This window comes from Pseudomonas jessenii, from assembly GCF_002236115.1.
GTDB lineage: Bacteria > Pseudomonadota > Gammaproteobacteria > Pseudomonadales > Pseudomonadaceae > Aquipseudomonas > Aquipseudomonas jessenii.
Genome location: NZ_NIWT01000009.1, coordinates 171,985 through 284,934 on the forward strand (window position 1 = coordinate 171,985; position 112,950 = coordinate 284,934).

A 112,950-nucleotide genomic window follows, 5' to 3' on the forward strand; every position below is an offset into this window, starting at 1 on the left:
CAGCCAACGAAGATGTTGGATCTGACGGCCTCATCGCGAGCAAGCTCGCTCCCACAGGGTCCTTCGTCCGAATTGACTACCATCGTCATTCCGTGAAGACGGCAAAGCATGAACCCGAGGTATTGCACTGCGCTTTTTGTGGGAGCGAGCTTGCTCGCGATGGCGGCGGCACATCCAACATCGATGTGACTGAAGTACCGCTTTCGCGAGCAAGCCCGCTCCCACAGGGGTTATGCGGTGCCTGTATCAGCGCGCAGCCCAGGCATTGAAGCGCTGCTCAAGTTCCTCGCCATGGTCAACCCAGAACTCTGCGTCCACGGCCCGCGCGCCGGCCAGGTTGGCCTCGGCGGTCGGCAGTTGATCCTGCACATCCTTGGGCAGCAATGGCAGGGTCTGGCGATGGACCGGCCCGTAGGGGATGGTTTCCGAGAAGACTTTTTGCGTCTGCGGCTGGCTGGCAAAGGCGATGAAGTTTTCCGCCAGCGCCTTGTTCGGCGTGCCTTTGACCACCGCCCAGTATTCCGGGTCGTACAGGCTCTGCGGCCAGACGATGCTCAGTTTCATGCCTTCCTTCTGCGCCGAAGCGATCCGGCCGTTGTAGGCCGCGCTCATCACCACGTCACCGGCCACCAGCCATTGCGCCGGCTGCGCGCCCGCCTCCCACCACTGGATGTTCGGCTTGATCTGGTCGAGCTTGGCAAAAGCCCGCGTCACGCCTTGCGGGGTTTTCAAGACCTTGTACACGTCGTCCGCCTTGACGCCGTCGGCGAGCAACGCGATTTCCAGGGTGTACTTGGCGCTCTTGCGCAGGCCGCGCTTGCCCGGGAAGTCGGCGACGTTCCAGAAGTCGGCCCAGGACTGCGGCGCCTTGGCCTGCTTGCTCTGGTCGTAGGCCATGACCATCGACCAGACATAGGTTGCGACACCGCACTCGGTCAGCGCACCCGGCACGAAGTTCGCCGAATCACCAAAGCGTCCCGCATCGAGCTTCTCGAACAGGCCCTCTTCGCAGCCACGCAACAACTCGGGGCTTTCGACTTCCACCACGTCCCAGCTGGTGTGACCGGCGGAAACCATGGCCTTGATCTTCGACAGCTCGCCGTTGTACTCCCCGGCGATGATGTTGCCCGCGCCGCTGGCGTTGAAGGGCTGGAAGTAGGCCTTATCCTGGGCCTGTTTGGTAGCACCACCGAAGGAAATCACGGTGAGGTCCTGAGGGGCCGCCCACACACTGGCACTCAACAACGCCAGGGCAAACGGAACACTGCAACGCAAGGATCTGGACATGGATCGCTTCCTCGGGGCTTATCGGCCCGTTGTTGTTATGGGTGTTCGGATTCACTCAAGTAAGCCGCCAGGCGATCCATCAAGCGGTCACAGGCCACCATCTGATCAACGCTGACAAATTCATCGGGCTTGTGCCCCTGGTCCATGCTGCCGGGACCGCAGACCACCGATGGAATCCCGGCCTGATCGAACAGCCCGCCTTCGGTGCCAAAGGCCACGGTGCTGAACTCGTCACTGCCGCACAGCTGGGCAATCAGCCGGGCCGCTGCACTGTCGGCGGGTGTCGCCAGGCCGGGATAGGCCGAGATTTTTTCAAAGCGGATACCGGTATCGGTGTCCACGGCCTGCATGGCCGGCAGCAACGTCTGCTCGGCGTAGTCCTGCAACTCATCGACGACCACTTGCGGGGCGAAGTCCGGCAAGGCGCGGATCTCGAAATCGAAACGGCAGTCCGCTGGAACGATGTTCAGCGCCGTACCGCCCTGGATCACTCCGACCTGCACGGTCGAGAACGCAGGGTCGAAGCGCTTGTCGTGCAATTGCGGGCGAGCCAGTGTGGCGCCGATGTCACCCAGCCGACCGATCAGGCGTGAGGCCTGCTCGATGGCATTGACCCCATATGGCGCGTAAGCCGAATGACAGGCGGCGCCGCGCACGTGACACCGCATCGCCAGTTTGCCCTTGTGGCCGAGCACCGGCTTGAGCTCGGTCGGCTCGCCGATCAAACACAGCGCCGGTGCCGGGATGCGTTGGGGCAGCACCTCCAGCAAGCCGCGCACGCCGAGGCAACCGACCTCTTCGTCATAGGAAAACGCCAAATGCACCGGGCGCTTTAAAGGGCTGGAGAGAAACATCGGCACAGCGGCCAGCACAGAAGCCAGATAGCCTTTCATGTCCGCGCTGCCGCGACCGTAAAGCTTGCCGTCCGCCTCGCTCAGGCAGAACGGTTCGACCGTCCAGGCCTGGCCGTCCACCGGCACCACGTCGGTGTGCCCGGACAACACGATGCCGCCGGCCACACGCGGGCCGACCGTGGCCAACAGATTGGCCTTGGTCCGCTCGGCGTTGTAGATCAGTTCGCAATCCACGCCCAGTTCGTGCAGGTAGTCGCGCACGAACTCGATCAGCTCCAGGTTCGAATCACGGCTGACCGTGGCGAACCCGATCAATCGCGCGAGCATGGCGCGGCTGCGCAACTCACTCATCGCCGGGCACTCCATACGCGGGGGCCAGGGTCGGATTGAGGGCGCGGGTCAGATAGTCCTGCAATTGCGGCTCGTAGGCCGTCCACAGTTTGCCCAGCTCGCCAATCGGGTTTTCCTCGGCCCAGTCCACCCGCAGGTCGACAATCGGCCAGGTCAGGTCACCCACCACCGACAACGCCGCCGAGTGCACCGCGCCGGCTTCGCCGCCAGCGTCCTGCCCGGCCTGCAAGGCGCTCATCAGCCGGGTGGCGAGGCAGCCTTCGCTGTTTTCGAACGCCGCGACCATCGCCTCGATCACCCCACTGTTGGCCAGCAGGTTGCCGGCCGCCACGCATTGGTCACCGGCCACAGCGTTATTGATGCCCAAGGCATGATTGCCACTGAACACCGCCGTGCGCCCGTGGGCATCCACCACCGCCACCTGGCGATACTGGCTGTAGCCGTTGCGGGTCAATGAGTGGTCCAGCGCCTGGGGCGGCGCCGAGCCATTGGCCAGTTCATCGAGGATCTGCGGGCCGAGGGCCGGCAGCGTGATGTTCTGGCTCGACACCGCGCCGACACCGGCCCGCAGCCACGGGCAGCGCGCGCCGACGGCAATGCTCGAAGAGCTGATGGCAATGCCCAGCTGGCCGGTCTCGGCGCAGCGACCCACGATGGAAAAAGTCATGGCGAATTCCTTATTCAGGGATGACGGCGATCACATCAATTTCCATCAGCCACTGCGGCTGGCCGAGGGCGCTGACCACAAGGCCGGTGGAAATCGGGAACACGCCCTTGAGCCACTTGCCGACCTCCTGGTACACCGGCTCGCGATAGCGCGGGTCGATCAGGTAGGTGGTGGTCTTGACGATGTGGCTCAGGTCGCTGCCCGCCTCTTCCAGCAGTTGCTTGACGTTGCGCATGGCCTGCTCGGCCTGGGCGCGCGGATCACCGAGGCCCACCAGTTGGCCGTTGAAATCGGTGCCGACCTGACCACGCACATACACGGTGTTGCCGGCGCGCACGGCCTGGCACAAATCGTTGTCCAGCGTCTGGTTCGGGTAGGTGTCTTTGGTGTTGAACATGCGGATGCGGGTATGAGTAGGCATTAACGAACTCCCATGAGGCTGGCTTTGTGAATAGGTGCACGGGCGGCTTCGGCTTGACGCTGGGTCGCATCCCGGTAGTTGAGATAGGTGTGCTGTTTAACGATGTGGTCGGCGATGTGCTTGGCGTCGTGCCAAACGCCCCAGATAAACGCGGAGCCACGACGGGACTGCCAAGGCAACCCCACGAAATACACCCCCGGCTCGGCCGACACACCGCGCTGGTGCTGCGGCTTGCCGTTTTCCTTGAAGGCATCGACCTTCAGCCAGCTGTAATCGGTGGAGTAACCAGTGGCCCAGATAATCGTGGTGACGCCGGCCTTGAGCAGATCCAGCTCCAGGATTGGATTGGTCACGCAATCCGGGTCCGCCAGCATGGCCCGGGCTTCGGGTTCCAACGGCAGGTCCAGGCCATTGCGTTCGATGTAGGCGTCGGCCTTGTCGAGCAACGCCAAGTAGTTTTCATCGCCGCGCTGGATGTTGTCAGCGAGGTTGTTTTCGAAACTCACCATGGCGCCGTTAAACGCTTGGGTCAGGCCAACCAGGGTCATGCCTTGGTGAGCCAGCCGGCGGAAGTCCACGGTATGGCCGCCACGGGCACCGCTCACGGCGATGGTCACGTGTTCCTTGCCCGGTTGCATGGCTTCGGCATCCCACTCGCCAAGCACCCCCAGCCACCAGCAGAAATCACGGTTGCGATAGGCACGCGGCGGACGATCGTGGGCGCCCACCGACAGGTAGACCTGCTTGCCGGAACGTTGCAGTTCATCGGCGATCTGCACGCCCGAAGAACCTGCGCCCACCACCAGCACCGCGCCTTCGGCCAGTTGCTGCGGGTTGTAGTATTGGGCGGAATGAATCTGAGTGATGCCAGCGATTTGTGGGGCAATCGGCGGAATGGCCGGACGCTGGAACGGACCGGTGGCGACCACCACATGCCGGGCCTCGATCACGCCATCAGAGGTTTCAACGGTGAAACCGGGACGGTCGATGTTACGTTCGACTTTCTTCACGTCCACGCCGGTACGGATCGGCGCGTTGAACTTGCGGGCATAGGCTTCGAAGTACTGAGCCACCTGCTCTTTCCCGGCGAAGGCATCCGGGTCCAGACCGTCGAATTCCAGCCCCGGGAAGCGGTCGTGCCAGGCCGGGCCGTTGGCTACCAGCGAATCCCAGCGACCGGTGCGCCAGGCTTCGGCGATACGATTGCGCTCCACAACGAGGTGAGGCACACCGAGCTTGCTCAGGTGTTCACTCATGGCCACGCCGGCCTGGCCGGCGCCAACAACAAGCGTATCAATTTCGGTTTTATCAACTGTCATGGCTGTGCACTTCTGAAAGGTGGTTTGATTCAGGTCGGTCATGGCTGCCGCCTCGATTCTGATCACTGTTGTTCTTCTGCTGCGGCTATCGGTGTCAGGGTGTTGGCCGCATTCTGTTCGGAGCCGGGAAATAGCGAAATTATGTTTTTTGTGGTTGCTGGCGAGGAAAAAGCGTCGAGCCGACCGGTCGGCTGTGCAAGGTTGCGGGAGGCCTGATCCCGGCCTATGGTCCTAGCGATGCAATGCCGGCGATTGACGCCTGATGGCACAGCGCCGGTCGATGTCCACCCAGTGCGAATAGCGCAAGGAAGTGACGACATGACTGACAACTCCCGCCCTGCCGTGCTCGAACTGATCGGCAATACACCTCTGGTACGCGTCAGCCGATTCGATACCGGCCCGTGTACGCTGTTTCTCAAACTCGAATCCCAGAATCCCGGCGGCTCGATCAAGGACCGCATCGGTCTGGCGATGATCGACACCGCCGAACGCGATGGCCGCCTGCGCCCCGGCGGCACCATCGTCGAAGCCACCGCCGGCAACACCGGCCTCGGCCTGGCCCTGGTCGGCCGCGCCAAGGGTTACCGGGTGGTGCTGGTGGTGCCGGACAAGATGTCCACCGAGAAGGTCTTGCACCTCAAGGCCATGGGCGCCGAGGTGCACATCACCCGCTCCGACGTCGGCAAGGGCCATCCCGAGTATTACCAGGACGTCGCCGCACGGCTGGCAGCGGAAATTCCCGATGCGTTCTTCGCCGACCAGTTCAACAACCCGGCCAACCCACTGGCCCACGAATGCAGCACCGCGCCGGAGATCTGGGCGCAAACCCAGCATGATGTGGACGCCATCGTCGTCGGTGTCGGTTCGGCCGGCACCCTCACCGGGCTGACCCGTTTCTTCAAACGGGTACAGCCGGACCTGGAAATGGTCCTGGCCGACCCGGTCGGTTCGGTGATGGCCGAATACAGCCGCGGTGGCACCCTCCCCACCCCCGGTTCCTGGGCGGTGGAAGGCATTGGCGAAGACTTCATCCCGTCGATTGCCGACCTGTCCAGCGTGCGCCACGCCTATTCGATCAGCGACGAAGAAAGCTTTGATCACGCCCGCCAACTGCTGCGCGCCGAAGGGATTCTCGGCGGTTCGTCGACCGGCACCTTGCTGGCGGCGGCGTTGCGTTACTGCCGCGAACAGACCCAGCCGAAACGGGTCGTCAGCTTCGTCTGCGACACCGGTACGCGTTACCTGTCGAAGGTCTACAACGACCAGTGGATGAACGATCAGGGCCTGCTGCAACGCAAGCACTACGGCGACCTGCGCGACCTGATCGCGCGGCGCTTCGAGGATGGCCGAGTGATCAGCGTCGGCCCGGATGACACGCTACTGACGGCTTTCCAGCGCATGCGCCTGGCGGATGTCTCGCAGCTGCCGGTGCTGGTGAAGGGGCAGCAACTGGTCGGCGTGATCGACGAGTCCGACATCCTGCTGGGCGTGCATGAAGACGTTGCGCATTTTCGCAGGGCCGTCTCCAGCGCCATGACCGACAAACTGCAAACCCTGTCCCCCGATGCCACGCTGGCTGAACTGGAAGCCGAGCTGGGCCGTGGACTGGTGGCGATCATCCAGGATGCCTCGGGCTTTCACGGCCTGATTACCCGAACCGACATGCTCAACCATTTGCGGAGATCCCTGCCATGAGTCAACAGGATAAAAACGCCCCGCCACAGGGCTTCGCCACCCGGGTGATCCACGCCGGGCAAGCGCCGGACCCTTCGACCGGGGCGTTGATGCCGCCGATCTATGCCAACTCCACCTACCTGCAGCAAAGCCCCGGGGTGCACAAAGGCCTGGACTACGGGCGTTCGCACAACCCGACGCGATGGGCGCTGGAACGCTGCGTGGCCGACCTCGAAGGCGGCACCCGGGGCTTTGCCTTCGCCTCGGGGCTGGCGACCATTTCCACGGTGCTCGAACTGCTCGACGCCGGCTCGCACATCGTTTCGGGCAACGACCTGTACGGCGGCACCTTCCGCCTGTTCGACAAGGTGCGCCAGCGCAGCGCCGGGCACCGCTTCAGCTTCGTCGACCTTACCGACCTGGCGGCGTTCGAAGCGTCCCTGCAAGACGACACACGCATGGTCATGGTCGAGACCCCGAGCAATCCGCTGCTGCGCCTCACCGACCTCTCCGCCATCGCCCGCACCTGCCGCGCCCGCGGCATCATCTGCGTGGCCGACAACACCTTCGCCAGCCCGTGGATCCAGCGCCCGCTGGAACTGGGCTTCGACATCGTGCTGCACTCGACCACCAAATACCTCAACGGTCACTCCGACGTGATCGGCGGCATCGCCGTGGTCGGGCAGAACGCCGAACTGGCCGAGCGCCTGGGTTTCCTGCAAAACGCCGTCGGCGCCATCGCCGGCCCGTTCGATGCGTTCCTCACCCTGCGCGGCGTGAAGACCCTGGCGCTGCGCATGGAGCGACATTGCAGCAACGCACTGGAGTTGGCGCAGTGGCTGGAGCGCCAGCCACAAGTCTCACGGGTCTACTACCCTGGCCTGCCGTCGCACCCGCAACACGAACTGGCCCAACGGCAAATGCGCGGTTTCGGCGGGATGATCTCCCTCGACCTCAACAGTGACCTGGCCGGTACCAAACGCTTCCTTGAAAGCGTGCAGATCTTCGCCCTGGCCGAAAGCCTGGGTGGCGTGGAAAGCCTGATAGAACACCCGGCAATCATGACCCACGCCACCATCCCGCCCGATACCCGCGCGGAACTGGGGATTGGCGATGGGTTAGTGCGGTTGTCGGTGGGCGTCGAGGATGTCGAGGACTTGCGGGCCGATCTGGCGCAGGCGTTGGCAAGGATGTAAATCACCTGAATGTTGGAACACTGCAAAACCTGTGGGAGCGAGCTCGCTCGCGATGGACTCAAGAGCGCCGCGTTCAGTCAGTAAACACGCGGCATCGTTAACGACCATCGCGAGCGAGCTCGCTCCTACAGGTTTTTTTTAGGCCATCACTCCTGTTGCAACGCTGGTCAAGCACGCAAGAGCCCCTATAATCGCGCCATTTTCGTCTACCCTCACGAAGCGTCGTGCAGCAATCAGCTTGTGCGGGGCGCATCGACATTTTTCCGCTATTGAACCGGAGAACTTCCATGCTCAAACGTACCCTGGCATTGGCCGTCGGCCTGACCCTATCCTTTTCCACCCTGCTGGCACAGGCCGCCGATACCCTCAAGGTCAGCGCCATTCCTGATGAAGCCCCCACCGAATTGCTGCGCAAGTTCAAGCCCCTGGGCGAGTATCTGGAGAAGCAACTGGGCATGAAGGTCGAGTTCGTGCCGGTGTCCGACTACCCGGCGGTGGTCGAGGCGCTGGCCACCGACCGTATCGACATGGCCTGGCTGGGCGGCTTCACCTTCGTGCAGGCGCGACTGAAAACCGGCAATGCCATTCCATTGGTACAGCGTGAGCAGGACGCCCAGTTCACCAGCAAATTCATCACCGCCGACCCGGCCGTCAAGTCGCTGGCCGACCTCAAGGGCAAGTCGTTCGCCTTCGGCTCGGTCTCGTCGACGTCGGGCAGTTTGATGCCGCGCTACTTCATGCTGCAGGACGGCATCAAGCCGGAAACCTACTTCAGTCGCGTCGGTTACTCGGGCGCCCACGACGCCACGGTCGCCTGGGTTCAGGCTGGCAAAGTGGACGCCGGCGTACTCAATGCCAGCGTCTGGGAAAAACTGGTCAAGGCCGGCAAGGTCGACACCGACAAGGTCAAGGTCTTCGCCACCACGCCGGCCTACTTCGACTACAACTGGACCGTGCGCGGCACCCTCGACCCGGCCCTGGCTGGCAAAATCAAGGCGGCCTTCCTCGCGCTCGACCCGGCCAACCCGGAGCAAAAAGCGATTCTGGACCTGCAAGCCGCCAGCCGCTTCATCGAGACCAAGCCTGAGAACTACAAGGGCATCGAGGAAGCCGCGCGCGCTGCCGACCTGCTGAAATGACCTTGCACCTGAACCGGGTCAGCCTCACCCACGGCAACGGCGTGCGTGCGCTGCATGAGGTCGACCTGCACATCGGCGCCGGTGAGCAAGTCGCAATCATCGGCCCGTCCGGTGCCGGCAAGTCGAGCCTGCTCAACGTGCTGGCCACCGCCCTGCGCCCGGACAACGGCGCGGTCGAGGTGCTCGGCGAACACGCCTGGCAGCTTGGCGCGCGTCGGCGTCAGCAGTTGCGGGCGCGCATCGGCCTGGTGCATCAGGCACCACCTCTGCCCCCCCGGCAACGGGTGGTCACGGCGGTGCTGGCCGGAAAGCTGGGGCAATGGGGTTTTGCCAAAAGCCTGTTGAGCCTGTTGCATCCGGTGGATGTTCCAGGCGCGCGGGCGGCACTGCTCAAGCTGGACCTGGGTGACAAGCTGTTCGCCCAGTGCCAGCAATTGTCCGGCGGCCAACTGCAGCGCGTGGGCATTGCCCGGGTGCTGTACCAGGCGCCCGAAGTGCTGCTGGCCGATGAGCCGGTGTCGGCGATGGACCCTGTGCTGGCCGGGCACACCCTGTCAGTTCTCTGCCGCCACGCCCGGGAACACCAGGTGACGCTGGTCGCCAGCCTGCATGCGGTGGAACTGGCCCTGGCGCACTTCTCGCGCATCATCGGATTGCGTGAAGGGCAGATCCTGTTCGATCTTCCCGCCAGCGACGTCGACCACGATTTGCTCGACAAGCTCTACGCCAACGAGCAACTGCTGTCGCCGCCCGCGCCGGTGGCGTCCTTGAGCCTGCAGATTCCACGATGCTGACCCGCGATACACGAGACCCGGCCACCCTGCCCCGCCTGTTGCTCAGTTTGTTGGCGCTTGCCCTGTTGTGGCCCGGTATTCATTTCAGCGAACTGGACCTGGGTGTGCTGCTCCAGGCTGACAGCCAAAGTGAAATGGGCCGGTTTGTCTCGGCCTTCTGGCCACCGGCCCATGGCGAAGAGTTCCTCCAGTTGCTGTGGCAAGCCACGTTGCAAACCCTGGCCATCGCCACCGCCGGCATGGCCCTGGCCTTGCTATTGGCCATCCCCGCCAGCCTGCTGGCCAGCCGGGCGCTCTCGTTGTCGGCGGCTTCGCGCAGCGGTCGCCCGAGCGCCTTGGGCCGGTTGTTGCGCTGGCCGGTGCGCGGGTTGCTGATCTTCCTTCGCAGCGTGCCGGAAATCGTCTGGGCCTTGCTGTTCGTGCGCGCCGTCGGCCTTGGCCCGACGGCCGGGGTGCTGGCCATTGCCATCACCTACAGCGGCATGCTGGGCAAGGTCTACGCGGAAATTTTCGAGTCGGTCGACCAGCGCCCAGCCCACTCACTGATGCAAGCCGGCAGCAGCCGGTTGGCGGCGTTCTGCTACGGCATCCTGCCCAATGTCGCGGCGGAGCTGCTGTCGTACACGGTATATCGCTGGGAATGTGCGATCCGCGCGTCGGTGGTGATGGGCTTCGTCGGCGCCGGCGGGCTGGGCCAGCAGATCGACTTGTCGTTGCGCATGTTCGCCGGCGGTGAAGTGGCGAGCATGTTGCTGACCTTTTTCGTCCTGGTGCTGTTCGCCGATCAGATCAGCCGCCTGTTGCGCTGGAGGTTCGCATGAATCGCCTTTTCAACCTGCTGCTGATCCTCTGTATCTGCGCGGCGGTCGTGGCCTCGTTCAGCTACCTGGGCATCGACCTCGGCGAACTGACGGGCAGCGGTAACCTGAAGCAGATGGGCGCCTACGTGCTGCGTTTTCTCAGCCCGGACCTGAGCGCCGGCCATCTGCAAGCCATCGGCCGCGGCGCCGTGGAAACCATGGCCATGTCGGCCCTCGGCACCCTGCTCGCGGCGGTATTCGGCCTGGTGCTGGCGTTGCCGGCGGCCGGTCGTTTCGGTTGGCCGCTGCAGAGTGCGTCGCGCCTCGTGCTTAACGCCCTGCGCGCCATTCCCGAACTGGTGTGGGCCGCGCTGATGGTGCTGGCAGCCGGACTCGGCCCCAACGCCGGGACCCTGGCATTGGCGATGCACACCACCGGGGTGCTGGGCCGATTGTTCGCCGAAGCACTAGAGAACACCCCGCCGCAACCCGCCGAAGCCATCCGTCTGCAGGGCGGCAACGTCGTCTGGGCCTTCTGTTACGGCACCCTGCCCAACCTGTTTCCGCAGCTGTTGGCGTACATCCTGTATCGCTGGGAAAACAACATCCGCATGGCCAGCGTGCTCGGCTTTGTCGGTGCCGGTGGTTTGGGGCAGATGCTTTATGTCAGCCTCAGCCTGTTCCAGGAGGCCCAGGCCAGCACGGTGATCCTGGCCATGTTGCTGCTGGTGTTTGCCGTCGACGGGCTGAGCAGCTGGAGTCGCCAGCGCTGGGTCAAGGCGTGATGGGGAACTGCATGGATTTGCTCACCTGATTGCATTCGATTTGAGCAACCAGTTGTATGGATTTGACTACCGCGTTTTATGGCTATGACCGACAGAAAACGACCCAAAGCTGACGGTGGCGACAGGCAGAAATCGGTTGATTCTGTTAAAAAAGTCGACCATGGTTTTCGCAGCAAAAAACAACCCGACCTATTCGCCGCGATGGCTTTCCATGTCGGCAATGACCTGTGCAGATACGTCGAACACGAGGCGGTGGTTGTCGAACAGATCGTCCTGATCCGATACGAGATCGACGGCGACATGCCCGCAGTTGAACATCAGCAATAGTTGACCGCCGTCCGGCAGCGGGACGATACGAATAGCTTCGGCTTCACCTGTGGTCGAGATGATGGCTTTGGCGATAAGCAGACGGGTGTGTGAATCAATCGAAAGAGTAGGCATGGTAGCTACTCCGCTTTAGCGAGTATTTCTCAAGCGCCCCCGCAAGTAGGATTAAATCGGTGCACCTTTGAGTGTAGCCCACGCGCACAGACTGCATAGAGGGATCAGGATCGGCGACCGGCAGAGAACGACCCATAGCTGTCGGTCTTTACATTCGTAAAAACAGAGGAGAATCATCAGTGTTTTCCGGGCACTGTCTAGGGTGCTAGTGTTGGACTCCAATGAAGTAGGGGCAGGTGATTTTCATGAGTGATTTTGGATGGGCACTCGTTCTAAGTTTCGTATTGGTCGTTGGCGCGGCAAGGATGTTCACTCGGCGAACGGGTAGGCGTTTGAATGCGGTACAGGCGATATTGCTTGTGCCGGTTTCGTTCTTGTTAGCAGCAGTTTTCGTATTAATAGGGCGGATTTTTGATTAGAGCTGAACAAACAGTGATTTTGGCCTGTTCCTGCCTGTCGCTAGGGGCTGCAACCGACCCATTGCGGACGCTCAAGCAATAGGGCACGGACTTACTTTTTTCACTTTCCCTCCATGTCTGGCTAGTTGTCGCTCCCCCGGCCAGCCACGCGAACCATCTGTTGCCCCATCGGAATCAGCAGAATCAATCCCGGCCCCTTGACCTGCCAGAAGCACCCGAATTGGCGAGTTGGTACACACTACCTCGCGCTCGTAGTCGCGCAGAATCCGGAAGGCCGAGACCACCAACACGTGGAACAGCGCTATCAGCGCGCCAAAACCCAATTCGCCAAACATGATTAATCTTCTAGCGGTGGAGTTTCATCCTGCACAGTGACGTCCAGCAGCACGCCCTTGCGCGCCACCACCCGGACCTGTTGGCCCAGGCGCAGGGGCGAGTTACTCCGCACTTGCCATTTTTCGCCCTGCAGTTGCACCCAGCCACTCATCGGCAGGCCCGGCAGCAGCCCCGTCACCGTGGCCAGGCTGCCGACCAGACCCGCATCGCCGCTGACCAGGGCGCGGCGTCGGGCCTTAAGCGCCATGCCGACCAGCGTCATCAGCAACAGGGCACTAGTCAGTGCCATGCCGATGATCAGCGTCAACGGAATGCCGAAGCCCGGCACATCGGTGTCCATCAAAATCACTGCGCCGACTACAAAGGCAACCACCCCACCGAAGCCGATTACACCGAAACTCGGTAGAAACGCCTCGGCGATCATAAAGGCCAGCCCCAGCAGAATGAGCCCGACCCCGGCGTAATTCACCGGCAACAGTTGCAGGGCATACAGCCCCAGCAACAGACAGATGCCACCGAGTACCCCACCGACGCCCGACCCCGGGTTCATGAATTCGAACATCAGGCCATAGACCCCGATCATGATCAGCAGCAAGGCCACACTGGGGTTGGTGATCACCGCCAGCAGTTGCGTGCGCCAATCAGGCGCATGGTCGATGAGAGTAGCCCCGGCGGTGCTCAGTTTCAGCGTTTGACCGGCGACATTCAGGCTCTTGCCGTCCAGTTGCTTGAGCAGCTCCGCCACGTCATTGGCCACATAATCGACCACCTTGAGTCTGAGTGCTTCGTCGGCAGACAGGCTGGCCGATTCGCGTACCGCTTGTTCGGCCCAGTCGGCATTGCGTCCGCGCAATTGCGCAAGGCCACGGATGTAAGCCGCCGCATCGTTGATCTGTTTGCGAGTCAGGGTGTCCAGCGGCTCGGGCGGGGAGTTCTTGTCGGTGGTAGGTGGGCGCGGCGGTTCGGGCGCGGTTCCGGGCAGGCCGCCGATCTGCACCGGCGAAGCGGCGCCCAGGTTGGTGCCCGGGGTCATGGCGGCAATGTGGCTGGCATACAGGATATAGGTGCCGGCGCTGGCCGCGCGTGCGCCACTGGGGGCGACGAAACTGGCCACTGGCAGGGGGCTGGCCAGAATCGCCTTGATGATCAAGCGCATCGAAGTGTCCAGCCCACCGGGAGTGTCGAGGTTGATGACCACCAACTGTGCGCCCTCGGTCACCGCACGCGTCAGGCCGCGCACCACGTAGTCGGCATTGGCTGGACCAATGGCATCGTTGACGGTCAGGACCACGACACTGCCCGCAGCCTTCGCCGAACCCGTCGGTAATCCGACCAGTATCATCAGCAAGAGCAGGCGGCACCACCAGTGACTGTTCACGGCCCCTCCCAGTTGCCGGTTCGGCAGCCTGCAACTTTCACTTAAAGCGTAGTTGAGTCAGCCAGGGTTTCACCGGGATGAGTGGAGACGGAGGCATCAGTCGCCTTTGTAGAGGAGATTGCGAGGCAGAACGGCACCGATTATGAGGGTGGCCGCCAAATCGTAATGGGCTCACTGGGATGCATCCCGATCGGACGACCCGCTAAACCAAGGGAAGTAGCCGATCTCATCACATTCCTCGTCTCGCCGCTTGCAAGCTCCATTACTGGTACTGAATACGTCATCGATGGCGGATACTCCGTCTGGTGCAAGGATAGCAATACGGGGTCAGGTCTTGCCTTTTGCATAATAGCGATGGCAAAAGACAAGACTGACCCTGAGGTTTCACAGACTTTCTGCACTGATCCGCCGTGCCTAGGAATGCGGCGACCCCGGCCACTCTACTCGGCCTGGCCCGCTTGCAACTTGCGACCCCGCAGCGGCATCGCCCGTCATTCTGCGGCAAAGCAGTACAGCAGCCCCGCCCCGCCCGAGCCGGCCAGGGCTTCGCTGCTGCAGCCACGCGAGGGGTGCGAGGAGTTCCACGAGCGTGCCGCCGCATCGTCACGCAGTCCTATTCGGTCATGATGACCGACCTGGGCCGTCCCTTCGCCGCTGCTGGTCCAGTTGCTGCAGGTATGGTCATCGCTACCGGCGAACGCAGTTCCGTCCGCCTGCGAGCCGGTGAGGATGTCGTGCATGTTCGGCGTGTCGCCGCGCCCCTTAACCAGCGCCCCGTGTTCGTCCAGGGCCATTTCCTTGGTCAGTTGGTTGTCGCCGTGCAGTTGCGCGACGTCGCGGGCGATGACGACCCCCTTGGCGTTTTGCCAAGGGCCCTGGCCGATGCGATCACGGGCATTGACCGCCCCCGCACTGCCGACGGCACTGGTGCTGAGGTAAGCACGCCAGGTGTGCTGGCCCGCCCCGACGGCGGAGGCCAGCGTCTGGCAGTGCCTATCGGCGCCGCTCAGACCACCTAGATCGGCGCCCTTGCCCATGCCGAGGCTAGTGACAAAGAAGGTCATGTCCGTTTGCTGGGCCTGACTGGCGAAACTGCAGGCTATTGCCAACAGGGCAGTCGGTAAGGTGAGAGTGAAAGTCGTGATGTGCATGTGCAGTCCTCCTGCGGGAACACGGCCTCCAAGATGGAATATGACCGAGAAATTGAGCCTAGACGACGCCGGTTACCGACACACAGCCGCGGTTCAACCTTCCGTCCTCATGTATTGCTTGAGTGCGCGGCTCGCAGTTTGGCGAGCCGGCGTTGGATGCAGGATGCGGTAAGGCTCAATCCACTTGGGGCGCTCTAGGGGCTTCGACACTTTTTCGACACGGCCCCGGGGAGCCAGAAAGCAAAAACCCCCGATCTCTTTCGAAATCAGGGGTTTTCGTATTTCTCAAAGCAATGCGGGGTCAGGTCTTGCCTTTTGCATAATAGCGATCGCAAAAGACAAGACCTGACCCTGAGGTTTCAAGGTAGCTGTACGGCTTGGAGTAGAGGGTGTGGTCGAGGTCGCGGCACCACTCGGCCTAGACGATCTCTTTAACCTTGTCGTCCGACCTACGGTGAAGTTCCGAGCAGATAAACGGCAGGTCTATCTGAACCGCCTGCGCTCAAAAAACTGGCTCGCAACCTGGCCGGATCTGAAGGTTCTCCCGATAGGCCGAAACGTTTCAGCTTCGAAGTTTCATGCCCGTTTCGGATCGTTAGCCGCCATTCCCGAACGTCCGCTTCTGGCCGACTTCTGCCTTCCTCGACCGGCTGAAATCGACCCGACATTCGGAGTAAAAAATAAAGTCAGTCCCCTTTCCCCTTCTGGTTTCGCGACTCCGCATGCTCACGCCATCCCCCGGCGTGAGCATGCGCCGATCACTCAGGTAAAGGCGAAGTCCGCCTCGGTGATCGCGGTCTGTGGGACGCCGGTCAAGGTGATGCTTCCCACATCCGGCTGGCCAGCGACGGTAATGAATGCCTCACCGAACTGTTCTCCAATATCGAGACTCGCGAAGGTGAAACCGCTATTGCTCAGGTCGATCAGGTCAGTGCCGTCCTCGAAGTCGAAGATGGTGTCCGTTCCCCACACCGCACCGAACTGGAACTTGTCCGCACCGAGGCTCGGCTCGAAGAAGACGTCACCGACCATGAAGTCGTCGACACTGCTGCCCACCAATACGTCGGCGCCTACGCCGCCTTCCATGACGGCGCCGCTGGCGCCCGCGGTCAGGGTGTCGTTGCCGGCGTCACCGTCGAGGTTGGACTGGAAGCCGAAGGGGTCGTCGCCCCCGAACAGCTGGTCGTCGCCATCGCCGCCACTGGCATTGGCGAATTCCTGGACGATCAGGGTGTCGTTGCCGGAACCGCCGAGCAGCTCGTCGAAGCCCAGGCCGCTATCGATGACGTCGTCACCGCTGCCGCCGTCGAGGAAGTCGGCTCCTTCCAGACCGAAGATCTGGTCATTACCGCCCAGGCCGAAGATGCGATCGTCGCCATCGGTGCCGGTGAGCACGTCATTCCCCTCGGTGCCGGCGGTGATGAGGATCGTGTTACGACCGAAGTCGCCCGCCGTCAGGTTGTGCGTGCCCTGCAGACGCAGGGTGAAGTCGAGGCTGTCGAGCACACCGTCGTCGTTTTCGTCGGCGATCAGCCAGGTGTTGCCAGGGCGCAGGCTGTAGAACAGGTCGGTCACGCCGTTGCCACCGCCCACCAGTACGGCGCCCAGTTGTGGATTGACATTGACCTGGCCGCGGAAGAAGAACTCATTGTTGAGTTCCAGGGTGTCGCCGCCCACTACGCCTGCGCCCTGGAAGTCGACCAGGGTGTCGAAGGTGGCGAAGGGCGAGCTGGGGTTGAAGCCGGTGAAGAACTCGAATTCGTCGTCGCCGGCGCCACCGGTGAGACTGTCCTGGCCACCTTCACCCATGATCAGATCGTTGCCGGCGCCGCCATTGAGCATGTCGTTGCCGGGGCCGGCGAACAGTTCGTCGTTGCCGTCTTCGCCGAAGATCTGGTCATTGCCGTCGCCGCCGAAGAAGTCGTCGTTGCCCACGCCGCCATTGAGGACGTCGTTGCCGTCGTCGCCGTCGAGGGTGTCGTTGCCTTCGCCGCCATTGACGACGTCGTTGCCTGCGCCGCCGGACAGAGTGGTGTCGTTGCCGGCGCCACCGTTGATGATGTCGTTGCCCTCATTGCCGGTCAGAAGGTCGCGGTCGGCGCCACCATTGATAATGTCATTGCCGGTGCCGCCGGAGATCCGGTCGATGCCCGCGTCACCGTTCAGGGTGTCGTTGCCGTCGCCGCCATTGATGATGTCGTTGCCGCCATTGCCGTTGATCACATCGCCGCCGCCCAGGCCGAAGATGGTGTCGGGATCGTTGGTGCCATTGATCACGTCGCCGCCTTCAGTACCGCGCAGGACGAAGGCGGTGGTGCCGAAGTCGCTCCTGTCCAGGTTGTGGATGCCGTCCAGCTGAACAGCGAAGTCAGTGGCGTCGAAGATGCCGTTGTCGTTGGAGTCGGCGAACAGCAGGGTGCTGGCGGCGCCAAGGGCGAAGAAGACTTCGGTGAAGCCGTTATTGCCGAAACCGAGGCTGGTTCCCACCGTGGGTACGTCGTTGCGAGCGCCCTGGAAGACCAGGCGGTTGGGGAAGCTGGAGAGCCGCAGGATGTCGCCGCCGACCTGACCTGCACCTTCGAAGTCGGTGACGCGGTCCTGGCTCAGGGAGCTGGACTCGTTACCGGTTTCCACGGTCCAGAAGTAGCTGTCGATGCCGGCACCGCCGGTGAGGATATCGGCGCCTGATCCGCCGTCGAGAGTATCGTTGTCGTTGCCTCCGAGAAGTGTGTCGTTGCCGAGGTCGCCGAAGAGGTCATCGTTGCCGTCACCGCCGTCGACAATGTCGTTGCCGCCAAGGGCAAACACGCTGTCGTTGCCGGCCAGGCCGGTTATTTGGTCGTCTTCCTCGGTGCCGAGCAGAAAGTCATCACCCAGGGTGCCAGGGATAATAGCCATGGTTCTACCCTCCGTTGATGGAGATGGTAAGCGTGAACTGCGTTACAGCGGGTTGAGGCTAATTAGACAACTCCAAGGGATCGCAAGTGCGCCACTTTGACCTGACCGTTTATCGCGAATGCAGCCGCGTGTTGATGAGCCCTGTAGCATTCGCCAACCCTCCACCGCTGCAACACGGCTAGCTCCAGAGTTCCAGGGCAGGAGGGGTTGAAAAGCGGTTATTGCCCGGTGAAGTAATGAAATATTGAGAAACACATAAGTCTTCCTTGAGTGAACTTTCACAACGTTCTCCCATACAGTACTGCCCACGCAAAAAACCCTTCCTGCGTTTCAACACAGGAAGGGTTTTTTGTTTGCGACCGATCAGTCTTTAGCCTGGCTCAACTTGGTGAACAGTTCCGTCGGTACTTTCTTGCCGTTGGAAGTGAACTGGTTAGTGCGGAACTTGTACACCTCACCTTCGGACAGGAAACCATCACCGTTGGTGTCCATCGCCTTGAATTCCTCAGTGCCCTTGGGCGCCACCGCCAGCAGTTCCTTGAGCGACACGCGGCCGTCATCATCGGTATCGGTGCGCGCGAAAGAAGCATCACCGCACTTGCCTTCACCGCACTTGCCCTCGGCCTGGGTCTTTTGCGCGCCGGCTTCGCTGGCACCGCACTTGCCTTCGCCACACTTGCCTTCGCTGGTCTTTTCCGCAGAGGCCAGTTGATAGCCCTGAGGCAAGGCTTCAGCGGAAAACGCAGTGGAAGCGAAGTTGATACCGCCGACCAGTGCAACAGCGAGCAGGCCAATACGGGTTTTGTTCGACTGGATACGAGACATGTTGATACTCCGGATCATTTGCGCGGCTGGACCACTATTGGTCGTGCCACAAGGGTTGATAAACCTGGTTGCGAGCTGCGTTGTGCCTCTCGCTTTGGCAGGTCCATTTGGCCCCAGTGGTGTATCCGGGCTGTATCCGTGGGGAGCTGGTTTTGTATGGCCGTACGAAGATGTGGCGCCCTGATACACGGCGATACAACAAAAGCCTCAAGCTTCTAGAGTTCATTGACGACCTAGACCTTACAACTCAAGGAGCGTTAAGCATGAACGGCAAACGTATAGCAGCGGGATTGAGTCTTTTGTTCGCGCTCAGTGGTGCGTGCCTGGCGGCGCCGGGCACCATCAGGTTTCAAGGCAGCATTGTGGAGCCGGGCTGTCAGTCACGCGTGGGTACGCACGGCACATTCGAACTTTACCAATGCCCGGCCCAGAGTCGCAGGATGGGGATTGAGGCAGACGCCATCGCGCCAACCGCCAGTGTGAGCGCCGTTGGTCAATCCAGCGTCAACGTCAAACTGCTCGCTGACAGTAGTCGGGAAGGTCGCTATTTCGATCAGCAGTATGTGTTGGTGGATGATGCAGGCTCCCCTGTTCGCTCGGGGAGCTACCTGATCACCCTCAGCATTCCCTGACAACTGAGCCGGGCTGATGTTGGCTGAGGCTTACACCGAACCTGTGGCGAGGGGGCTTGCCCCCGTTGGGCTGCGAAGCGCCCCCCGCTTTTCTTCAGTCAGATAGTGCAGGCAGGTTTTGCGACGGCTTCGCCGCCGAGCGGGGGCAAGCCCCCTCGCCACAAATGTCATGACACTACTATTGCGAAGGTGAGGCTTAGTTCGGGTCCAGCAACCCGCCGCTCCAGTTACGCGACACCCGGCTGCCGGTAAATTTCGCCACACCCATGCCCTGGGATATCAGGCGGTCGCGATAGCGCGTCACCAGGCGCCCCGCTTGCTCGGCGTGCAGTACCACTTCGGAAGATGGGTCGCCCGGGGTCCTGAGGATCCGTGCAAAGCGCTGCCCTTCTTCGACGAAATCCCCCAGCTCTTTTTCGAAGATCAGCACCCCGGGTTGCGGGGCGAGGATGGTTTCCATGTGGCCCATTTCCACGGCTTCGACGGGCCATTCTGCAGGCGCCACTGACTCATCGATGACACCGCAACCGCACAGCCAGTTGTACAGCCCTGCGGCATCCTGTTCGGCAAAACGGTCGCTGACATCGCCCTGCCCGCGCAGCTCCAGGGTCGCAGCCATGCGCCCCGCTGTGACTCCGTCGCGTATCCATGGGGCAATAATGGTTTCCTCGAAGGAGCCATCGCCGCCGTCATCCCAGATGATCGCCACGTCCATCTTCATCGCCGCCGCCAGTTCGCGGCCACGGGGCCAGAAACTGCGGTGCACGTACAGGTACGGTAGCGCCTCGTCGTCGGTGTGCAGGTCAAGCATCACATCGGCCGGGGCGGCCAGTTGCACCAGTTTCTTTTGCCATTGCTGAACGCAGGTCGAAGGTCGCGCCATGGCCGCCGACTGGTCGAACGAGCGATTGAAGTTATGCCCGGTCGCGTCGTGATAACGACCAAGGATCCGCCCCTGGCGAAACTGCCCGATGCCCAGCGGATTGGCCTGCGGCACCACGGTGATGTTGCCTTTGAGCCGGCCCTGGGTTTCGGCGGTGTGCAGTCGTTGCATCAGCAAGTGCAGGACCAGCATCCCGGCGATTTCATCGGCGTGTACGCCGGCTTGCAGATGCACGTTTGGCCCGCTGCCGTCGCCTGCATAACGCCAGGCACCGACCCGCACGGCATCGCCATTGTTGTTGCGAACACTGAACGAAATATCCTGCGGCATTGGCTTCCCTCCCGTCATGAATGCTGAAAAACGTGGTATCGCTGCTGTAGCTGGTGATTGAACAGACGTTCAACTAAGCTCGGAATCGTGGAACCTCACCCAAGGACAACCTGTGACAACCGATGCCCCGAAAAACCGCCGCGCCGAACCCGATGACCGTCGCGAAATGCTGGTGGCCGCCACTCTGCGTTGCCTGGGCCGCGACGGTCACGCCGGGATTTCCGTACGGCGCATTGCCACCGAAGCCGGCGTGTCCGTGGGGTTGCTCAACCACCATTTCGGCAGCATCGAGGCACTGATCGCCGACACCTATCAGCGGCTCGCGAGCGAACTGACCACCGCCCTGCTCCAGGAAATCGAGCAGGCCCATACACCCGCGCAAAAGATCGATGCCTTCCTGGAGGGCTCGTTCTCGCCCAGGGTCATGGACCCGCAATTGCTCGGCGTGTGGGTGGTGTTCTGGAGCCTGATCCGTCACTCCGAACACGTCAGCCAGTCCCACGAAAAAAGTTACCGCGCCTACCTCGACCTGATCCGCCAGTTGCTCGACGGGCTGGCCGCCAGCGAAGGCTTCGTGATTCACGACACGCGCCTGGCCGCCATCGGCTTATCGGCGATGCTCGACGGGCTCTGGCTCGAGTGGTGCCTGAACCCCGAGACCTTCAGCGCCGCCAACGGACTCCACATCTGCCGTTGCTGGATAAAGGGGCTGCGTCACGGAGCATTCAGCACCGACGACATCCTGTGAAGAATGCCGGCCGAAGATCATCGCCAGGGTGCCACTGACGGCGATCAGCCCGGCGCCGATCATCAGCGACATGTCCATCAGCGTGCCCCAGACCAGGCTCGACAGCGCAAACGCCCAGATCAGCCCGGTGTATTCAAATGGCGCGAGCAGGGTCGCGGTGGCGCGGCGGAAACTGGCGAACAACAGGAACTGGCCGATGCCGCCCACCAGGCCGGCGCCGAGCATGCCCAGCCAGGCGGGCGTCGGTGATGGCGTGTGGGTCCACGGCAGGGCAACCGCCATGCAAATCACGAACACCACGTTGGTGATCAGCATCTGCTCCAGCACTGAGGTCTGCTCATCCACCTGACGCAACTGGATGTAGGTGAACGCCCAGCACATCGCCGCCAGCAGGGTCAGGACGATCGGCAACGGATCGGTCATGTTGTCGGGGCGACAGGCAATGACCACCCCGACAAAACCGATGATCAGGCTGAACCACTGCCAACCGCTGGCGCGCTCCTTGAGGATCACCGCCGCCAGCACCGTGACCATGATCGGCGCGGAAAAATACAGGGTGGTCATCTCGGCCAGGGTCAGGTCCCTGGCCGCCGTGTAGTACAGCACCCAGGCGACGATCGACAGCAAACCGCGCACCACCAGCAAGCGCCGGCTCGGTGAACGCCACGCCCGCTGGATCAGGCGCAGGCGCCCCACCAGCAACATTGCGGCGACCACCACCAGGCTGCGCCAGAACAGGATGGTCACCACCGAATAATCGGCCACCAGCCATTTGATGACCGCGTCCTGCAGGGCCAGGAACGCGTAGCCCAGGGTGCACAGGCCAATGCCCTGCAGCGAGCGGTCAACCGTTGGCGAACTCATCAGGCTGACCTGCGCACGGGCGTCCCGCGCCGTTCGGCAAAGGCAAACAGCGCTTCGATCAGGAACGTCAGGCAGACGTAGACGGCGGCCACCAGCAACAAGGGTTCGTACACCTGCAGGGTCTGCGCGCGGACCACGTTGGCGGCGCCGAGCAGGTCGATCACGGCGATAGTCGAGGCCAGTGCCGTGGACTTGAGCAGCATCACGGTTTCCCCGGCCAGGGTCGGCAACAGCAGGCGCAGGGCTCTGGGCAAGCGCACTCGCAACAACGACTGGCGCGCCGTCATGCCAAAGGCCGACGCGGCTTCCATCTCACCCTTGGGCACCGCCAGCAGGCCACAGCGAATCACTTCGCCGACATAGGCCCCCATCGACACCACCAGGGCGAACACGATGTACCAGTAGCCATCACGCAGGTACGGCCAGAGAAAGCTGCCACGAATCAGCGGGAACTGGGCAAACAGGCTGCCCAGCCCGTAGTAGTAGATGTAGATCTGGATCAGCAACGGCGTGCCGCGCGTCACGCTGGTGTAGAACAGGCTGACCTTGGCGATCACCTTGTTTTTCGAAATCCGTGCCAGCGCCACCAGCACCGCCAGCAGGTAACCGAACACACTCGATACCAACAGAATGACGAGGGTGGTTTGCAGCCCCCGGCCCAACAGTGCCGCGTATTCAACTATCCACGCTGGAATCATTTCATTCACTCAGCCAAAGGCATCCAGCGACGAATACGTCGCTCAAGCCGACCCGACAGATAGTTCGACGCCAGCGTCACCGCGTAATACAACGCGGCAGCCGTGAGGTAGAACAACAGATAGTGGCGCGTCGACCCCGCGCCTTGCTTGGCGGTGTACAGCAGCTCGTTGGTGCCGACCACGCTGATCAGCGCACTGTCCTTGATCAGGTTGATCCACAGGTTGGCCATCCCGGCCATCGCATACGGCGCCATGATCGGCAGTGTGACTCGACGGAACAGCCCAAAACCGTTGAGGCCGAACGCCTTGGCCGCTTCGATCTGGCCGAAGGGAATCGCCTGGATCGCCGCGCGGAAAATCTCCGAGGCATAGGCGCCCTGCACCAGCCCCAGCACCACGATGGCCGCCAGCGGGCCACTGACATTGACCACGCCGTAGCCGAGTCGGGTCATCAGAGAATTGAGGAGCATGGAGCCGACGTAGTACAGCAGCAGAATCAGCAGCAATTCCGGAACCGCCCGGAACAACGTGGTGTAGCCGCGCATCAGCGCTGCAATCGGCTTTGGCGCGCCGAGCTTGAGACACGCCACCACCAGTCCGATAGCCAGCCCGAGGACAAAGGCCCCGGCGGAAATCTGCAGGGTCATCCAGAGCCCCTTCAACAGCGCACTGCCCCATCCCTGCTCAGTGAAATTGATCAGATCGAACATTGCCGGCATTTCAGTCTCCAGTTGGCGGTTAGAAAGCACCGCCAGACCCTGTGGGAGCGAGCTTGCTCGCGATAGCGGTGGTTCAGTCAACTTGGATGTTGACTGTCATGCCCTCATCGCGAGCAAGCTCGCTCCCACAAGGATTTGCGTTTTCCAAGGGTTCGCGTTCGACCTGGCTGTCAGAACGCAGGCTTCACGCTGGTGCCGAAGTAGCTTTGGGAGAGGTCGTCGTAGTCCTTGCTCGCCAGCAGCTCCTGGATGGCCTTGTCCAGTTTGGCCTTGAGTTCGGTGTCGTCCTTGCGCAGGCCGGCACCCACGCCTTTGCCGAAGATCGGGTCATACGGCACGGTGCCGAGGTAGGCCAGGTCCTTGGCATCCGGGGTCTTGATGAATGCGGCCATGGCGGTGCCGTCGGCCATCATCAGGTCGATGCGCCCGGCAATCAGGTCGGCGTTGGCCGAGTCCTGGGTGTCGTAGTACTTAACGTCGGCGATTTTTTCGTAGTAGGTCTTCAGATAACTGGCGCTCACGGTCGAGTTCTGCACGCCGATGATCTTGCCCTTGAGGTCATCCGGGTACTTCTTCACCGACGCCTCTTTCGGGCCGACGACGGCAATCGCCGAATCGTAGTAGGCCTTGCTGAAGGCGATCTGTTTCTCGCGTTCTTCGGTCACCGACATCGAGGAAAAGATCACGTCGATCTTCTTCGCCAGCAGCGACGGAATGATGCCGTCCCACGCCACTTCCTTGATTTCGCAATCGGCTTTCATTTCGCTGCACAGCTTGTGGATCAGGTCGACTTCAAAGCCCTTCCACTCACCATTGGCCTGTTTTTCGGTATATGGCGGATAGGGTTCGGCTGCCACCGCGAACCTGATCGGTTGCGCTTGGGCCGCGCTCATGCCGGCCAGCAATACGCAGGCCGCACCGGTCAACCAGTTTGCAAAACGTCGATTTCCCATGTTGTTTTCCCGTCTTTTTATGATGAGTTAGCGAGTCTGATGAGCGTTGACGAATTGTCGGCAACGCTCGCTGCGTGGGTGTACGAACACTTCGTCCGGCGAACCGGTTTCCTCGATCAGCCCTTTGTGCAAAAAGGCGACTTTGGAAGAGACATCGCGTGCGAAAGCCATTTCATGAGTCACCAGGATCATGGTCCGGCCTTCTTCGGCGAGGGAGCGGATCACCCGCAGCACTTCCCCGACCAGTTCCGGGTCGAGTGCCGAGGTGGGTTCATCGAACAGCATGACCTTGGGCCGCATGGCCAGGGCCCGGGCGATGGCCACCCGTTGTTGCTGTCCCCCGGAGAGAAACGCCGGGTACTCGTTGCGCTTGGCCGCCAGCCCGACGCGTTCGAGCAGGGCTTCGGCCCGTTCAGTGGCCTCCGCACGGCTTTCACGCAGGACCTGGGTCGGCGCTTCGATGAGGTTTTCCAGCACCGTGCGATGGGGCCAGAGGTTGAAGTTCTGGAACACCATGCCCAGGCTGGAACGGATGCGCACAAGCTGTTTGGCATCCGACACCAGCGGTGCGCCGGGGCGATTCTGGTTAAGGTGAATGCTTTCGCCATCGACCAGGATGCGTCCCTGGTCCGGCACTTCGAGCATGTTGATGCAGCGCAGCAAGGTACTTTTGCCCGAGCCGCTGGCACCGATCAGGGAGATCACTTCGCCCTCGCGGGCGGTCAGGGAAACACCCTTGAGCACTTCGATATTGCCGAAGCGTTTGTGCAGGCCATCGACTTCGATCATGGTCCTGGCGGCGGCCGGTTCGACGGTCGCGGTGCTGGTCACCGTGCCGATCACCGGCCTGGGCGCTTCGCCATTGAGTACCTGGACAAAGCCGCGAATGCGCTGGCAGGCCTGGGCCAGTCGCTCGTCACTCAGGGTGAACGACAGCCGTACAAACCCTTGGGCCGGCTCACCGAATGCCGCGGCATCCAGCACCGAGACACCGGCTTCGCGCAGCAGGCGCCAGGCGAACTCCAGCGAGGTCAGGCCGGTGCCGCGCACATCCACCAGCACGAACATGCCGGCATCGGGGTTGAGCACGCTGATGCCCGGGCAATCCGCCAGGCCGGACACCACCAGATCGCGGCGCCGACGATAGATCTCGCGCATGCCGTGGGTGACTTCGTCATGGGACTGCACGGCCTTGAGCGCCGCTTCCATGACAAACCCGGGCAGGCCGTACAGCATGCTCAACACCAGGGTTTCGACATGGTTGACCAGGGCTTGATTGGCCACGACCCAGCCGATGCGCCAACCGGTCATGGCATGGGATTTGGACAGGCTGCCGATCACCACGCAGCGCTCGGCCATGCCCGGCAACGTTGCCAGGCTTTGGTGTTCACGCTCATAGGCGAGGCTCTCGTAGACCTCGTCCACCACCACCCACAGGTCATGGGCAATGGCGAGGTCGGCGATGGCTTGCAGTTCTTCACGACCCAGCACCACGCCGGTGGGGTTGTTCGGGTTGGAGAAGAAAATCGCCCGGGTGCGCGGGGTAATGGCCTTGGCCAACACGGCGGCATCGAGGCGGAAACCCGAGTCCGCCGCACAAGGCACCCGCACCAGCGTGGCGCCGGACGCCTTGAGGGTCGCTTCGTAGGTGACGTACATCGGATCGAAGGCAATCACTTCGTCGCCGGCACCGAGCAGGCACATCGAGGTGGCGAACAAGGCGTTCTGCGCACCTGCCGTGAGAATGACGTTGGTCGCCTGCAGTTCGCGGTCGATCAATTGGCTGTAGCGGCCGGCAATGGCCTCGCGCAGGGCCTGGCGACCGGCGATTTCGGTGTAGTGGGTATCCCCTTCGCGCAGGGCGTGGATGGCGGCATCGGTAATGAAATCGGGAGTGGGGAAATCCGGGTCGCCGACGCTGAGGATGATCACGTCCTCGCCGTTGCGCTGCGCAGCGCTGGCCGCGTAGTGGATATCCCAGGCGGCAACGCCTTGGCCACTGATCCGTTCAACAAAGGGTGAAAACCGCATGCCAGTGCCTCGTTCGAATTGAAGAAACGCAAGCCCGCAACCAGCCGGGGGAAGGTGGCCCTCAACATAGTCCAGACTGAACACTCGTTCAACAGAAAACTCGCGAGGCTTCGCGTTCAGCGCAAACAGGTCGTTTTCACGACAGTCGCGCCGTTTTTCAGCACGGTGCGATCAGGCGACGTGAAACGATTTTGCTGACTGCGCCAATCGCCAGGGCGACGAGGATCAGACCGGCGGCGACCAAGAACGTCAGCCGCATTCCCTGTGCGATTGCTTCGGGTTGCGCTTGCAAAACATCGTTACTGACCGAACCGAAGGCGAACACTGCGCCCATCAGGCTAGCGCCGGTGATCAAGCCAAGATTGCGCGACAACCCGAGCAAACCGGACACCACGCCACGCTGCGGCGTCGCAATATTCGACATGACGGCGGTATTGTTGGCCGCCTGGAACAGCGCGTAACCGGCGGTAATGACCACCAATGGCACGATGTAGCCGAACGCACCGAAGCCCGTTGGCACGGCGGGCAGGATGCAAGCGCCGGTCAACATGGCAATCAATCCGAGTGTGGTGGATCGATGTGCGCCCAATCCGTCGACCCATCGACCCGCCGGAACCCCGGCCAATGCGGCGACCAGCGGCCCCGCCGACATCACCAGGCCAACGCTCGTAGCATTCAACGCCAGTGCGCCGGTGAGATAAAACGGCCCCACCACCAGGGTGGCCATGACCACGGTCGTCACCAGCATGCTCATGGCGAAACCTGCGCTCAGCTGCGGATTGCGGAACATCGTCAGTCGAACCAGCGGTGACTCGGCTGTGCGCTCGACGAACACAAACACGCCCGCTCCAACCATCGCCACCAGCAACAGTGCCGTGTTCAGCGGACCAAAACTGCCACGCCCGAGGGTCATCGCCAGCGCATAGGCCAGCAGTGTCAAGACCAGTACCAGGGTGCCGAGGACATCGAAACCCGCTCGATCCGCCCTTTTCTCACGGCAATCTTTCGGTAAAAAACGATGCGCGAGCCCAATCGCCAAAACACCCAACGGCACATTGACCAGAAAAATCGCCTGCCACCCCAGATTGGCAATCAAAAAACCACCGAGGGTCGGGCCGAGCGATGTGCCAATCGCCGACATGGTGCCGAGCAGGCCCATCGCGCTGCCCATTTTTGCCTTGGGCACTGCCTCGCTCACCAGCGCCATGGTCAACGCCATCATGATGGCCGCGCCGATGCCCTGTAAGGCCCTTGCGGCTATCAGCAACCACAGACTGGCCGCCAGGGCGCACAGGAACGAGGCGACGGCGAACACCGCAATGCCGATCAGCAGCAATCGCCGACGGCCAATGATGTCGCCGAGCCGCCCGACACTGACGATCAACGCCGTGATCGCCAGCAGGTAAGCGAGCACCACCCATTGCACTTGCTGGAAGGAGGCCGAGAACGCTGCGGCCAGTGTCGGTAAACCAACGTTGGCAATGCTGGTGCCCAGGGACGACAGCAACATGGATAACGACAGGCTGGCCAAGGCGCCCCGAATCGATATGGACTTCATTTTCTCGCGACTCCGCAAATAGGTTGTCTCGAGCCTAAGCCCGCACCTAACATGGCGGAAGACGCAGCATTTGCACTTTATACGTGCATACAACGCCACACTCAAAAATGTGGGAGCGAGCCCTGTGGCGAGGGAGCTTGCCCCAGTTGGGTTGCGAAGCAGCCCCAAAATCTCTGATGCACCAAAGATCTTGTGAGTGCTACGCACTCAAACGGGGGCAAGCCCCCTCGCCACAGGGCTCGCTCCCACAGGAATTGATTCGATGCCAGACCTGAATCTGTTGATCACCCTGAACGTGTTGCTCGAAGAAGGCAGCGTGGCCCGCGCCGCGCAGCGTTTGCGCCTGAGCCCCTCAGCCATGAGCCGGGCGCTGGCGCGGTTGCGCGAAACCACGGGTGATCCGCTGCTGGTGCGGGCCGGTCGCGGACTGGTTCCCACGCCCCGGGCGCTGGAGCTGCGTGAACGCGTCGGCGCGCTCGTGCAGGACGCCGAAGCCGTCCTGCGCCCCGCCGAGGCACTGGATCTCAATCAACTGGCGCGCACCTTCACCCTGCGCACCAGCGATGGCTTCGTGGAAAATTTCGGACCACCACTGATCGCCCGCCTCCATCAGGAAGCACACGGTGTCCGCCTGAATTTCGTGCAGAAGCTGAACAAGGACAGCACCCTGCTGCGCGACGGCTCGGTGGACCTGGAAACCGGTGTGATCGGCGAATCGACCAGCCCGGAAGTGCGGACCCGGATGCTGTTTCGCGACCGGTTCATTGGCGTGGTGCACAAGGGTCATCCACTGGCTCGAGGCGAGATGACAGCGGTTCGTTATGCCGCCGCCCGGCACATCCTGGTCTCGCGTCGGGGCCACGAAAAAGGCGTCATGGACGATGCCTTGAATGAGCTGGGACTGACGCGCGACATCGCCACCATTGTCGCTGGTTTCTCTTCGGCGATTGCTTTGGCGCGGGCTTCGGACCTGGTCGCCAGCGTACCGCAGCGGCACGTCGGCAACCTGTGCCAGGGAATGCATTGCTTTGCCCTGCCGTTCCCCACGCCGGCGATCACGGTTTCGATGCTGTGGCACCCGCGCATGGACGCCGACCCGGCCCATCGCTGGCTACGCGGGTGCGTGTGGGAGGTTTGCAGTCAATAACACCACCGGGAAACTGAGTGTGGAACGCCAAGCTTGACCGCCACACCCTCCCCAGTCGGAGGCATTCAAGTGGTTTGTATCGAACTGTACTTCCCCCCGGCCACCTTACACAGCGATACAAATCCGCCAGGTTCAGGACATATGTGCAGTACATGGAAATGAAAAAGTGTGGCGCATCGGAAAGCGCAGGTTTTCCGAGCATTCCAGCGACCCACTGACAGGAAAAACCACCATGATCAATGCAATCGATACCGTGCTGTACACCGGCAAGACCCACACCACCGGCGGCCGCGACGGTCAGGCGCGCAGCACCGACGGACGTCTGGACATCAAGCTTTCGCCTCCCGGCTCTTCAGGTGCCGGCACCAATCCTGAGCAACTGCTGGCGGCGGGTTGGTCGGCTTGTTTCATCGGGGCGATGGGCAAGGCATCGGTCGCGCTGAAAGTGGCCTTGCCGAACGACGTTGCGGTGGATGCCGAAATCGATCTGGGCAAGTCCGAAAACGCCTTCTTCCTTCAAGCCCGTCTGAATGTCAGCCTGCCGGGCCTGGACCCGACCATCGCACGCAAGGTGGTGGAAATGGCGCATCAGACTTGCCCGTACTCCAAAGCGACCCGCGGCAACATCGACGTCGAAATCAATCTGGTTTGACCGATGCGGACAAGCCTGGCCTGACGTCTTGATACCGGTCAGGCCAGGCTTTTTGAACACCGCAATTGCTGTAGGTGTAGGAGCGAGCTCGCTCGCGATGGTCTCAAGAGCGCCGCGCATAGCCAGCAAGCGCGCGTTTTCGTTAACGACCATCGCGAGCAAGCTCGCTCCTACTACTCCTTCAGGATCAGCAGCGGTTCGCCTTTCTTCACGATGTAGGTCGCCAGTTCCGAGGCCTTGCCTCCACCCACGTTCTTCGCCACATGGGCGACGCCGTCAGGGATGTACAACGAATCACCGGCCTTGAGCGTCACCGGTGCCCGACCTTCCAGTTGATACTCAAAAGTACCGCTGATCACGTGCGCCACCTCTACGCCCGGGTGAGCATGTTTGGGCGAAGTCACGCCCGGATCGAAGTCCACGAGCACCTGAAGGACTTCGCGATCGGCGGCGCCCAGGTCTTCGCGTACCAGGTCGGTGCGATGCAGGCCCTGCTGCCAGCTTTTCATCGCCGGGGCCGGCTGTGTTTCCTGGGCTTGAGAGAGACTCGCTACAGTAGCGAGCCCTGCGGCGGCCAGAGCCAGACCAAGCTTGCCGAGGGTGTGACGGGTGTGGATACGCAACATTGTCTTTCCTCCAGTTGAACCACGCCAGGCCGCGCCGAAAGTGGCGCGGTGCCGGTGGTTCCATTTGAAGGCCGCCGTGTATCGCCCAGGTGTCGGGAAACGGCGGTTTTGTATGCCCCGGTAACGGCGGGCGTTGCGGATACCTGCGGATACAAACCCGCAACTGCGGGCACGTCGTTGGTCTTATTCCCCCGCCGCCCCGCGACTGCCCTTGAAAGCGTCGCGCCGGGCGCTGCGTTCGGCGACATAGGCGGCACTCGGCTCGCTGACCAGGTCTGCGCGGCGCAAGGGCTGCCCGCAATGGGCGCACATCGGTCCGAGCCCGGCCGGCTCGCCGCAACTGCGGTGGGTATAGACCACCGCCAGGCCTTCCTCGGGCGACTTGCACCAGGTTTCACCCCAGGCCCGCAACGCCAGGACCACCGAGTAGAACGCGTCGCCTTTTTCCGTGAGGTGATATTCGTAGCGTTTTGGCCGCTCACTGTAAGCGCGGCGCTCTACGAGCCCGTCGGCCTCCATGCTCTTCAAGCGCGCCGCGACCATTTGCGGCGTAGCGCCGGTCTGCGCCTGGATGTCATCAAAGCGATGGCTACCCATGAACAACTCCCGCAACACCAGCACCGTCCAGCGGTCGCCAACGATGGCTTCGGCCCGGGAAATCGGACACAGGGTTTCAGAAACGGTTGTTTTCACCGACATGCGGCATTGCCTCTTTCCTAGTTGCTATGATTATCATATCAACGTAAATCCTGAGCAACTACACTTCACCATCCACGGATTGTTTTGCGGAGAACCGTCATGCCCAACGCCACCTACCCTCTTGACCGGACTGCCTATCTGCTGGTCGACCCCTACAACGACTTTCTGTCGGAGGGCGGAAAGATCTACCCCTTGATCGAGCCAATGGCCAAGCAAGTCGGCCTGCTCGACAACCTGCGCACGCTTGATCGCACCATTCGCGCGCTCAACATCCCGGTGGTCATCGTACCGCACCGCCGCTGGGAAAAAGGCGACTATGAAAACTGGGATCACCCAAGCCCCACCCAGTGCAAGGTCATGCATATGCATCACTTCGCACGGGGTGAATGGGGCGGCGAATGGCACCCCGACTTCGCGCCGAAGGACGGTGACATCGTCGTGCAGGAACATTGGGGCTCCAGCGGTTTTGCCAATACAGACCTCGATTTTCGCCTCAAGCAAAAGGGCATTACCCACGTGATCATCGTCGGCCTGCTGGCCAATACCTGCATCGAGGCAACCGCCCGTTACGCTCAGGAACTCGGCTATCACGTCACCCTGGTGCGGGATGCGACCGCGGCCTTCATGCCGGAGATGATGCATTCGGCCCATGAGCTGAACGGTCCGACCTTCGCTCACGCCATCCTGACCACCGATGAACTGGTTGCCGCGCTGGCACAGGCAGGTGAGTGATGCAGTTGACCGGCACCTTGAGGTCTCGCTCCCACCCATCACGCTTGGCGCGCTTATTGATTGCACCGTGGGTGATGCCCTGGGCAGATGCGATCTCACGGGTGGAAAGCAATCCGGCCCGGGAGGCACGTTCAATTGCCTCCCAGTCGGGTTGCTTGGTTGTCATGGGAATCCTTCAGAGTCCTACCAGAAGAGAGTGCGTTGTCGTGCCCAGGCGAACTTCCAGGCGGCAGCTAATATAAAACTGCCCATCACAAAAGGAAGGTAGTCATGAGATACAACCTGTTCGAGAATCAGAGAAACGAGATCATCCTGCTCGCGCGCATCCTTCTGATGATCCTTTTCATCATTTCCGGCTGGAGCAAACTGACCAACTTTGACGGTACCGCTACTTACATGAGCTCTCTCGGCGTGCCCATGCCCATGGTCGCTGCGGGGATTGCGGTCGTCATGGAGTTCTTTGTCGCTATAGCGATAGTCGTGGGTTTTTACACCCGCCCACTCGCATTTCTCTTCGTCTTGTTCGTACTCGGTACTGCTCTAATCGGACATCACTTTTGGACTATGGTTGACCCAGAGCGCGCAGCCAACATGACCCAATATTTCAAGAACCTCAGTATCATGGGCGGCATGCTGCTGCTGGGCATTACTGGTCCTGGCAAGTATTCGATTGATGGCAGATAGCTTCGCGAACATCACTCGAGCCTTCCCGGTATCCGCGACACAATTTGCTAATTCGCGAAACGTGTCGCGAATTAGCTCTCGTCTGCCTTTCGCTCAGCCCAGCACTTGCCAAGCTGACGAGCCTGCTCTACGCCGAGCACGCCGATGAAACCAGCCGTTGCGAATGACCAGGCAATGCTGAAGCCGAACTCTTTCACCGTCAGGCATGAGAGGCCGACCCTCTTAGCTTTCACCATCATGCACAGTGACCCTAACTCCCGTAGCGACAATCTCGTACTCAGTTTCGGAAATTTTATTCACGGCACCACCAAATTGCATTTCGAAATGCTTCAGACCTTCATGTCGAACCATGCCGTTTGGCGAGCGCTCAATGGTCTCGTCCTGATAGATGTTAATCACGTATTCCAGGTTATCTGTGCCAACCCCAACTATTTTTCCAACATATTTATCTGCCATGTCCGAACTCCTTGCGTTAAATCTCAAAGTAGCTGGTGCAGGCAGATGAATCCACAGCATTGAACAGTTCACTTCACCATGATGTTGGTCTGCACCTGAGCGTGCAGGCGAGTGACGTTGGTCATGCCCTCTCCAATGTCGCGACATGAATTTCTGTTGTGCGGTAACCGTTCCGGCAACAAACCTTCCTGATGCCATCGCTTGGGGTCAAGCTGAGCGCGAACAAATTCCTTACATGTTTTTACATCTTCGAACCCGGCGTACAACGGCAACTTACATCGCCTTCCAATAATCGGCACCGGAATAATAAAAAGACCGATTACATGGAGAGTTTCAGATGCCCTTTACCCGTACTGTTCTAGCGTTGTCCCTCGGCCTGGTTTTTTTACAGAGCAATGCCCAGGCGGCGGCGCCGCTGTCGCTCGCTAACGGCAACTCCGAGCTGACTGCGCAAATCAGTAATGCCTGGATAGAAATCAATAAGACCGCGTTAGAGCACAATATCCGTACCCTGCAAGCCGAGCTCGCCGGCAAGTCGAAACTCTGTGCGGTACTGAAAGCCGACGCTTATGGTCATGGTATCGGGTTGGTGATGCCTTCAGTGATCGCGCTGGGTGTACCGTGTGTGGCGGTCGCCAGTAACGAAGAGGCGCGAGTGGTTCGCGAGAGCGGCTTTAAAGGCCAGTTAATCCGTGTTCGCACCGCCTCCCTGGGGGAGCTGGAAAATGCTCTGCAGTACAACATCGAGGAACTGGTTGGCAACCTCGATTTCGCCCGCCAAGCGGCCGATCTTGCACATAAACACGGTCGCAAACTGCAGGTGCACATCGGTCTCAACTCAAGCGGCATGAGCCGTAACGGCGTGGAAATGGCTACCGAGCAGGGTAAACAAGACGCGCTGGCGATCACCAAACTGCCAAATGTCGAAGTGGTTGCGATCATGACCCACTTCGCCGTGGAGGATAAGGACGACGTACGCAAGGGCCTGGCAACCTTCAACGAACAAGCGGCCTGGCTGATGGACGTGGCCCAGCTCGATCGCAAGAAAATCACCCTGCACGCGGCCAACTCCTTCGCCACCCTGGAAGTACCCGAATCGCGCCTGGACATGGTGCGCACGGGCGGCGCGTTGTTTGGCGATACCGTCATCTCGCGCACTGAGTATCGGCGCGTGATGCAGTTCAAGTCGCATGTGGCCTCGGTCAATAGCTATCCCGCTGGAAACACCGTGGGTTACGACCGTACATTCACCCTGTCACGTGATTCGAAACTGGCCAACATCACGGTCGGTTACTCCGATGGTTATCGCCGCGTGTTCACCAATAAAGGCGTGGTGTTGATCAATGGTCATCGCGTGCCGGTGGTGGGCAAGGTTTCGATGAACACCGTGATGGTCGATGTCACGGATGCACCCGACGTCAAGGCGGGTGATGAAGTAGTGCTGTTTGGCAAACAAGGCGCAAGCGAAGTCAGCCAGGCTGAAGTCGAAGAGATCAACGGTGCGCTACTGGCCGACCTCTATACCGTCTGGGGCAGCGCCAACCCGAAAATACTGGTCGAGAAGTAATCCCGCCATTATCGTAAATCACAGGGCGCGATCATTCGGGCACAGCTTTGCCGAGCGCTGACAAGCTCCAATGTAGGAAAGGGACTGACAGGAGAGAGCTCGCTTTCTCTTGTCGGAAGGTGACCATCATGCCTTGGCCAGACACTTGCGATTCGCGAAACGTGTCGCGACTTACTTGGCTCGCCGATCGATCCCACCGGGCGTCTTGTCACAGCGCAAGTCGTATTGGTTTGAAGCTGTGTGGATTGCAGGGTGCATTCGAGCAGATGAATGGGCAACAAAAAACCCGGCACGGTGGCCGGGTTTTTGTGTTGAGTGTGTGTATCGATCATAGCTTGCAGGAACCACATTAAAACTACCCATGCCAGCCCACCAAACATCAACAACCAGCGTTATGACAACATCCCCTCTAGACAGTGCGGTTTAAGTCGAATCGGTCCAGGTTCATCACTTTGGTCCACGCAGCGACGAAGTCCTTGACGAACTTCTGCTGCGCATCGGCGCAGGCATAGACTTCAGCCAACGCACGCAACTGCGCATTGGAACCAAAGACCAGGTCAACCCGCGTCCCCGTCCACTTCACTGCACCGGTTTTGCGATCACGCCCTTCATACTCTTGCTGGGCATCCGACACGGGCTTCCACTCCACGCCCATATCCAACAGGTTGGTGAAGAAGTCGTTGGTCAAGGCTTCCGGACGCGTGGTGAACACACCGTGTTTGCTCTGGCCGACATTGATGTCCAACCCGCGCAAGCCACCCAGCAATACCGTCATTTCCGGCGCACTGAGCGTCAGCAGTTGTGCCTTGTCGATCAGCAATTTTTCGGCCGGTACACGGTACTGTTGCTTCAGGTAATTACGGAAGCCGTCGGCAATCGGTTCAAGGAAACCGAAGGACTCGACATCGGTCTGTTCCTGGCTGGCGTCCATGCGTCCCGGGCTGAACGGCACCGTCACACTGTGGCCGGCGTTTTTCGCAGCCTGTTCGACACCCGCGCCACCGGCGAGCACGATCAGATCGGCCAGGGAGATTTTCTTGCCATCGGTTTGCGCGCTATTGAACTCGTTCTGGATACCTTCGAGTTTGGCCAGCACATTGGCCAGTTGCTCTGGCTGGTTGGCCTCCCAGGACTTTTGCGGTGCCAGGCGCAGACGCCCGCCGTTGGCACCGCCGCGCTTGTCGGAGCCACGGAAGCTGGAAGCCGCCGCCCAAGCTGTAGATACAAGCTGCGAGACCGACAGGCCGGACGCCAGCACCTTGCTTTTCAGGCCCGCCACGTCACTGTCATTGACCAGCGGATGATCGACGGCAGGGATCGGGTCTTGCCACAGCAGTTCTTCGTTCGGCATTTCCGGGCCGAAGTAGCGTGAGAGCGGACCCATGTCACGGTGAATCAGCTTGTACCAGGCACGGGCGAAGGCGTCGGCCAACTGGTCTGGATTGGCCAGGAAGCGCCGCGAAATCGGTTCATAGATCGGGTCGAAGCGTAGCGACAGGTCCGTGGTCAGCATGGTCGGATCGCGCCGTTTGGACGGATCGTGTGCATCCGGAATGGTGCCGGCACCCGCGCCGTTTTTCGGCTTCCACTGGTTTGCCCCCGCCGGGCTCTTGGTCAGTTCCCATTCGTAACCGAACAGGTTCTCCAGGTAGTTGTTGCTCCACTGGGTTGGCGTGGTGGTCCAGGTGACTTCCAGGCCGCTGGAGATGGTGTCGCCACCTTTACCGGTACCGAACGTGCTCTTCCAGCCCAGGCCCTGCAGCTCGAGGCCGGCGGCTTCGGGCTCAGGTCCGACATGATCGACGGGACCTGCACCGTGGGTTTTGCCGAAGGCGTGACCGCCCGCGATCAGCGCGACGGTTTCCTCATCGTTCATTGCCATGCGCGCAAAGGTTTCACGGATATCTATCCCGGCGGAAACCGGATCGGAGTTGCCTTCAGGGCCCTCCGGGTTTACGTAGATCAGGCCCATCTGCACGGCTGCGAGGGGGGTTTCCAGAGTGCGCTCTACGGGATTTTGCCCGGCATCCTTGCCATAACGCACGTCGCCACCCAACCACTTGCCTTCAGCCCCCCAGTAGACGTCTTCGTCCGGTTCCCAGACATCGGGGCGGCCAGCGGAAAAACCAAAGGTCTTGAAGCCCATGGATTCCAGTGCGACGTTGCCGGCGAGGACGATCAGGTCGGCCCAGGAGATTTTGTTGCCATACTTTTGCTTGATCGGCCAGAGCAGCCGACGGGCCTTGTCGAGGCTGACGTTGTCCGGCCAGCTGTTGAGGGGTGCAAAACGTTGCTGGCCGGAGCCGGCGCCACCCCGGCCGTCACCGGTGCGATAGGTGCCTGCGGCGTGCCAGGACATGCGGATAAAGAAAGGCCCATAGTGACCGAAGTCCGCCGGCCACCAATCCTGGGAATCGGTCATCAGCGCAGTCAGGTCGTTTTTCAGCGCCTGGAAGTCCAGGCTCTTGAAGGCTTCGGCGTAGTTGAAGTCGCCTCCCAGCGGGTCAGACTTGGGCGAGTGTTGACTCAAGATCTTCAGGTTCAGTTGGTTCGGCCACCAATCGCGGTTCGTCGTGCCACCGCCAGCGGCGTGATTGAACGGGCATTTCGATTCAGTTGACATGGCATCTCCTCTTGATTTTGTTTTCAGCTAACCACCTTTGAGCGTGGCTCCGGATCACCGATTGATGAAATAGCTTTTCGGTATGGGATCCATAGCCTTGAGGCTATGACAGCCCCGCGATCAGTCGCTCCAGACCCTCCATTAAAGTCCCGGTCGGGGAAACTGTCGCTTCATCTTTGGAGATAGCTGATAAACAGTTCAAATCAGTAACGAGTTGCACAGTGGATGAGCAGCATTGGCTGCAAGGACGTTGTCATCAGGGCATTCCTGTATTCAATAAAAAACCGGCCTTTCAGCCGGTTTTTATGTCACTCAACAGCACTTCGGTCCGGCTTTACTCCCGTAACGGGCCTCCTGGCGCTCGCGGAAGAACGCCTCGTAGTCCATCACCGGTTTGTCCGGGTGCTTGGTCTGCATATGCTCGACGTAGTTGTCGTAGTCGGGCATGCCGACCATCAGGCGCGCGGCCTGACCGAGGTATTTACCGAGGCGACTCAGGTCATTGAACATGATCAGGCATCCGGCAGCGCTTGATATGGCGCTTCTTTATCCGTGCGTTCCTTGGTGCCCCAGGCAGCGATGCCGACCTTGAGCGCAAAGAACAGGATGCTGAACACCACGAACAGGAACAGCGCAGTCAGGGTCGCGTTGGTGTAGGCGTTGAAGATCACATGCTGCATCTGGTCGATGCTCTTGGCCGGGGCCAGCACCTGACCATTGGCCAGCGCATCGCTGTATTTCTTGGCCAGGGCCAGGAAGCCGATCGCCGGGTTTGCATCGAACAGCTTGATGAAGCCGGCGGTGGTGGTGCAGATCAGCAGCCATACGGCCGGCAGCAAGGTCACCCACACATAACGCTGGCGCTTCATCTTGATCAGCACCACGGTGCCGAGCATCAGCGCGATACCGGCCAGCATCTGGTTGGAGATGCCGAACAGCGGCCACAAGGTGTTGATGCCACCCAGTGGATCGATCACGCCCTGGTACAGCAGATAACCCCACATGGCCACGCAGCCTGCGGTGGCCACCAGGTTGGCGGTCCAGGATTCGGTGCGTTTGAGCGCCGGGACGAAAGAGCCGAGCAAGTCCTGGAGCATGAAGCGACCGGCACGGGTACCGGCATCCACTGCGGTGAGGATGAACAGCGCTTCGAACAGGATCGCGAAGTGGTACCAGAACGCCATGGTGTTCTCGCCCGGCAGAACACTGTGCAGGATCTGCGCGATCCCGACCGCCAGGGTCGGCGCACCACCGGCACGGGCCAGGATGGTGGTTTCACCGATGTCATGTGCCACCGCTTGCAGGGCTTCCGGGGTAATGGCGAAGCCCCAGCTGCTGACGGTTTGCGCAACGGTCACCGCATCGGCACCGACTACAGCGGCCGGGCTGTTCATGGCGAAGTACACACCCGGATCGATCACCGACGCGGCAACCATGGCCATGATGGCGACGAACGACTCCATCAGCATGCCGCCGTAACCGATGTAACGGGCATGCCCCTCACTGGCAAGCAGCTTGGGCGTGGTGCCGGAAGCAATCAGCGAGTGGAAACCGGAGACCGCGCCACAGGCGATGGTGATGAACAGGAACGGGAACAGACCGCCCTTCCAAACCGGACCGGTGCCGTCGACGAACTGGGTCAGGGCCGGCATTCTCAGCTCGGGCATGGTCACCAGGATGCCAATCGCCAGGGCGACGATGGTGCCGATTTTCAGGAACGTCGAGAGGTAGTCACGGGGTGCCAGGATCAGCCACACCGGCAGTACCGCCGCGACAAAACCGTAACCGATCAGCATCCAGGTGATCTGGATACCGGTAAAGGTAAAGGCTTTGGCCCACACCGGATCCGCGGCAATCTGCCCGCCGAGCCAGATCGAGCCCAGCAGCAACAGCACGCCGATCACCGAGATTTCACCAATGCGACCCGGGCGGATGTAGCGCATGTAGATGCCCATGAACATCGCGATCGGGATGGTCGCCATTACCGTGAAAATGCCCCAAGGGCTTTCGGCCAGGGCCTTCACCACGATCAGCGCCAGCACCGCGAGGATGATGACCATGATCAGGAAGCAGCCGAACAGCGCGATGGTGCCGGGGATGCGGCCCATTTCCTCACGGACCATGTCGCCCAGGGAACGACCGTTGCGGCGGGTGGACATGAACAGGACCATGAAGTCCTGCACCGCACCGGCCAGTACCACGCCGGCGATCAGCCACAGCGTGCCGGGCAGGTAGCCCATCTGCGCCGCCAATACCGGGCCGACCAGCGGACCTGCACCGGCAATGGCCGCGAAGTGGTGACCGAACAGGACATGTTTGTTGGTCGGCACGTAGTCCAGACCATCGTTATTGAGCACAGCCGGAGTGGCTCGATTGGGGTCGAGTTGCATCACTTTGTTGGCGATGAACAGGCTGTAGTAGCGGTAGGCAACGAGGTAGATGGCGACGGCTGCGACTACGATCCACAGGGCGTTGATCGCTTCGCCGCGGCGCAGGGCCACGACACTCAGCGCAATCGCTCCCAGGACAGCCACGGCAAACCAGGCGAGGTGTTTAGCCAGACGGGGCATAGCGTGTCTCCTGCCGACAGCCAGTGACTGCGGCGGTAATTTTTATAATTGTGTCCGCAGTGCGGAGCTGGCCCAATATCTGCGCATGTCGTCCACAAATAAATCCGCGTTACTACGTACGCGGCGTCTACGTAGTTCTACGTAGATGACGCCGATCTCATGTGGGTTCACCACCGGACCCGGGGGCCATCCCCGATCAAATGTGGGAGCGAGCTTGCTCGCGATAGCGGGCTGTCAGACACATCAATGTTGAATGTGCCGCCCTCATCGCGCGCAAGCTCGCTTACACAGGTTCTGTATTTCAACTGAATGGCATCCCGGCCGCCGGTCATTCCGTCCAGCAACGCTACTGGCCGAACACCTCTTTGGCATATGATCCCGAGCCTTCGCGCGGGCAGGAGTCAACATGCAGCTCAAACACAAGATCGTCGCCCTCGGGATTCTGCCGCTGGTGCTGGCCATTGCCGTCATCTGCGCGCTGGTGATTTCCCTCAATCGCCAATTGGGCGATCAACAGGCGCAACTGATCGAAGACAGCATTCTGGCGAGCAAGCGCGCGGAGCTGAAAAACTACGTGGAAATGGCCCAGAGCCTGATCGCGCCCCTGTACGACGACGGCCACGGCGATGCCCGTGCCCAACAACAAGTGCTGGAAGAACTGCGCAAGCTCAGCTTTGGCATCAACGGCTACTTCTTCGTCTACGACCACGAAGGCCGCAGCCTGATGCATGCGCGCCAGTCGGAACTGGTGGGCCAATACCTGTGGGACATGAAAGATCCCCACGGCCTGCCGGTGATCCAGGCGCTGCTCAAAAGCGCGCAATCGGGCGAAGGTTTTCAACGCTATGCCTGGAACAAACCCTCCTCCGGTCAGGTGACCGACAAGCTCGCCTACGTGGTGATGCTCGATCGCTGGGGCTGGATGCTCGGTACCGGCATCTACCTCGAAGACATCGAACGCGCCACCCAGCAGGCCCGTGCCGAAGTGGCCATGGGAATTCGCAAGACCATGATGGCGATTGCCGTGGTTGCCCTCGTCGCGGTGCTGTTCGTCTTCGCCACGGGCATGACCCTCAACGTCAGCGAACATCGGCTGGCGGACAAGAAACTGCAGCGCCTGACCCAGCGCATCGTCAGCCTGCAGGAAGAGGAACGATCACGGGTGTCCCGCGAGTTGCACGACGGCATCAGCCAGGTGCTGGTCTCGATCAAGTTTCAATTCGAACTGGCCAGCCATCTGCTGGAACGCGGACAGGCCCACGACAAGGGCTTGAGCACGCTGAAAGACGCCACCGAGCGCCTGGGCGATGCCATCGGCGAAGTCCGCAGCCTCTCCCACGACCTGCGCTCATCCCTGCTCGACACCCTCGGCCTGCCGGCGGCCATCGGCCAATTGGCTGCCGAATTCGAGCAGCGCAGCGGGCTGACCGTGACCTATGACGAAAATGAATTCGACTGTCAATTGGTCGACGGCGCGGCTGTTTCGCTGTTCCGAATCGTCCAGGAAGGCCTGACCAATATTGAACGCCACGCCCAGGCGAAGAACGTGTCCATTACACTGCGCGGCTGCGAACAGTCGGTGCGGCTGACGGTGGTCGATGACGGCATTGGTTTCAACGTCGCCCAGGTCGAACGTCGTCAGGCCGGCATTGGCCTGCGTAATATCCGCGAACGCGTCGAACATTTTGGCGGGCGCTTCGATTTGATTTCGATGCCGGGCAGAAGTGAGCTGGACGTGCGGCTGCCAATGAAACCAGACGCATAACGCTGACCCGGCCCAAAACTACAAGAGTGAATAGCTGCGATGAACCTGCCCTCCCCGATCCGCGTCGCCCTGGTCGACGATCACTCCCTGGTCCGCGACGGCATCAAGGCGCTGCTGGCCGTGATGTCGCCCCTGGAAATGGTCGGCGAAGCGGAAAACGGCGCCGCGGCCATCGAGATGGTCGGACGTTGCCAGCCGGACCTGCTGCTGGTCGACATCAGCCTGCCGGACATGAACGGCCTGGAACTGACCCGCGTGCTGCGCAGCCAGTACCCGTCGCTCAAGGTGCTGGTGCTGAGCATGTACGACAATTACGAATACGTCAGTGAATCGGTGCGCTCCGGTGCCAGCGGCTACGTGCTGAAGAACGCCCCGTCACGGGAAATCATCGCCGCCATCGAGGCCATCACCAGCGGGGGAACCTTCTACAGCGCGGAAATCGCCCAGCGGCTGATCGCCGACAGGAACACCGACAACGAACTGACCCCTAGGGAAAGCCAGGTGCTGTCGAAGATGGCGCAGGGGTTGAACAACAAGGAAATGGCCCGGGAACTGGACATCAGCGTGCGCACGGTGGAAACCCATCGCCTGAGCATCCGACGCAAACTCAACATCGACAAGCCGGCGGCGCTGGTCAAATACGCGATCGATCATGGGCTTATTTCCCGCTAGTACCGCTCCCACAAGGGGCATCGAATCCACCATTGACTGCGTCGATAGTCACCATTGATTCAATGAAGTTCTCTTAAAAAATCCACGGCGTAACATCTGCTCCATACCAACCCATAAGCACCCCGGAGCACACCATCATGAAACGCCAGACCCTCCTCAGCATCGCTTTCTCGGTTTTCGCAGTTAACGCTTTCGCCGCAAACTCTGCTCAACCTGTGGTCGCTGAAGGCGGCTCCGATCGTCTGATTGAAAGCCGTGTGGCCGAGGGTGGTTCCGATCGCCTGATCGAGAATCGTGTCGCCGAAGGTGGTTCGGATCGCCTGCTGGAAAAACGTGTTGCCGAAGGCGGCTCCGACAAGCTCCTGCAAAACCGCGTCGCTGAAGGCGGCTCCGACAAACTCCTGCAGAACCGCGTCGCTGAAGGCGGTTCCGACAAACTGCTGCAAAACCGCGTAGCCGAAGGCGGTTCCGACAAACTGCTGCAAAACCGCGTAGCCGAAGGCGGTTCCGACAAACTGCTGCAAAACCGCGTAGCCGAAGGCGGTTCGGATCGTCTGATCGAAAGCCGCGCTGTCTGAATGCAGTGCTTTACCGCAGGACTCGACGAAAAACCCGGCCTCATCAGCCGGGTTTTTTTACGTCTTTTATAAGTCCTTCCCGCCACGCATAGCGCCTCGCCCGCCCCCCTTTTATCGCCATCCAGCCAGAAACTCCGTTCGGGGACTTGTGCTTCCGGTATTATGGTATACCATCAGACGCACAGACACCCAAACCTCTACGGAGCAGCTCATGAGTTTCGAAATCCGCAAGATCGTCAGCTATGTCGAAGAAACCTTTATTGAAGGCGGCAAAGCCACCGATAAGCCTGTGACCATGGTCGGTCTGGCCGTGGTGATGAAGAACCCCTGGCTGGGCAACGGTTTCGTCGAAGACCTGAAACCACAGATCCGCGCCAACTGCTCCGACCTCGGCGCACTGATGGTCGAGCGTCTGGTGGGCATCATTGGCGGCGCCGAGAAAATCGAGGCGTACGGCAAGGCTGCGGTGGTCGGCGCCGATGGCGAAATCGAACACGCTTCGGCGGTGATCCACACCCTGCGCTTCGGCAACCATTACCGCGAGGCGGTCAAGGCCAAGAGCTACCTGAGCTTCACCAACAAGCGCGGCGGCCCGGGCACCTCGATCCAGATCCCGATGATGCACAAGGACGACGAAGGCCTGCGCTCGCACTACATCACCCTGGAAATGCAGATCGAAGACGCGCCGCGTGCCGACGAAATCGTCGTGGTCCTGGGTTGCGCCGACGGCGGCCGCCTGCACCCGCGCATCGGCAACCGCTACATCGACCTGGAAGAACTGGCTGCCGAAAAAGCCCAGTAACCGGCCAGCAGAACGACAACAAGAAGGCATTGCAGGAGCGCTCCATGATTCGGCTCACCGCTGAACTCACCCCGGCTGGCACCAGTTACCTGGCGACCGGCCAAGGCCAGCCCGTGGTCTTGATCCACGGCGTGGGCCTGAACAAAGAAATGTGGGGCGGCCAGATCGTTGGCCTGGCCACGAAGTACCGCGTCATCGCCTACGACATGCTCGGCCATGGCGCCAGCCCGCGACCGGAGAACGGTACGCAACTGCTCGGCTATGCCGACCAGTTGCTGGAGCTGCTCGACCACCTGCAATTGCCCAAGGCAACGGTGATCGGTTTTTCCATGGGCGGGCTGGTGGCGCGGGCCTTTGCCCTGCACTACCCGCAACGCCTGGAAGGCCTGGTGGTGCTCAACAGCGTGTTCAACCGCAGTGCCGAACAGCGTGCCGGGGTCATCGCCCGCACCAGCCAGGCTGCCGAACACGGGCCGGACGCCAATGCCGAAGCCGCACTGTCGCGCTGGTTCAGCCGTGAATACCAGGCCGCGAACCCGGCGCAGATCGCCGCGATTCGCCAGACCCTGGCCGGCAATGACCCTCAGGGCTACCTGACCACTTATGAACTGTTCGCCACCCAGGATATGTACCGCGCCGACGACCTGGCCAGCATCCAGGTGCCGACGCTGATCGCCACCGGCGAACTGGACCCCGGCTCAACCCCGGAAATGGCCCGGCAACTGGCCGAACGGATTCCCGGCGCGACCGTTGCCGTACTCGCCGAGCAACGGCATATGATGCCGGTAGAGTCGCCGCGCCTGGTCAACCAGCTGTTGCTGGAGTTTCTGCAGACCGCGCACTCCAAACAAAACCAGATCAAGGGGATCGTTGCATGACACTCGCACGCTTCCAGATGTGCATCGGCGGTGAATGGGTCGATGCCCTGTCCGGCAAGACCTTCGAAAGCCTCAACCCGGCTTTGGCCGAACCCTGGGCTGAACTGCCCGATGCCGACGAAGCCGATGTCGAGCGTGCCGTGCAGGCTGCGCAGACGGCTTTCGACAGCCCGGCATGGCGCGGTTTGACGGCTACCGCTCGCGGCAAATTGCTGCGACGCCTGGGCGACCTGATCGCCGAGAACAAAGAACAACTGGCGCAGCTCGAAAGCCGTGACAACGGCAAGCTGATCCGCGAAACCCGTGGCCAGGTCGGCTATTTGCCGGAGTTCTTCCACTACACCGCAGGCCTGGCGGACAAGCTCGAAGGCGGCACCCTGCCGCTGGACAAGCCGGATCTGTTTGCCTACACCGTGCACGAAGCCATGGGTGTGGTTGCCGCGATCATTCCGTGGAACAGCCCGCTGTACCTGACCGCGATTAAACTCGCCCCAGCCCTCGCCGCAGGCAATACCATCGTGATCAAGCCGTCGGAACACGCCTCGGCAACGATTCTTGAACTGGCGCGCCTGGCACTGGAAGCCGGGATTCCGCCGGGGGTGGTCAACGTCGTCACCGGTTACGGTCCGAGCACCGGCGCCGCCCTCACCCGCCATCCGCTGATCCGCAAGATCGCCTTCACCGGCGGCGCGGCGACGGCTCGGCATGTGGTGCGCAGCAGTGCCGAGAACTTCGCCAAGCTGTCGCTGGAACTGGGGGGCAAATCGCCGAACATCATCTTCGCCGATGCCGACCTCGACAGCGCGATCAACGGCGCCATCGCCGGGATCTATGCCGCCTCCGGGCAAAGCTGCGTCTCCGGTTCGCGCTTGCTGGTGCAGGACGAAATCTACGATGAGTTCGTCGGTCGTCTGGTGGAACGCGCCAAGCGCATCCGCATTGGCAACCCGCAGGACGACAGCAGCGAAATGGGCCCGATGGCCACCGCACAGCAACTGGCCGTGGTCGAAGGCCTGGTGGCCGATGCCATCGCCGAAGGCGCGCGCCTGCGCCTGGGCGGCAAGCGTCCAGAGAATCTGGGTGACGGCTGGTTCTACGAACCGACGCTGTTCGAGTGCGACCGCAATTCGATGAAGATCATGCAGGAAGAAGTCTTTGGTCCGGTGGCTTCGGTCATCCGTTTCAAGGACGAAGCCCAAGCGCTGGCGATTGCCAACGACTCGCAGTTCGGCCTCGCCGCCGGCATCTGGACCCGCGACCTGGGCCGCGCCCATCGCCTGGCCCGGGACGTGCGTTCGGGGATCATCTGGGTCAACACCTACCGTGCAGTCTCGGCCATGGCGCCGATCGGCGGCTTCAAGAACAGCGGCTATGGACGCGAAAGCGGCATCGATTCGGTGCTGGCCTACACCGAGCTGAAAACGGTGTGGATCAACCTGTCCCAGGCACCGATGCCTGATCCCTTCGTGATGCGCTAGGAGTCCTGGAAAATGATCGAACCCGGCATTTACAAAGACGTGATGAGCTCGTTCCCCTCCGGGGTCACGGTGGTCACCACCCTGGACCCGGACGGCGGCATCGTCGGCATCACCGCCAGCGCCTTCAGTGCGCTGTCGATCGACCCGGCACTGGTGCTGTTCTGCCCCAACTACGGCTCCGACACCTACCCGGTGCTGCGCGACAGCAAGCAGTTCGCAATTCACCTGCTGTCCGCCGACCAGACCGCCGAGGCCTATGCCTTCGCCGGTAAAGGCAAGGACAAGGCCAAAGGGATCGAGTGGCACTTGAGCGAATTGGGTAACCCGATCCTCGCCAAGGCCACGGCGATCATCGAGTGCGAACTGTGGCGCGAATACGACGGCGGCGATCACGCGATCATCGTCGGCGCGGTGAAGAACCTGATCCTGCCCGCGCAACCGGTCACGCCGATGATCTACCACAAAGGCAAACTGGGCCCCCTGCCCACCCTGGCCTGACACTGCTTTTCTGTAGGAGCGAGCTTGCTCGCGATGACGGTGTATCAGTCGACATCGATGTTGAATGTCAGTCCGCTATCGCGAGCAAGCTCGCTCCCACAGGTACTGCACCAGACAGTTAAGTCTTCATTCTTTCCAGGAGCCGGCATGAGCCCAGCAGCCTCGCAATTGTTCCGTCAGCAGGCCTACATCGATGGCCAGTGGCTGGACGCGCCGGATGGCGCCTGTCAGGACATCTTCAACCCGGCCACCGGTGAACTGATCGGCCAGGTGCCGAACCTCGGTGCCGAGCATGCGCGCCTGGCTATCGAGGCCGCCAACAAGGCCTGGCCGGCCTGGCGCGCGCTGACCGCCAAGGAGCGCAGCAATACGCTCAAGCGCTGGCATGCCTTGATGCTGGAAAACGCCGACGCCCTGGCACACATCCTCACCCTCGAACAAGGCAAGCCACTGGCCGAAGCCAAAGGCGAAATCCTCTACGCCGCGAGCTTCATCGAGTGGTTCGCCGAAGAGGCCAAGCGCATCTACGGCGACACCATTCCCAGCCACAAGGGCGATGCGCGCATCGTGGTCAGCAAGGAGCCGATTGGCGTCGTCGCGGCCATCACGCCGTGGAACTTCCCGGCGGCGATGATCACCCGCAAGGCCGGCCCGGCACTGGCGGCCGGTTGCCCGTGCATCGTCAAGCCGGCTCCGGAAACTCCGTTCTCGGCACTGGCCATGGCTGCGCTGGCGGAACAGGCCGGGATTCCAGCGGGCATTTTCAACGTGATCACCGGCGATGCCATCGCCATCGGTGGCGAGCTGACCGGCAGCAGCCTTGTGCGCAAACTGTCGTTCACCGGCTCCACCGCCATCGGCAAGCTGCTGATGGCCCAGTGCGCGCCGACCCTGAAAAAAGTCTCGTTGGAACTGGGCGGCAACGCGCCATTCATTGTCTTCGACGATGCCGATCTGGAACGCGCCGTCGACGGCGCGCTGATCGCCAAATTCCGCAACGCCGGGCAAACCTGCGTCTGCGTCAATCGCTTCCTGGTGCAGGCCGGCATCCACGACGCCTTTGTCGCACGCCTGGCCGAGCGGGTTTCGCAACTCAAGGTCGGCAGCGGTTTCGATGATGGCGTCACCCAAGGGCCACTGATCAACGAGCGCGCCGTGGCCAAGGTCGAAGAACACGTGCAAGACGCTCTGGCCCACGGAGCACAACTGCTCTGCGGCGGCGAACGCCATGCGCTGGGCAATGGATTCTTCCAGCCGACCGTTCTCATCGGCGTCACCACCCGGATGAAAGTCGCCCGGGATGAAACCTTTGGCCCGTTGGCCGCCGTGTTCCGTTTCGACACCGAGGCCCAGGCCGTCGAGATGGCCAACGACACCGAGTTCGGCCTGGCTGCCTACTGCTACACCCGCGACCTGGGCCGCGCCTGGCGCATGAGCGAGGCGCTGGAGTACGGCATGGTCGGGATCAACGAAGGGCTGATTTCCACTGAGGTCGCGCCATTCGGCGGGATCAAGTCCTCGGGGCTGGGCCGTGAAGGGTCGAAGTACGGCATCGAGGATTACCTGGAACTCAAATACACCTTGATGGGCGGCCTTTGAGCCCGCGGGAGCTACGCAAATGAACAACGAAAAGTATGAAAAAGGCCTGAAGATCCGTACCCAGGTGCTGGGTGAGGCCTACGTCAATCGTTCCATCGAGAACGCCGACGACTTCACCCGACCGTTGCAGGAAATGGTCACCGAGTATTGTTGGGGGCATGTCTGGGGTCGTGAGGGTTTGTCGCTCAAGGAGCGCAGCATGATCAACCTGGCGATGATCTCGGCCCTCAACCGGCCCCATGAACTCAAACTGCATGTGCGCGGCGCCTTGCGTAACGGCCTGAGTCGTGAGCAAATACGCGAAATATTGCTTCAGGTCGGCATTTATTGCGGTGTCCCCGCTGCCGTAGACAGTTTCCGGCTCGCCCGTGAAGCCTTCGCCGAAGCCGATGCCGAGGCCTCCAGTTAACCCTTGGCTGTTTGATCTGACCGGGCACCCAGATTCCCGTAATCGAAGTGCTCTTTTTTGCATGGACAGCCACAATCAGAGCGGACCCCATGAAACGCCTGCCACTCGACGACAGCTTCAAGGTCAATCGCAACCCCGTTACCCTGCGCGAAATCGTGCTGGATAAACTGCGAAGCGCCATCATGAACTTCCAGCTCCTGCCGGGAGACCGTCTGGTCGAACGCGATCTGTGCGATCGCCTGGGCGTCAGCCGTACCTCCGTGCGCGAAGCCTTGCGTCACCTGGAATCCGAAGGCCTGGTGGAATTCGCCGACGCCAAGGGCCCGCGTGTCGCGATCATCACCCTGGCCGATGCCGTGGACATCTACGAGTTACGCTGCGTACTCGAAGGGCTGATCGTGCAACTGTTCACCCTGCGCGCCAAGGCCAAGGACATCAAGGCCCTGGAAAAAGCCCTCGAAGAAAATCGCAAGGCGCTCAAGGACGGTGAGCTGCAACAGGTCATCGACTCGGTGCAAGGTTTCTACGATGTGCTGCTCGAAGGCTCGGGCAACCATGTCGCAGCCACTCAATTGCGCCAGTTGCAGGCACGCATCAGCTACCTGCGCGCGACCTCGGTGTCCCAGGAAAACCGTCGCGGCGCCAGTAACCAGGAAATGGAACGCATGGTCGAGGCGATCAAGGGCGGTGATCCGCTGGCCGCTCACCAGGCTTGCGTCGACCACGTGCGTGCGGCCGCTGCCGTGGCCCTGGACTACCTCAAGCGCAAGCAGGAAGAAACCGGCGATATCCCGGCGATTACCTTGCCCATCGCGCTGAAAGAACCGCGCATAGGTCGCTGAAATGTTCAGCCCGAGCTTTTGCCCCAAGTGCGGCAGCGCAGACCTCAGGTCACAGTTGCCGCCGGGCGATACGCACGAGCGCCTGATGTGCCGCGGTTGCGGCTACATCCATTACATCAATCCGAAAATCATTGCCGGCTGCATCATCGAGCAGGACGGCAAATATTTGCTGTGCCAACGCGCGATTCCGCCGCGTCCGGGCACCTGGACGCTGCCGGCAGGCTTCATGGAAAGTGGCGAGACCACCGAACAGGCGGCCTTGCGCGAAGTCTGGGAAGAAAGCGGCGTGCGTGCCGAAATCGTCTCGCCCTATTCGATCTTCAGCGTGCCGAAGATCAGCGAGGTGTACATCATCTTCCGAGCCATCGCGCTGGAGATTACCGGGCAGTACGGCCCGGAAACCCTCGACTACAAGTTCTTCGCGCCCGAGGACATTCCCTGGAACAGCATCTACTATCCGGCGATCCGGCAGATCCTTGAGCGCTATATCGAGGAGCGTCAGGCCGGGGTTTATGGCATCTACATGGGCAATGACGACAGCGGGAAGATTCACTTCATTCGCTGAAAAAACCCATTCCCCCCTGTAGGAGCGAGCCTGCTCGCGATGGTCGTCAACGATGACGCGTGCTGACTGACCGAACGCGTTGCTCTAACGTTTTTCGCGAGCAGGCTCGCTCCTACAGGGTCAAGCGGTGTTGATCAGAGCGGCGCCATGCCCTCGACGATAATGACCTCTGCCTTCGCCACGCCTTCGCGATGCCCCCTGGCCTCCTGATACAACGCCGAGTGATAGCAAGCCACCGCCTGCTCATAGGAATCAAACTCGATCACCACACTGCGTTGCGGCGTAGGCCGGCCTTCCATCGCCTCGCTGCGCCCGCCCCGCGCCAGAATCCGACCGCCATACTGAGCAAACGCCTTCGGCGCCCGCTGGGTGTATTGGCTGTATTGATCGGGGTCGGTGATGTCCACGTGAGCAATCCAGTACGCCTTCATAGTGACCTCTCGGTTTGTTTTGTATTATGGTATACCACAATACCCATCCAACAAACACTGAGACTCCAGCATGGCCTTCAACAGCATCGAAGAAATCATCGAAGATTACCGCCTCGGCAAAATGGTCCTGCTGGTCGACGACGAAGACCGGGAAAACGAAGGCGACCTGTTGCTGGCCGCCGACTGCTGCACACCCGAGGCGATCAGTTTCATGGCCCGCGAAGCCCGTGGCCTGATCTGCCTGACCTTGACCGACGAACACTGCAAACGCCTGGGCCTGGAGCAGATGGTGCCGAGCAACGGCAGCGTGTTCAGCACCGCCTTCACCGTGTCCATCGAGGCCGCCGTCGGGGTGACCACCGGTATCTCCGCCGCCGATCGTGCCTGCACCGTGGCCGCCGCCGTCGCTGCCAGCGCCGGCCCTGCCGACATCGTGCAACCCGGCCATATCTTCCCGTTGCGTGCCCGGGAAGGCGGCGTGCTGACCCGCGCCGGTCATACCGAGGCCGGTTGCGACCTGGCCCGCCTGGCCGGCCATACCCCGGCCTCGGTGATCGTCGAAGTGATGAACGACGACGGCACCATGGCCCGGCGCCCTGACCTAGAAGTGTTTGCGCGCAAGCACGGGATCAAGATCGGCACCATCGCCGACCTGATCCACTACCGCCTTAGCACCGAACACACCATCGTGCGCATCGGTGAACGTGATCTGCCCACCGTACACGGCACCTTTCGTCTGATCACCTTTGAGGATCGCATCGAAGGCGGTGTCCACATGGCCATGGTCATGGGCGATCTGCGCCGTGGTGAGCCGACGCTGGTGCGCGTGCATGTGATTGACCCGTTGCGCGATCTGGTCGGTGCCGAGTACAGCGGGCCGACCAACTGGACCTTGTGGGCCGCCTTGCAGCGTGTCGCCGCCGAAGGCCACGGCGTGGTGGTGGTGCTGGCCAATCACGAGTCCTCCCAGGCGTTACTCGAACGCGTACCGCAATTGACCCAGACGCCCCGGCAGTTCAGCCGTTCGCAGTCGCGGATTTATTCGGAGGTGGGCACCGGTGCGCAGATCCTGCAGAACCTGGGTGTCGGCAAGCTGCGCCATCTCGGGCCGCCGCTGAAATATGCCGGTTTGACCGGGTATGACCTGGAAGTGGTGGAGAGTATTCCTTTCACGGGTTGACGCATCCCCTGTGGGAGCGAGCTTGCTCGCGATAGCGGTATATCAGTCAACATTGATATCGACTGACACGCCCTCATCGCGAACAGGCTCGCTCCCACAAGGGATTGCGTCGCCGGGCAATCTTCGGAGCCACTGAAAAACCACGTTTGGCTGATAGCCGGTACGGCAAAATGCTTGCACAAAGTTTGGAATACCATAATATGATATTCCATAGACCGGACAGTCAGCACTGACTCGACGGACCTACTGCTCCCGATAGGCGGGCACTCCAAGGCCCCGCTCATAAACACAACAATGAGGGCGTGAAAATGGTGTTGAACAAACGTGCGACCGCAGTTCTTTTTGCGGGACTGCTGAGCGTGACCAGCCAGGCATTGCTGGCGGCTGAAAGCGTCAACTTCGTGAGTTGGGGCGGCAGCACCCAGGATGCGCAGAAGCAGGCCTGGGCCGACCCGTTCAGCAAGGCCAGCGGCATTACCGTCGTGCAGGATGGCCCGACCGACTACGGCAAACTCAAGGCCATGGTCGAGAGCGGCAACGTGCAGTGGGACGTGGTCGACGTCGAAGCCGACTTCGCCTTGCGCGCCGCCGCCGAAGGCTTACTCGAACCCCTCGATTTCAATGTCATTGAACGCGACAAGATCGACCCGCGCTTCGTCAGCGATCACGGCGTCGGCTCGTTCTTCTTCTCCTTCGTCCTCGGCTACAACGAAGGCAAGCTCGGCGCCAACAAGCCTCAGGACTGGTCCGCACTGTTCGACACCAAGACCTACCCCGGCAAACGCGCCCTCTACAAATGGCCAAGCCCAGGCGTGCTTGAACTGGCGTTGCTGGCCGACGGTGTAGCGGCGGACAAGCTCTATCCGCTGGACCTGGATCGCGCCTTCAAGAAACTCGACACCATCAAGAAAGACATCGTCTGGTGGGGCGGCGGCGCGCAGTCGCAGCAACTGCTGGCCTCCGGTGAGGCGAGCATGGGCCAGTTCTGGAACGGCCGGATCCATGCCCTGCAGGAAGACGGCGCGCCGGTCGGCGTAAGCTGGAAGCAGAACCTGGTCATGGCCGACATCCTGGTCATCCCCAAGGGTTCGAAAAACAAGGACGCGGCGATGAAGTTCCTGGCCAACGCCAGCAGTGCCAAGGGCCAGGCGGACTTCTCCAACCTGACCGCCTACGCTCCGGTCAACGTCGACAGTGTGGCGCGCCTGGATTCGGCGCTGGCCCCGAACCTGCCGACCGCCTACGCAAAGGATCAGATCACTCTTGATTTCGCGTACTGGGCCAAGAACGGTCCGGCCATCGCGACACGGTGGAACGAATGGCTGGTCAAATGAAAATGGCGGTAACCGCCTCCCGTCCATCCACGCCAGTCGGGAGCGCCTCCGGCGCTGTCGGCAAGGCGGCTGCGATGACTCAATCCCCTACCCTGGCGCAACGCTGGCGCGGATCGAGCAACCTGATCCCCGCCCTGCTGTTCCTCGGCCTGTTCTTTCTCGCGCCGCTGATTGGCCTGCTGTTGCGCGGCGTGCTGGAACCGGTGCCGGGCCTGGGCAACTATGAGCAATTGTTCGCCAACTCGGCCTATGCGCGGGTGTTGCTCAACACCTTCTCGGTGGCCGGCCTGGTGACGCTGTTCAGCCTGTTGCTGGGCTTCCCGCTGGCTTGGGCGATCACCCTGGTGCCGCGCGGCTGGGGGCGCTGGATCCTGAATATCGTGCTGCTGTCGATGTGGACCAGCCTGCTCGCCCGCACCTACTCCTGGCTGGTGTTGCTGCAAGCCTCCGGGGTGATCAACAAGGCGTTGATGGCCATGGGCATCATCGATCAACCGCTGGAGATGGTGCACAACCTCACCGGCGTGGTGATCGGCATGAGCTACATCATGATCCCGTTCATCGTGCTGCCGTTGCAGGCGACCATGCAGGCCATCGACCCGATGATCCTGCAGGCCGGCTCGATCTGCGGCGCCAGCCCGTGGACCAACTTCTTCCGGGTGTTCCTGCCGCTGTGCCGGCCGGGGTTGTTCTCCGGCGGCCTGATGGTGTTCGTGATGTCCCTCGGTTACTACGTGACCCCGGCGCTGCTGGGCGGTGCGCAGAACATGATGCTGCCCGAGTTCATCATTCAGCAGGTGCAGTCGTTCCTCAACTGGGGCCTGGCCAGCGCCGGCGCCGCGTTGCTGATCGTGATCACGCTGGTGTTGTTCTACTTCTACCTGAAGCTCCAGCCGGAATCCCCGGTTGGCGCCAGCAACGCGAGGTAAGCCGTCATGCTCCTGACCCCCAATGCCATGAGCCGGCGCATGCGCTTCGGCCTGTATGCCACCACCGGGCTGATCGGTCTGTTCCTGCTGCTGCCGATTGTGTTCATCGTGCTGCTGTCGTTCGGCTCGTCGCAATGGCTGGTGTTCCCGCCACCGGGCTGGACGCTGAAATGGTACGGCCAGTTCTTCTCCAACGCCGACTGGATGAGCGCGGCCATGGCCAGCCTCAAGGTCGCGGTGCTAACCACGTTCTTCGCCGTGGCCCTGGGCCTGCCCACGGCTTTCGCCCTGGTGCGTGGCCGCTTCCCCGGCCGGGAAATGCTCTACGGTCTGTTCACTCTGCCAATGATCGTGCCGCTGGTGATCATCGCCGTGGCGGTGTACGCGCTGTTCCTGAAACTGGGCTACACCGGGACCATGTTCGCGTTCGTGGTCAGCCACGTCATCGTCGCGCTGCCGTTCACCATCATCTCGATCATCAATTCGCTGAAGCTGTTCGATCAGTCGATCGAGGATGCAGCGGTAATCTGCGGCGCCTCGCGTCTGCAAGCGGTGTTCAAGGTGACCTTCCCGGCGATTCGTCCGGGCATGGTGGCCGGCGCCCTCTTCGCCTTCCTCGTCTCCTGGGATGAAGTGGTGCTGAGCGTGATGATGGCCAGCCCGACCCTGCAAACCCTTCCCGTGAAAATGTGGACCACCCTGCGCCAGGACCTGACGCCCGTGATCGCCGTCGCCTCGACGCTGCTGATCGGCCTCTCGGTATTGGTCATGGTGATCGCCGCCGCACTGCGCCGGCGCAATGAAATCAGCGCCTGAGCGCGCAGGAGTACGACATGAGTGCAGTGATCAAAGATTCCGCGCAGCAAAATGACAAGCCCCTGGTGAGCCTGCGCAACCTGAACAAATACTACGGCGACTTTGCCGCCGTGGACGACATCTCGCTGGACATCAAGGACGGTGAATTCCTCACCTTCCTCGGTTCCAGCGGCTCGGGCAAAAGCACCACGCTGTCGATGCTCGCCGGTTTCGAAACCCCGAGCAGCGGCGAGATCCTGGTCAACGGCCAGTCGCTGGTGAATGTGCCGCCGCACAAACGCGATATCGGCATGGTGTTCCAGCGCTATTCGCTGTTCCCGCACCTGTCGGTACGCGACAACATCGCCTTCCCGTTGGCCATCCGCAAACTGGCCGCCGCCGAACGCGAACGCCGGGTCGATGCGATGCTCAAGCTGGTGCAGCTTGAGCAATTTGCCCATCGCCGTCCTTCGCAATTGTCCGGTGGCCAGCAGCAACGAGTCGCCATTGCACGGGCGCTGGTTTATGAGCCACGCATCCTGCTGATGGACGAACCCCTCGGTGCGCTGGACAAGAAACTGCGCGAAGACTTGCAGGACGAACTGCGTCAGCTGCATCGGCGCCTGGGCATCACCATCGTCTACGTGACCCACGATCAGGAAGAAGCCATGCGCCTGTCCCAGCGCATCGCGATTTTCAGCCACGGCAAGATCGTCGGCCTGGGCAGCGGCTATGACCTGTACCAGAATCCACCGAATGCTTTTGTCGCCTCGTTCCTTGGCAACTCCAACTTCCTCAAACTCAAGGCCCAGGGTAATGCGGTGGCGACCTTCGAGGGGCAACCGCTGTCGATCCGACTCACGGCCGGCCTGCAAACCGATCAGAACGTGCTGCTGATGGTGCGTCCGGAAAAAGCCCTGGCCCTGAGCAATGAACAGGCCGTTGCCGAACCCTTGGCTGCCGGCTGGAACGAAGTCTCGGCCAAGGTCGTGGAAGTGCTGTTTCTGGGTGAAAGCCAGACGTGCAGCGTGGTCACCGCTGGCGGCACCTCGATGACGGTCAAGGCGCTGTCCGCCGCCGGCATGCCGCTCAAGTCCGGTGACCCGGTGCGGGTGCGCTGGGCTACCGCGGATGCCTGCGTCTACACCGAATGGGCCGAAAGCGACCTGAACAAGGCCGCCGGCGCTCACTGATCCATTGGCCTGCGCGCGCGGGCCACTATAATGAGTCACCCTCGGGCCACCACAACGTCGGGTTGTGGTGGCCTTTTTTCTGTCGCCTGTAAGATAAATTGGACAACGGATTCCTAAAATCCCGGTTTAATGCTAAATAGTGCTCAGTATTTTTAACACCCGACCCTGTCGTGCCACACAGTGCAACGAGAATAACGATATGAAAGTCCATTTCGAGAAAAGTGAAGTGTTTGGGACCCTCCACCTGCAAGCGGCGGTGGCAGCATGATCGAAGTTACCGAAGTTTCAATTGCCGAGCTGCGCGCCGCGCTCGAATCCGGCCAGACCACCTCGGTTGAACTGGTCCAGGCTTATCTTGCGCGGATCGACGCCTTTGACGGCCCCGAAACGCCTACCGCGCTGAACGCGGTCGTGGTTCGCAACCCCGAGGCGCTCGCCGAAGCCCAGGCGTCCGACGCCCGTCGCGCCAAGGGCCAGACGCTGGGAGCACTGGACGGGATCCCCTACACCGCCAAGGACAGCTATCTGGTCAAGGGCCTCACCGCCGCTTCCGGCAGCCCGGCCTTCAAGGACCTGGTCGCCTATCGCGATGCGTTCACCATCGAACGCCTGCGCGCCGCCGGGGCCATCTGCCTGGGCAAGACCAACATGCCGCCAATGGCCAACGGCGGGATGCAGCGTGGTGTCTACGGCCGCGCCGAGAGCCCGTACAACGCTGACTACCTCACCGCCCCTTTCGCCTCCGGCTCGTCGAACGGTGCCGGCACGGCGACCGCGGCCAGTTTCTCGGCCTTCGGCCTGGCGGAAGAAACCTGGTCGAGCGGCCGTGGACCGGCCTCGAACAATGGCTTGTGTGCCTACACCCCTTCGCGCGGCGTGATCTCGGTGCGCGGCAACTGGCCGTTGACCCCGACCATGGACGTGGTCGTGCCGTTTGCCCGGACCATGGCCGACCTGCTCGAAGTGCTCGACGTGGTGGTGGCCGATGACCCGGACACCCGTGGCGACCTGTGGCGCCTGCAGCCCTGGGTACCGATCCCGAAATCGTCTGAGGTACGCCCTGAGTCCTATGCCGCGCTGGCCGCGAATAGCGATGCGCTCAAAGGCAAGAAATTCGGCATCCCGCGCATGTACATCAACGCCGACCCTGAAGCCGGCACCTCCGAAGCACCGGGCATCGGTGGCCCGACTGGCCAACGCATCAACACCCGTCCTTCGGTGATCGGGCTCTGGGAACAGGCGCGCAAGGCCCTCGAAGCCGCGGGCGCCGAAGTGCTCGAAGTCGACTTCCCGCTGGTCTCCAATTGCGAGGGCGATCGTCCTGGTGCGCCGACCGTGTTCAATCGCGGCATCGTCTCCAAGGAATTTTTACACCATGAACTGTGGGACCTGTCCGCCTGGGCCTTCGATGATTTCCTGCAAGCGAACGGCGATCCCAAACTGAATCGCCTCGTCGATGTCGACGGCCCGCAGATCTTCCCTCATGACCCGGGCACCCTGCCCAATCGCGAGGGTGACCTGGCCGCCGGCATGGACGAATACGTGCGCATGGCCGAACGCGGCATCACGCCGTGGGATCAGATCAGCACGGTGCCGGACGGCCTGCGCGGCCTGGAAAAGACCCGCAAGATCGATCTGGAAGACTGGATGGATCGCCTGGGCCTCGACGCGGTGCTGTTCCCGACGGTGGCCGATGTGGGTCCGGCGAATGCCGATGTCGATCCGCAATCGGCGGATATCGCCTGGAGCAACGGCGTATGGGTCGCCAATGGCAACCTCGCCATCCGTCATCTCGGTGTGCCGACGGTCACCGTACCGATGGGCGTGATGCCGGACATCGGCATGCCGGTCGGCCTGACGTTTGCCGGGCGGGCCTATGACGACTCGTCGCTGCTGCACCTGGCGTCGGCGTTCGAATCGACCGGCAGCAAACGCATGATCCCGCCGCGTACCCCGCCATTGGTCGCTGACAAGCGGTAATGTGGGAGCTGGCTTGCCAGCGATGGTCGTTAACGATGACGCGTTTGAGCTGGATGAACGCGGCGCACTTGAGTCCATCGCCGGCAAGCCGGCCCCTACAGTTTCCCGGGATCATCAGGGATCAACCTGGGCCATCAGCTCGGGAATCGATTCCGGCCGCTTGGCATAACGCTGTGCCAGCACCGCACAGACCATCAGTTGAATCTGGTGGAACAACATCAGCGGCAAGATCAGCAAGCCAATGGTGCTACCGGCAAACAGCACCTGCGCCATCGGCACGCCGGTCGCCAGGCTTTTCTTCGAGCCGCAAAAGAGAATGGTGATGCGGTCTTCCTGGTTGAAGCCGAATGCCTTGCCCAGTACGGTCGAAGCCACCAACACCAGCGCCAGAACGATGCAGCAGACCAGCACCAGCCCAAGCAGATCCAACAACGGAATCTGCTGCCAGATGCCTTCGATCACCGCTTCGCTGAACGCGCCGTAGACCACCAGCAGAATCGAACCCTGGTCGACGAACTTCAACCAGCTCTTGTTGCGCGCCACCCAGTTGCCGATCCAGCGCCGCGCGATCTGCCCGGCAATGAACGGCAGCAGCAACTGCACGCTGATCTTGAGGATGGCGTCGAGGGTCGAGGCGCCTTCGCCGTGGACATTCAGCAGCAGGGTCACCAGCAACGGCGTGAGGAAAATCCCGAACAGGCTGGACGCCGCCGCGCTGCAAATCGCCGCCGGGATGTTACCCCGCGCCAGGGAAGTAAAGGCAATCGCCGACTGCACCGTGGCGGGCAACGCGCACAGGTAGAGCATGCCCATGTACAGGTCATTGCCGATCAGCGGCGACAGCAGCGGCTTGAGCGCCAGACCGAGCAACGGAAACAGTACGAAGGTCAGGCTGAACACCAGCAAATGCAGGCGCCAGTGCCCGGCACCGGCAATGATCGACTCGCGGGACAGCTTGGCGCCATGCAGGAAAAACAGCAGCGCAATGGCGATGTTGGTCAGCCAGCCAAAACCGAGCGCGACCTGGCCGCTGGCGGGCAGCAGGCTGGCGAGCGTCACTACGCCGATCAGGGTCAGGGTGAAGTTGTCGGGTAACAAACGGGGGCGAGTCATGGGGTTGATCATCCGGGGGTTGCCAGTACATGAAAGTGACTCTAACGTGCCTGATAATTACCGACTAACGCCGATGAGCCAGCTGATGCCGCCTAAAGGACATGACAAGAGTGTTCGACGCAGTATTCCCGGGCTGTCCAGCCTGCCACGACCGCTCTACGGCCGTACCGAATCGCTGCCCAATCGCGCACTGACCCGGCGCCACAGCCACCCGTGGGTGCAGCTTTCCTATGCGATTGCGGGCGTGCTCGAAATACAGACCGGCGTCGGGCGTTTCGTGGCCCCGCCAGAGCGTGCCGTGTGGATTCCGGCGGGCATGCCGCACCGGGTGTTCAGTTCGCCGCGCACGGAAATGCGCAGCCTGTACATCGATTGCAGCGTCTCGACGTGGGCACCGCCGGGCTGTCATGTACTGGGGGTCAGCGATTTGTTGCGCGAGTTGATCCGCGCCTTCAGTCAGGTTCCGGTGGAATACGATCAGGACGGGCCGCACGGTCGGTTGGCCCAGGTGATTCTGGATCAGTTGGCCGAGGCGCCACAGATCGACTTGATGCTGCCGCTGCCCCAGGACAGCCGATTGCGGCAAATCGCGCAAAGCCTGGAGTCACACCCGGAGCAACAGACCACGCTCAGCCACTGGAGCGACCAATTCAGCGTCACCGAGAAAACCCTCAGTCGCCTGTTCCTGCGCGACACCGGCCTGACTTTTCGCGCCTGGCGCCAGCGCTTGCGCCTGCTCGGCGCCCTGACGCCGCTGGAGCAGGGCGAGCGAGTGACCGACGTCGCGTTGGCCTGTGGCTACGATTCGACGTCAGCGTTTATCGCTGCCTTCCGCCAGCAATTCGGCGAGACACCGGGGGAGTTTTTTCGCTGAGTCCAGCACCGTACACCTCTGTTGCCTGTCAGTCCGCCATCGCGAGCAAGCTCGCTCCCACAGGGGCCATGGGTATACACAAAACCTGTGCTCGACATAAAAACCTGTGGGAGCGAGCTTGCTCGCGATGGCGCCGGGTCAGTCGACACCTGCATTGACTGTCAGGTCGCTATCGCGAGCAGGCTCGCTCCTACAGGGATTTCACATAAATATCCCGGTGTTACTGATCGGACTTGATACTGGTCCAGACCCGGGTACGGACCCGCTCAAGCTTTTGCGGCAATGGCTGCACGACGTACAGCGTCTTCAATGCCTCGCTGGTCGGTGTCAGGTTCGGGTTGCCGGTGATGTCCTTGTTGATCAGCGCCAGCGAGTCCTTGTTGGCATTCGGGTAACCGAGGAAGTCGCTGATCGGCGCGATGACTTTCGGGTCCAGCAGGTGGTTGAGGAATTCGTGGGCCTCGGCGACGTTCTTCGCGCTTTTCGGAATGGCGAAGGTGTCGAACCAGATCGGCGCGCCTTCTTTCGGCAGGCGCCAGTCGACGACCACGCCGTTGCCCGCCTCTTTGGCGCGATTGCCGAATTGATAGAAGCTGCCGGAGTAACCGATGGCCACGCAGATATCGCCGTTGGCGATGTCGGTCATGTACTTGGCGGAGTTGAAATAGGTGACGTAGGGGCGAACCTTGAGCATCAATGCCTTGGCTTTTTCGTAGTCATCGGGGTTCTGGCTGTTCGGATCCAGCCCCAGGTAATGCAGGGCCAGCGGCAGGATCTCCGACGGTGAGTCGAGCATCGCTACGCCACAGGCCTTGAGCTTCTCCATGTTCTCGGGCTTGAACACCAGGTCCCAGCTGTCCACCGGCGCATTCTCGCCCAGCGCCGCCTTGACCTTGGCCGGGTTGAAACCGATCAACACGGTGCCGTACATGTAGGGCACGCCGTACAGGTTGCCCGGGTCGTTCTTGTCCAGCAGCTTGAGCAATGCAGGGTCCTGGTGCGACCAGTTCGGCAACCTGGACTTGTCGAGTTTCTGGAACACGCCCGCCTTGATCTGGGTTTCGATGAACTGGTTCGACGGCACCACCAGGTCGTAGCCCGAGTTGCCGGTCAGCAGCTTGGCTTCCAGGGACTCGTTGGTGTCGAAGGTGTCCCAGGTCACCTTGATCCCGGTGTCCTTGGCGAAATCCTTGGGCACGGACGGCAGGATGTAGTCCGCCCAGTTGTACACCCGCAATTCGCGCTGTTCGGCATGCACCGCGCTGGCCAGCAGCGACAGTCCGCAAACGGTGGCGCCCAGTATGCGTTTCATTGAGTCCATGGATCATTTCCCCAAGTGTGGCGTGAGTTCGATGGTTTTTATGTTCTGTACACGGCAGCAGCCTTGAAAACAGCCAAGGGCAAGGAAGTGAAGCGTCTGGTTGTGGTTTTCACCTTGGGTTGCCGACTCAGCCACCCGCGTCTGATTCTTGCTGACGGCGTCGCCGGTTCACAGCGTGAGGCAGGCCAAAAGGAGATCGAAATGGCCAAAATACATGTCCGCTTTGATCAGCGGTGCGAGGCCTTTCACCGAGGTTAGTCCAATCAGCCGATGCCCGGGCAGCCTCGTTGCTGCTTATTGCGCGTCACACCAATAACAAGATCGCGAGGCTTCGATGCGTGCTCCACTCCTGCTTGCCCTGCCCCTGCTCGGCCTGCTCAGTGCCTGTTCCGAACCCTATGAACCGCAACCGCTGGCCAGCAACGGCAGCAGCTACATGCATTCCGATGGCTACAGCTCCGACACGCACCCGGGGCCAGGTCCGTTGGGCCGGGATGTTCAGGTGAACAGTCGCGATGGCAGCCGCAAGCCCGGCGGCATGTGCCCGATTCATACCTTCGATCAGCAGGGTCGCCTGGTGGTGTTGTGCGCCAACCTGATGCAGTTCGAACTGCAATTGCTCGAACCACGCACCCTCAAGCTGCTGGCCCGCTATCCGCTGCCGCCGCGTCCGTCGACTTTCCACGCGCTGATTACCCTGGACCCGGACAAGATCATGGCCGACACCTCTGGCGCCTATTTCTATGTCGACGAACAGAATCGCGTGGTCATCGCCGATGCCGAGCAGCACATCCAGCGCGTCGTGCATCGTCAGGATGAGTCCGGTGCGTGGTCGTTCGAAGCGGTCGACAACTGGGACCTGAGCGACAAGGTCCCCCACGATTGTGTTAAGCCTGCCAACTGGTTCCCCAAAGGCGAATGCGACCCCGTCACCGGGGTCATGCCCGATCACCGGGGCTTGATCTGGTGGATCACCCGGCGCGGCCGCATCGGCACCCTGAACCCCGACACCGGCAAGGTCCAGGGCATTCAACTGGCCAACGAAGAAATCCAGAACGGCATGTCGGTGGCGGCCGATGGTGTCTATCTGGTGTCCGACCACGCCATGTACCGCTTCGTCGCCGATGCCGAGGGCAAGCCCGTGCAAGGCTGGCGCGAAGTCTATGACCGCGGCACCGGGCGCAAGGTCGGCGCGATCAATCAGGGCAGCGGTACCACCCCGACCCTGCTCGGCGAGCGCTACGTCACCATCACCGACAACAGCGACGGACGCATCAACCTGCTGGTCTACCGTCGCGAGCAGGACTACGCCGGCAATCGCCTGATCTGCAAGCTGCCGGTGTTCGACAACAACGCCTCGGCCACCGACAACTCGGCCATCGGCTGGGGTCGCTCGATCATCCTCGAGAACAACGCCGGCTACACCAGCGCCTTCGCGCAGAAGGACTGGCAGGCCGTGCACGGCGGCATCAGCCGCATCGACATCCGCAACGATGAATCGGGCTGCGACCGGATCTGGGAATCGAAGGAACGTTCGCCTTCGGTGGTCCCCAAACTCTCGGTGAGCAACGGTCTGCTGTACTTCTACACCTTCGAGCCGCAGCCCGACGGCGAGAACGCCTGGTACCTGATGGCGCTGGATTTCGACAGCGGCCAGACCCGATTCAAGGCGCTGAGCGGGGTCGGTCAGGCCTTCGACAACAACTGGTCGCCGATCACACTGGCGCCGGACGGCACGGCCTATGTCGGGACTTTCGGTGGGTTGGTTGCTCTTTGGGACAAGGGTGTGAATGCAACAAACGAGCAACCACGCGTGAGTGCCAGTGGCGGCCAACCCTGAAAAGCGATTCATTGTGGGAGCGAGCCTCCCACAGGGGATCGGGTGCACCTTTGAGACATTGGTCAGCTGTCAGGCCGTCATCGCGAGCAAGCTCGCTCCCACAGAAGAGCAAAAACAGATCGGCGTACACAGACGCTTCTCACCACTCATCAGGCCGAGCGTTAGCTCGCCTGCAGCTTTTGATCTTGATCCACCCGCCCCCTCGGCAGGCTGAGTGGAGGCGTTTATCCGGGGATTGGCGCGCAGCGCCGTTCGACGCAGTCGAACACATCGCATGTAGGTGCCAGCGAAGCCAACCGGAGGGCGATGCCCCCGGATGAATGCCGGAGCGAAGGAACCCCGAGCCTTGGCGAGGGGCCGTACGTAAGGGCGAAACCGCCAGCCGCCGTTACCGCAGCAACGGATATGTACTCAATCAACCAAGAACCTGGTCGGCCCAAAGGCCGCCAAGGTCAAAGAATATCAACCAACACCAACAACCCCCTCCCCATGCATCTGCCGCAACAACACCAACCCACCCTCCAGAAACTCCGAAGCCCCCACCGCCCCCGCCTCGATCGCCAATCCTTGCAACTGCTCACGCCCGGTCAACTCGGGAAACTCGCCAATTCGCAGCAACAACCGCCACGCCAACGGACTCAATTCAGAAAACCTCACACTCCAGTCCTCGGCGCGACGCACCAGCAACAAGGTCGGCTGAGCAGGCGCCACATCAGGCTGGTAATCCGGCCCCACCCTTTGCACCGGCCAGGCATACGCCAACGGCCAGGCCAGCGGCGACACCCGCAAGGGCCGATCCAGCAGCAACGCGGCATCACCACCCACCAGAAGCTCGGCGTCAGACTGTTGCAGCGCCATTTCCACCCACTCGTAATGCGCCAGCTCCACCATGAACGGCGGCCACGGCCCATCACTCAACGCCAGAGGCCCGGCCGCGAGAAACTCGACAAACTCCTGGGCGATCTCACCGAATTTCGGCGTGCGGGCGCGGTAGTCCCGCAGAAAGATCCGCACCAGCGAACGCCAGTGCTCGTCACCCAGAATCTTCACCAACACCGGAAAGGTGCCACTGAGCAGCGAAGACAGGTTGGCGAACACCAGATCGCGATAAACCAGGGCCCGCGCCGGGTCCATTTCGGTGGGGGGGCCGTTGCGTTCAGGGTCGCGCAGGTACAGGCCCATGGTGGTTTGTTGATGCAAAAGGCTCGACTTACCCACGGTTCACGCCCTCCTGTTGCAGGCGGCGAATGGTCTGCAATTCCGCCACCAGTTCAGCGAAGACGGGAAAGTTGAAATCCCGCTCCAGCAAGGTCGGTTGCGCACCGAACCGGGCATAAGCCTGGGCCAGCAACGACCACACCGCCGGTTTGACCGAAGCGCCATGGGTGTCGATCTTCAAGGTGTCAGACTCATCGAAATGCCCGGCAATGTGCATCGCCACCACCCGCCCCGAATCGATGCCAGCCAGGAACACCTGCGGATCGAAGCCGTGGTTGATCGAATTGACGTACACGTTGTTGACGTCCAGCAACAGGTCGCAATCGGCCTCGCGCAGCACGGCATTGGTGAAGGTCACCTCGTCCATGTCCTGTTGAGGCGCGGCATAGTAAGAGACGTTTTCCACCGCCAGGCGTCGCCCGAGAATGTCCTGGGCCTGACGGATACGCGCGGCGACGTGGTGCACCGCCTCTTCGGTAAAAGGCAACGGCAACAGGTCGTACAGGTGACCGTCATCGCTGCAATAGCTCAAATGCTCGCTGTAGAGCGGCACGTTGTAGTGATCGAGAAAACCCCGGACTTCCTGCAAAAAACCGACGTCCAGCGCCGACGGCCCACCGAGGGACAGGGACAAACCGTGACAGGACAATGGATAGCGTTCCGCCAGGGCCCGCAATGCCGCGCCGTGGGCACCGCCGATGCCGATCCAGTTTTCCGGTGCGATTTCCAGAAAGTCGAAATCGCCTGCTGGTGCGACCTGGAGGTCTTTGAGTAAACCGCGACGCAGGCCAAGCCCTGCGCTGGCCTTGGCTACGGGGGGAATGGAGGTCTGCATGGTGTCGATCTCACAAGCTGTTCAAGGACGCGAGCCGGTGCCCGCCATGAGACAGAGTTAATCGAAGGTGTGTATCAGGACTGTGTTCGGCTGGGGCCGGAATTAGAGGTCACTGTGTCGAAAAGGGGTCTGGATACAGTGGGATACACGCCCGCTCCCACAGGGTCGTGTACCGGCAGAAAAAACGTTGCTTTCGTCGCGCCAGACCGCGCGGTACAAGGCCCGAACTAAACTTACTGCACACAGGGCCCGCTTGGTGCCCTGTACATTCCCACGACCACCGCCCAGTGGCGATCCCCTCGCCAGACAACGCCTCTGGACCGTGATCCTGCTGAAGGAGCACACATGATGGACGAGGCCAGACTCAACGATTTCATGGGCAAACTGGTTAATGACATGGGCGGCGCGGCGATGCTCGCCAACGTCATCCTCGGCGAAGAACTCGGCCTGTACCGGGCGATGGCCGACAGTCAACCCATCACCCCTGAAACCCTTGCCGAGAAAACCGGCTGCAACACCCGCCTGCTGCGCGAATGGCTCAGTGCCCACGCCGCCTCAGGCTACATGGAACACCAGGACGGCCAGTTCCGCCTGCCCGAAGAGCAGGCCATGGCTTTGGCAAAAGAAGACTCACCGGTTTATGTGGCGGGCGGGATCGGAGTGGTCGCGTCGTTTTTCCATGACAAGGACAAACTGGTCAACGCCATGCGCGGCAACGGCGCCCTGCCCTGGGGCGATCACCATCCGTGCATGTTCAGCGGGACCGAACGCTTCTTCCGCCCCGGCTACAAAGCCCATCTGGTCGCCGAATGGTTGCCGGCCCTCGACGGCGTAGTGGCCAAACTGGAAGCCGGGGCCAAAGTGGCGGACATCGGCTGCGGCCATGGCGCCTCGACGGTGATCATGGCCCAAGCGTTTCCGGATTCGCGCTTCGTCGGTTTCGACTACCACGCGCCGTCCGTTACCGTTGCCACCCAACGGGCCGAAGAAGGGGGTGTATCCAGTCGGGCCAGGTTCTTCCAGGGCACGGCGAAAAGCTACCCCGGCAGCGACTACGACCTGATCTGCTACTTCGATTGCCTGCATGACATGGGCGACCCGGTGGGCGCGGCCAGGCATGCCTATGAGTCGTTGAAGGACGACGGCACGGTGCTGCTGGTCGAGCCCTACGCCAACGACTTGCTCGACGACAACGTCAACCCGATCGGTCGCCTGTTCTACGCGGCGTCGACCTTCATCTGCACGCCCAATTCGCTGTCCCAGGAAGTCGGCCTCGGCCTCGGTGCCCAGGCCGGTGAAGCGCGTTTGCGCAAGGTGTTCAGCGAGGCCGGTTTCACCCGTTTCCGCCGGGCCACGGAAACACCGTTCAACCTGATCCTGGAGGCGCGTAAATAAATACTGTCTGCTTTTTGTAGGAGCGAGCTTGCTCGCGATAAACGCGATCACGCCGCGGGGTGTCAGGCTTACAGTGTTATCGTTGACGACCATCGCGAGCGAGCTCGCTCCTACAGGCCTGCACAACATGTTCGACAAGCTGATCCACGAACAACTCGATCGCCTCCATCAGCTCATGGCGGATCAGCCGTTTGCCGTGCTGACCGGGGCCGGTATCAGCACGCCTTCGGGCATCCCGGATTATCGCGACAGCCAGGGCGTGCGACGGGGCCGGCAGCCGATGATGTACCAGGAGTTTCTCTCGGCCCCGGAGTCCCGGCGACGCTACTGGGCGCGGGCGATGCTCGGCTGGCCGAGGGTGCGTCTGGCGCAGCCGAACGAAGCCCACGACACCCTGGCTCGCTTGCAAGGCACGCGGCAGATCAGAGGGTTGATCACCCAGAACGTCGACACTCTGCACGACCAGGCCGGCAGCCGTGACGTGATCGAACTCCACGGCAGTCTGCACCGGGTGTTGTGCCTGGATTGCGGCCGGCACAGCGAGCGCGATTCGATCCAGCACTTGATGGAAACACAGAACCCCTACCTGGCCGGCGTCGACGCGGTGCAAGCGCCGGACGGCGACACCTTGCTCGACCCGGCCTTTGAGGCACGCTTCCAGGTCCCGCACTGCCCGCATTGCGCCGGGGAACGTATGAAGCCGGATGTGGTGTTTTTTGGCGAGAACGTCGCACAGGCCACGGCGGCGAAAGCGATGGCCGCCGTCGAACAGGCTGCCGGGCTGTTGGTGGTCGGCTCGTCGCTGATGGCTTACTCGGCGTTTCGCTTGTGCCGGGCGGTGGTGGATCAGGGCAAGCCGTTGATTGCGATCAACCTGGGCAAGACCCGGGCGGACGAGATTCTGGATTTGAAGATCGAAGGGTCGTGCGAGCAGCTGTTACCAACATTGGCGAAGCTACTTGGCAACTGACGAAACCCTATCCCTGTGGGAGCGAGCTTGCTCGCGATGAGGCCAGCACATTCAGAAAATTCATTGGCTGATCCACCGCCATCGCGAGCAAGCTCGCTCCCACAAGGTCCCCCATACAACTCACGAAAATCGCTGCCCAAGGTTTTCCGCTTTCAGCACATCAAACATCGCCTGCGCCGCCGCCGACAGCTCGCCCCCCGGCAACGTCAACACCCCCAGCGCCCGCTCCACCACCGGGTCGCGCAAGGTGATGCAACGCGCCCCCAGTTCACGCATCTGCCCCGCGCACAAGGCCGGCACCGCGCTCACGCCCAGGCCACTGGCGACCATGCGCCCGACCGTCGCCAGTTGATGGCTTTCAAATTCCACCGGTAGCTTCATGCCGCGGGCCTGCAGATGCTCTTCAAGCATTACTCGCACAGTGGACGGACGCTGCAAGGTAATGAACGGCTCCTTGAGCAGGGTCTGCCAGTCGATGTCATCGAGTTCGGCCAGTGCCGAATCCAGAGGCACCACCGCGACGAAACGGTCGATGTACAACGGCGTGAATTGCAGCGACGAACTCTGGGTCGGTTCAAAGGCCACTCCCAGCTCCACCTGGCGGTCACGGACCATTTCCAGCACCTGCTCGTTGATCACGTCATTGACCGTCACGTTGACATTCGGATAACGGGCGCGGAAGGTCTTGAGGATCGGCGGCAGCAGGTTGCCGGCGAACGACGGCATCGCCGCCAGGGTCACGCGACCGCGCTGCAGGGTGAAGCGTTGACGCAGTTCATCCTCGGCATTGTCCCAGTCAGCGATCAACCGGCGCGCCAGCGGCACCAGGGATTCGCCTTCGGCGGTGAGCGCCACGTTGCGCGTGTTGCGGGTGAACAAGCGCCCGCCCAGGCCCTCCTCCAGCGCCTTGATGGTCAGGCTCAGGGCCGATTGCGACAGGTGCAGGCGCTCGCAGGCCACGGCAAAGCTCAGGCTCTGGGCCACGGCCAGAAAGGCGCGGATCTGCTTGACGGTCATGGGGCAACGCTCCGGTTGTAAGCTACAGGTTCTAAGCTGCAAGAGACTGGGCAGCACATTATTGAGCTTTATCAATCAATCCGCTCTAAAAAACAACTTAACAAATGAATCTGGCAGCGAGACACTCCATTCCATTCGGCTAGCCAGCCGCCCACAAAGAATAAAAGAGGTGCATATGGCAGGTTTCGACAAGCGCGTGAGTTCCTACGAGGAAGCTCTGGCAGGTCTTGAAGACGGCATGACCGTGATCGCCGGCGGCTTCGGCCTGTGCGGGATCCCGGAAAACCTGATCAACGAGATCAAGCGCAAGGGCACCCGCGATCTCACCGTGGTTTCCAACAACTGCGGCGTCGACGGTTTCGGCCTTGGCGTACTGCTGACCGACCGCCAGATCAGCAAAGTGGTCGCGTCCTACGTCGGCGAAAACAAGCTGTTCGAAGAGCAACTGCTCAAGGGCGAAATCGAAGTCACCCTGACCCCCCAAGGCACCCTCGCTGAAAAAATGCGCGCAGGCGGTGCCGGCATCCCGGCGTTCTTCACCGCCACCGGCGTTGGCACGCCTGTCGCCGACGGCAAGGAAGTCCGCGAATTCCATGGTCGCAAGTACCTGATGGAAGAATCCATCACCGGCGACTTCGCCATCGTCAAAGGCTGGAAAGCCGACCATTTCGGTAACGTGATCTATCGCCACACCGCCCAGAACTTCAACCCGCTGGCGGCCACCGCCGGCAAGATCACCGTGGTCGAAGTCGAAGAAATCGTCGAACCCGGCGAGCTGGACCCGGCGCAGATCCACACCCCTGGCATCTACGTCGACCGGATCATCTGCGGCACGTTCGAGAAGCGCATCGAACAGCGCACCGTGCGTAAGTGATCCCCTGCCCCCGGACCGAATGAAGGAATAAAAACAATGGCACTTTCCCGCGAACAAATGGCTCAACGCGTCGCCCGCGAAATGCAGGACGGCTTCTACGTGAACCTGGGCATCGGCATTCCGACCCTGGTCGCCAACTACATCCCCGAAGGCATGGAAGTCATGCTGCAGTCGGAAAACGGCTTGCTGGGCATGGGTCCTTTTCCTACTGAAGACACCATCGATGCCGACATGATCAACGCCGGCAAGCAAACCGTGACCGCACGTATCGGTGCTTCGATCTTTTCCTCGGCCGAGTCCTTCGCGATGATCCGCGGTGGTCATGTCGACCTGACCGTGCTGGGCGCCTTTGAAGTGGACGTGCAAGGCAACATCGCCTCGTGGATGATCCCCGGCAAACTGGTCAAGGGCATGGGCGGCGCGATGGACCTGGTCGCCGGCGCAGACAACATCATCGTCATCATGACCCACGCATCCAAGGACGGTGAGTCCAAGCTGCTGTCCCAATGCAGCCTGCCGCTGACCGGCGCCGGGTGCATCAAGCGTGTACTGACCGACCTGGCCTACCTGGAAATCGAAAACGGCGCGTTCATCCTGAAAGAACGTGCGCCGGGCGTCAGCGTCGAAGAGATCGTCGCCAAGACCGCAGGTAAACTGATCGTGCCGGACCACGTACCGGAAATGCAGTTCGCTGCCCAGTGAGGAATCATTCCATGCAAGAAGTCGTCATTGTTGCCGCCACGCGCACCGCGATCGGCAGTTTCCAGGGTTCGCTGGCCAATGTGTCCGCCGTCGACCTGGGCGCTGCGGTGATCCGCCAGCTGCTGGCACAAACCGGCCTGGATCCTGCGCAAGTCGATGAAGTGATCATGGGCCAGGTGCTGACCGCCGGCGCCGGGCAAAACCCTGCGCGCCAGGCCGCCATCAAGGCCGGCCTGCCCTTCGCCGTGCCGGCCTTGACCCTGAACAAGGTCTGCGGCTCCGGTCTCAAGGCCCTGCACCTGGGTGCCCAGGCGATTCGCTGCGGCGATGCCGAGGTGATCATCGCCGGTGGCCAGGAAAACATGAGCCTGGCCAACTACGTCATGCCCGGTGCCCGCACCGGCCTGCGCATGGGTCACGCGCAAATCGTCGACACCATGATCAGCGATGGCCTGTGGGATGCGTTCAACGATTACCACATGGGTATCACCGCCGAGAATCTGGCCGAGAAATACAGCCTGAGCCGCGAGCAACAGGACGCGTTCGCCGCCGCCTCGCAGCAGAAAGCCGTGGCCGCCATCGAAGCCGGGCGATTCGTCGATGAAATCACGCCGATCCTGATCCCGCAGCGCAAGGGCGATCCGCTGTCCTTCGCCACCGACGAGCAGCCACGGGCCGGCACCACCGCCGAATCCCTGGGCAAACTCAAAGCCGCCTTCAAGAAGGACGGTTCGGTGACCGCCGGTAACGCTTCGTCGCTGAACGACGGTGCCGCGGCCGTGATCCTGATGAGCGCCGAAAAGGCCAAGGCCCTGGGTCTGCCAGTCCTTGCAAAAATCGCCGCCTACGCCAACGCAGGCGTCGACCCGGCGATCATGGGCATCGGCCCGGTGTCGGCCACCCGCCGCTGCCTGGACAAGGCCGGCTGGTCCATCGACCAGCTGGACCTGATCGAAGCCAACGAAGCCTTCGCCGCGCAATCGCTGGCCGTGGCCAAGGACCTGGAATGGGACTTGAACAAGGTCAACGTCAACGGCGGCGCCATCGCCCTGGGTCACCCGATCGGTGCCTCGGGTTGCCGCGTGCTGGTGACCCTGCTGCATGAAATGCTCAAGCGTGACGCCAGGAAAGGCCTCGCCACCCTGTGTATCGGTGGTGGTCAGGGCGTGGCACTGGCGCTCGAACGGGCTTAAGCCAACAGCGTTCAACAGACGGCGCGGGGACCCACGAAGATCCGTGACCGCCTGGAAAAACACCCGGTGCGATGCAAGTCGCACCGGGTTCTTTTTTGCCTGCGTTTTATTCAGATGGACCGCGTTATCGTTCATCGCGAGCAAGCTCGCTCCCACAGGTTTTTGTACTGTTCACAAAATGGAGCCACACCGCCAAACACTGTGGGAGCGAGCTTGCTCGCGATGAGGCCCGGATCATCGCAAAGTTTACGGCGCCACGCCCAACAACTGCTGACGCAACTCGGGGTTGCCGGTACGCGGATCGAGCCAGATGGCAAAAAACGCCTTGGCGAATTGCAGGTCCTTCACATCACGCAACAGCTGCTGGCCGAGAAAGAACCGCGCGCCCTGCCCCGGCAGATAGACACCGGTCAGCCGCGTGCCGGCCTGTACGTCGACGAACGACTGTTGCATCTGCACCTGCCAGGAAGCCAGTTGCTCGGCACTGACCGAGGTGCCGGCGAGTCGCTTGATTTCCCTGACGCTGGCATTCACCAGGTCATCACGGGAAATGCTGCGCTGGTAGATCAGCTCCAGGGCGAACGGCTGATCGCTCGCCAGGGGTCGCGAAGTACTCCAGAGCCGTGCGCTGTAGACATCGAAGCCGTACTTGCGAAACTCACCACTGCCGAGGATTTGCGCACCGGGCAGCGAGTCCTGCCAATTGGCCAGGGCCTGGCAGCTCAGCAAGACAAGCAGCCACAGACCATGGCGCAGGGGTGAACGTTGGCGTTTCAAGGTGAGCTGTCCTCATCGTGGGATGCCTTGATAAAACGTTTGCGCAAAAGAGCCTTTCGTAGAACTCGAGAAAATCTCTATTTTTGTATACAAAACTTACATGCACATAAAGCAATCTACCCGCTGCAATGTTACCGTTGCCACCTCACAAGGTCGGAGACGTGCGCGTGTTGATCCTCAAACTGCTGGTGATCCCAGGCTTCCTGCTGCTGATTTCCCTGGCTGGCAAACGCTGGGGGCCGAGCGTGGCCGGTTGGTTGTCGGGGTTGCCGGTGGTGGTCGGGCCGATCCTGTTGTTCCTCGCCCTCGAACAAGGCCAGGCGTTCGCTGCGCAATCGGCCACCGCCGCGCTGTCAGCCATGTTCGCGATGATTGCGTTTTGCGTGAGCTACGCCCAGGTCGCACAACGGGCCGGATGGCCGCTGGCGCTGTTGATCTCGCTGTCGGTCTGGGCACTGGTGGCGGTTGTCCTGTCGTTGATCCCGGCCTCCCTGGTGTTTTCGGTGTGCGCCGCCGCCACCGCGCTGCTCGCCGCACCGTACCTGTTCCCCACTGTGCAACCCGTGCTCAGTGGCCCGGCGCCGAAATCCGACAAGCTTCTGTTGCGCATGGTGGCCGGTGCATTGCTCACCCTGGTGGTGACACTGCTGGCCAGCACCGTCGGTGACCGCTGGAGCGGCCTGCTGGCAGTGTTCCCCGTATTGGGCAGCGTGATGGCGGTGTTCTCCCAGCAAACCCGTGGCCCGGCCTTTACCGCCGCGCTGCTGCGCGCCACTGCCACCGGCATGTACTCGTTCGCCGCCTTCTGCCTGGTGTTGGCCCTGGCCCTGCCGACGATGGGAATGAACGCTTTTGTGCTGGGCGTCGCGGTGTCGGTGGCCATGCTGGGCGTGACCAAACGCCTGCTGGCGCGGCCAGCCGGCCCGGCGACTGACACTCAAAGAGCAGCCATCAAACGCTAAGCTGCCTCAGCTCATCGAGCTGCCCTGAGCATAGGTGGGTGTTCAGCCAAGATGACCGCTGGGTAAAGCACGCTGGAATGCATCGCAACCTCCATGGGATGATCGCGCCCCACCGCGCGCACATCCCTGGAGATTCCAATGTCATTGTTGAGTAAAAAAGCCCTTGTACTGCTGCTGGCAGCCGCTACCGGCCTTGGGGCTTTGAATGCGCAGGCCGCCAAGGCCACATCCAGCGATGCGCCCGCCCATAAAGTCTCCATGCTCGGCAGCAAGTTCACCTTCAACCTGCCCAAGGGTTTCGTCGCCAACCCGCTGCCGGCCAGCCCGGACGGTGCCAGCGGCACCCTCTACAGCAATGAAACCACCAAGACCGTGGTGATCGCCGCTGAAAACACTCTACCCAACGGTGTCAGCGTCAAGGACAACGACGGCGGGTTCCTCGACGGCACCGTGGCCGATTTCGATGCGGCGCAACACAAATCCCTGCCCGACTACAACAAGCTCAGCGAGAAAGCCCTGACCCAGAAAACCGGGCTGGGCCTGCGCCAGATCGACGGCACTGCCACGCAAGGCGGTGGCATGACCCTCACCACCACGCTGATGGCCGCATCCGGCACTCGCATGGCGGTGATCCAGGTGATTTCCCGCCCCGGCGACATGGCGGCCCACGAAACCCTGGTCAAGCAGATCGTCAGCGGAAAATGAATGTCAGGGGTTGAGACGCTGCAACCAGGCGCTCAAGTCCTGTATCTCGTCGGCGCTGATGCTGTGACCGACACCGGGGTAGCCGTGGAACTCGGGTTCGAGTGACACGGTCTGCAGCAGGCTGTTGGCTTCAGTACCGTCGCTGTAGGGAAGGCGTTTGTCCTGCTCGCCATGACCGATGAAAATAGCCAGCGACTGGCGTTTTTCATCCGGCTGGAGCTCGGACTTGAGCACCGGCAGAATCCGTCCGCTCAACGCAGCGATCCCGCCTAGCGCCTCGGGATGCCGCAGGCCTGTTTCGTAGGTCATGATCGCGCCCTGGCTGAAGCCGACCAGGAACACCTTCTCCGGTTCGGTGTGATATTTCTTCGTAGCCTGTGCGACGAAATCCAGCAACAACTGGCCGCTGGACTTCAGATCATCGGTCTCGCCGTTGTAGGCCCCTTCGCCCTTCTTGCGAAACCACTGGTAGCTGCCCGCCTCCATCACCAAGGGTGCCCGCACCGACAGGTAGGTGTAGGACGCGGGCAAGTCATCCTTGATGCCGAACAGGTCCTGCTCGTTACTGCCGTAACCGTGGAGGAAAATCACCAGGGGTTGATGGTTCGAATCGGCGTTGGCCTGCTCCAGATACTTGAGCGGCAAGTCGGTTTGCAGCGGGGTTTGGGCGTGGACAGCGGTGGATACCAGGAGCGTGAGCAGCGCGAGAATCTTCAACATGGGTCTTCCTTCACTGAATGCAGGATTCGCGCAAGAGCCTAACACTGTGCAGTAGACAGGAACATCTCAGGCGTGGCCGATGCCGCCTTCGCGAGCAAGCCCGCTCCCACAGGGAACGCGTAAACCCCGTGGGAGCGGGCTTGCTCGCGAAGAGGCCAGTACAGACAAAGAAAATTACTGACTCAGTCGTTGATCAACTTGCCCACCCGAATCGGCTCGCGCCCGGCGACCTTCGCCTGCCAGCTGCCTGGCTGGGTGTAGCGCCCACGGTCGATGGCGAACAGCACACCACTGGTGCCGGCCTGCACGGTGGTGACCTTGTCGTTCAACGGGTCGACCACCTCGAACAGTGCATCGCCCTTCTCCACCCACTCCCCGGCCTCGCGCAGGAAGCTGACCACGCCGTGATGCGGGGCGAACAGGTATTGGGTGCCTTCGAATGGCATGCCTTCACAGCATTCGGCCGGTGCCGCCGGCCAGGTGCCGGAGATGAATCCCTGCTCGGCGAGGAACCCGAGAATGGCCTCGCAATTGGCCTGGGCCTGATTGACGCCGGTGTCTCCCATGCTGCCCAGTTCCAGGGTGGTCGCCAGGTTGGCCGGTGGAATCGCTGCCGCCGGGAACGCCCTGGCCAGGCGCAACCATGGCGAAGAACAGGATTCATCGAACGAGCTGCCGCCGGAGTCTTCACACAACAACGCCACGCCGGCCTGCAAACGCGCCGCCAGGGATTGCCACTGCGGCCAGTGCTGCGGCAACGCGTAGATGTGGATCGCCGCATCGAAATCGCAATGCAGGTCGAGGGTGATGTCGGCGTCACAGGCATGGCGCAGCAACAGGCGGTGCATGGCTTCCAGCTGCGATGCCGCTGCCGGCAAGCTGTCGAGGACCTGGCCCATGGTCTGGCGAATCAACGCAATGTTGGCTTGGGCATCGCTGCCGAGACGATCACTGATCAACGCGGCCACCGGCGCACTGAGTTCGACGAACGAGCGGTTGAAATTCTTGCCGCTGCCCAGCTCGAAACGCCCCATGTGGCTGCCTTGCAAGTGCTGGTCGAGGCCAATGGGATTGGCCACCGGCACCAGTTCGATCACACCCTTCAATTGTCCCTGTTGTTCAAGTTCGGCCAGGCGTTTTTTCAACTCCCAGGCGGTGCGCATGCCCGGCAATTCGTCGGCGTGCAGGCTGGCCTGGATGTACACCTTGCGCGTGCCCGCGCCATAACGAAACACGCTGAGGGTACGCTCGCTGCCCAGGTGGCTCCAGGGCAGTTTGTGGTCGATGCGTTGCATATAAACTCCTGAAAACAGAGAAACCTGTGGGAGCGAGCTTGCTCGCGATGGCGTTCATTCAGTCGAAGCCATTTTGCCTGACCCACCGCTATCGCGAGCAAGCTCGCTCCCACAGGTATCTTCTTCGCTGAAAAAATTGCACAAAAAAAGTGGCAGCCGCGTCAACGACTACCACTTTCTTGAACGGCTCGCTTACTCGCCGTAAACGTCAAACTTGAAGTACTTGTCCTGCACTTGCTTGTACTTGCCGTTGGCGCGGATTTCGGTGATGGCGGTGTTGAACTTGTCCGCCAGTTCCTTATCGCCCTTGCGCACGGCAATGCCTGCGCCGCCGCCGAAGTATTTCGGATCGTTGTACTCAGGGCCGACGAAGGCAAAACCTTTACCGGCGTCGGTTTTCAGGAAACCGTCGTCCAGGTTGACCGAGTCGGCCAGCAGCGCGTCAATGCGGCCGGAAACCATGTCCAGGTTGGCTTCCTGCTGGGAGCCGTAGCGCACCAGGACTATCCCGGCCGGTTGCAGCACTTCAGTGGCGAAGCGGTCGTGGGTACTGGCGCGCAGCACACCGACTTTCTTGCCCTTGAGTTCGGTCAGCGGGTCCTTGACGTCGCTGCCTTCCTTCATCACGAAGCGCGCCGGGGTGTGGTAGTACTTGATGGTGAAATCGACGTTCTTCTTGCGGTCGTCAGTGATGGTCATGGACGACAGGATGGCGTCGATTTTCTTGACCTTCAGCGCAGGGATCAGGCCGTCGAACTCTTGTTCGACCCAGGTGCACTTGGCTTTCATCTGCTCGCACAGCGCATCGCCGATATCCACGTCGAAACCGGTGAGTTTGCCGTCAGGGGTTTTCATCGAGAATGGCGGGTAGCCGGCTTCGATACCGATGCGAATCGGCTTGGCGTCTTCGGCCACGGCGGTCAGGGACAACATCGACAGTGCCAGGGCACCGAACATCACTAGCTTCTTCATTTTTAACTCCTGTGTGCGGAGGCTTTTATTGGCAGCTTCGATTGGCAGCGCTCGGTCATCGCTTCGTGAGCGGGAACCGAAGTGGCCGGCAGTCTAGAGCGGCTACAGGAGGGTAAATTACGCCAAGGCGACAAATATTTATAGAAAAGTGGCACCCGAAGAGAGGCATCGAGGTGAACGCGCCATGACGGTGCAAAGTCTGTCAGACATACCGCGTTTTCAGAGCAAACCTACAGGTTTTCCGACTCCATCCGACAGAATGCGACGACTGGCGATGCCCGGTGTTTTGCGGCACATTGAGCGCCCTTGCGTCCCATCGAGAGTAGCGTGATGCCCACGTTGAACCTGATCCAGCACCACTGCGCCGAAGGTCCGGGCGCCATCGCCATCTGGGCCGAATCCCGAGGGCTGACGCTGAAGGTGTTTCGCGCCGACCTCGGCCAATTGCCGCCCGTCAGCGCCGAACCCGTGATCCTGTTGGGCGGGCCTTATGAATCCGATGCCGGCCCGGCCTGGCTGGAAGCCGAACGGCAATGGCTCAGAGGCACGCTGGATCAGGACGCGGCCGTGTTCGCCATATGCCTGGGGGCACAGTTGCTGGCGCTGAGCCTGGGCGGGAATGTACGGCGGATGGACCGGACCGAAACCGGATGGACCACCGTGACCTTTATCGATGGGAAAACGCTGAAGGTGCTGGAGTGGCACGAAGACGCCATCGACCTGCCGCCAGCCGCGCAGCTGTTGGCCAGCAGCGAGCACTGTGTGCAGCAGATGTACCGAGCCGGGCCGGCGCGGCTGGGTCTGCAGTTTCATCCGGAGTGGAACGCCGAGTCGGTGGCCCTGCTCAATGCGCATTTTGGCGATGAGTCGCCGTTGCCCCGAGGGCCGCAGGACGATGCGGCCTACGCCGATGTGCTGGCGTGGTTGCAGGCGACACTGGATGAGTGGTGGGCGGCCGCTTCCTTTCGCTGAAATACATACCTGTGGCGAGGGGGCTTGCCCCGTCGGGTTGTGCAGCAACCCTCTGAAATAGTCGGGAGCGCTTCGCACTCCAACGGGGGCAAGCCCCCTCGCCACAATGATCAATGCTGTTTGGATATCAGCATTCACAACCGATCACAGCATTCACCGGCCGCGGCACCCCGACACTCAACTCAAACCCTTCATCGAGCCACCCTGTCACGCCGCCGATCATCTCCTTGACCGGATACCCCAAGGCCGCCAGTTTCACCGCCGCCTTGTTGGCGCCGTTGCAGTGAGGCCCGGCGCAATAGACCACAAACAGGCTGTTTTTCGGATAACCCGCCAAACCTTCGGCGTTCAGCAAGCGCCCGGGAATGTTGATCGCTCCCGGTACATGCCCGCGCTCGAACGCCAGCGGCCCCCGAACATCCACCAGAATGAAATCGACTTCGCCAGCCTGCTGGCTGCCGTAGACGTCGGAACAATCGGTTTCGAACGTCAGACGGTTACTGAAATGCATCAGGGCGATGGCCGATGGGGCGGCGGGAATTTCGCGAACCAGGCTGGTCATGGGCTGTACTCCAAAGAGGTGGTGGGTGTGGAAAGACTTTATCCGCCAGCCACTTGCGGCTACAGTGGCGTACAAGACACTCACCGGGAACTTTCCGCCAAATGCAACCCACCCCAGGAATGGTCGCGATTCTGGCCTACGACGGCCTGTGCACGTTCGAGTTCGGCATTGCCGTGGAGATCTTCGGCCTGCCACGACCTGAATTCGATTTTCCGTGGTACGAGCATCGTATCGTCGCGGTCGATCAAGGTCCGATGCGGGCCATGGGCGGCATCCAGGTGCTGGCCGATGGCGGCATGGAATTGCTCGCCGATGCCCGCACCATCATCATTCCCGGTTGGCGCGACCGCAGCGCCACGGTGCCAGCAGAACTGATCGCTGCTTTGCGCCAGGCCCATGCCCGGGGGGCGCGGTTGCTGTCGATCTGCTCCGGTGTTTTCGTCCTCGCCGCCACCGGGTTGCTCGACGGGCACGGTGCGACCACGCACTGGCGCTATACCTCGGAACTGGCCGAGCGGTTTCCCGGCATCCTCGTGGACCCGGACGTGCTGTATGTCGATTCCGGCCAATTGATCACCTCCGCCGGCAGCGCGGCAGGCATCGATGCCTGCCTGCACCTGGTGGCGCGGGATTTCGGCACCCAGGTGGCCAACTCCGTGGCGCGACGCCTGGTCATGTCGCCGCAACGCAGCGGTGGCCAGGCGCAATTCATTCCGACGCCGGTCAGTCCTGCACCGCGCAGCGATCTTTCCCGCGTCATGCAGTGGGCACGTGAGCGTTTGCACGAGCCGCTGGAGGTGCGCGACCTGGCCAGCGAAGCCGCCATGAGCGAACGCACCTTCCTGCGCCGCTTCACCGAAGCCAGCGGCCAGTCACCGAAAACCTGGTTGCAGCACGAACGTCTGGGCCGCGCCCGTGAACTGCTGGAAAGCAGCGACCAGAACACCGAGCAGATTGCCGAACGCTGTGGTTATCGCTCGGTGGAAAGTTTCCGGGTGGCGTTTCGAACGGTGGTTGGCGTGCCGCCTTCGGTGTATCGGGAGCGGTTTGGGCGTGGGGGTAACACTTTACCTTCGGTTGACCTTCAAGGCGCAATCGCGAGCAGGCTCGCTCCCACACCGATGGTGTGAACACTGAAGATCCACTGTGGGAGCGGGCTTGCTCGCGAAGGCGTCAGCCCGGTCACCGACTGATCACGGCTTTCGCAGCAGATAGGTATCCATGATCCAGCCATTGGCCAACCGCGCCGCCTTGCGCACCCGTTCGATTTCATCCGCGACATCCTTGAGCTTGCCGCTGATCAGGATTTCATCCGGCGTCCCCAGATAGGCCCCCCAGTAAATCTCGGTGTCCTGATCCACCACCTGATGGAAAGCATCCTGGGCATCGAGCATCACCACCAGGCTGTCGGCATCGCTCACCTGCCCTGCCGCCAGGCGTCGGCCGGTGGTGATTTCAACGGAGCGGCCAATCTGGTTGAGCGGCACCTTGTGTTGTGCCGCCAATGCCTGGACGCTGGTAATCCCGGGAATCACCTCGAACTCGAACCCACAGGCGCCCGAGGCCTGGATCGCCTGAAGGATACGGATGGTGCTGTCGTACAGCGCAGGGTCGCCCCACACCAGAAAACCACCAAACTGGCTGTCGGACAGCTCTTCATTGATCAACCGTTCGAAGGTCTGTTGTTTGGCCAGGTTCAAGTCGTCGACACTGCTCTTGTAGTCCACCTCACCGCGCTCACGCTCGGGGCTGTGGGCTTCGACAAAACGGTAGTCGTGGCCGGTGATGTAGCGCTCGCAGATTTCGCGGCGCAGATCGATGAGTTTGTCTTTGCTCTGGCCCTTGTCCATGAGAAAAAAAACATCGACCTGATTCAGCGCCTTCACGGCCTGCATCGTGATGTAGTCGGGGTTGCCGGCACCGATCCCGATGACCAGGAGTTTTTTCATCACAACAGCTCCTCGGGATCGATGCCCGGAAAGCGCAGTCGCCAGCGGTCATGGAACCTCAACTCGACGGCCGACAGGGGTTCGACATCAATCAGGTTGGACGCGCCCCCCTGCAACACTTGCGTCAGCGCGGCGCGGATGACAAAGGGATGGGTAACGGCAACGATGTGCCCCGGCGTCGATTGCAAGGTTGTCAGCCAGGCGCCCACCCGCTCGCCCAGTTGCACCAGCGACTCACCGCCGTGGGGGGCCGAAGCCGGGTCGTCCAGCCAATGCTGGAGCGTCTGGGCTTCGGTTTTTTGCAGATCACCGATGCGCTCACCGCCCCAGCGCCCGAAATCGCAGTCCTTCAAGGCGTCGACAATCTGCGGCGCACTGCCGAACAGTCCAGCGGTTTGCCGGGTGCGCAACTCCGGACCACAGACAAGACGCGGAGCGCCCTTGAACTGATTGCAACGGGAAAGCCTGAGCGCTTGCCAATCCATCTCCAGAGGCTCGTCCAGAGGAAAGCGCGCCAATTTCTGTGCGACGGTTCGAGCGTGGCAAATCAGGGTTAAACGGGTTGCCTGCACCAGCAATCACTCCAGGGATGGAAAGAAACGACGGCGTCAGGTGACCGCCATCGCGCAATTGTGCCGCAAGAAAGCAGGCCCGGGTGGTGTTTAATTTTCCTGTTTGAAACGGATTCCTTCAGTCATTTCCTGCGAGATTTTCTGTCATGGCTGACCGCAATGCAGGCAATCGCCTACAAGACTTTACGACATCGGCGTAGCCCCGTAGTACAGGCACTTCGCACCTTTTTCGGGCACGAGCAGACCACGCGAAAATTCACTAGACAGGCAGTACGCGATGATTAAATACTCCTTTCAACGGATTGTTAAAACACGTGCCACACTCATCCAGCAGGAGCCCGGATGCCTTTACTCGAACACCCGATCAACGCGCCTGGCCAGGCACCACCTCCGACCGAACCGCCTGCTCCTCGTTTAATGCGGTCCATCCCAAGAAACATCCGATAAGAAAAAGCGTGGCGCCTGACAACGTTCAGATGACCACCGATTTAATGTGTGGAAAAACCGACAGTGATAGTCAGGTTCGGCTCAAGCCGCCGAATCGTTTGATACAGGAGTGTCTCCATGCTGGTCTTGCGTCCAGTCGAGTTGGCCGACCTGCCCCAGTTGCAGAGGCTGGCCCGTGAAAGCCTCGTGGGCGTCACGTCCCTGCCCGACGAAAGCGAACGGTTGCGCGGAAAAATCCTCGATTCCTGTGCCTCGTTCGAAAAGGACGTGCAGGCTCATGGCCCGGAAAACTATTTCTTTGTACTCGAAGACCTGACGACACGGCACCTGGCCGGCTGCTCGGAAATCCTCGCCACGGCGGGTTACAACGAGCCGTTCTACAGCCTGCGCAACCGGCACTTCACCAGTGCCTCGCGGGAACTGAACATCGAGCACGGTGTACCAGCCTTGTCGTTGTGTCACGACCTCAGTGGCCACACCTTGCTGCGGGGCTTCCATATCGATGCCGCGCGAGTGCGCAGCGCGCATTCCGAACTGCTGTCGCGGGCGCGCCTGTTGTTCATCGCCGCCCACGCCCGGCGTTTTTCCGAAACGGTGATCACTGAGATCGTCGGCTACAGCAGTGATGAAGGCCACTCGCCATTTTGGGACGCCGTGGGCAAGCATTTCTTCGACTTGCCCTACGTCGAGGCCGAACGGCTTTGCGGTCTGCAGAGCCGCACCTTTCTCGCCGAACTGATGCCGCAGTATCCGATCTACGTGCCCATGCTGCCCCAGGCGGCACAGGACTGCATCGGCAGCATCCACCCCGATGGCCAGGAAGCCTTCGATATCCTCGAACGGGAAGGCTTCGAAACCAACAGTTACATCGATCTGTTCGATGGAGGCCCGACGCTCTATGCGCGCACCTCGGGTATTCGCTCCATCGCCCACAGCCAGTGCGGCATAACGCAGCCTGGCCCGGTGATCGACACCCGCGGCAGCTTTCTGGTGAGCAACGAGTCCTTGAAGGATTACCGAGCCATCGTCGCCGATCTTGATTACATCCCCGGACAACCCGTGACCCTTGATGCAGCCATCTGCACGGCGCTGAAGGTGACCGAGGGCAGCCCCGTCAGGCTGGTGGCCCTGTGAACACCCGCCAGATTCAACGCCCGAGCACCCGCGCACAAGGAACCGCCCCATGATTGTCCGTCCGGTCCAGATCACCGACCTGCCCGCCTTGTTCACGCTGGTGCGGCAGGCCATTCCGGGGCTTACCAGCCTGCCGGCCGATGAAGAACGCCTGGCCTACCGGATTCGCTGGGCTCAACGCACCTTCGCCGGACAGGTCGACCGGGCCGATGCCGATTACCTGTTCGTGCTCGAGGATGACGAGCAGCAAGTGGTGGGCGTCAGCGCCCTGACGGGGGGCGTCGGTCTGCGCGAGCCCTGGTACAACTACCGGGTCGGACTGACGGTCAGCGCTTCGGCGGACCTGGGTATCCAGCGCCAGATCCAGACCCTGTTCCTGAGCAATGAATTGACCGGGCAATCGGAAGTCTGCTCGTTGTACCTGCGCCCCGATCAGCGCCAGGGCAGCAACGGCCGTTTGCTTTCCCTCGGGCGTTTGTTGTTCGTGGCCGAGTTTACCCAGCTGTTCGGCAACCGGCTCATCGCCGAATTACGCGGCAGTGCCGACGAACGAGGCGGCTCGCCGTTCTGGGACAGCCTCGGCCGGCACTTTTTCAAGATGGATTTCAGCCACGCCGATCACTTGTCCGGGCTGGGCAACAAATCGTTCATCGCCGAACTGATGCCGCGCCAGCCGCTGTACACCTGCCTGCTCACCGAACAGGCCCAGGCGGTGATCGGCAAGGCCCACCCCAATACCGAGCCGGCCCTGAAAATCCTCAGCGCCGAAGGCTTTGCCCACCAGGGTTACATCGATATCTTCGACGGCGGGCCGGTCATCGAAGCCCCGGTTTCCGGGATCCGCACCGTGCGCGACAGCCGACCGCTGTCACTGGCCATCGGCTCGCCGGACGATAAAGCGCCCCTCTGGCTGATTCACAACCGCCGCCGGGAAAACTGTCGCATTACCTGCGCCCCGGCCCGACAGGTGGGCAACAGCCTGGTGGTTGATCGCCTGACCGCCAAGCGCTTGCAACTGCAACCCGGAGACTCGGTGCGCGCCGTGCCGCTGCTTGACCAACGGCAACAGGCCGTGGCGGCGTGATCTATCAGTTCCATCGCGGCGATGTCAATCGGACTGACCCAGCAAATTCGTCATCATTCTCCCCTTGCGCGCGTGATAGCCTTTTATTCCTTCGGCGTTGACACTTTTGCTCAAGCCCTTCCATTCCATTGGTGGAACTCATATGTCCAGGCTTTCCCATCAAGATTTGCGCCGCAATTTTCGCCAACTGTTCGCCTCCAACACCTGCTACCACACGGCCTCGGTTTTCGACCCGATGTCGGCCCGCATCGCCGCCGACCTGGGCTTCGAAGTCGGGATCCTCGGGGGCTCGGTCGCATCGCTGCAAGTGCTTGGCGCCCCTGACTTTGCCCTGATCACCCTCAGCGAATTCGCTGAACAGGCCACCCGCATCGGCCGTGTCGCCCAATTGCCGGTGATTGCCGACGCCGACCACGGCTACGGCAACGCGCTCAACGTCATGCGCACCATCGTCGAACTCGAACGTGCGGGCGTGGCTGCGCTGACCATCGAAGACACCCTGCTGCCCGCGCAGTTCGGCCGTAAATCCACCGACCTGATCACGGTCGCCGAAGGCGTCGGCAAGATCCGCGCGGCGCTCGAAGCCCGCTGCGATTCGGAAATGGCAATCATCGCCCGCACCCATGCCGGGATTCTGCCGGTGCAGGAAATCATCAGCCGCACCCGGCAATACCAGAGCGCCGGCGCCGACGGGATCTGCATGGTGGGCATCAAGGACTTCGACCATCTGGAGCAGATCGCCGAGCACCTGAGCGTGCCGCTGATGCTGGTGACCTATGGCAACCCGCTGCTGCGCGATGACAAACGCCTGGCCGAACTGGGTGTGCGCGTGACCATCGACGGCCATGGCGCGTACTTCGCCGCGATCAAGGCGACCTACGACAGCCTGCGCGAACAACGCCAGATCCTCACCCAGACGTCGGACCTGAGCGCCACCGAGCTGACGCACACCTATACGCAACCCGAGGAATACATTCGTTTCGCGGAGGAGTTCATGAGCGTGAAGGAATGACGGTTTAAACCGACCCGCCGCCATCGCGAGCAAGCTCGCTCCCACAGTGGATTTCTGTTGAACACAAATCTTGAATTCACCCGGAATCCCCGTGGGAGCGAGCTTGCTCGCGATAAAGCCATCACAGCCAACATCCCTGCCGCCTGACACGCCGCCATCGCGAGCAAGCTCGCTCCCACAGTGGATTTCTGTTGAACACAAATCTTGTATTCACCCGGAATCCCCGTGGGAGCGAGCCTGCTCGCGATAAAGCCATCACAGCCAACATCCCTGCCGCCTGACACGCCGCCATCGCGAGCAGGCTCGCTCCCACAGTGGATTTCTGTTGAACACAAATCTTGTATTCACCCGGAATCCCGTGGGAGCGAGCTTGCTCGCGATGAGGCCATCACAGCCAACATCCCTGCCGCCTGACACGCCGCCATCGCCAGCAAGCTCGCTCCCACAGTGGATTTCTGTTGAACACAAATCTTGTATTCACCCGGAATCCCTGTGGGAGCGAGCTTGCTCGCGATGAGGCCGTCACAGCCAGCATCCCTGCCGCCTGACCCGCCGCCATCGCGAGCAGGCTCGCTCCCACAGTGGATTTCTGTTGAGCACAAATCTTGTATTCACCCGGAATCCCCGTGGGAGCGAGCTTGCTCGCGATGAGGCCATCACAGCCAACATCCCTGCCGCCTGACACGCCGCCATCGCGAGCAGGCTCGCTCCCACAGTGGATTTCTGTTGAACACAAATCTTGTATTCACCCGGAATCCCTGTGGGAGCGAGCTTGCTCGCGATGAGGCCGTCAAAGCCAACATCCCTGCCGCCTGACACGCCGCCATCGCGAGCAAGCTCGCTCCCACAGGTTTTGCGGTGAAGGGTCACACCGAGTCGAGCAGTTCGCGATGGGGTTTCCCGTTACCGCAGCAGATCACCCGATTACGCCCGGTGGTCTTGGCTTCGTACAACGCATGATCGGCATCATTGAGCCAAAGCATCGCGTCGGCATGGGCCGGGTTGAATGACGCCAGGCCAATGCTCAGGCTGACTTTCAGCGCCGGGTTCTGCTCGTAGCCCAAGATGGCGAAGCGAGCGCGCAGGGCATCCATGATGGCAGCGGCGCGGTTCAGGGGCAGGTCCGGAAGGATCACGCAGAACTCGTCGCCGCCGTAGCGCCCTGCCACATCGGTCGCTCGCAGGTTCTGCTTGAGCATTTTGCTCAACTGACGCAAGACGATGTCGCCGGCAACATGGCCGTAGGTGTCGTTGATGGCTTTGAAATGGTCGATGTCGATCAGGGCGATCGCTCCGCCTTTTTGCTGGCTGTTGCAACGCTGGAACTCGATCTCCAGTTGGTCCTTCCAGGTGCCATGGTTCAGCAGGCCTGTCAGGCTGTCGGTGCGGCTCAGTGCCAGCAGTTCACGCTTCTGACAGCCCAGAGTATGGGCCTGGCGGAAGCAGATCCAGCCCAGCGCCAGCGGATACAGGCACAGCAACGGCAAACAGGCATAGAGCTGCACCGCACTGGTGGCAGGAATGAACGCCGGGGCGAAAATCAGCATGCCAACGCCCACGCCCAGGATTTGCGAGGCTGTCCCGGCCAGTAGAAAGCGCGAGCCGCCTATGGCCACGTTGTTCATGGCCATCATGGAAATGGTGGTCGCGCTGGGCAGTGGATTGAATTGCATCGCGGCAATCCAGAAGCCGCCGAGAAAGGCATCGATCAGCAGATTGCGGTGTTCGGCATGATAGGGCGTCTTGGCCCGGCGCGCCCATTGGTAAGCCAGGTGCGGCCAGACCAGGCCATTGAACCACATGAAGCCCCAGACCCAAGGTGCAGGATCGAGTGGATACATTGCCGCGCTCACGCACACCAGCCCCAGGGCCAACCCCAGGATCCGCGATGTATAGAGCCTCCTGGCCAATGAAGATCCCTTTCCTCCCGCTTTTGCCATAGGACCTCTTTGCCACTCCACGGAATGCGATTACAGCCTGTGCCTATGCGCTGGAGTCTATCAGGGTGGCATTAAATAGCCATCACCGACTAACGGGCTGAAAATCGCGACATCAGGCTCACATAAAAGCAAAAGCCTCACCCCATTAACGGCTATACATGAAAGAAGGGGTTGATCAATGACCATAAGAGGAGGCCCATGCAGACCTTTCAAGTATTGATCATCGGCAGCGGGTTTGGCGGCCAATGTGCAGCAATCAATTTGCTCAAGGCCGACATCGACGATTTTCGCCTGCTGGAGCGGCGTGATTTCTTCGGCGGCACCTGGTGCCAGAACACCTACCCCGGCGCGGCAGTCGACGTGCCCTCGCCGCTGTACTCCCTGTCTTTTGCTCCGTATCGCTGGACGCAAATGTTCGCCGAACAGGCCGAACTGCACCGCTACACCCGCCACGTGGTGGAGCACTTCGGCCTGCGGGACAAAGTGGAACTGGGCGCCAATGTCGAGCGCGTCGAATGGGACGACGCCCACAAACGCTGGACGGTGTACACCACCGGCAAAGGCACGTTTTGCGCACAGTTCCTGATCAACGCGACCGGGCCGCTGAGTCAACCGGTTGTTCCGCGCTTCGACGGACAGGAGCGTTTTCAAGGTAAAGCGTTTCACACCAACAACTGGGATCATCACTACGACTACCGGCAAAAACGCGTGGCCATCGTCGGCAGCGGCGCCAGTGCGGCCCAGGTCATTCCGGCCATCGCCCCGGACGTCGGGCACTTGCATGTATTCCAGCGCACGCCCCACTGGGTCCTGCCCCGGGCTGACCGCAGCTTTGGCCGTTTCCAGCGCTGGCTGCTGGGGTTCAAGCCGGCCTACAAGCTGCTGCGCTGGGGGATCTACTGGCAATTCGAAACCCGGGTGATTGCCTTCAAGTATTCGAAACCGGCGGTGCACATGGTCCAGCGCCAGGCCCTGCGTTTTCTCAAACGCCAGGTGCCGGATGCCGAACTGCGGCGCCAACTGACGCCGGACTACACCATCGGCTGCAAACGGGTGATTCTGTCCAGCACGCTGTACCCGGCACTGGCGCGCGACAACGTGACGCTGCACAGCCGCGAGCAAGGCATCGCGTCCATCGACGAGACCGGTATCGTGACACTGGACGGCCAGCACATCGACCTGGACCTGATCGTCTGGTCCACTGGCTACGATGCCACCGACGGGGTGATTTCCTACCCGGTAACGGGCAAAAAAGGCACCCGTCTCAAGGAAGTCTGGGCGCAGTACCCACGGGCCTACCTCGGCACCGCCCTGCCCGACTTTCCCAACCTGTTCATCGTCACCGGACCGAACACCGGGATTGGCCACACCTCGGCGCTGTTCATCATCGAATCCCAGATGAATTACATCCTCGATTGCATTCGCACCTTGAAGACTCAAGGTTTACGCAGCATCGAAGTTCGCCATGAGGCGGAACGTACCTACACTGAAATGATCCACCGGGAAATGGAACGCACCGTGTGGAAATCCGGTGGTTGCCACAGTTGGTATCAAAGCAAGAGCGGTCATGTGATTGCCATGTTTCCGGGGTTCAGCTTCAGCTTTCATCGCTTGACCCGAGCGCTGAAACCCGCCGATCACATTTTGTCCTGAGCAGATAGAAGGGAGACGCGTGATGCTTTTGTTGTTCGTCGTTCTCGCAGTGTTCGTTGCCTGGAGCTGGCTGACCTACCCGGCCATCGGCTACTGGCTCTATGACTTGAGCATGGCGGCCGAGGCCAAGTTGTACCGGCTGCACAAGATCGTCGTGCCCATCCCCGAAATGACCGTCTCGACCTGGCAAGGCGGGCCGTACGAGGCCACCAGCAGTGTGCTGATGCTCCATGGCTTCAGCGCCGACAAAAACCTCTGGCTGCGTTTCGCCCGGCACTTTGTCGGCAGCCATCGGGTGATCATCCCGGACATCGCCGGCCATGGCGAAACCGGCTTCAAGGCGGGCGGCGGCTACGACATCCCGCTGCAGGCCAAACGCATGATCCAGCTGCTGGACGTTTGCGGGGTGGAGAAAGTCCATGTCATCGGCAACTCCATGGGCGGCTACATGGCGGCGTGGCTCGCGGCCACTTACCCGGAACGCATTGTGTCCGTGGCCCTGGTCGACCCGGCCGGGGTCACCGCCCCCGAGCCCAGTGACCTTGAGCGGCATTTGGCCAAGGGCCACAACCCGTTTCTGATTCATTCGCGCGAAGAATTCCGGCGTTTCTACGCCATGACCATGGCTTCGCCACCCTGGGTACCGAAGCTGGTGCTCGATGCCGTCGCCCAGCGCTATGAACAGTCCCGCGAAGAACTGGAGGAAATCTTCCGCGAATTCCGTGCCAGCCCGCCGATGGAACCGCACCTGCCCGACATCACCGCTCCGGCGCTGTTGCTGTGGGGGCGCAAGGACCGGCTGATCGACGTCAGCAGCGTGGCGGTCTGGAGCAAGGGCATCGCCGACCTGCGCGTGCATATCTGGGACGCCATCGGGCACATGCCCATGGTGGAAGCGCCATACGGTTCGGCACGCCTGTATCGCGAGTTTTTGGCATCGCTGCGCTCGGAGAGCCCACAGGATCAACGACTGCATTAGGGGGGGCGTTCTCAATTAGTTTCCCCACCGCGTTGTCGCCTTAAAGCTGGCCAGGCAAGGCGTAGGCCGCGGGGAATGGTTGTTCCCTTTCCAAGGCCTGCAACGCAGCATGGCCAGCTTTAAGGCACAACCCGAAGGGCCGGGTCTGCTGTTGTGCAGGGCTGTGTTGCTCGAAGCTGATTTGGAATGACCAAACTGCGCTTCTCGCGCCTTGCCCTGCACAACAGCAGACCCGGCGCGGTAGGGAAACTAATTGAGAACGCCCCCTAGCAGTCCTTAGCAGAATGAAGTTCGTCAGAAACTTCGTTTGTCGGCGTCGCTGAAGGCTGCGATCTTTCGTCCATCCTTTACGTCACCGCGCCAGGAATCCTGTTCATGAACCACCCGAACTTCGTCAGCCCTGACCTGATCCGCCAACGCTTCTCCAAAGCGATGTCCGACATGTACCGCGAGGAAGTGCCGTTGTACGGCGCGTTGATGGAACTGGTGGAACAGACTAACCGTCACGTGCTGGACAACGATACGCAAATCCTGCGGCAGCTCACCAGCACCGGCGAAATCGAACGCCTGGACCTGGAACGTCATGGGGCGATCCGCGTCGGTACGGCCGATGAACTGGCGACCCTCGCCCGCCTGTTCGCGGTGATGGGCATGCAACCGGTGGGTTACTACGACCTGACACCGGCCGGCGTGCCGGTGCATTCCACGGCGTTTCGCGCGGTGCATGAAGCGTCGTTGCAGGTCAGCCCGTTCCGGGTATTCACGTCGCTGTTGCGCCTGGAATTGATCGAAGACCTGGAGCTGCGAGCGTTCGCCCAGTCGATGCTCGACCAGCGTTCGATCTTCACCCCCACGGCCCTCACGCTTATCGAGCGCGCCGAATCCCAGGGTGGCCTGACCGAGCAGCAAGCCCTGGACTTCGTCGAGCAGGCGCTGGAAACGTTTCGCTGGCACCACAGCGCCACCGTCACCGCCGAACAGTATCAACAGCTCAGCGCCCAGCATCGTCTGATCGCCGACGTGGTGGCGTTCAAGGGCCCGCACATCAACCACCTGACACCACGGACCCTGGACATCGACATCGTCCAGGCGCAGATGCCGGCCCATGGCATCACCCCCAAAGCGGTGATCGAAGGCCCGCCTCGCCGCCAGTGCCCGATCCTGCTGCGCCAGACCAGCTTCAAGGCCCTGGACGAGCCGATTGCCTTCACCGATCAAAGCGAGGCTCGCGGCAGCCACAGTGCCCGGTTCGGCGAGATCGAACAGCGCGGTGCCGCCCTCACGCCCAAAGGCCGCGCACTCTACGACCGTTTGCTCAATGCCGCGCGGGACGAACTCAAGGATTTCCCCAACGAAGCCAACGCTGCGCGCTATAACGCCCTGATGGCGCAGCATTTCAGCGAGTTCCCTGACACCTGGGAAGGCATGCGCCAACAGGGCCTGGCTTACTTCCGCTACTTCGTGACGGAAAAGGGCCTGGCGGCGGGCGACCTGAAAAACGCGCCCCTGGAAGACTTGCTCAGCGACGGTTACCTGCGGGTAGAACCCTTGGTGTACGAAGACTTCCTGCCCGTCAGCGCGGCGGGGATTTTTCAGTCAAACCTGGGGGACGCGGCGCAAACCCGTTACGGCGCCCATGCCAACCAGCAAGCGTTCGAACAGGCTCTGGGGCGTTCGACGATCGATGAGCTGGAACTGTACGCCGAGAGCCAGCGGCGTTCGATCGAACAGTGTTTCGCCGCGTTGGCCGATGTTGCGTCAAGTCAATAAAAAACATGATTGAATGATTTGTCACAACTCAATAAAAACGGGCGACCTACAGGTCGCCCGTTTTTTTTATATCCGAAACGTTCTATACAGCAAATAAAGTGTTCGCCCAGTGCAATGGCCTCGGCAATCCATGCACTGGTAAAGAGCCCTGACACTGGGCGAACGGAACGTATTTTAGTAGAAGCGGATTAATATGTCCGTACGCAAAAATGAAATTTATCGACACAATGTTTAACAAGATGTCGATTTAAATACTATGCAACACGGCATCTCAAACTCACCAGTTCGACCACTACGAGCTGATTATTCCTATACAAAACTTGCACAAAAACAATCGGCCCGTATAACGCCAATACTCAATATTAGTGCTTGCTGGTCACCGTCAATATGTCGGTATAAACCACGTTGACGCTTTGTCCGACTTTCAAGTCCTTGAGTTTGGCCTGGACTTCAGGTCGTTTGACGTCGACGGTCTTGGACTTGCCTTCCGGGTTTTCGAAGGTCACCTGGTTTTTCTTCAGGTCAATGCTGGTGATTTTCAGCTGCACTTTCACCTGACGGTAAGCTTCGCCGCCGGGGTTGGGGCTACCTGGCGCTGTGCGCATTTCGCCGGTGGCTTCGGCGGTGCCGGGCAGGCCTTTGTCGACATCGGTGTCGAGGAAGGCTGCAACGGCGCTGGTAACCCTGATGTCGACCGTATCGCCAGCCTTGAGGTTGTCGAGGTTTTTCGCCTTGTCGGTCAACTGCACAGGGAACTCATTACCCTGCGGGCCTTTAAGGACCACGGAATGGTTCGCGGTATCTACCGAAACGACTTTGGTGGTGACCTGGTCAACCACCACAACTTCGGACAACGGGAGTTCGGCGGCAACCGCGCCAAAACTGGCGACAGACAGCAAGGTTGCGAGGGTGATGGCTTTGCTCAGTGCGTGGCGTTTCATAGGCAGAACATTCCCTGTGATAGATGGCAACAGACGGCGTTGAAACCGGGCTCAACGCCATGTGTGCGAGTGAGCATAGACGCTGTTCAGCGAGTGGTCGCGCCGCAGCGGTGATTTTCCTGACACGAGCGCCTAGTACCCGGTCATTTCCAGATAGCCTTGCCCTGCATGGCTGCCACTGAGGCGAACCGGGCCTTCCCAGTACGGAATGCGCAAGTCCATCCAGGCCTGGGGATTGAGCGCGGCAATGGTTATATCGAGGTGTCTGGCAGGGATTTTGATCGACCAGCGAATGGGCATCTCACGCCCGGCAACCCGGGCGGTGTCTTGCGGCGTGAGGCTGATGTCGCGGGCGTGCAGCAATTGTGTCTGGCCCCGGGCGTCGATCCAGGTGCCGGTGAGGTAAGGCTCGCCGTCCTTTTGCCGCATGCGATACAGCATCACCTGCTCGCCGCTGTCCAGATGCAGGGAGAGCCAGTCCCAACCGGTCTGGTTGCTCGTCAGGGGCTGGCTGCTCCATTCCCGGTCGAGCCAGGCCGGGCCACTGACCTGAAAGGACTTGCCGTCGATGTCCAGGGTGCCGCTGGCCTGGAAAAACGGCTGGCTGTAGTAATTAGAGGCCTGACCCTGTTCGGATTTCTGGCTGAAGCCCCGGTCCCCCTGAAGCACCAGCGGACCTGTCGAAGTCAACCGCAGCCGGTAGCTGAAACGCCGGTCGCTGGCACTGAGCTGCAGGTCGGCCAACGGGTCGTCGGCAGTCGCCTGGCTACTCAATTGCCAGTCGTCGATCCAGGCGTTGAACGGCGCGACGCTGACACCGGCTTGACCGACGCCGCCACGGGCATAACGTTCGGCCGCGTGATGCGCCGTCGCCGATGTCACTGCCGCGTGGCCGAGCCAGATCGTCTGATTCTGCCAACCCAGCACCTCGGGGGTGGCTTTCAAGGCACTGCGGAACAAGGTCCATTGCGCACCGAACTCCTGCCCTTGATCGTCCTTCAGGTTGGCCGTGACGTACCACCATTCGATGCGAAAGCCGTCGTGCGGGCCGTGATCCGCCGGGAAGCTGAACACCCGACCGGGCACCACCGGGGTGAACGCAGCGGCCTGATTGCCCAACCCGGCAAAGCCTTTTTCCACCGGTGCCGGTTGATCGCAACCGCTTGCCAGCAGCGCCAGGAGCAACACGCCGACTTTAATCTTCATGGGCAAACGTCCGCAGCAGGTCCGCCGGTTGCGTGCGGTACAAACGGTACAACGGCCAGGCCGAGGCCAGTAACGTCGCCACCAGCGCCAGCCCCATCAATTGCAACAGTTGCAATGGAAACACTCGCAACGGCAGTCGCCAGCCAAAGGCCTGCACGTTGATCACCGCGTCCAGGCACCACGCCAGGGCGATGCCCAGCGGCAACGCCAGCACCAGGGTCAATATCGCCAGCAGCCAGGTTTGCCCGAGGTTGAGCAACATCAAATGCCGACGCGTCACGCCCAACGCCCACAATGGCGCCAGTTGCCCGAGACGGCTCTGGCTTTGGGTCAACAGGCTGATGAACAGCGCCACCCCCGCCACGCACAGCGTCAGGCTGTTGAGTGCGGCGGTGGCAGCGAAGGTGCGCTCGAAGACTTGCGTGGACCAGCCCTTGAGCCGCGCCTGATCGACGATGCGGCTGTCGTCCAGGGTAAATCGCGCCTGCAATGCCGCGACGAACACCGGGATCGACGCCGGTTCGATGCGCAGGTTGAAGCGGTTCGGAGTCAGTTGCGGCCAACCGCGCAACAGGTGGCGGATGTTCACCAGAATGTGGCCCTTGGGATTGCCGTAGTCGGCGTAGATCCCGACGATCCGTGGCGACCACGGGCCGGTGGGCGTCGGCAGCGTCAGGTGATCGCCCAGTTGCACTCGCAGGCGCCGGGCCAGTTGTTCGCTGAGCATCACCGCATCGTCCTTGGCCAGTCGCTCCCAAGGGTTGTCACCCAAGGCTTCGAGCAGTGGCCAGTGCTGGCGGTAGGTCGGATGGTCGATGATCCCGGACAGGTCCGTCGGCCAGCCCTGCAATTGAATCGAAACCTGCCAGTTGGGCAGCACGGCCGCCAGTTGCGGCTGCTGGTTGAGCCAGCTGTGCAGCTCCCGAGCCTGGGCCGGGTTTTGTGGATTGAGGTAAAGCTCGGCCGTCAGCCGCTGCTCAAGCCAGTTGCTGAAGGTCTGGCGAAACCCTGCGGTCATGCTGCCGGCACCGATGTTCGCTGCCATGGCCAACAGCAGCGCCATCAAGGCCAGGCTCAACGCCGGCAGTTGCTGGCGGCAATCGGCAACAAACCACTGGCCGAGCACCGAGCGACTGCGCTGCGAAACGAGACTGAGCAGCGCGCTGAGCACCACCGGCAAGGCCAGCGCGGCACCGATCAACAGCGCCGCCATCAATACGAAGCCACTGATCAGGCTGTCGCCGAGGATCAACGCCAGCAACGCGATCATCCCGGCCATGGCCGCCACCCAACCCTGGCGTCGCAACCAGCGCGCATGGGCTTGATGCCAGGCCTGCGGATCGGCCAGCGCCAGCAATGGCAGACGCGCCGCCCGCAGCAGGCTGTTGGCCCCGGCCAGCAACGCGCCGATCAGACTCAAGCCGATACCACTGAACCACCACGACAGACCAAGGCTCAACTGCCCCGCCACTTCGGCGCCATACAAGCCACGCAGGCTGGCAGCGACATCGGGTAACAGCACGCCGGCCAGCAGGTAGCCGCTGACAACCCCGGCCACACCACCGATCAGGGCCAATCCACCCAATTCGACGGCAAGACAGGCCATCAGCATCCGCGCACTCACACCGCAGGCACGCAGGGTTCGGAGCAAGCTTCGCCGTTGCTCCAGCGCCAGCCCGATGGCGGCATGCACGATAAACAGGCCGACCACGAACGACAGCACCCCCAGGGCATCGAGGTTCAGGTGAAAGCTTTCGGTCAGGCGCCTCAGGTTGTTTTCTTCGCCGGCGCGCTTGAGTTGCAACTGGCCCTTGAACGGCTCCGGCAACGGCGCGGTGAAATCCTTCGGTAACAGCAGCCGCGACAGTTGCTGCGGCAACCCCAGAATCTGCTGGGCAAAACCGATGTCCACCAGCAGCACGCCGGGCGCCATATCGGCCTGCACATGCAGCGGCGGCAGGGCCACGCCCGCCAGGTTCAGTGGCCGGTCACCCTCGCGCAAACCCAGTGCCTGCAAGGTCTGCGACGATATCCAGGTGCTGCCCGGCGGACTGAAAAAGCCGACCACCTGTTCAATCGCCAAGGCCTGCCCGGCCACCGCTGCGCCCGCCGGCAGCGACACCGGCTCGATGCCCATCAACTGCAAGCGCTGCTCTTCGTGCCCCTTGAGCGTGACCCGGCCTTGCAGCACCGGTGACACCGGCCACCCCGCGCGTCGCAGATCGATAAACCATTGCTGGGGGAACGTGCCGCCACCGGGCGCACCGAGGCTGGCCTGAGGTTCGCCACCGATCAATTGACTGGCGCGGGCATAGCTGTCGCGGGCCTGGCTGTTGAGTGCCTGGACGCCGGTCAACAGACTGGTGGCCAGCCACAACCCGGTCAGCACACTGAAAAACTGCACCGGATGCTGCCGCCAGTGGCTGAGCAGTGCGCGCAGGGTTTCGCCAAAGATGCGCATGTCAGCGCTCGCCCGCAGCGGCCAGGCGACCGCCGCACAGCAGGGCTTTTTCCGCCAGCCGTGCCGCGACGCCGGGACTGTGGGTGACCATCAACAGGCTGGTGGGACTGTCGTCGAGCAATTCCAGCAGCAACTGCAACACCTCGGCACCGGTGGTTTCATCGAGGCTGCCGGTGGGCTCGTCGGCCAGCAACAATGGCGGACGCGACGCCAGCGCCCGGCCCAGCGCGACCCGTTGCTGCTGGCCGCCGGACAGTTGCTCGGGATAGCGCCGCAGCAGCTCGCCCAGGCCCAGGCGTCGCACCAGGTGCGCCTGCCAGCGTGGGTCATGACGCCCCGCCAGCCGCGCCTGAATCGCCAGGTTGTCTTCGACCCGCAGGCTGCCGATCAGGTTGAACTGCTGGAACACCAGGCCGATTTCCGTACGGCGCCAGTTCGCCAGTTGCCCTTCATTCATCTGTTCCAGGCGATGCGCGCCACTGCGGATGCTGCCGCGATCGACCTTGTCCAGCCCGGCGATCAGGTGCAGCAAGGTGCTTTTGCCACTGCCAGACTCGCCCATCAGCGCCAGGCTGCTGCCGGGCCTGAGCGTCAGGTCGACGCCTTGCAGCACCGGCAGCGGCCCCTGCGGTGTGGCGTAGCTTTTGAAAACACCATGGACTTCAAGCATGGGTCAACCTGCTGGATAGGCGTGGCTCAAGGATAGCGGTCCTGAATGTTTTTTGTCCGTTGCTGATGATCGCCCCGCCCGCGCCCCGCCCTACCCTCGAAGCTGGTCTAACCATAACGATAAAAAACGGAGACGCCATGCCTCGTTTCACCTTGAGCCCTCGTGGGCTGCTCGCTTGCCTGATCACTGCCTGCCTTGCGCAATCGGTGGTCGCCGCCGATGAACCGGTCGCAGCCAGCCCGCAAACCACGGCCAGTAACGCCGCCGTGCTGCAACAACTGCCCTTCACCGACCGCACCGACTACGAGTCGGTCACCAAGGGTCTGATCGCGCCGTTCAAGGGCCAGGTCAAGGACGCCTCGGGCAAGGTCATCTGGGATATCCAGGCCTATAACTTCCTCGCCAAAGACCAGGCCCCGGAGTCGGTCAACCCGAGCCTCTGGCGCCTGGCCCAACTCAGCGCCCATGCCGGATTGTTCGAAGTCAGCCCACGGCTGTATCAGGTGCGCGGCCTCGACCTGGCCAACATGACCATCATCGAAGGCGACGACGGGCTGATCATCATCGACCCGCTGACCATGGCCGAAACCGCCAAGGCGGCACTGGACCTGTACTACCAGAACCGTCCGCGCAAACCGGTGGTGGCGGTGATCTACAGCCACACCCACGTCGACCACTTCGGTGGCGTGCGCGGGGTCATCGACGAAGCCGACGTCAAGGCCGCCAAGGTCAAGGTGTTCGCCCCCACCGGGTTCATGGAACACGTGATGAGCGAGAACGTCTACGCCGGCAATGCCATGAGCCGCCGCGCACAGTTCCAGTTCGGCAGCCTGCTGCCCCGTGGCGAAAAAGGCCAGGTCGACGCCGGCCTGGGCAAGAGCACACCGAGCGGCGGCACTGTCACCCTGATCCCGCCCACCGACCTGATCGACAAGGAACTGCAAACCCACACCATCGCCGGTCTCGAGGTAGAGTTCCAGTTGACCCCGGGCACCGAGGCGCCGGCAGAGATGAACCTGTACCTGCCGCAATTGCGCGCCTTGTGCATGGCGGAAAACGCCACGCAAATGATGCACAACATCCTTACCCCCCGCGGCGCGCAAGTGCGTGACGCCAAGGCCTGGGCCGAGTACCTCGACGCCAGCCTGGCGCGTTACGGCGACAAGAGCGACGTGTTGTTCGCCCAGCACAACTGGCCGACCTGGGGTGGCGAACGCATCCGCACCTTCCTCGCCGACCAGCGCGACATGTACGCCTTCCTCAATGACCGCACCCTGCACCTGCTGAACCAGGGCCTGACGCCGCTGGAAATCGCCGATTCGATCAAGAAACTGCCCGGCAACCTCGACCAGAAGTGGTACACCCGTGGCTACTACGGCTCACTGAGTTTCAACACCCGGGCGGTGTATCAGCGCTACATGGGTTTCTATGACGGTAACCCGGCCAACCTCAATCCGCTGCCGCCGGTAGAAACGGCCAAGCGTTCGGTCGAGGCCATGGGCGGCGAAACGGCAGTGCTTGAGAAAATGCAGGCGGCGATGGCCAAGGGTGAATACCGCTGGGCCGCGCAACTGGGCAATCAGGTGCTGTTCGCCAACCCGGACAACGGTGACGCCCGCAAAGCCCAGGCCCAGGCGTTGGAGCAAATGGGCTATCAAAGTGAAAACGCCACCTGGCGCAACATGTACCTGACCGGTGCCATGGAACTGCGCAACGGCGTGCCACCCCATGCGGGCACTTCGGTATCGGTGGACATGGTGCGGGCGATGAGCCCGCAGATGTTCTTCGACTTCCTGGCGGTGCGCCTGGACAGTGAAAAGGCCGTAGGCCATGACCTGACCCTGAACTGGACCTTCGATGACCTGAGCAAGGACTTCAACCTGACCCTGCGCAATGGCGTGCTGACCCACCGTGCAGGGCTCAATGCTCAGGCGGATGCCAGCGTGACCATGAGCAAGGCCACCTTGGAACAGATCAGCCTCAAGCAGCTGGATATTCCGACGGCAATCCAGAAAGGTCTGATCAAGTTGCAAGGCAATGGCAAGAAGCTTGGGGAGTTGATGAGCAGCCTCGATACGTTTGCGCCGCAGTTCAATATCGTCACGCCTTGACCGGATGACGCGGGAAACCGCGTCGCCTTCATCGCGAGCAGGCTCGCTCCTACACTGGATCTGTGGACGAGACAGATTCAGTGTGGGAGCGGGCTTGCCCGCGAAAGCGGTGTTTCAGTCAATGATGATGTCGAATCATGCGGCCCCTTCGCGGGCAAGCCCGCTCCCACAGGTACTGCATTTATCCTGTGAGGCTTGCTCGCGATGGCGGCCTGCCATTCGAACAGATACATCACAGACAAACGAATCCAACAAACAGGCCGGCCGGTAGGCCGCCTCGGGCGCTTTTGCGGTACACGCCCCCTCATGAGGCCGAGTGGAGGTTCTGCGTAGTGGGCAACCCGGCATGGATGCCGGGTTAGCCGCCGCCGGCCATGGATGGCCGATGGCGGCGGGCCCACGGAGCAGGACCGGAGCGAGGGCATGCCGAGCCTAGGCGAGGCACCGAATGTCAGGGGCAAGAGCCCTTGGTTACTTGGGGCTTTTCCAAGTGACCCGCTGTAAGAGCGGAACCATAGGTGGCCGTGACCGCAGCAACGGATATGTACACCCTCAAAAATCCATGCTGCCTGCCACGCCGCCATCGCGAGCAAGCTCGCTCCCACTGGGGACCGGGTTGTTCACAGCATTTGTGAACGACACAGATCCTCTGTGGGAGCGAGCTTGCTCGCGATGCGGTTCAGGCAGACACCACTTCAACCAACGGCATTTTCCAGCGTTGATTGACCACCTGCTGCCCAGGTCCATACAGGCGCAGGACCAGGGTGAACGCTCCGCTTGCAGGCGTCGGCAACCAGTTGCTCTGCTCCGGCGGAGCGACGTTCTGCAGGATCAACGTCAACCCGCCGTCCGCATCTTCTTGCAACTGATCCCGGCTGCTCAGGCAGTAGCGATTGATCGGGTTGGCCACCAGTTGCCGGTCCGGCAAGTCATACAGCGTCAGCGACCAGAACTCGCTGGCCGGCGGCAATTGACCCGCTGCGAAACGCAGGCGATAGCTTCGCCCACCCTGCAAGGGTTGCCCCTGATTATCCAGACGAGTGCCGGTGTAGAAGGCCTCTTCCACGCTGTTGCCGTAGATGCCGACATTCGCCGCGACAGCGCGGTTGAGATAATTGCCGTTCAGCGCTTCGCGAGTGCCGAACAGCCCGAGGGTGGTGCGTACCTGGCTCACTGCGGTTTGCAGTTGCGCCTGGGCGTCTTGAATCCCGGCGAGCAGTGCCTGGCCCGTTGCTGGCGGCAACGTCGCCGGGTCGAAACCCTGGCCGGGCACGATGCCAATCCGTGCAAAGCGCGCGCGCAAGGCTTGTTCGGACGGTTGCGTGGGGCACAGGCTGAGGATCTGGTTCAGCGCCGGAATAAACTCCAGCCCCAACCCGGTCTTGCTGTCCCAGGGGTGCCAGTCAATGGCTGGCGCAGCCACAGGCGGCGCACTGCCGATGTATTCATGCAACGAACGCAAACCGTATTGCTGCTGCAAGGCACGCACCGCCGGCAGGTCCCCGGCGTTTTTCAGGCCCGTTCTACCAAGCACCATGACGATTTCGGTTTCACTGCGCAGCACAGCCTTGACGCCATCCGGTGTCGGGCCTTGCCAGTGGGGTCCGGCGATCAGGTAATTCCCCGCATCGCGACCGGTGCTGAGCACGCCGACATAGGCAAAGTTGTGGGTGTACTGGTCGACCAGTTGAAGCACGTAATAGCGGTCGTCAGCCACGGCCGGCACGCTCAACACCTGCGGCTCGCTGCGCAGGTCAAGCCACGCCCAGGAGTACGGCGTGTCGTTGTTCGGCGTGACGATGTCGCGGTTGTTCGGGGTAAACAACTCGCTGTAATGACGAAAGCGGTTGAAGCCGCCGACGTACTCCGGCGCGGCCGGGTTGAGCGCCTGTTTTTCCATGGTCTGGTAATGCATGAGCATGGGGTACGCGTAAATCCACGCCTCTTTGGCAATCTGCCGAGGGTCATCGGAATCACCGGCCAGCAGCCGGCGTGGAAACATCAGACTTGCTCCCAATACCCCCATGCCGCCCAGCAACCGGCGGCGACTGAAAATCAGGTTCATGATTCGATCCTCGCAATCGTCGGCAACTGATAACTCCCGTCCAATGCCCCGCCCTTGGGCAGGTACAGGCGCAACAGCAGGTTGAACGGACCTTGCGGCGTCGGCAGCCAGTTGCCCTGCGGCGTAGCCTTGGGCGCATCGGCTTGCAGGATCAGGGTCAAGCCGCCGTCGGCATCGTATTGTAGACCAGGGCTGCGGTCGCCCAGGGCGTAACGCTGGATCGGATTGGCCACCAGCAACTGGGTTTTGCCGTCATACAGGGTCAGCGACCAGAACGCATTCACCGGCGGCAATTGCCCGGCGGGAAAATGCAGGCGATAGGCGTGTTGACCATTGAGCTCCTGCCCCTTTGCATCGTGCAACGCCATCGGGTACAGCGCTTCCACCGCATCGTTAGCGTAGATGTAGCGCCAGGCGACTGCGGCACGGGTCAGGTCATCGTCACCGAACTTGCCGACGTTGGGCGGCGACGGCAACCAGCCCTGCTGTTCCACCGATAGTTGGCTGGAGGCTGCACGGACCTGTTCGCGACCGGCTTCGGCGCCCTGTGCGACGGCTTCGTTCAAGTCCGCCGGGGCCTGGAATCCGGCCCCCGGCTTGACCCCAATGGCGGCGAAACGGGCCAGTTTCTTTTGTTCGCTGGCGGTCCATTGATGCAAGGGGGCCAGCGCGTTGAAGGTGCTGAACAACACCTGCGCCGGCCCGTGCCTGGTGTCCGTGTACGCTGGCAGTTGCAGCGGTGCCAGGGGTTCAGGGGGCGCGCTGCCATTGACTTTGGACAGCGGTTGCAAGGCGTAGCCCCTCAGCACTTGCGCGGCGTCTTTCTGATCCGCTTCGCCCTTGACCTCGGTCCGTCCCAACAGGAAGACCAGCCGGCTCGGTGAGCGAATCACCGCGCTGAACCCCGATGGCGCGGGCCCCTTCCAGTCCGGCCCGACAATCAGGTAGCGCCCCGCCTTGTCACCCGTGGCGCGAGTGCCGATGTAGTCGAGGTTGTCGGTGCGCATGTCCACCAGCTGGAAACTGTAGTAGCGACCTTGCACGGCCGGTACGTCGAGCACCACGGGTTCGCTGCGCAAGTCCAGCAAGGCACGGGAATAGAAAGTGTCGTTGTTGGGCGACACCACTTTGTTGTCTTGCGGGCCGAGCAGGCGCGGTTCGCTGTAGAGACGGTTGAACGGCAGTTTCGCGGCGATGGCGCTGAGCACTTTGTCGTGTTCGACGGTGGCGTAGGCGAACACGTAGGCCTCCTGCGCCAGGTCTTTGGCTTGCTGTTGGTCGAGGGTTGCGGCGTGAACAGTACCCAGGCTCGCGCCCAGGGCCAGAGCGGATATCCAGTAGCGCATGGCAGATTTCCTGGTAGATAAATATCAACACACACTGATCCCTGTGGGAGCGAGCTTGCTCGCGATGAAGCCGGAACACCCAACATTGATGTCGTCTGACACGCCGCCATCGCGAGCAAGCTCACTCCCACAAGAGATTTACGGTGCCTCCCGGTTTATTTGGCCCAACGCCGGAGGTCCGACGGGGTGTAGTCGTCGGTCTTGGCGGCGAAGCCCACGCGCATCGGCTCGGTCTCTTCGTTGGCCAGGCCACCGGCGTAGTAGCGTCCGGAGATCAGGTCATAGGAGGTTTCCAGCACGTTGTAGGTGAAGCCGTGGTCGTACTGCTGGATCGCGTGCAGTTCACCGCTGCGCCACAGTTCACCGCGACTGTCGTACTGGTCCGACTGGGCGATCTGCCAGCTGTCTTCGTCCACATAGAAGCGACGTTTGGCGTAGATGTGCCGGGCACCGGGCTTGAGGGTCGCTTCGACCACCCACACGCGGTGCTTCTCGTAGCGGGCCAGGTCCTGATTGACGTGGTTGGGCTTGATCACGGCGTCGTACTTGAGGTCGCGGCTGCCGATCTTGTAGCTGTTGTAAGGGATGAACAGCTCTTGCTTGCCCACCAGTTTCCAGTCGAAACGGTCCGGCGCGCCGTTGTAGCCATCGATGTTGTCGGCGGTGATCAGGCCGTTGCTGTAACGGGCGCTGTTGTCGTAGGCGATCATCGGCGCACGGCGCACGCGACGTTGCCCCGGCAGGTACTGCCAGGCCGAACGCGGCTCGGCGACCTGGTCAATCGGCTCGTGCACGAGCACCGCCTCACCGGACAGACGCGCCGGTTCCAGCACCCGGCTCTTGAACATGAACAGGATGTTCGAGCCCGGTTCCAGCCCGCCCACGGTGTCGGCAAAGTTGATCAAGGACTGGTTGCGCACGTAGCTGGTGGCGCCATTTTCACGCACCAGCGCGGCGCTGCTGATGCGCTCGTAACTGCCGCCGCGATAACGGGTCATGTGGTTCCACATCACCTCCAGGCCTTCGGTGGGCAACGGAAACGGAATGCCCCTGGCATAGTCGTGCAAGCCGTTGCCGCCGTCGGCCATGCTGGTCTTGGCGACGTTCTCACGACTGACCGCCAGTACCTCCTTGGGCAGGTTGGCGCTGCGATGGCTCGGGTAGATGTTCATCTTGTAGGTGTCGGGAAAACGCTTGAACAACGCGATTTGCCCGGGGCTGAGAAACTTCTGGTATTGCGTCAGGTTCTGCGCTGTGACGGTGAACAACGGCTTCTCGGCGGCATACGGATCGCTGTAGCCGCCCTTACTGTCGACGGTGCCGGCGTTGCTCGCCAGACCACCGGTCCAGGCCGGAATGCTACCGTCGGCATTGGCCGCCATTTCCGAGCCCATGGGGGTCAGGGTCTTGCCCAGTGCCGCCGAATCGGTGCCTTTGGCCTGGGCCAGGCCGACGGTGCAGGCCAGGGCCAGCACGCACAATTGCATACGCATAACGGTTCTCCTTAGAAGTCTGCCTTGAAGCTGACGGATGCAAAATCGCGGTCGTCGAGGGTGCTGTAGTCGTTGGAACCGAAGAACGTGTTGTAGGCCAGTTCCACGCTGTAATCGTTCATGTAGACGCCGGTCAGGCTCACGCCCAGCGCTTGCTGGCCTTCCTGGAACGGCCCTTGCGGATCGTAGGAATAGCCCGAGACGTCATGCCGCCAGTTGACGGCCGGAATCAGGTTGATGCCTGGCAACACATCGCTGTATTCGAGGCTGGCGCGCAGGCGATACCCCCACGACCAATCGGTGGCAAAGCCCTTGTCGGTGCAGTATTGGTTGGTCACACCTGAAGCCACCGTGTTGCACAGCGTGCCGTTGCGCGGGGCGCTGCGGCCGAACGCGGCGTTACGGCCCAGGCGCTCGTCCCCCAGATCGTCGATGTGCACGACACCGGCCTCACCGAACAGGCTCAGGCGCGTGGCGCCCAGCACGTTGTCGATGGCCTGGGTGGCCGAACCGGTCAACTGCCAGACGCCCTTGCGCTCCCACGCATCGAACTGGCTGCCATTGGTGGTGCTGAAGCCCGGTGGCAACTGCAACCAGGAACTGCCCCCCGGTCCGGAAATCACCGCAACGTTGACGTCGGGCGCGTTGATCGCGATCGGCATGTTCGGCCGGTAGCTCAACTCACCGGCCAGGGAAATCCCGGTGACAGGCTCGACGCCGTTGAGGCTGATGCCGTACAGGCGAATGTTTTCCGGGAAGGCCGCCGCATAGCTTGGCCCCTGGATACCACCGGGGAAGGTACCGGGCACGGCGGTGTTCCTGGCGTTAATGGTGAAGTACGGCAACCGCGAGTGATAGTTGATGTAGTAGATCGCCGCTTCCGCATCGTTGAGCGCCGGGATCATCTGGCGCAAGGCGAAGCCGAACTGGCCGTTGTCGGACGGCGATTCGTTGCCCCGGGACGTGGCGAACAAACCAGCGGCCTGCATCTGTTGATCGGTCTGTACCTGGCTCAGGTACAGCGGCCCGCAACCCGGCTGGATCACATCACTGCTGGCGAAGAAGGTGCCGCAACCGTCGAGTACGCTGGGGCGCCAGTTGTACTGGTAGAAACTTTCGAGGTTGGTGGTGTCGGTCAGGCCGAAGCTGAAGGAGACCATCTCCACCGGCAACTGGCCTTCCTTGATCTCCACGCCGGGACGGTTGAACGCCGAGATGTCCAACGGGTTGATCACGTTGATGCCGTTCTGGATCAGCAGCGCTTCGCCCCAGGACAACACCTGGTTACCGACCTTTACGTTCAGCGGATGTTCGGCCACCTGGAAGTCTTTCCAGACGTAGGCATCGAGCACCTCGAAGCCCTTGAATTTTGACAGGTCGTCCCAGCCCGAATCGTCGAAATCCTTGAAGCGGCCATTGCCGGTTTCATAGGCATGGTCGTACCAGTACTTGAAGCGAATGAACGCACCCTGGCCCTGGCCATCGAGACTGATATCGGTGAGCCCCTTGAAGAGTTGCGAGATGGGGTCGCCCTTCTTGAAGTTCAGCCGGTTGTCGTCGGCGCTGACGCTGGTGCCATTGGCATTTACGCCCTGGGCCTGCAAGGCGTTGGCGCGGGTCATCAGGCTTTTGTCGGGGTTTTGCGTCGACCAGCTGCTGCCCAGGCTCAGGCTGGTCTTGGTCGACAGGCTCCAGTCTTCGTTGAGGTCAAATGTGGTGGCGTAGGTTGGCCCCGTCAGTACGGCAAGAATCGCCAGCGCAAGGGGTTGCGGGCGAGTGTGGCCAAGCCGGTGAAGCCGTTGGCGGACTCCGGCTGTGGCCGAGCGTTTTTTTATCATTATTAGGCTCCGGTCAGGTTTGCTCAGCCCGGACACGGTGCCCAACTATCGGCCCCGACACGCAAGCGATGGCCGACAAAAAATAATCATCGGGGGTATCTGCGGGGGGCTTCGGTTAATTTCTGAAGGCGTACATATCCGTTTCTGCGGATGCGGTCACCTGTGGGAGCGAGCTTGCTCGCGAAGGACGTCAACGATAACGCCTGTTGTCTGAATGAACGCGGTGTCTGGACGTTTTTCGCGAGCAAGCTCGCTCCCACAGGTACTGAGTACATCCGCAAGATTTCGGTCGACTGTGAGGCCGCCTTCGCAAGCAGGCTCGCTCCTACAGAAGAGCAAAGGCAGAGCGGCGTACACCCGCGCTTCTCACCACTCATCAGGCCGAGCGTTAGCTCGCCTGCAGCTCTTGATCTTGATCCACCCGCCCCCTCGGAAGGCCTCGTGGGGCGTGAAGGGATCAACGGATATGTACTCCATCACCAAAGCCCTATACCCCGGACTACAAACCAAGGCGAAACTGCTTAGGCGTAATCCCGAACTGCTTGCGAAACGCCCGAATGAAATTGCTCGGCTGCCGATACCCCAACCGCTCGGCAATCCGCTCAATCGGCTGATCCCCCGCCGTCAACCAGTGCCGCGCCAACTCCAGGCTATCGCTACGTGTGTGTTGCGCCGCAGCGGTCTGCCAGTGCCGCAACATACTCTGATGCAAAAACCCATTGGCCCCCAGCAAAGGCTCATCGAGACTGGCCGCTGGCAGGCTCAGGCACGGATGTGAACCCTCCAGCACCTCGACACCCATGCTACGCAACCACTGCCCGGCAGCCTGTTGCGGCGTCAAGTGGACCGCGACGAACACCTCGGCCGGCGCGCGCCCCAAACGTCGGGCGATGTTGCGCACCAACGTCAGGGTCGCCGCATCGAGACCAAAAAAATGCGGCGGCTGGTCAACACTGCGCAAATGCAAGCGAGCCTGCCCGTCACCCTCCTCCAGTTCCGCCACTACGTAGTTGGTCACCCGCGGCAGGAAATCAGTGAAACACGCCAGGCTCGCGCGAAGGGTCGCGGCGGAGTCCAGCAGAATGTTCAAACCCCGTAACGTGGTAGTCGCCATGCCATTGACCAGTTCGCAGCCAAACGACACCCCGGCGCCCGCACGTTCGCATTCATTCCACAGGCGTTCGACCAGGTGCGCAGGCACGTGCAGGTCCTGCCCTTCGAGCAACGACTGGCAGATGCCGGCCCGTTGCAGCAGTTGGTCCTGGCACAGTCCGGACTGCCGGGCATGGCTGAGAATGGTACGGGTGAAGGCGCTGGAAATGAACGGTTGGCTGGTCATGGCAGGTTACGGCGAGAAGACAGGCGTGTACTTATGCCAGCCCCTGTGATATCGATCCAATGCATTAAAAGTATCCGACAAATGCAGGAGACGCATGATGGACCTACGACAACTCCGCCACCTTGTCGCCTTGGCCGATTACCGCAACTTCGGCCGTGCCGCCGAGGCGATCAACCTCAGCCAACCCGCCTTCAGTCGCAGCATCCAGACCCTGGAGCGCGACCTCGACTGCGCGCTGGTAGAACGCAGCAGCCGCGAATTCCGTCTGACTGGCCAGGGTCAACTGGTACTGCAACATGCCCGGCGCCTGCTCGCCGGCAGCCAGGCCCTGCAAAACGAACTGACGCAATACAACGGCCTGACCGGTGGCGAGTTGCACTTCGGCTGCGGCCCGTACCCGGCCCAGGTGCTGGTGCCCGAGGCGCTGGCGGAATTCATCCAGGCTCACCCGGCGATCCGCATCAGCTTCCACCAGGGCGACTGGGAGCAACTGGCGGTCTGGCTTCGCGAACAGCAGATCGAATTCCTCGTGGCCGACGCGCGGTACTTCACTGGCGACCCGCAATACCAGGTTCAGCTGTTGCGCCCTAGACGTGGGCGGTTCTTTTGCCGTGTCGGTCATCCCTTGGTGCAGCAGCAGAACCTGTCCCTGCGCGCCCTGCTCGACTACGCGGTGGTCGGCACGCGAATACCGCCGATGATCCGCAAGATCCTCGCCGACGTGCAGGGCGAGGCGGACTTCAACCCGAGCGTGGAGTGCGCGCAATTCGATGCGATCCGCCGCGTGGTGATGCGCTCCGATGCGGTGGGTATAGCCACCATGGAGGCCTTGGCCGAACTGGTGGACCAGGGCCTGATCCGGCTGCTGGAGTTTACCGACGTGCCCAAGGAGGATCCCGGCCTGCAATTGCATTACGGCATCGTCAGCCGTGCCGGGCATTCCCTGACACCGGCCGCGCTGGCGATGGTTGAGGCTGTGCTGACGGTCGACCAACGTTTGCTGGCGTCGAACTAGGCGCATCTGAAACACACACAAATCCCTGTAGGAGCGAGCTTGCTCGCGATGGTGTATCAGTCGACACAGCGGTGAATGACACTCCATCGCGAGCAAGCTCGCTCCTACAGGGGTAGATCACGCACGCCGCGCCAGCGACTGCAAGGCCCGGGGCTCACCGAGGGCCCGCAGCAGGCAGTGCATCGCCTCCTCGCGGCTGCGCTCGAAGCGATAGCGCGACTCGATGTACAGCGCCAGTTTCAATTCCACGGGCTCGTCCAGGGGCAGCGGCACGTGTTGCAGGCCCAGCACGTTGGCGACCCGGCTTGGCAGGCTGATGCCGAACGGCTGGCGATCGGCGATCAGCTTCGCGGCCAGGGTGCTTTGGGTACTCATCGCCACATTCCGGCGCAGGCCTTTCAAGCCAAGCTGCAAGTCCACCGGGCTGAGCCCGTCGCGGCGGCTCGACACCTGGATCTGCGGCTGCTCCAGATACTCCTGCAGGGTGCGCGGCGGCTCCTTGAGCGCGGCGCCATAGGCGAACACATAATGGTCGGCGGGCAATGCCTGTTTGTGCAGGCCGGCAAGCCCGGCCAGCGGTTGGTCGAGGTCGATCAGGATATCCAGCTTGCCGCTGGCCAGATCCTGCAAGGCGTCGCGGCGCCGGGGCTGGAAATAACGCACCTGCCAATCGGCGTGGGGTGACTCGAGCAAGGCATCGAGCAGCACCGGTTGCAGGCAATCCAGACAACTGATGCGCAGCAGTGGATTGTTCTGCCGCGCGGCGGGAATCATGCGCAAGCCATCGCGCAGTGACTCCAGCGCTGCACGCACGTAGTCGGCCAGACGATGGGCGACCAGTGTCGGCGTCACCCCCAGGCGACTCTTGATGAACAGCGGGTCGCCGCACAACTCGCGCAGGCGACGCAACGCATTGCTCATGGCCGGTTGCGACAGGCACATCACCTCGGCCGCACGGGTGACGCTGCGCTGCTGATAAATCGCATCGAAGGCAAGCAACAGGTTCAAATCGAGCTGGCGTAAATCAAGCATGGTCTTGCTCCGGCAAATCGCTTAACGTCGGGCAGCCTAACCAGTGTTGCGGAACAAGCTGTGAGCCCTACATGACAAAAAGCGATCAGCCACTGCGCGATCAATCGATACCCAATGCGTTCTATGCGCCGACTCTGCTGCCGGCCATCGAAGAGTTGCTGGCCCGTGGCGTGGACCGGGACAGTATCGAAGGCCTGTTTCGTCGCAGCCTGTTCGAGTTGCGCACGCCGTTCATGCGCATTCCGCTGTTCATGTCGCGGCGCTTCTGGGCGTTTGCCCTGGAGCAGACCGGCGACCCGCTGATCGGCCTGGCGGCTGGCCGGCGTTTCGTTTCCACCGCTACCAATGGCCTGACGTACCTGTTCGACGTGGCCGACTCACTGGACAGCGCCTGCCAGTATTTCGTGCGTTTCTTTCCGTTTTTCAACGGGCACTTCCAGGCGCGGATCGTGCGCGGCGACGACAGCGTCCAATTGCACCTGCTCGACCACGGCAGTGTGAAAAGCAGCGCGGCAACCGCCGATTACATTCTCATCAGCCTGTGCAGCATGTTGCGGCGCAAATTCCTCGCCAGCGGCCTGGAGCGTGATCCGGTTCTGGGCGTCGGGCTGGTCGGTGCTTGCACGACCAATGCGCAGGAACATCAACAAGCCTTTCGCGCACCGGTGCAATGGGGGCAGGCGCAGCACTCGATCCGCCTCGATCCACAGCTGTTCGTCATCCCGTTGACGCCGGGCAATCATGAACTGGAACACACGCTGATCGAGCTGTTGGAGCAGACCCGACGCAACAGCGAACCGACCTTGCTGGAGCAAGTCTGCGACCATTTGATCGGCAACCTCGCCGAAGCCAACTGGCAGCAATTCTGTACCACCCAGCACGTGCTCGAGCGCACCGCCGCCCGACGCTTGAAGGCGTTGGGCTGGAGTTTTTCAGAGTTGCTCGACGAATACCGTCGCTACCGGGCCGAAGACTTTTTGCAGGGAACGGACCTGGAGCTGGTGGAGATTTCCGACCGCCTGGGCTACAGCGATGTGCAAAGCTTCAATCGTGCCTGCCTGCGGTGGCTGGGGTGCGCACCGGGTGCCTGGCGAACCCGGCAAGGTCGATAAAAAACCACACGCGTGCGAACCCTAGGCGGCCCATTGAATGAACGCCCGTAGCCGCTCACAGGCGGCTGGCTGACAAAGACAGCATCATTGAATTTGCTATGACTCGACAGGCACTTGATCAATAGATTGTTGGACATTTTTTAACATTCGCATTGCGCCATCTGTGCGTAAGAACTGTCAGACGCGGTGAACACTCGTCATTAAACCGGTGGCTCAAACCTGACACCCCAAAGCAGCTACAACCCTTGTATTTCAAGGCTTGCGGCAGGTTGTTGCTTTCTTGAGATTTTCGCCAAACAGTCAAAATCGGGAGGGGTGAAACCCAATAGTGATGGCAATAGCCCCACATTTGGGGGCGTCTTGCCCCTTTAACATACTGGTTCGCTGACACGGTTTGCCGAGGCTGGTCTATACCCCCTTTTGACAGTCTTGTTTTGCAACTCTCCACCGTTTTACGAGGCACGCTGATATGGACGTGAGCGTATTTGGTACGGGCTATGTTGGCCTGATACAAGCAGCTGCATTGGCCGATGTCGGACATCGCGTCCTGTGTGTCGACATCGATCCGAACAAGATCCGACAACTGCAACAGGCCGTGCCACCGATCAGTGAGCCGGGGCTTTGCGGCACCCTTGAAGAAAACATCAAGGCCGGTCGCCTGCTCTTCACCACCCAGGCCAGCGATGCGGTAGAGCACGCCGAGCTGATCTTCATCGCCGTTGGTACGCCCGCCGACGAAGACGGTTCGGCCGACCTCAGCCATGTGCTGAGCGTGGCCCGGCAGATTGCCAGTTTCATGAAGGCCGACCGCACACTGATCATCAAATCCACGGTGCCGGTAGGCACGGCGGACCAGGTCAGTGCCACTGCCATTGAAGAGTTGCAGCGCAGCGGCAAAGGCTCGCTGAAGATACGGGTGGTGTCCAACCCGGAGTTTCTCAAGGAAGGCAGTGCCCTGGCCGATTGCATGCGCCCGGACCGGATCATCGTCGGTACCGCTGACGATGAAGCCCGCAGCCAGATGAGCGAGCTCTACGCACCGTTCTGCCGCAACCACGACAAATTGATGTTCATGGACAACCGCAGCGCCGAGTTGACCAAGTACGCAGCGAACGCGATGCTGGCCACGCGCATCAGTTTCATGAACGAACTGGCTAACCTCACCGAGTTACTGGGAGCAGATATCGAAGCCGTGCGCAAAGGCATCGGTTCGGACCCGCGCATCGGTTACCACTTCATCTACCCCGGTTGCGGCTTCGGCGGCTCCTGCTTCCCCAAGGACCTGCGCGCTCTGCTGCACACCGCCGAACGCGCCGGAATGTCCCTGAAGTTGCTGCGTAGCGTGACCGACGTCAACGACCACCAGCGGCATATCCTGTTCAGCAAACTCAAGGCGCAATTTCCCGGTGGACTGGCCGGCAAGTCCATCGCCGTGTGGGGCCTGGCGTTCAAACCCAACACCGATGACATGCGCGAAGCACCGAGCCGCAACCTGATGGAGGCGCTCTGGGCCGAAGGTGCGAGCGTGCAAGCCTACGACCCGGAAGCCATGTCCGAATGCCGGCGCATTTACGGCTACCGCGACGACCTGCATCTGTGCGCCACCCGCGATGACACACTCGAAGACGCCGATGCCCTGGTGATCTGCACCGAGTGGAAGAACTTTCGCGTGGTCGACTTCGACAGGCTGGCGAGCAAACTGCGAAAACGGGTGATCGTGGACGGACGCAACCTGTACAGCCCGGAACAGGTGGCGGCCGCCGGCCTGCATTACAGTGGCATCGGCTTGCGCCGCATCACGCCCGAGGCCGTCCGTCCATGAAGATTCTCGTCACCGGAGCAGCCGGCTTCATTGGTGCCCATTGCGTGCTGCGACTGTTGCGCGATGGACACCAGGTATTCGGCCTCGACAACTTCAACAGCTACTACGATCCGCAACTCAAGCACGATCGCGTGCGTTGGGTGCAGGAGCAGGCACGCCCTTTCCCGCTCTCAATGGTTGACCTGGCCGATACACCGGCCATCGAGGCACTGTTTGCCAGGGAAAAACCGGAGATCGTGATCCACCTCGCGGCCCAGGCCGGGGTGCGTTATTCCCTGGAAAACCCCCGGGCCTACCTGGACAGCAACTTGAGCGGGTTCCTGAACATCCTCGAAAGCTGCCGCAACCACCCGGTCAAACACTTGATCTACGCTTCGTCCAGTTCGGTGTATGGCGCCAACCAGCACACACCGTACTCGGTGCACGATGGTGTGGATCATCCGCTGTCGCTGTACGCCGCGACCAAGAAGTCCAACGAATTGATGGCCCACAGTTACAGCCACCTGTTCGGTATTCCCTGCACCGGGCTACGCTTTTTCACGGTGTACGGCCCCTGGGGACGGCCTGACATGTCGCCGATCCAGTTCGCCCGGGCCATCGCCGAAGAACGGCCACTGAAGCTGTTCAACTACGGCAAGCACCAGCGGGACTTCACCTACATCGACGACATTATCGAGAGCATCACACGCCTGATCGACCGCCCACCGCAAGCCAACGCTCAATGGGACCGCGAACAGCCAGACCCGGCCACGAGCATGGCACCCTGGCGGATTTTCAACATCGGCGGCCAGCACCCGGTAGAGCTCAAGGACTATCTGGCATTGCTGGAAAAACACATGGGGCAAAAAGTCCGGATCGAACTGCTGCCCCTGCAACCCGGCGATGTCCTCAACACCTGCGCCGATGCCAGTGAGCTGGCCCGCGCTACCGATTTCCAACCGCGTATCGAACTGGACGAGGGACTGGGGCGCTTCGTTGCCTGGTTCCGCTCTTACTACTGACTGCGTCCCCCATACCGCACACGGCTGAACTCTGCGGAGAATTTATGTCTGAACACGAAAAAAGTTTGCCACTTGGCAATTTGCGTAGAGAAAAGCGCCTGGACCCCGAACAGCGCATGCGCATGGATGCCGCGATCCACATGCAGGGTTGTGGCTGGATAACCGGTCGCGAAGGTGGCCGGCCATGGACCCTGTCGCGCACCAACCGCGTCCTGGCCTGCTTCGGCGCGCTGCTGATCCTGGTGCTGATTTCCCCGGTGCTGCTGGGGCTGGCGCTGGCCATCAAACTCACCAGCCCGGGGCCGGTGATGTTCGTGCAAAAGCGCACCGGTTACCGCGGCCGCATGTTCGGCATGTACAAATTCCGCACCATGGTCACCAACGCCGAGGAACTCAAGGAGTCCCTGCGGCACCTGAACAAGCACGGTACCGACGCCATCGATTTCAAGATCGACAAGGACCCGCGCATCACCGGTATCGGCGGCTTCCTGCGGCGCACCAGTCTCGATGAGCTGCCGAACCTGTTCAACGTGGTGACCGGCGACATGCGCCTGGTAGGCCCCAGGCCGACTTCGTTCAATGCCTACCGCTACAAGAACAAACACCTTGTGCGCCTGAGCATCTACCCCGGCATGACCGGCCTGTGGCAAATCTCCGGGCGCAGCAATATCGATTTCGACCAGCGCGTTGAGTTGGATCTCACCTACATCTCCCAGCAGAGCCCGCTGCTTGATTTGAGGATTCTGTTGAAAACCCCTTTAAAAGTTTTCAGCGGACAGGGAGCGAGTTAAATGGACGGCTCAACG

Annotated in this window: 101 protein-coding genes and 4 pseudogenes (1 of these 105 only partly in view); 57 read left to right on the forward strand and 48 right to left on the reverse strand. The window is 61.5% G+C overall.

Annotated elements, in window-relative coordinates:
- Positions 1 to 246 precede the first annotated feature (246 nt).
- Genes PSJE_RS27525 through PSJE_RS27545 form a run of 5 tightly spaced genes read right to left on the reverse strand, consistent with a single transcriptional unit; the run spans position 247 to position 4,941 of the window.
- Positions 247 to 1,287, reverse strand: a complete 1,041-nt coding sequence (locus tag PSJE_RS27525) for an ABC transporter substrate-binding protein (RefSeq protein WP_090456239.1) — start codon at positions 1,285 to 1,287, stop codon at positions 247 to 249.
- A gap of 35 nt (positions 1,288 to 1,322) precedes the next feature.
- Entirely contained in the window at positions 1,323 to 2,492 is a 1,170-nt protein-coding gene (gene argE / locus PSJE_RS27530) for an acetylornithine deacetylase (RefSeq protein ID WP_090456240.1), read from the reverse strand.
- Positions 2,485 to 3,159 (reverse strand): DUF1028 domain-containing protein, encoded by a 675-nt coding sequence (locus tag PSJE_RS27535; RefSeq protein ID WP_090456242.1) that lies wholly within the window; start codon positions 3,157 to 3,159, stop codon positions 2,485 to 2,487. The genes argE and PSJE_RS27535 overlap by 8 nt, the downstream gene beginning before the upstream one ends.
- 10 nt (positions 3,160 to 3,169) lie before the next feature.
- Positions 3,170 to 3,580, reverse strand: coding sequence for a RidA family protein (locus PSJE_RS27540; protein WP_003201555.1), 411 nt, complete (start codon positions 3,578 to 3,580; stop codon positions 3,170 to 3,172).
- Positions 3,580 to 4,941, reverse strand: a complete 1,362-nt coding sequence (locus PSJE_RS27545; protein ID WP_191622228.1) for a flavin-containing monooxygenase — start codon at positions 4,939 to 4,941, stop codon at positions 3,580 to 3,582. The genes PSJE_RS27540 and PSJE_RS27545 overlap by 1 nt, the downstream gene beginning before the upstream one ends.
- Positions 4,942 to 5,217: 276 nt before the next feature.
- Here PSJE_RS27545 and PSJE_RS27550 point away from each other — a divergent pair, with 276 nt between their 5' ends.
- From PSJE_RS27550 to phnE, 6 genes are all read left to right on the forward strand, one after another.
- Complete coding sequence (locus PSJE_RS27550; protein ID WP_090456244.1) at positions 5,218 to 6,594, forward strand: pyridoxal-phosphate dependent enzyme; 1,377 nt, start codon at positions 5,218 to 5,220, stop codon at positions 6,592 to 6,594.
- Entirely contained in the window at positions 6,591 to 7,769 is a 1,179-nt protein-coding gene (locus PSJE_RS27555; RefSeq protein WP_090456246.1) for a trans-sulfuration enzyme family protein, read from the forward strand. The genes PSJE_RS27550 and PSJE_RS27555 overlap by 4 nt, the downstream gene beginning before the upstream one ends.
- Before the next feature lie 287 nt (positions 7,770 to 8,056).
- The gene (locus PSJE_RS27565) at positions 8,057 to 8,908 is read left to right on the forward strand and encodes a putative selenate ABC transporter substrate-binding protein (protein ID WP_090456250.1); all 852 of its coding nucleotides are present in this window, start codon (positions 8,057 to 8,059) and stop codon (positions 8,906 to 8,908) included.
- Positions 8,905 to 9,702 (forward strand): phosphonate ABC transporter ATP-binding protein, encoded by a 798-nt coding sequence (locus PSJE_RS27570; protein ID WP_090456252.1) that lies wholly within the window; start codon positions 8,905 to 8,907, stop codon positions 9,700 to 9,702. Before PSJE_RS27565 ends, PSJE_RS27570 begins: the two co-directional genes overlap by 4 nt.
- The gene (locus PSJE_RS27575; RefSeq protein ID WP_090456254.1) at positions 9,696 to 10,523 is read left to right on the forward strand and encodes a PhnE/PtxC family ABC transporter permease; all 828 of its coding nucleotides are present in this window, start codon (positions 9,696 to 9,698) and stop codon (positions 10,521 to 10,523) included. The genes PSJE_RS27570 and PSJE_RS27575 overlap by 7 nt, the downstream gene beginning before the upstream one ends.
- Positions 10,520 to 11,287 (forward strand): phosphonate ABC transporter, permease protein PhnE, encoded by a 768-nt coding sequence (gene phnE / locus PSJE_RS27580; protein WP_090456256.1) that lies wholly within the window; start codon positions 10,520 to 10,522, stop codon positions 11,285 to 11,287. Before PSJE_RS27575 ends, phnE begins: the two co-directional genes overlap by 4 nt.
- A 189-nt stretch (positions 11,288 to 11,476) precedes the next feature.
- On the opposite strand, the gene PSJE_RS27585 is transcribed toward phnE, so the two are convergent.
- The 3 genes and pseudogenes from PSJE_RS27585 to PSJE_RS27595 form a co-directional block, all read right to left on the reverse strand.
- Positions 11,477 to 11,728, reverse strand: coding sequence for a hypothetical protein (locus PSJE_RS27585; RefSeq protein ID WP_090456258.1), 252 nt, complete (start codon positions 11,726 to 11,728; stop codon positions 11,477 to 11,479).
- A gap of 564 nt (positions 11,729 to 12,292) precedes the next feature.
- Positions 12,293 to 12,482, reverse strand: a pseudogene (locus PSJE_RS31825) (slipin family protein); the annotation flags it as partial.
- 2 nt (positions 12,483 to 12,484) lie between these two features.
- Positions 12,485 to 13,861 (reverse strand): NfeD family protein, encoded by a 1,377-nt coding sequence (locus PSJE_RS27595; RefSeq protein WP_191622227.1) that lies wholly within the window; start codon positions 13,859 to 13,861, stop codon positions 12,485 to 12,487.
- Positions 13,862 to 13,912: 51 nt separating this feature from the next.
- Here PSJE_RS27595 and PSJE_RS27600 point away from each other — a divergent pair.
- Positions 13,913 to 14,155, forward strand: a pseudogene (locus PSJE_RS27600) (SDR family oxidoreductase); the annotation flags it as partial.
- Positions 14,156 to 14,352: 197 nt separating this feature from the next.
- On the opposite strand, the gene PSJE_RS27605 reads toward PSJE_RS27600, so the two are convergent.
- Positions 14,353 to 15,012 carry a hypothetical protein gene (locus PSJE_RS27605; RefSeq protein ID WP_090456259.1) on the reverse strand — a complete coding sequence of 220 codons (660 nt, stop codon included), beginning with the start codon at positions 15,010 to 15,012 and terminating at the stop codon, positions 14,353 to 14,355.
- Between the two features lie 364 nt (positions 15,013 to 15,376).
- Here PSJE_RS27605 and PSJE_RS27610 point away from each other — a divergent pair.
- Positions 15,377 to 15,556 (forward strand): annotated as a pseudogene (locus PSJE_RS27610) (nucleotidyltransferase family protein); the annotation flags it as partial.
- 218 nt (positions 15,557 to 15,774) lie between these two features.
- Here the strand turns inward: PSJE_RS27610 and PSJE_RS27615 are convergent.
- Positions 15,775 to 17,910, reverse strand: a complete 2,136-nt coding sequence (locus PSJE_RS27615; protein WP_090456261.1) for a calcium-binding protein — start codon at positions 17,908 to 17,910, stop codon at positions 15,775 to 15,777.
- A gap of 363 nt (positions 17,911 to 18,273) precedes the next feature.
- Positions 18,274 to 18,735 (reverse strand): HvfA family oxazolone/thioamide-modified RiPP metallophore, encoded by a 462-nt coding sequence (locus tag PSJE_RS27620; RefSeq protein ID WP_090456262.1) that lies wholly within the window; start codon positions 18,733 to 18,735, stop codon positions 18,274 to 18,276.
- A 263-nt stretch (positions 18,736 to 18,998) separates the two neighbouring features.
- Here PSJE_RS27620 and PSJE_RS27625 point away from each other — a divergent pair, with 263 nt between their 5' ends.
- Complete coding sequence (locus PSJE_RS27625) at positions 18,999 to 19,367, forward strand: type 1 fimbrial protein (protein WP_090456264.1); 369 nt, start codon at positions 18,999 to 19,001, stop codon at positions 19,365 to 19,367.
- Between the two features lie 196 nt (positions 19,368 to 19,563).
- Here the strand turns inward: PSJE_RS27625 and PSJE_RS27630 are convergent, their stop codons facing one another.
- Positions 19,564 to 20,580 carry a M14 family zinc carboxypeptidase gene (locus tag PSJE_RS27630; protein WP_090456266.1) on the reverse strand — a complete coding sequence of 339 codons (1,017 nt, stop codon included), beginning with the start codon at positions 20,578 to 20,580 and terminating at the stop codon, positions 19,564 to 19,566.
- A 166-nt stretch (positions 20,581 to 20,746) separates the two neighbouring features.
- On the opposite strand from PSJE_RS27630, the pseudogene PSJE_RS27635 reads away from it, so the two are divergent.
- Positions 20,747 to 21,232 (forward strand): annotated as a pseudogene (locus PSJE_RS27635) (TetR family transcriptional regulator C-terminal domain-containing protein); the annotation flags it as partial.
- Here PSJE_RS27635 and PSJE_RS31830 read toward each other — a convergent pair.
- The 6 genes from PSJE_RS31830 to PSJE_RS27665 form a co-directional block, all read right to left on the reverse strand.
- Positions 21,188 to 22,192 carry a DMT family transporter gene (locus PSJE_RS31830; RefSeq protein ID WP_090456268.1) on the reverse strand — a complete coding sequence of 335 codons (1,005 nt, stop codon included), beginning with the start codon at positions 22,190 to 22,192 and terminating at the stop codon, positions 21,188 to 21,190. The pseudogene PSJE_RS27635 and the gene PSJE_RS31830 sit on opposite strands and share 45 nt — an antisense overlap.
- The gene (locus PSJE_RS27645; RefSeq protein ID WP_090457937.1) at positions 22,192 to 22,890 is read right to left on the reverse strand and encodes an ABC transporter permease subunit; all 699 of its coding nucleotides are present in this window, start codon (positions 22,888 to 22,890) and stop codon (positions 22,192 to 22,194) included. The genes PSJE_RS31830 and PSJE_RS27645 overlap by 1 nt, the downstream gene beginning before the upstream one ends.
- Positions 22,891 to 22,895: 5 nt before the next feature.
- Positions 22,896 to 23,609, reverse strand: coding sequence for an ABC transporter permease (locus tag PSJE_RS27650; RefSeq protein WP_057396652.1), 714 nt, complete (start codon positions 23,607 to 23,609; stop codon positions 22,896 to 22,898).
- Between the two features lie 170 nt (positions 23,610 to 23,779).
- On the reverse strand, positions 23,780 to 24,562 hold the full coding sequence (locus PSJE_RS27655; RefSeq protein ID WP_090456270.1) for a transporter substrate-binding domain-containing protein: 783 nt from the start codon (positions 24,560 to 24,562) through the stop codon (positions 23,780 to 23,782).
- Between the two features lie 27 nt (positions 24,563 to 24,589).
- Positions 24,590 to 26,593 carry an aminotransferase class I/II-fold pyridoxal phosphate-dependent enzyme gene (locus PSJE_RS31980; RefSeq protein WP_090456272.1) on the reverse strand — a complete coding sequence of 668 codons (2,004 nt, stop codon included), beginning with the start codon at positions 26,591 to 26,593 and terminating at the stop codon, positions 24,590 to 24,592.
- A 157-nt stretch (positions 26,594 to 26,750) separates the two neighbouring features.
- Positions 26,751 to 28,169 (reverse strand): MFS transporter, encoded by a 1,419-nt coding sequence (locus PSJE_RS27665; RefSeq protein WP_408003776.1) that lies wholly within the window; start codon positions 28,167 to 28,169, stop codon positions 26,751 to 26,753.
- Between the two features lie 244 nt (positions 28,170 to 28,413).
- Between PSJE_RS27665 and PSJE_RS27670 the strand changes: the two genes are divergently transcribed.
- Together PSJE_RS27670 and PSJE_RS27675 are read left to right on the forward strand one after the other, a co-directional pair.
- Positions 28,414 to 29,298, forward strand: a complete 885-nt coding sequence (locus tag PSJE_RS27670) for a LysR family transcriptional regulator (RefSeq protein ID WP_090456276.1) — start codon at positions 28,414 to 28,416, stop codon at positions 29,296 to 29,298.
- 232 nt (positions 29,299 to 29,530) lie between these two features.
- Positions 29,531 to 29,950, forward strand: a complete 420-nt coding sequence (locus PSJE_RS27675; protein WP_090456278.1) for an organic hydroperoxide resistance protein — start codon at positions 29,531 to 29,533, stop codon at positions 29,948 to 29,950.
- Positions 29,951 to 30,123: 173 nt separating this feature from the next.
- Here PSJE_RS27675 and PSJE_RS27680 read toward each other — a convergent pair whose 3' ends face one another.
- Both PSJE_RS27680 and PSJE_RS27685 read right to left on the reverse strand, forming a co-directional pair.
- Entirely contained in the window at positions 30,124 to 30,576 is a 453-nt protein-coding gene (locus PSJE_RS27680; protein ID WP_090456280.1) for a cupin domain-containing protein, read from the reverse strand.
- Between the two features lie 183 nt (positions 30,577 to 30,759).
- Positions 30,760 to 31,275 (reverse strand): winged helix-turn-helix transcriptional regulator, encoded by a 516-nt coding sequence (locus tag PSJE_RS27685; RefSeq protein ID WP_090456282.1) that lies wholly within the window; start codon positions 31,273 to 31,275, stop codon positions 30,760 to 30,762.
- A gap of 99 nt (positions 31,276 to 31,374) precedes the next feature.
- Here PSJE_RS27685 and PSJE_RS27690 point away from each other — a divergent pair, with 99 nt between their 5' ends.
- Both PSJE_RS27690 and PSJE_RS27700 read left to right on the forward strand, forming a co-directional pair.
- Positions 31,375 to 32,007, forward strand: coding sequence for a cysteine hydrolase family protein (locus PSJE_RS27690; RefSeq protein ID WP_090456283.1), 633 nt, complete (start codon positions 31,375 to 31,377; stop codon positions 32,005 to 32,007).
- A 270-nt stretch (positions 32,008 to 32,277) separates the two neighbouring features.
- Positions 32,278 to 32,691: a DoxX family protein gene (locus PSJE_RS27700; protein ID WP_090456284.1), complete on the forward strand. Its 414-nt coding sequence runs from the start codon at positions 32,278 to 32,280 to the stop codon at positions 32,689 to 32,691.
- A 222-nt stretch (positions 32,692 to 32,913) separates the two neighbouring features.
- Here the strand turns inward: PSJE_RS27700 and PSJE_RS27710 are convergent, their stop codons facing one another.
- On the reverse strand, positions 32,914 to 33,147 hold the full coding sequence (locus PSJE_RS27710; RefSeq protein ID WP_090456285.1) for a hypothetical protein: 234 nt from the start codon (positions 33,145 to 33,147) through the stop codon (positions 32,914 to 32,916).
- A gap of 337 nt (positions 33,148 to 33,484) precedes the next feature.
- On the opposite strand from PSJE_RS27710, the gene alr reads away from it, so the two are divergent.
- Positions 33,485 to 34,714: an alanine racemase gene (alr, locus tag PSJE_RS27715; RefSeq protein WP_090456287.1), complete on the forward strand. Its 1,230-nt coding sequence runs from the start codon at positions 33,485 to 33,487 to the stop codon at positions 34,712 to 34,714.
- A 409-nt stretch (positions 34,715 to 35,123) separates the two neighbouring features.
- Here the strand turns inward: alr and katG are convergent, their stop codons facing one another.
- The 3 genes from katG to PSJE_RS27730 all read right to left on the reverse strand — a co-directional run bounded on the left by katG (position 35,124) and on the right by PSJE_RS27730 (position 39,907).
- Positions 35,124 to 37,337 carry a catalase/peroxidase HPI gene (gene katG / locus PSJE_RS27720; protein ID WP_090456289.1) on the reverse strand — a complete coding sequence of 738 codons (2,214 nt, stop codon included), beginning with the start codon at positions 37,335 to 37,337 and terminating at the stop codon, positions 35,124 to 35,126.
- Between the two features lie 312 nt (positions 37,338 to 37,649).
- On the reverse strand, positions 37,650 to 37,847 hold the full coding sequence (locus PSJE_RS27725) for a YbdD/YjiX family protein (RefSeq protein WP_007976534.1): 198 nt from the start codon (positions 37,845 to 37,847) through the stop codon (positions 37,650 to 37,652).
- Between the two features lie 2 nt (positions 37,848 to 37,849).
- Positions 37,850 to 39,907, reverse strand: coding sequence for a carbon starvation CstA family protein (locus PSJE_RS27730; RefSeq protein ID WP_090456291.1), 2,058 nt, complete (start codon positions 39,905 to 39,907; stop codon positions 37,850 to 37,852).
- 406 nt (positions 39,908 to 40,313) lie between these two features.
- Between PSJE_RS27730 and PSJE_RS27735 the strand changes: the two genes are divergently transcribed.
- The 11 genes from PSJE_RS27735 (at position 40,314) to PSJE_RS27785 (ending at position 49,993) form a co-directional block, all read left to right on the forward strand.
- The gene (locus tag PSJE_RS27735; protein WP_090456293.1) at positions 40,314 to 41,672 is read left to right on the forward strand and encodes a cache domain-containing protein; all 1,359 of its coding nucleotides are present in this window, start codon (positions 40,314 to 40,316) and stop codon (positions 41,670 to 41,672) included.
- A 39-nt stretch (positions 41,673 to 41,711) separates the two neighbouring features.
- Positions 41,712 to 42,344, forward strand: a complete 633-nt coding sequence (locus PSJE_RS27740) for a response regulator (RefSeq protein WP_090456295.1) — start codon at positions 41,712 to 41,714, stop codon at positions 42,342 to 42,344.
- A gap of 137 nt (positions 42,345 to 42,481) precedes the next feature.
- A complete protein-coding gene (locus tag PSJE_RS27745) occupies positions 42,482 to 42,922 on the forward strand; it encodes a phage infection protein (protein WP_090456296.1) in 441 nt (146 codons plus the stop codon).
- Positions 42,923 to 43,133: 211 nt separating this feature from the next.
- A complete protein-coding gene (locus PSJE_RS27750) occupies positions 43,134 to 43,724 on the forward strand; it encodes an amino acid synthesis family protein (protein ID WP_007978708.1) in 591 nt (196 codons plus the stop codon).
- A 44-nt stretch (positions 43,725 to 43,768) separates the two neighbouring features.
- Positions 43,769 to 44,602, forward strand: coding sequence for an alpha/beta fold hydrolase (locus tag PSJE_RS27755; RefSeq protein ID WP_090456298.1), 834 nt, complete (start codon positions 43,769 to 43,771; stop codon positions 44,600 to 44,602).
- Positions 44,599 to 46,080: an aldehyde dehydrogenase gene (locus PSJE_RS27760; RefSeq protein WP_090456300.1), complete on the forward strand. Its 1,482-nt coding sequence runs from the start codon at positions 44,599 to 44,601 to the stop codon at positions 46,078 to 46,080. The genes PSJE_RS27755 and PSJE_RS27760 overlap by 4 nt, the downstream gene beginning before the upstream one ends.
- A 12-nt stretch (positions 46,081 to 46,092) precedes the next feature.
- Positions 46,093 to 46,578, forward strand: a complete 486-nt coding sequence (locus PSJE_RS27765) for a flavin reductase family protein (RefSeq protein ID WP_090456302.1) — start codon at positions 46,093 to 46,095, stop codon at positions 46,576 to 46,578.
- 147 nt (positions 46,579 to 46,725) lie between these two features.
- Entirely contained in the window at positions 46,726 to 48,177 is a 1,452-nt protein-coding gene (locus PSJE_RS27770) for an NAD-dependent succinate-semialdehyde dehydrogenase (RefSeq protein WP_090456304.1), read from the forward strand.
- Positions 48,178 to 48,196: 19 nt separating this feature from the next.
- Complete coding sequence (locus tag PSJE_RS27775) at positions 48,197 to 48,586, forward strand: carboxymuconolactone decarboxylase family protein (protein ID WP_007991919.1); 390 nt, start codon at positions 48,197 to 48,199, stop codon at positions 48,584 to 48,586.
- Positions 48,587 to 48,675: 89 nt separating this feature from the next.
- Positions 48,676 to 49,428, forward strand: a complete 753-nt coding sequence (locus PSJE_RS27780) for a GntR family transcriptional regulator (RefSeq protein ID WP_015095667.1) — start codon at positions 48,676 to 48,678, stop codon at positions 49,426 to 49,428.
- Between the two features lies 1 nt (position 49,429).
- Complete coding sequence (locus PSJE_RS27785; protein WP_090456306.1) at positions 49,430 to 49,993, forward strand: NUDIX hydrolase; 564 nt, start codon at positions 49,430 to 49,432, stop codon at positions 49,991 to 49,993.
- Between the two features lie 134 nt (positions 49,994 to 50,127).
- Here the strand turns inward: PSJE_RS27785 and PSJE_RS27790 are convergent, their stop codons facing one another.
- Positions 50,128 to 50,424 carry a DUF1330 domain-containing protein gene (locus tag PSJE_RS27790; protein ID WP_090456308.1) on the reverse strand — a complete coding sequence of 99 codons (297 nt, stop codon included), beginning with the start codon at positions 50,422 to 50,424 and terminating at the stop codon, positions 50,128 to 50,130.
- 70 nt (positions 50,425 to 50,494) lie between these two features.
- On the opposite strand from PSJE_RS27790, the gene ribBA reads away from it, so the two are divergent.
- The 6 genes from ribBA (at position 50,495) to PSJE_RS27820 (ending at position 57,835) form a co-directional block, all read left to right on the forward strand.
- Positions 50,495 to 51,604, forward strand: coding sequence for a bifunctional 3,4-dihydroxy-2-butanone-4-phosphate synthase/GTP cyclohydrolase II (gene ribBA, locus PSJE_RS27795; RefSeq protein ID WP_090456310.1), 1,110 nt, complete (start codon positions 50,495 to 50,497; stop codon positions 51,602 to 51,604).
- Positions 51,605 to 51,912: 308 nt separating this feature from the next.
- Positions 51,913 to 52,938, forward strand: a complete 1,026-nt coding sequence (locus PSJE_RS27800) for an ABC transporter substrate-binding protein (protein ID WP_090456311.1) — start codon at positions 51,913 to 51,915, stop codon at positions 52,936 to 52,938.
- Positions 52,935 to 53,867 (forward strand): ABC transporter permease, encoded by a 933-nt coding sequence (locus PSJE_RS27805; protein ID WP_167362897.1) that lies wholly within the window; start codon positions 52,935 to 52,937, stop codon positions 53,865 to 53,867. The genes PSJE_RS27800 and PSJE_RS27805 overlap by 4 nt, the downstream gene beginning before the upstream one ends.
- Before the next feature lie 6 nt (positions 53,868 to 53,873).
- A complete protein-coding gene (locus PSJE_RS27810; RefSeq protein WP_090456315.1) occupies positions 53,874 to 54,683 on the forward strand; it encodes an ABC transporter permease in 810 nt (269 codons plus the stop codon).
- 17 nt (positions 54,684 to 54,700) lie between these two features.
- Positions 54,701 to 55,855 carry an ABC transporter ATP-binding protein gene (locus PSJE_RS27815; protein ID WP_090456316.1) on the forward strand — a complete coding sequence of 385 codons (1,155 nt, stop codon included), beginning with the start codon at positions 54,701 to 54,703 and terminating at the stop codon, positions 55,853 to 55,855.
- A gap of 264 nt (positions 55,856 to 56,119) precedes the next feature.
- Entirely contained in the window at positions 56,120 to 57,835 is a 1,716-nt protein-coding gene (locus PSJE_RS27820) for an amidase (protein ID WP_090456318.1), read from the forward strand.
- Positions 57,836 to 57,949: 114 nt separating this feature from the next.
- Here PSJE_RS27820 and PSJE_RS27825 read toward each other — a convergent pair whose 3' ends face one another.
- Positions 57,950 to 58,948 carry a bile acid:sodium symporter family protein gene (locus tag PSJE_RS27825; RefSeq protein ID WP_090457939.1) on the reverse strand — a complete coding sequence of 333 codons (999 nt, stop codon included), beginning with the start codon at positions 58,946 to 58,948 and terminating at the stop codon, positions 57,950 to 57,952.
- An 85-nt stretch (positions 58,949 to 59,033) separates the two neighbouring features.
- Here PSJE_RS27825 and PSJE_RS27830 point away from each other — a divergent pair, with 85 nt between their 5' ends.
- Complete coding sequence (locus PSJE_RS27830; RefSeq protein WP_090456320.1) at positions 59,034 to 59,822, forward strand: AraC family transcriptional regulator; 789 nt, start codon at positions 59,034 to 59,036, stop codon at positions 59,820 to 59,822.
- 220 nt (positions 59,823 to 60,042) lie between these two features.
- On the opposite strand, the gene PSJE_RS27835 is transcribed toward PSJE_RS27830, so the two are convergent.
- Positions 60,043 to 61,143: a polyamine ABC transporter substrate-binding protein gene (locus tag PSJE_RS27835; protein ID WP_090456322.1), complete on the reverse strand. Its 1,101-nt coding sequence runs from the start codon at positions 61,141 to 61,143 to the stop codon at positions 60,043 to 60,045.
- A 15-nt stretch (positions 61,144 to 61,158) separates the two neighbouring features.
- Here PSJE_RS27835 and PSJE_RS27840 point away from each other — a divergent pair, with 15 nt between their 5' ends.
- Both PSJE_RS27840 and PSJE_RS27845 read left to right on the forward strand, forming a co-directional pair.
- Positions 61,159 to 61,401, forward strand: a complete 243-nt coding sequence (locus tag PSJE_RS27840; RefSeq protein ID WP_090456324.1) for a hypothetical protein — start codon at positions 61,159 to 61,161, stop codon at positions 61,399 to 61,401.
- A 76-nt stretch (positions 61,402 to 61,477) separates the two neighbouring features.
- Positions 61,478 to 62,983, forward strand: a complete 1,506-nt coding sequence (locus tag PSJE_RS27845; RefSeq protein ID WP_090456326.1) for a hypothetical protein — start codon at positions 61,478 to 61,480, stop codon at positions 62,981 to 62,983.
- Positions 62,984 to 63,445: 462 nt separating this feature from the next.
- Here PSJE_RS27845 and PSJE_RS27855 read toward each other — a convergent pair whose 3' ends face one another.
- Both PSJE_RS27855 and PSJE_RS27860 read right to left on the reverse strand, forming a co-directional pair.
- Positions 63,446 to 64,201, reverse strand: a complete 756-nt coding sequence (locus PSJE_RS27855) for an HvfC family RiPP maturation protein (RefSeq protein ID WP_090456328.1) — start codon at positions 64,199 to 64,201, stop codon at positions 63,446 to 63,448.
- Positions 64,194 to 65,036, reverse strand: a complete 843-nt coding sequence (locus PSJE_RS27860; protein WP_090456329.1) for an HvfB family MNIO-type RiPP peptide maturase — start codon at positions 65,034 to 65,036, stop codon at positions 64,194 to 64,196. The genes PSJE_RS27855 and PSJE_RS27860 overlap by 8 nt, the downstream gene beginning before the upstream one ends.
- A gap of 348 nt (positions 65,037 to 65,384) precedes the next feature.
- Here PSJE_RS27860 and PSJE_RS27865 point away from each other — a divergent pair, with 348 nt between their 5' ends.
- Positions 65,385 to 66,431, forward strand: coding sequence for a class I SAM-dependent methyltransferase (locus tag PSJE_RS27865; RefSeq protein WP_090457940.1), 1,047 nt, complete (start codon positions 65,385 to 65,387; stop codon positions 66,429 to 66,431).
- Positions 66,432 to 66,558: 127 nt separating this feature from the next.
- The gene (locus PSJE_RS27870) at positions 66,559 to 67,401 is read left to right on the forward strand and encodes an NAD-dependent protein deacetylase (RefSeq protein WP_090456331.1); all 843 of its coding nucleotides are present in this window, start codon (positions 66,559 to 66,561) and stop codon (positions 67,399 to 67,401) included.
- Between the two features lie 120 nt (positions 67,402 to 67,521).
- Here PSJE_RS27870 and PSJE_RS27875 read toward each other — a convergent pair whose 3' ends face one another.
- Complete coding sequence (locus PSJE_RS27875) at positions 67,522 to 68,418, reverse strand: LysR family transcriptional regulator (protein ID WP_090456332.1); 897 nt, start codon at positions 68,416 to 68,418, stop codon at positions 67,522 to 67,524.
- A gap of 175 nt (positions 68,419 to 68,593) precedes the next feature.
- Between PSJE_RS27875 and PSJE_RS27880 the strand changes: the two genes are divergently transcribed.
- Genes PSJE_RS27880 through PSJE_RS27890 form a run of 3 tightly spaced genes read left to right on the forward strand, consistent with a single transcriptional unit; the run spans position 68,594 to position 71,187 of the window.
- On the forward strand, positions 68,594 to 69,292 hold the full coding sequence (locus PSJE_RS27880; RefSeq protein WP_034150336.1) for a CoA transferase subunit A: 699 nt from the start codon (positions 68,594 to 68,596) through the stop codon (positions 69,290 to 69,292).
- Between the two features lie 36 nt (positions 69,293 to 69,328).
- Positions 69,329 to 69,994, forward strand: coding sequence for a CoA transferase subunit B (locus PSJE_RS27885; RefSeq protein ID WP_008021761.1), 666 nt, complete (start codon positions 69,329 to 69,331; stop codon positions 69,992 to 69,994).
- Between the two features lie 11 nt (positions 69,995 to 70,005).
- Positions 70,006 to 71,187: an acetyl-CoA C-acetyltransferase gene (locus PSJE_RS27890; protein WP_090456334.1), complete on the forward strand. Its 1,182-nt coding sequence runs from the start codon at positions 70,006 to 70,008 to the stop codon at positions 71,185 to 71,187.
- Positions 71,188 to 71,433: 246 nt separating this feature from the next.
- On the opposite strand, the gene PSJE_RS27895 is transcribed toward PSJE_RS27890, so the two are convergent.
- The gene (locus PSJE_RS27895) at positions 71,434 to 71,964 is read right to left on the reverse strand and encodes a chalcone isomerase family protein (RefSeq protein ID WP_090456336.1); all 531 of its coding nucleotides are present in this window, start codon (positions 71,962 to 71,964) and stop codon (positions 71,434 to 71,436) included.
- A 167-nt stretch (positions 71,965 to 72,131) separates the two neighbouring features.
- Between PSJE_RS27895 and PSJE_RS27900 the strand changes: the two genes are divergently transcribed.
- Both PSJE_RS27900 and PSJE_RS27905 read left to right on the forward strand, forming a co-directional pair.
- Positions 72,132 to 72,926: a hypothetical protein gene (locus PSJE_RS27900; protein ID WP_090456338.1), complete on the forward strand. Its 795-nt coding sequence runs from the start codon at positions 72,132 to 72,134 to the stop codon at positions 72,924 to 72,926.
- 138 nt (positions 72,927 to 73,064) lie between these two features.
- Positions 73,065 to 73,631, forward strand: a complete 567-nt coding sequence (locus PSJE_RS27905; protein WP_090456340.1) for a DcrB/PsbP domain-containing protein — start codon at positions 73,065 to 73,067, stop codon at positions 73,629 to 73,631.
- Positions 73,632 to 73,634: 3 nt separating this feature from the next.
- On the opposite strand, the gene PSJE_RS27910 is transcribed toward PSJE_RS27905, so the two are convergent.
- From PSJE_RS27910 to PSJE_RS27920, 3 genes are all read right to left on the reverse strand, one after another.
- The gene (locus tag PSJE_RS27910) at positions 73,635 to 74,351 is read right to left on the reverse strand and encodes an alpha/beta hydrolase (RefSeq protein WP_090456342.1); all 717 of its coding nucleotides are present in this window, start codon (positions 74,349 to 74,351) and stop codon (positions 73,635 to 73,637) included.
- Between the two features lie 182 nt (positions 74,352 to 74,533).
- Entirely contained in the window at positions 74,534 to 75,646 is a 1,113-nt protein-coding gene (locus tag PSJE_RS27915; protein ID WP_090456344.1) for a succinylglutamate desuccinylase/aspartoacylase family protein, read from the reverse strand.
- A gap of 192 nt (positions 75,647 to 75,838) precedes the next feature.
- Positions 75,839 to 76,618, reverse strand: coding sequence for an ABC transporter substrate-binding protein (locus PSJE_RS27920; RefSeq protein WP_090456345.1), 780 nt, complete (start codon positions 76,616 to 76,618; stop codon positions 75,839 to 75,841).
- Positions 76,619 to 76,948: 330 nt separating this feature from the next.
- Between PSJE_RS27920 and PSJE_RS27925 the strand changes: the two genes are divergently transcribed.
- Positions 76,949 to 77,590 carry a type 1 glutamine amidotransferase gene (locus PSJE_RS27925; RefSeq protein WP_090456347.1) on the forward strand — a complete coding sequence of 214 codons (642 nt, stop codon included), beginning with the start codon at positions 76,949 to 76,951 and terminating at the stop codon, positions 77,588 to 77,590.
- A gap of 127 nt (positions 77,591 to 77,717) precedes the next feature.
- Here the strand turns inward: PSJE_RS27925 and PSJE_RS27930 are convergent, their stop codons facing one another.
- The gene (locus tag PSJE_RS27930; RefSeq protein ID WP_090456349.1) at positions 77,718 to 78,152 is read right to left on the reverse strand and encodes a rhodanese-like domain-containing protein; all 435 of its coding nucleotides are present in this window, start codon (positions 78,150 to 78,152) and stop codon (positions 77,718 to 77,720) included.
- 101 nt (positions 78,153 to 78,253) lie between these two features.
- Here PSJE_RS27930 and ftrA point away from each other — a divergent pair, with 101 nt between their 5' ends.
- A complete protein-coding gene (ftrA, locus tag PSJE_RS27935; protein ID WP_090456350.1) occupies positions 78,254 to 79,282 on the forward strand; it encodes a transcriptional regulator FtrA in 1,029 nt (342 codons plus the stop codon).
- 63 nt (positions 79,283 to 79,345) lie between these two features.
- Here ftrA and cobF read toward each other — a convergent pair whose 3' ends face one another.
- Positions 79,346 to 80,101 carry a precorrin-6A synthase (deacetylating) gene (cobF, locus tag PSJE_RS27940; RefSeq protein ID WP_090456352.1) on the reverse strand — a complete coding sequence of 252 codons (756 nt, stop codon included), beginning with the start codon at positions 80,099 to 80,101 and terminating at the stop codon, positions 79,346 to 79,348.
- Positions 80,101 to 80,673 carry a histidine phosphatase family protein gene (locus tag PSJE_RS27945; RefSeq protein ID WP_090457942.1) on the reverse strand — a complete coding sequence of 191 codons (573 nt, stop codon included), beginning with the start codon at positions 80,671 to 80,673 and terminating at the stop codon, positions 80,101 to 80,103. The genes cobF and PSJE_RS27945 overlap by 1 nt, the downstream gene beginning before the upstream one ends.
- A 564-nt stretch (positions 80,674 to 81,237) precedes the next feature.
- Between PSJE_RS27945 and PSJE_RS27950 the strand changes: the two genes are divergently transcribed.
- From PSJE_RS27950 to PSJE_RS27960, 3 genes are all read left to right on the forward strand, one after another.
- A complete protein-coding gene (locus PSJE_RS27950; protein WP_090456354.1) occupies positions 81,238 to 82,254 on the forward strand; it encodes an arginine N-succinyltransferase in 1,017 nt (338 codons plus the stop codon).
- A gap of 49 nt (positions 82,255 to 82,303) precedes the next feature.
- Positions 82,304 to 83,338, forward strand: coding sequence for an arginine N-succinyltransferase (astA, locus tag PSJE_RS27955; RefSeq protein ID WP_090456355.1), 1,035 nt, complete (start codon positions 82,304 to 82,306; stop codon positions 83,336 to 83,338).
- Positions 83,339 to 83,480: 142 nt separating this feature from the next.
- Positions 83,481 to 84,350, forward strand: a complete 870-nt coding sequence (locus tag PSJE_RS27960; protein WP_046043248.1) for an isocitrate lyase/PEP mutase family protein — start codon at positions 83,481 to 83,483, stop codon at positions 84,348 to 84,350.
- 866 nt (positions 84,351 to 85,216) lie between these two features.
- On the opposite strand, the gene PSJE_RS27965 is transcribed toward PSJE_RS27960, so the two are convergent.
- Positions 85,217 to 86,290: a diguanylate cyclase gene (locus PSJE_RS27965; RefSeq protein ID WP_090456357.1), complete on the reverse strand. Its 1,074-nt coding sequence runs from the start codon at positions 86,288 to 86,290 to the stop codon at positions 85,217 to 85,219.
- A gap of 198 nt (positions 86,291 to 86,488) precedes the next feature.
- Between PSJE_RS27965 and PSJE_RS27970 the strand changes: the two genes are divergently transcribed.
- The 3 genes from PSJE_RS27970 (at position 86,489) to hglS (ending at position 90,692) form a co-directional block, all read left to right on the forward strand.
- Positions 86,489 to 87,943, forward strand: coding sequence for a flavin-containing monooxygenase (locus PSJE_RS27970; RefSeq protein ID WP_090456359.1), 1,455 nt, complete (start codon positions 86,489 to 86,491; stop codon positions 87,941 to 87,943).
- Between the two features lie 22 nt (positions 87,944 to 87,965).
- Positions 87,966 to 88,922 (forward strand): alpha/beta fold hydrolase, encoded by a 957-nt coding sequence (locus tag PSJE_RS27975; RefSeq protein WP_090456361.1) that lies wholly within the window; start codon positions 87,966 to 87,968, stop codon positions 88,920 to 88,922.
- Between the two features lie 375 nt (positions 88,923 to 89,297).
- A complete protein-coding gene (gene hglS, locus PSJE_RS27980; RefSeq protein ID WP_090456362.1) occupies positions 89,298 to 90,692 on the forward strand; it encodes a 2-oxoadipate dioxygenase/decarboxylase HglS in 1,395 nt (464 codons plus the stop codon).
- A 362-nt stretch (positions 90,693 to 91,054) separates the two neighbouring features.
- Here the strand turns inward: hglS and PSJE_RS27985 are convergent, their stop codons facing one another.
- From PSJE_RS27985 to PSJE_RS28000, 4 genes are all read right to left on the reverse strand, one after another.
- Complete coding sequence (locus PSJE_RS27985; RefSeq protein WP_090456364.1) at positions 91,055 to 91,633, reverse strand: hypothetical protein; 579 nt, start codon at positions 91,631 to 91,633, stop codon at positions 91,055 to 91,057.
- Positions 91,634 to 91,765: 132 nt separating this feature from the next.
- A complete protein-coding gene (locus PSJE_RS27990) occupies positions 91,766 to 92,839 on the reverse strand; it encodes a lipocalin-like domain-containing protein (protein WP_090456366.1) in 1,074 nt (357 codons plus the stop codon).
- Positions 92,829 to 95,300 carry an ABC transporter permease gene (locus tag PSJE_RS27995; RefSeq protein WP_090456367.1) on the reverse strand — a complete coding sequence of 824 codons (2,472 nt, stop codon included), beginning with the start codon at positions 95,298 to 95,300 and terminating at the stop codon, positions 92,829 to 92,831. Before PSJE_RS27995 ends, PSJE_RS27990 begins: the two co-directional genes overlap by 11 nt.
- A gap of 1 nt (position 95,301) precedes the next feature.
- The gene (locus PSJE_RS28000; RefSeq protein WP_090456368.1) at positions 95,302 to 95,970 is read right to left on the reverse strand and encodes an ABC transporter ATP-binding protein; all 669 of its coding nucleotides are present in this window, start codon (positions 95,968 to 95,970) and stop codon (positions 95,302 to 95,304) included.
- A gap of 137 nt (positions 95,971 to 96,107) precedes the next feature.
- Here PSJE_RS28000 and PSJE_RS28005 point away from each other — a divergent pair, with 137 nt between their 5' ends.
- Positions 96,108 to 98,081, forward strand: coding sequence for an alkyl/aryl-sulfatase (locus PSJE_RS28005; RefSeq protein WP_090456370.1), 1,974 nt, complete (start codon positions 96,108 to 96,110; stop codon positions 98,079 to 98,081).
- A 679-nt stretch (positions 98,082 to 98,760) separates the two neighbouring features.
- Here PSJE_RS28005 and PSJE_RS28010 read toward each other — a convergent pair.
- The 5 genes from PSJE_RS28010 to PSJE_RS28035 form a co-directional block, all read right to left on the reverse strand.
- A complete protein-coding gene (locus PSJE_RS28010; protein WP_090456371.1) occupies positions 98,761 to 100,146 on the reverse strand; it encodes a DUF1254 domain-containing protein in 1,386 nt (461 codons plus the stop codon).
- On the reverse strand, positions 100,143 to 101,492 hold the full coding sequence (locus PSJE_RS28015) for a DUF1254 domain-containing protein (protein WP_090456373.1): 1,350 nt from the start codon (positions 101,490 to 101,492) through the stop codon (positions 100,143 to 100,145). Before PSJE_RS28015 ends, PSJE_RS28010 begins: the two co-directional genes overlap by 4 nt.
- Before the next feature lie 155 nt (positions 101,493 to 101,647).
- Positions 101,648 to 102,985: a DUF1329 domain-containing protein gene (locus PSJE_RS28020; RefSeq protein ID WP_090456375.1), complete on the reverse strand. Its 1,338-nt coding sequence runs from the start codon at positions 102,983 to 102,985 to the stop codon at positions 101,648 to 101,650.
- 11 nt (positions 102,986 to 102,996) lie between these two features.
- A complete protein-coding gene (locus PSJE_RS28025) occupies positions 102,997 to 104,823 on the reverse strand; it encodes a DUF1302 domain-containing protein (protein ID WP_090456376.1) in 1,827 nt (608 codons plus the stop codon).
- A 499-nt stretch (positions 104,824 to 105,322) separates the two neighbouring features.
- Entirely contained in the window at positions 105,323 to 106,162 is an 840-nt protein-coding gene (locus PSJE_RS28035) for an AraC family transcriptional regulator (protein ID WP_090456379.1), read from the reverse strand.
- A gap of 97 nt (positions 106,163 to 106,259) precedes the next feature.
- Here PSJE_RS28035 and PSJE_RS28040 point away from each other — a divergent pair, with 97 nt between their 5' ends.
- Entirely contained in the window at positions 106,260 to 107,177 is a 918-nt protein-coding gene (locus tag PSJE_RS28040; protein WP_090456381.1) for a LysR family transcriptional regulator, read from the forward strand.
- A 117-nt stretch (positions 107,178 to 107,294) separates the two neighbouring features.
- Here the strand turns inward: PSJE_RS28040 and PSJE_RS28045 are convergent, their stop codons facing one another.
- Positions 107,295 to 108,209 (reverse strand): LysR family transcriptional regulator, encoded by a 915-nt coding sequence (locus PSJE_RS28045; protein WP_090456383.1) that lies wholly within the window; start codon positions 108,207 to 108,209, stop codon positions 107,295 to 107,297.
- 71 nt (positions 108,210 to 108,280) lie between these two features.
- On the opposite strand from PSJE_RS28045, the gene PSJE_RS28050 reads away from it, so the two are divergent.
- The 5 genes from PSJE_RS28050 to PSJE_RS28070 all read left to right on the forward strand — a co-directional run.
- On the forward strand, positions 108,281 to 109,321 hold the full coding sequence (locus PSJE_RS28050) for an AraC family transcriptional regulator (protein WP_090456385.1): 1,041 nt from the start codon (positions 108,281 to 108,283) through the stop codon (positions 109,319 to 109,321).
- A 469-nt stretch (positions 109,322 to 109,790) separates the two neighbouring features.
- On the forward strand, positions 109,791 to 111,143 hold the full coding sequence (locus PSJE_RS28055) for a UDP-glucose dehydrogenase family protein (RefSeq protein ID WP_090456387.1): 1,353 nt from the start codon (positions 109,791 to 109,793) through the stop codon (positions 111,141 to 111,143).
- Positions 111,140 to 112,144, forward strand: a complete 1,005-nt coding sequence (locus tag PSJE_RS28060; RefSeq protein WP_090456389.1) for an NAD-dependent epimerase — start codon at positions 111,140 to 111,142, stop codon at positions 112,142 to 112,144. Before PSJE_RS28055 ends, PSJE_RS28060 begins: the two co-directional genes overlap by 4 nt.
- A gap of 44 nt (positions 112,145 to 112,188) precedes the next feature.
- Positions 112,189 to 112,935, forward strand: a complete 747-nt coding sequence (locus PSJE_RS28065) for a sugar transferase (protein WP_090456390.1) — start codon at positions 112,189 to 112,191, stop codon at positions 112,933 to 112,935.
- Positions 112,936 to 112,950, forward strand: the start of a protein-coding gene (locus tag PSJE_RS28070) for a CpsD/CapB family tyrosine-protein kinase (protein WP_090456392.1). The gene runs 633 nt beyond the window's last position; 15 of the gene's 648 nt are visible here — the first part of the coding sequence; it begins with the start codon at positions 112,936 to 112,938; the stop codon falls past the right edge of the window.

Excerpts from the sequence above, each read along its gene's own strand:
- PSJE_RS27525 (WP_090456239.1), bottom strand. The coding sequence starts at position 1,287 with ATGTCCAGATCCTTGCGTTGCAGTGTTCCGTTTGCCCTGGCGTTGTTG.
- argE (WP_090456240.1), bottom strand. The coding sequence starts at position 2,492 with ATGAGTGAGTTGCGCAGCCGCGCCATGCTCGCGCGATTGATCGGGTTC.
- PSJE_RS27535 (WP_090456242.1), bottom strand. The coding sequence starts at position 3,159 with ATGACTTTTTCCATCGTGGGTCGCTGCGCCGAGACCGGCCAGCTGGGC.
- PSJE_RS27540 (WP_003201555.1), bottom strand. The coding sequence starts at position 3,580 with ATGCCTACTCATACCCGCATCCGCATGTTCAACACCAAAGACACCTAC.
- PSJE_RS27545 (WP_191622228.1), bottom strand. The coding sequence starts at position 4,941 with ATGACCGACCTGAATCAAACCACCTTTCAGAAGTGCACAGCCATGACA.
- PSJE_RS27550 (WP_090456244.1), top strand. The coding sequence starts at position 5,218 with ATGACTGACAACTCCCGCCCTGCCGTGCTCGAACTGATCGGCAATACA.
- PSJE_RS27555 (WP_090456246.1), top strand. The coding sequence starts at position 6,591 with ATGAGTCAACAGGATAAAAACGCCCCGCCACAGGGCTTCGCCACCCGG.
- PSJE_RS27565 (WP_090456250.1), top strand. The coding sequence starts at position 8,057 with ATGCTCAAACGTACCCTGGCATTGGCCGTCGGCCTGACCCTATCCTTT.
- PSJE_RS27570 (WP_090456252.1), top strand. The coding sequence starts at position 8,905 with ATGACCTTGCACCTGAACCGGGTCAGCCTCACCCACGGCAACGGCGTG.
- PSJE_RS27575 (WP_090456254.1), top strand. The coding sequence starts at position 9,696 with ATGCTGACCCGCGATACACGAGACCCGGCCACCCTGCCCCGCCTGTTG.
- phnE (WP_090456256.1), top strand. The coding sequence starts at position 10,520 with ATGAATCGCCTTTTCAACCTGCTGCTGATCCTCTGTATCTGCGCGGCG.
- PSJE_RS27585 (WP_090456258.1), bottom strand. The coding sequence starts at position 11,728 with ATGCCTACTCTTTCGATTGATTCACACACCCGTCTGCTTATCGCCAAA.
- PSJE_RS27605 (WP_090456259.1), bottom strand. The coding sequence starts at position 15,012 with ATGCACATCACGACTTTCACTCTCACCTTACCGACTGCCCTGTTGGCA.
- PSJE_RS27615 (WP_090456261.1), bottom strand. The coding sequence starts at position 17,910 with ATGGCTATTATCCCTGGCACCCTGGGTGATGACTTTCTGCTCGGCACC.
- PSJE_RS27620 (WP_090456262.1), bottom strand. The coding sequence starts at position 18,735 with ATGTCTCGTATCCAGTCGAACAAAACCCGTATTGGCCTGCTCGCTGTT.
- PSJE_RS27625 (WP_090456264.1), top strand. The coding sequence starts at position 18,999 with ATGAACGGCAAACGTATAGCAGCGGGATTGAGTCTTTTGTTCGCGCTC.
- PSJE_RS27630 (WP_090456266.1), bottom strand. The coding sequence starts at position 20,580 with ATGCCGCAGGATATTTCGTTCAGTGTTCGCAACAACAATGGCGATGCC.
- PSJE_RS31830 (WP_090456268.1), bottom strand. The coding sequence starts at position 22,192 with ATGAGTTCGCCAACGGTTGACCGCTCGCTGCAGGGCATTGGCCTGTGC.
- PSJE_RS27645 (WP_090457937.1), bottom strand. The coding sequence starts at position 22,890 with ATGATTCCAGCGTGGATAGTTGAATACGCGGCACTGTTGGGCCGGGGG.
- PSJE_RS27650 (WP_057396652.1), bottom strand. The coding sequence starts at position 23,609 with ATGCCGGCAATGTTCGATCTGATCAATTTCACTGAGCAGGGATGGGGC.
- PSJE_RS27655 (WP_090456270.1), bottom strand. The coding sequence starts at position 24,562 with ATGGGAAATCGACGTTTTGCAAACTGGTTGACCGGTGCGGCCTGCGTA.
- PSJE_RS31980 (WP_090456272.1), bottom strand. The coding sequence starts at position 26,593 with ATGCGGTTTTCACCCTTTGTTGAACGGATCAGTGGCCAAGGCGTTGCC.
- PSJE_RS27670 (WP_090456276.1), top strand. The coding sequence starts at position 28,414 with ATGCCAGACCTGAATCTGTTGATCACCCTGAACGTGTTGCTCGAAGAA.
- PSJE_RS27675 (WP_090456278.1), top strand. The coding sequence starts at position 29,531 with ATGATCAATGCAATCGATACCGTGCTGTACACCGGCAAGACCCACACC.
- PSJE_RS27680 (WP_090456280.1), bottom strand. The coding sequence starts at position 30,576 with ATGTTGCGTATCCACACCCGTCACACCCTCGGCAAGCTTGGTCTGGCT.
- PSJE_RS27685 (WP_090456282.1), bottom strand. The coding sequence starts at position 31,275 with ATGTCGGTGAAAACAACCGTTTCTGAAACCCTGTGTCCGATTTCCCGG.
- PSJE_RS27690 (WP_090456283.1), top strand. The coding sequence starts at position 31,375 with ATGCCCAACGCCACCTACCCTCTTGACCGGACTGCCTATCTGCTGGTC.
- PSJE_RS27700 (WP_090456284.1), top strand. The coding sequence starts at position 32,278 with ATGAGATACAACCTGTTCGAGAATCAGAGAAACGAGATCATCCTGCTC.
- PSJE_RS27710 (WP_090456285.1), bottom strand. The coding sequence starts at position 33,147 with ATGGCAGATAAATATGTTGGAAAAATAGTTGGGGTTGGCACAGATAAC.
- alr (WP_090456287.1), top strand. The coding sequence starts at position 33,485 with ATGCCCTTTACCCGTACTGTTCTAGCGTTGTCCCTCGGCCTGGTTTTT.
- katG (WP_090456289.1), bottom strand. The coding sequence starts at position 37,337 with ATGTCAACTGAATCGAAATGCCCGTTCAATCACGCCGCTGGCGGTGGC.
- PSJE_RS27725 (WP_007976534.1), bottom strand. The coding sequence starts at position 37,847 with ATGTTCAATGACCTGAGTCGCCTCGGTAAATACCTCGGTCAGGCCGCG.
- PSJE_RS27730 (WP_090456291.1), bottom strand. The coding sequence starts at position 39,907 with ATGCCCCGTCTGGCTAAACACCTCGCCTGGTTTGCCGTGGCTGTCCTG.
- PSJE_RS27735 (WP_090456293.1), top strand. The coding sequence starts at position 40,314 with ATGCAGCTCAAACACAAGATCGTCGCCCTCGGGATTCTGCCGCTGGTG.
- PSJE_RS27740 (WP_090456295.1), top strand. The coding sequence starts at position 41,712 with ATGAACCTGCCCTCCCCGATCCGCGTCGCCCTGGTCGACGATCACTCC.
- PSJE_RS27745 (WP_090456296.1), top strand. The coding sequence starts at position 42,482 with ATGAAACGCCAGACCCTCCTCAGCATCGCTTTCTCGGTTTTCGCAGTT.
- PSJE_RS27750 (WP_007978708.1), top strand. The coding sequence starts at position 43,134 with ATGAGTTTCGAAATCCGCAAGATCGTCAGCTATGTCGAAGAAACCTTT.
- PSJE_RS27755 (WP_090456298.1), top strand. The coding sequence starts at position 43,769 with ATGATTCGGCTCACCGCTGAACTCACCCCGGCTGGCACCAGTTACCTG.
- PSJE_RS27760 (WP_090456300.1), top strand. The coding sequence starts at position 44,599 with ATGACACTCGCACGCTTCCAGATGTGCATCGGCGGTGAATGGGTCGAT.
- PSJE_RS27765 (WP_090456302.1), top strand. The coding sequence starts at position 46,093 with ATGATCGAACCCGGCATTTACAAAGACGTGATGAGCTCGTTCCCCTCC.
- PSJE_RS27770 (WP_090456304.1), top strand. The coding sequence starts at position 46,726 with ATGAGCCCAGCAGCCTCGCAATTGTTCCGTCAGCAGGCCTACATCGAT.
- PSJE_RS27775 (WP_007991919.1), top strand. The coding sequence starts at position 48,197 with ATGAACAACGAAAAGTATGAAAAAGGCCTGAAGATCCGTACCCAGGTG.
- PSJE_RS27780 (WP_015095667.1), top strand. The coding sequence starts at position 48,676 with ATGAAACGCCTGCCACTCGACGACAGCTTCAAGGTCAATCGCAACCCC.
- PSJE_RS27785 (WP_090456306.1), top strand. The coding sequence starts at position 49,430 with ATGTTCAGCCCGAGCTTTTGCCCCAAGTGCGGCAGCGCAGACCTCAGG.
- PSJE_RS27790 (WP_090456308.1), bottom strand. The coding sequence starts at position 50,424 with ATGAAGGCGTACTGGATTGCTCACGTGGACATCACCGACCCCGATCAA.
- ribBA (WP_090456310.1), top strand. The coding sequence starts at position 50,495 with ATGGCCTTCAACAGCATCGAAGAAATCATCGAAGATTACCGCCTCGGC.
- PSJE_RS27800 (WP_090456311.1), top strand. The coding sequence starts at position 51,913 with ATGGTGTTGAACAAACGTGCGACCGCAGTTCTTTTTGCGGGACTGCTG.
- PSJE_RS27805 (WP_167362897.1), top strand. The coding sequence starts at position 52,935 with ATGAAAATGGCGGTAACCGCCTCCCGTCCATCCACGCCAGTCGGGAGC.
- PSJE_RS27810 (WP_090456315.1), top strand. The coding sequence starts at position 53,874 with ATGCTCCTGACCCCCAATGCCATGAGCCGGCGCATGCGCTTCGGCCTG.
- PSJE_RS27815 (WP_090456316.1), top strand. The coding sequence starts at position 54,701 with ATGAGTGCAGTGATCAAAGATTCCGCGCAGCAAAATGACAAGCCCCTG.
- PSJE_RS27820 (WP_090456318.1), top strand. The coding sequence starts at position 56,120 with ATGATCGAAGTTACCGAAGTTTCAATTGCCGAGCTGCGCGCCGCGCTC.
- PSJE_RS27825 (WP_090457939.1), bottom strand. The coding sequence starts at position 58,948 with ATGACTCGCCCCCGTTTGTTACCCGACAACTTCACCCTGACCCTGATC.
- PSJE_RS27830 (WP_090456320.1), top strand. The coding sequence starts at position 59,034 with ATGCCGCCTAAAGGACATGACAAGAGTGTTCGACGCAGTATTCCCGGG.
- PSJE_RS27835 (WP_090456322.1), bottom strand. The coding sequence starts at position 61,143 with ATGGACTCAATGAAACGCATACTGGGCGCCACCGTTTGCGGACTGTCG.
- PSJE_RS27845 (WP_090456326.1), top strand. The coding sequence starts at position 61,478 with ATGCGTGCTCCACTCCTGCTTGCCCTGCCCCTGCTCGGCCTGCTCAGT.
- PSJE_RS27860 (WP_090456329.1), bottom strand. The coding sequence starts at position 65,036 with ATGCAGACCTCCATTCCCCCCGTAGCCAAGGCCAGCGCAGGGCTTGGC.
- PSJE_RS27865 (WP_090457940.1), top strand. The coding sequence starts at position 65,385 with ATGGACGAGGCCAGACTCAACGATTTCATGGGCAAACTGGTTAATGAC.
- PSJE_RS27870 (WP_090456331.1), top strand. The coding sequence starts at position 66,559 with ATGTTCGACAAGCTGATCCACGAACAACTCGATCGCCTCCATCAGCTC.
- PSJE_RS27875 (WP_090456332.1), bottom strand. The coding sequence starts at position 68,418 with ATGACCGTCAAGCAGATCCGCGCCTTTCTGGCCGTGGCCCAGAGCCTG.
- PSJE_RS27880 (WP_034150336.1), top strand. The coding sequence starts at position 68,594 with ATGGCAGGTTTCGACAAGCGCGTGAGTTCCTACGAGGAAGCTCTGGCA.
- PSJE_RS27885 (WP_008021761.1), top strand. The coding sequence starts at position 69,329 with ATGGCACTTTCCCGCGAACAAATGGCTCAACGCGTCGCCCGCGAAATG.
- PSJE_RS27890 (WP_090456334.1), top strand. The coding sequence starts at position 70,006 with ATGCAAGAAGTCGTCATTGTTGCCGCCACGCGCACCGCGATCGGCAGT.
- PSJE_RS27905 (WP_090456340.1), top strand. The coding sequence starts at position 73,065 with ATGTCATTGTTGAGTAAAAAAGCCCTTGTACTGCTGCTGGCAGCCGCT.
- PSJE_RS27910 (WP_090456342.1), bottom strand. The coding sequence starts at position 74,351 with ATGTTGAAGATTCTCGCGCTGCTCACGCTCCTGGTATCCACCGCTGTC.
- PSJE_RS27915 (WP_090456344.1), bottom strand. The coding sequence starts at position 75,646 with ATGCAACGCATCGACCACAAACTGCCCTGGAGCCACCTGGGCAGCGAG.
- PSJE_RS27920 (WP_090456345.1), bottom strand. The coding sequence starts at position 76,618 with ATGAAGAAGCTAGTGATGTTCGGTGCCCTGGCACTGTCGATGTTGTCC.
- PSJE_RS27925 (WP_090456347.1), top strand. The coding sequence starts at position 76,949 with ATGCCCACGTTGAACCTGATCCAGCACCACTGCGCCGAAGGTCCGGGC.
- PSJE_RS27930 (WP_090456349.1), bottom strand. The coding sequence starts at position 78,152 with ATGACCAGCCTGGTTCGCGAAATTCCCGCCGCCCCATCGGCCATCGCC.
- ftrA (WP_090456350.1), top strand. The coding sequence starts at position 78,254 with ATGCAACCCACCCCAGGAATGGTCGCGATTCTGGCCTACGACGGCCTG.
- cobF (WP_090456352.1), bottom strand. The coding sequence starts at position 80,101 with ATGAAAAAACTCCTGGTCATCGGGATCGGTGCCGGCAACCCCGACTAC.
- PSJE_RS27950 (WP_090456354.1), top strand. The coding sequence starts at position 81,238 with ATGCTGGTCTTGCGTCCAGTCGAGTTGGCCGACCTGCCCCAGTTGCAG.
- astA (WP_090456355.1), top strand. The coding sequence starts at position 82,304 with ATGATTGTCCGTCCGGTCCAGATCACCGACCTGCCCGCCTTGTTCACG.
- PSJE_RS27960 (WP_046043248.1), top strand. The coding sequence starts at position 83,481 with ATGTCCAGGCTTTCCCATCAAGATTTGCGCCGCAATTTTCGCCAACTG.
- PSJE_RS27965 (WP_090456357.1), bottom strand. The coding sequence starts at position 86,290 with ATGGCAAAAGCGGGAGGAAAGGGATCTTCATTGGCCAGGAGGCTCTAT.
- PSJE_RS27970 (WP_090456359.1), top strand. The coding sequence starts at position 86,489 with ATGCAGACCTTTCAAGTATTGATCATCGGCAGCGGGTTTGGCGGCCAA.
- PSJE_RS27975 (WP_090456361.1), top strand. The coding sequence starts at position 87,966 with ATGCTTTTGTTGTTCGTCGTTCTCGCAGTGTTCGTTGCCTGGAGCTGG.
- hglS (WP_090456362.1), top strand. The coding sequence starts at position 89,298 with ATGAACCACCCGAACTTCGTCAGCCCTGACCTGATCCGCCAACGCTTC.
- PSJE_RS27985 (WP_090456364.1), bottom strand. The coding sequence starts at position 91,633 with ATGAAACGCCACGCACTGAGCAAAGCCATCACCCTCGCAACCTTGCTG.
- PSJE_RS27990 (WP_090456366.1), bottom strand. The coding sequence starts at position 92,839 with ATGAAGATTAAAGTCGGCGTGTTGCTCCTGGCGCTGCTGGCAAGCGGT.
- PSJE_RS27995 (WP_090456367.1), bottom strand. The coding sequence starts at position 95,300 with ATGCGCATCTTTGGCGAAACCCTGCGCGCACTGCTCAGCCACTGGCGG.
- PSJE_RS28000 (WP_090456368.1), bottom strand. The coding sequence starts at position 95,970 with ATGCTTGAAGTCCATGGTGTTTTCAAAAGCTACGCCACACCGCAGGGG.
- PSJE_RS28005 (WP_090456370.1), top strand. The coding sequence starts at position 96,108 with ATGCCTCGTTTCACCTTGAGCCCTCGTGGGCTGCTCGCTTGCCTGATC.
- PSJE_RS28010 (WP_090456371.1), bottom strand. The coding sequence starts at position 100,146 with ATGAACCTGATTTTCAGTCGCCGCCGGTTGCTGGGCGGCATGGGGGTA.
- PSJE_RS28015 (WP_090456373.1), bottom strand. The coding sequence starts at position 101,492 with ATGCGCTACTGGATATCCGCTCTGGCCCTGGGCGCGAGCCTGGGTACT.
- PSJE_RS28020 (WP_090456375.1), bottom strand. The coding sequence starts at position 102,985 with ATGCGTATGCAATTGTGCGTGCTGGCCCTGGCCTGCACCGTCGGCCTG.
- PSJE_RS28025 (WP_090456376.1), bottom strand. The coding sequence starts at position 104,823 with ATGATAAAAAAACGCTCGGCCACAGCCGGAGTCCGCCAACGGCTTCAC.
- PSJE_RS28035 (WP_090456379.1), bottom strand. The coding sequence starts at position 106,162 with ATGACCAGCCAACCGTTCATTTCCAGCGCCTTCACCCGTACCATTCTC.
- PSJE_RS28040 (WP_090456381.1), top strand. The coding sequence starts at position 106,260 with ATGGACCTACGACAACTCCGCCACCTTGTCGCCTTGGCCGATTACCGC.
- PSJE_RS28045 (WP_090456383.1), bottom strand. The coding sequence starts at position 108,209 with ATGCTTGATTTACGCCAGCTCGATTTGAACCTGTTGCTTGCCTTCGAT.
- PSJE_RS28050 (WP_090456385.1), top strand. The coding sequence starts at position 108,281 with ATGACAAAAAGCGATCAGCCACTGCGCGATCAATCGATACCCAATGCG.
- PSJE_RS28055 (WP_090456387.1), top strand. The coding sequence starts at position 109,791 with ATGGACGTGAGCGTATTTGGTACGGGCTATGTTGGCCTGATACAAGCA.
- PSJE_RS28060 (WP_090456389.1), top strand. The coding sequence starts at position 111,140 with ATGAAGATTCTCGTCACCGGAGCAGCCGGCTTCATTGGTGCCCATTGC.
- PSJE_RS28065 (WP_090456390.1), top strand. The coding sequence starts at position 112,189 with ATGTCTGAACACGAAAAAAGTTTGCCACTTGGCAATTTGCGTAGAGAA.